The sequence below is a fragment of the Azospirillum endophyticum genome (assembly GCF_016595245.1).
Lineage (GTDB): Bacteria > Pseudomonadota > Alphaproteobacteria > Azospirillales > Azospirillaceae > Azospirillum > Azospirillum endophyticum.
The window spans coordinates 1-113,156 of sequence record NZ_JAENHM010000025.1; the positions used below are offsets into that span (position 1 = coordinate 1).

The window sequence follows — 113,156 nt, forward strand, 5'->3', positions numbered from 1 at the left end:
CTCATGCTCGGAAAAGCTGTCGCCATCCTACAAGTCCCTAACAGCCTCTAGCAGGAATTCGTCACCGGCGGTCAGACGCGCACGGTTCGGGCCGACACTGATCCGGCCGATGCGCACCTTGGGGCCCGCCAGATCGGCGAGAACGGTTGCCCGCTGTCCTGTGGCAGCTTCGGCGGCACGCAGGTTGCGGATCATCGCCGCCCAACTCTGCGGATCATCATGGGCGCAGTTGATCCGCACCGCATTCGCACCATTGCGCAACAGCGCGATCATGAAATCAGCCTTGGAGGCCGCCTCGGACGGCAAGGTCACCAGGATGGCCGGCCGGCTGAGACCGACGGCCGCCGGGCCGAAAAGCTCGTCGGTGTTGGCGCGCAACAGGCGCTCGCCACGGAAGAAGGCGCGGGGCCTTGGATGATGCACCGGCATCGTCCCGCATATCGCGGCCAACGCGCCGATCACCGCATCGAGATTGGCGAGAACACGCCCTTCCAGCCGTCCCAGCGACGACAGCCCATAGGTCATCAGCGCATCCTGGAGTCCTCGCAGATCGCGATGGCGCAGCGTGAGGTAATGGGCCAAGTTCAGGGCGCCAACACGGAACCGCCGCCGTCGACCTCGCACATTCCACTGCCGACAAAGCGTCCGGCCCTCGGCACTGACCTCGTTGCGAAGCTCGAGAAGTTCAGTCAGCAGATCGTTCGGAGAAGGAACGAACCTCGGACCCTGCATCGCATCGCTTGCCGGTTCACGCGGATTACGGCTTTCCCCTCTATGCGTCACAGGCTGTGGCGGCATGCCATCAACAGCCTCGCAGCCGACTGCCGGAGCCGCCTGATCCAGACCAGTGTCGATCGCCTGCATCTTTCTCGATCCTCTTGCGCTGCGACGCCATCGGCGAGGTTTGGAACGCCAGTTGTTGGAGGGTGTCGGAGGCGTTCTGCCGTGTTTACCCGGTCTTGCCCGGCGCAATAAGGCTCAGGCCCAGGCGTCCGCGGGCGAAATCCAGGTAGCCAACAGCGTTTCTCCAGTTGCCTTTGCTCCAGGCCCACTCCGCGGTGGACAGGGTGGTGTTGATGGTGCCGACCTCGGAGGTGGAGGGGACCTTCTTCCGAGCCTCCGCGAGCAGGTCGGGAAATTGCCGGGCGAGGTCCGGCGCGGGCGGGGTCTGGGCCGCGGCAGGGACGCTGAGGACGAGGCCGCCGATGATGGCTGCGGCATGGAGCATTTTCATGGGACAATCCTGGACAGAGGAGCTATTTTTCCGGTTATGGTGGCGAGCGGGACCTTCGTGATCCCGCCAGCCGCGAGGCCGTCAAGCGAGGGCCGGGCGCGGATCCAGGTCGGGGGCGGTGTCGCCAACCGGCATCTGCGACAGCACACCGCTGCGGTCGACCGACCGCCGCTCGCCGTCCAGCCGTTCGATCAGAAGGAAGGCGCGCTCGGCGCTGCCGAGCAGGCCGAGCAGCGTCCCACGCTCGCGCGGGCTCAGCCCCTCATGGGTCAGGCAGGTGCGGCGGAGCGTGGCAAGCGCCTCGACCCGGCGGTCCGCTTCGACAGGCTGGGAGGATCCCGGTTGCAACGCCCTCATCGCCTCGTCCAGCCGGCCGACCAGCCCGGACACCAGCTCCCGGCCCTGCGGGGAGAAATCTTCCTCCTTCACGCGCAGGGCTACTTGGTGAAGCGTTTCGCCGAGGCTCTCGGCGAAATCCGCCTCCTCGACCAGGCTGGCGACGAGGTCCGCCTGCGGGTAGGACTGGTTGGGCTTCAGCAGGGTGGCGGCGAAGGTGCCGATGTTCCGGCTGAGAATGCTGATCGCCATACGGTGCGCGCCGGGGTCCTTCGGTGCGTGGGGCGCGGCGCTCGCCATGGCGAGGAATAGCGTGCTCGCCTCCAGATGGCGGGCGATCTCCTTCTGCAGGGCGGGGACGCCGGCAGCGAGATCGCCACGCCGGTCGGCCGTCAGATACCGCGGCATCGAGTAATCCTCGATATCTTCCGAGGAGTCATGGCCGATGCGGCGCAGCACCCGTTCGAACACCCCGATGAAGGGGAACAGCAGCAGCACGTTGAAGATGTTGAACACGGTCGAATAGAGGCCGATGGCGACCGGCACCAGCGGGTAGGTCTCCTTCCCGTTCACCATCACCGGGACCGACGGGTCTCCGCCGAACCACTGCATGGCGAAGCGCAGCACCTCCATCGAGAGGAAGAACAGCGGGATCGTCACGCAGACGCCGATGATGTTGAAGCTGATGTGGGCATAGGCCGCGCGCTTGGCATTCTTCGACAGGTTCAGGGATGCGAGCCAGGAGGTGATCGTCGTTCCGAGATCGGCGCCGAGCGAAAAGGCGACCGCCGTCTGCCAGTCCAGGATGCCGGCGGAGCCCAGCCCCATGACGATGCCGATGGTGGCCGAAGAGGAGTGGATCATCGCCGTGACCAGCGCCGCGGTGGCGACGCAGACCAGCAGTCCGCCGAAATTCTCCGCCTGCAGGGACGAGATCGCCGACATCACCTCCGGCATCCCGCGCAGCGGACGCAGCCCCCCGGTCATCAGGTTGAGGCCGTAGAAGATCAGGGCGAAGCCCATGCAGGCGAGCGCGATGTTCTTCGTCTTCTCCGACTTCGCGAAGATATGGACGAGCGCGAAGACGCCGGCCAGCAGCAGGCCGAGCGGACCGAGCGGCAGCGCGATCAACCCGTTGCCGAGCGTCGTTCCGATGTTGGCGCCCATGATGACGCTGATCGCCGGGCGCAGCCCGACCACACCGGCGTTGACCAGCCCGACGGTCATCACCGTCATCGCGGTGGAGGACTGGATGATGCCGGTGATGAAGGTGCCGGCCAGCACGCCCTTCACCGGGGTTCCGGCGAAGGTGGCGAGCAGGGCACGCATCCTGTTGACGGCGACCGCCTGGATGCCGTTCGACATGAACTCCAGCCCCAGCATGAAAATGCCGAGCCCGCCGAGAACCGGCACGATGATCTGGGTGAAGACGTCAACCTGCATGATGGATTTCCTTGCCGTGCTCGGTTGTCGGGAGCGGACGGTCGCGGGTGGTTCTTCCGCGCGGCATTCGGGTTGGCCCTGGGGACGACGCCCCGTACTGGACGATCACCGGGCGGGAGGCGCCGAGTTCCAGGATGCCCGGACGAGGGCCACCAGCGGAGCCGGCAGCGGCACGTAGCCGAGGTCGGCGGCGTCCTGCTGCCACAGTGTCAGCGCCCCGTCGAAGAAGCGCAGGACACGCCGTCCCCGGCCGCTGTCGATCCGGTCCCGCGGCATCAGGGCGAAGACGGTGGCGGCGACCGGATAGGCGTCGGGATCGGCGGCCTCGGCCAGCAGCAGGGTGAAATGAGGGGACCGGCTCCAATCCGCGCTCGTCGCGGCCGTTTCGACCGTTCGGTGGGACGGTGCGACGAACCTGCCGGCCCTGTTGGCCATCTCCGCCATCGCCAATCCCGCCCGCGCCGCCTGCCCGGCCTCGACATAGCCGATCGCACCTGGCGTCGCCTTGACCGCCTCGACGATGCCCTGGCTGCCACGCACGCCGGTGCCGGTCGGCCAGCGGAGTTCGGTGTCGACCCCGACGCGCTTGCGCCAGGGGGTGCTCGCCCGCGCGAGGTAGGCGGCGAAATTGTAGGTGGTTCCGGACCCCTCACTGCGATGGACGACGGTGATCGGTCCATCGGGCAGGGAAAGGTCGGGATTGAGCGTCTTGAGGGCGGGATGCGACCAGGAGGTGATGGTTCCCAGATAGATGTCGGCCAGCACCGCGCCGGAGAGGCGCAGGGAATGGCCGCCGGATCCGGGAAGAGCGGCAGGGAGATTGGCGACGACCGCGATGCCGCCCATCGCGACGGGGAACTGCATCAGCCGGTGGCGGTCGAGGTCCCCGCCGTCGAGCGGCACATCGGAAGCGGCGAAATCCACCGCACCGGCGATCACCCGCATCGTGCCGGCGAGAGAGCCGACCGGCTCATAATCCAGCCCGCCGTCCGGGGACGGGAAATCGTCGCCGTCGGCCTCGGCCGTTCGGAAGTGTTCGGCCCACTGGCTCAGCAGGGGAAAGGCAAAGGTCGATCCGGCCCCCATGATGGGCTCGGCTTTTGCCAGTGCAACCGTCATCACGCTCAGGCACACGAGTACAGCCAGAAAAGACCGTGGCATGCCACCCCCATCGCTCAGTAAAGCCGGGTTGCTTTCATGCTTTTTTCTTGGAAGCGGATCGTATTTGCCGACGGTGACGAACAGATGACAGCTGGATGCAAGAGCGCCAAAGAGCGAAACACCTATCCGAATTCCCAAAGCGTGGCGGAACGATAGGCCGGTCTACGGCAAATCCCGCCGGAGCCACCAATCGCTGCAACCGCCCGCGCCCTCTCCTGTTGTCTCCGGGTGATGGAGAGGGAACGGCAAGACATTCCTCCCGCCGTCGGGCCAAAGGGACCTATTGCGAGGAAAGGACGAGCACCGGCATGGGTTATGAATTGGTTCAGCACGAGACCTCCGATGCAGCCGTGCGCCGGATCATCGGCGAACAGCTCGCTGCGGCCGCCGATGCACTGCAGGATGGCGGCTCTTCACGGCATAAGGCGGTGCATGAGGCTCGCAAGTCCTGCAAGAAGGCCCGCGCCGCGCTGCGGCTCGCCCGCGGAGCCGTGGGCGGCAAAGCCTTCCGGCGGCTGAACACGGCGATCCGGGATGCCCAGGGCGGGCTCGCCGGGGCTCGCGATAGCGCGGTCATAATCCAATCACTGGATAAACTGCGCTCGCACTCCCAGGATGAGCTGGAAACCGAGGGCGTCGCTGCGTTCCGCGAGCATCTGGTCGAGCGTTGCCGCAGGATCGAGGCCGAGCAGCTCAACAGCGCCGAGGGTTTCGAAGCGATCGTTGCCATGTTGCGCTCCGCTCAAGCGGAGGCGGGCGACCTACCGATCTCGGAGCGAGGGTTCGACGTCTTCCGCCCCGGCCTCCGCCGGATCTATCAGACCGGCCGGTCCATGCGGAACGGTGCGTTCCAGACCTTCGAGACCGCCCATGAATGGCGCAAGCAGGTCAAGAATCTCTGGTACACGGTCCGTCTGATGCAGCCGGTCTGGCCGGGTCCGCTCAGCTGTCTCGGCGAGGAGCTTGAGGACCTCAGCGAGCGACTGGGCGACCATCACGATCTCGCTGTCCTGCTGCAGGCGGCAATGGAGGCGGATCTCGGCGACGGCACGGTCCCGTCCCTGAAGGCGGCTGTCGAACGGCGTCAGGCTGGACTGGAACGGAAGAGCGTTCCACTGGGGGAAAAAGTCTTCGCCGAACGGACGGAGTGCTTCCTCGACCGCATCGAGACCTACTGGTCAATCTGGATGTGAAGCGGCGCGAGGATCCGATCCGATCGGCAGTCGACCCGCTGGTTTACGCGGGATCGGGACGTATCGGCCTGCAAAATGGATCAGCGATAGCTGTGCCATTCCTTGACCGTCCAGTCGGCCCCAGTCTGTGCCGCGCCGGCGAGCCAGCCTTCCGGCTGCCGACGGAGATGGCGGTGGATGGCGTGGACGTCGGCATCGGCGGCATGAACCGCCGCCAGCTCGGCCGCCATCGTGGCGACCAGCTTGTCGCGATGGGATTTCGCGAGCTCGTCGAAGTCGAGCTTGCGGTCGTTGGGTGACAGCCATCGGACGGCATGGCCGGTACCATAGACGAGCGTGGGGTCCGGCGAGCGGTGTTGCCCGGTCGCCATGCGCTGCGCCAGTCCCGCTTCCCGACCCGCAACCCAGCAGGATGGCATCACGCCCTTGATTTCGGCGGCGACCGGTCCGCCGCGGTGGATGCCGGAGGCTGCGAAGCGCGGCCGTCCCAGACTGCCGGCACCGGCCGCGCGGGGCGCGATCTTCCGGTCGGACAGTTCGTCCGGCAGGGCCGCGAGCAGCGGCGCCTCGAATTCGGGCGGTTCGACCGGGGCGGGCTGCGCGTCGCGGAGCTTGTTCCAGTACTTGATACGATCGTCGTTCGTGGCCTCGAACAGGTCGCGCAGCCAGAGCCGATCACCCTCCAGAACGATCGGCTGCGGGGCCGTCAGCGCCTCGGCGTAGGAGTCCAGGAGGGTGTCGGCCACCTGACCGGCGTCCAGCCCATCGTCCGCCACCAGTATGCTCGCGCACAGCCGGACCAGATCGAGCGCATAGGGCAGGCGGGCGGCCTCGTCATAGTCGTTGATCCCCCAGACCAGCCGGAACTGGGCGTCGCGCCACAAGCCGAAATTGCCGGCATGGGCATCGCCGACCGAGGCAACCGACGGTGCCCCCATCAGGTCGGGGCAGAGCACCGCCGCGCATTCGGCCCAGCGCCAGCAGGTCGCACGCAAGAAAAGAAAGGCGCTTCGGCGCATCTTGTCATGCTTGAGGTCGAGGTCCTCCGGGCGGAACGCCGTGCCGAAATGCGCCCGCAGACCGGCTTCGTAGCGGTCGATGGAGGTGGTCAGGTCAGGTGGGGACATCCATCCTTCTCCCGTTCCAACTGCTGCAAGAGAGCCAGACCGGCACTCCGGACCGGTCGGGCTGCGATGGCCAGCCCGGCCTGATCCCATGTGTTCGTTCCGATCCGGCAACGCCCGTCAGTTCTGGAACGGGATGGTCCGCCCGGGCTGGCTGGCCTCGGCCTTGGTGTAGGCGACACCATGGACCTTGATACCCTTGGCGTCGAGCAGGGTGATGATGCCGCCCCGATTGGACAAGGCGACGGGCTGCTCGACCGGCACGGTCATCGTCGCCCCCGGGGCGATCTCGCCGGCAAGCGTCATCGCATTCTTATGCTTGTCCTTGATCATCCACCCGTCGAGGGAAACGGTGACATCCGCGGTGTTCAGCAGCGTTACCGTCTCGTGCTCCGGAGTTCGTACGTCGTTGATCAGCGCCGCGACGATGCGCACGAGCCCGTCGGGAACATCGAGTGGCGGGATGCGGTCGCGGCGGATCGGCGCGTGCGGCTCGCCCCTGTGCTCCGGATCAGGCGGCACGGCCGGCGTCGCAAGCGCGTCGTCGGAATGCCAGGCCTGGCTCTGGAATTTCAGGAAAACCGCCACCCATTGCTCACCCTGCGCGTCGTCCGGAAACTGGAAGAACAGAGCGCCGTCCTGGAAAATGCCGTTGTCGTCGGCGAACCGGCCCGGCGGGTTCCCCTGGTTCATATGGATGTCGTGGATGCCGCGGCCCGGCTTGAAACCGAAATACCGGTCCGCCTTGTTCTCCTCGGGTCCCCAGGTCTCCCCGAGGGCATAGAGCCAGGCATTCTCGTCCGACATGGCGCGCTGGACATAGGCGTCGATCTTCTCGTTCAGGTCGTTGTCGGGGCCGGCGGCCGAAAGCGGCAGCGGCTTCAGTTCCCACGGCTGAATCAGGTTGCCGCGGATGAAGTCGACGGCGATGCCGTCCGGGCGGCTCGGCGCCGGATGCAGCCCCTCCCCCAGGGCGGCCAGTTTTTCCGTGATGGGATGCTCGAAGCGCGACCGGACCAGGAACTGGACCTCGCTGCCGTCCTGTGACCGGACATTGATGGCGATCCGGTGCAGTATGCCGTTCTCCGACACCAGCACCTGGTAATGGGGGCTGCTGCCGGTGGCCAGGCGGTTGTTGATCGGACGCCCCTTCAAAGCGGAATAATTCCTGAGCGGCATGCGGATCTCCTGCATTGTCGGTTGCGGGCCGACAGTCGGTGGAGGGACGGGCGGCGTTGTGATGCGCCCGACGGCGGTATGGCGGTCAGCGCGAGAAGAGCAGGCGGTCCCGCTGCGCCTGACTGCCGTCGACATAGTATCGCTCGAACCAGGCAGGCTCGCCGCTGAGGGCGCGCGGCTTGCGCAGCGTCAGCGGGTTCGGCTTGGCCGCGACCCCGGCGACCCTGCCTGCTTTCTCGGCCTCGTACATGCGATTGCGGAACTGCAGATGGTCGAACACGCAGATCGCCTCGATCGCGTAGGCCGTGGCGATCTTGCGGTCCTCGATCAGGATCAGGTGGTCGCCGTTCTGGTGCTCGCTGGTCGGCGCTGCGGCTTTCGCAACTGGCGGGCAGGTTGTGGCCGTTCGGATGGCCGTCGTCGTCTCTGGACGAGGAGTCATCGATGACCGCGCGCAATCGTCCGCCGAAACGCTCCAGCTTTTTGAGAAGATCGGGGAGATTGAGGTCATAGGCGAGGATGTCCAGCGTGACGGAGCGATCTGCCAGTGCCTCGTCGACGAACTCGTGGATCAACTGCCGGGCCTCGAAGCCGAGCCAGTCATAGACACTCTCGCCGCGCCCATTCCTGACGTCCGGCATCACGAAGTCGAGGCCGTCTTCAGACTTTTTCGGAATGATGTCCGGGTTGTTGCCGAACTGCTCCCGATAAGCCTGCGAAGATGCAAAATTCCGTGTGAAGCCGACATCGACGATGCCGTCGTAGGTGACCGCCGCCTGGGCGATGTCCAATGGTCCGGCTGTGGAAAGTGGAGTTGCAGAAGCTGGCCGACGAAACCGGCCTCACCATCAGCGTCTGCCGCTACCCGCCGGGCACCTCGAAATGGAACAAGATCGAGCATCGTCTCTTTTGCCACATCTCGCAGAACTGGCGCGCCCGACCACTGACCAGCCGCCTCGCCATCGTCGAGCTGATCGCCGCAACCACCACCAAGACCGGTCTCAAGGTCGCTTGTGAAATCGACACTGCCGACTACGCCAAGAGCATCAAGGTCTCCGACGCCCAAATCGACGCCCTCGCCATTACCCGCAACGACTTAAATCCAGAGTGGAACTATACCATCGCCCCACGGCCACAAAACAACGCACTTAATTTGGTATAATTCCTAACAGTTTGGTTGCCGCTCTGGGGCGAGGCTCACCCCTCCAAACGGTCGGGCGGCAAGCCGGCCCAGACCCGACCGACGAGCTTGCGGATCGCCTCTTCGTCGAAGGGGCGTGGGTTCCAATAGGACTCCTTCATGGAAAGGAGAGCCACCTCGTCGATGCCACTCTCCGGCATGCCCAGATCCTTCAGCGCGCAGGGCGCCCCCAGCCCAACCGCCAGGTCGTACAAGCCATGCGCGGCATCCGTCTTCCCGAGCGCCGCCGCGATGCGGGCTGCGGCATCGGGGGCCGCCGGCGCGTTGTAGGCGAGGACATGGGGCAGTATGGCCGAATGGGTTTCCGCATGGGGCAGACCGAAGCTGCCGCCGAGCACATGGCATAGCTTGTGGTGCAGGGCCATGCCGACCGCTCCGAGGCAGATGCCGCACAGCCAAGCACCGTAGAGCGCATCGGAGCGGGCACCGACATCGGCTGGGTCGGCGACGATGCGGGGCAATGCCCGGCCGAGTGCACGGATGCCCTCCTCGGCCATCAGGGAGGTCACCGGGTTGCGGGCCTGGGCATAGAGCGCCTCCACCGCATGGGCCATGGCGTTGATGCCGGAGGTGACGGACAGGGCCGGCGGCAGGGACAGCGTCAGGTCGACGTCGTAGATCACGGTTTCGGGAAGGATCTTGGCGCCGCGTTGCGTGGTCTTGCGTCCATTCTCCGTCTGGCCGAGGATCGGCGTCATTTCCGAACCGGCATAGGTGGTCGGGACGGCGATCTGCGGCAGGTCGGTGCGCAGCGCGATGGCCTTGCCCAAACCGACCGCGGAGCCACCGCCGACGGCGATGGTGCAGTCGGCCCCGATGGCCCGCAGCATCGACAGCGCGCGCTCCGTCACCTCCACCGGCGTGTGCATGGCTGCGTCTTCGAACACGCCACCGACCCGGCCGTCCGCCGCTGCCTCGGCGGCCGCGCGATGGCGGCGGCCGGCCAGCAGAAGTGCCCGGCGACAGCCGAGACGGTCCAGTTCGGCTCCCAGCTGCGCCATCGTGCCGCTGCCGAAAACAACCCGCGTCGGCAGGCCGGTGTATACGAACGGCGTCATCCCCTGGTCCCTTCCGCGGTGGCGTCCTCAAGCTTTCAACCGCAGGGCCAGCTTTTTCAAGCCCGACAGATGGCCGGCGACGAAGCTGCGCGTGGCGTCGTCGGTCAAGCGCCCCTGTGCGTCGAACTTGCCGGCGGCGCTACCGACCAGTACCTCCGGCCCGTTCAGCATCTGGGCATTGAGATAGACCAGAATCTGGCGCAGGTGATGGTTGGCGAAGGCGCTCCCGAGCATGCTCAGGCTGGCGCCCATGATGGCGACCGGCTTGCCGTCGAAGGGCTGGTCGGGCGCCCGCGACGCCCAGTCGATGGCGTTCTTCAGCACGCCTGGAACGGAGCGGTTGTATTCCGGCGTGACGAACAGCAGTGCGTCGGCCTGCCGGATCCTGGTGCGGAGACGCTCGACATCCGGCGGATAGCCCTGGAGCCGCACATCGTCGTTGTAGAGCGGGATCGGCGAGAGGTCGAAGGGCTCGATCGTCATGCCGTCGGGTGCCAGTTCCATCGCCGCGCGCAGCAATGCCGTGTTGTGGGAGCCCTGCCGCAGGCTTCCGGAGATTCCCAGGACTTTCATGGTGGTTCGCTGCTCCCGTCAGGTCTCGCTGCTTCATGCCGAAAAGGTGCCGCGGAGCCGGCTTGCGCAGTCCGGCTCCGCAGGACGAGTACGGACAGGTGGTCAGCGCAGGACGGTCGCCCCGGCCGCCGACGGTGCGCCGTCCTGCCGGACGAGCCAGCTCCGGCGCATCGGCTTGAGGACGCAGAGCGCCAGCCCGGCGGTGCAGAAGTCGAGAACGCTGACCAGGGTGAAGACCAGCGGCCAGGACTGGGTCTGCTCGTAGATCAGGGCGGCCAGCGGTCCGCCCAGGATCGAGCCCAGCGCCGTCGCGATCAGCAGGAAGCCGAAATTGTTCGCGGCGTGGCGCGGGCCGAACAGGTCGCCGAGCAGCGACGGGAACAGGGAATAGATTTCGCCCCAGCCGAAGAACACCACGCCGGTGAGCAGCACGAAGAGCAGCGGGTCGGTGCCGAACTTCAGCAGCAGCAGGATCGACAGGCCCTCGAGCGCGAAGGCGACGACCATGGTGTTCTCACGGCCGAGATGGTCGGACACCCAGCCGAAGAAGGGGCGGGTCAGCCCGTTGGCGACGCGGTCCACCGTCAGCGCCAGGGGCAGGGCCGCCATGCCGAACACCATGACGTCCTTGGTGATGCCGAAATCCTTGGCGAAGGCGCCGATCTGCGAGATGACCATCAGGCCGCCGGTCGCCACCATCGTCATCATCGCGAACAGCAGCCAGAAGATCGGCGTGCGCAGCATCTCCCGCGGGGTATGGCTGTGCAGGCCCGCCATCTTGGCCTCGGCCGCCGCCCGGAAGCCGGCCATGTAGCCCTTGGGCGGCCGGGCCATCCCCTGCGCGGCCAGCACGCAGATCACGCCCAGGATCGCGCCGAAGACCAGCAGCGTGCTCTGATACCCCATCGCCTTGATGGCGGTATCGATCGGAAAGGTGGTGACGATCGCACCGAAGCCGTAGCTGCCGGCGACCATGCCGATGGCGAAGCCCCTGCGGTCGGGGAACCACTGCGTCATCAGCTCGACGACGGCGACATAGATCATGCCGGTGCCGATGCCGCTGAAGACGCCGTAGGTGACGTAGAGGACCGGCAGGCTGGTCACATAGGCCGACGACATCCAGCTCGCCGCGACGAACAGGCCGCCGACGGTGGCGAACTGCCGCGGGGTGAACTTCTCGGCCAGATAGCCGTGCATCGGGCCGAAGCCGCACTGGAAGATGCTGAACAGGGCGATGGTCACCTGGAGCGCCGACAGCGACACGTCGAAGCTGCTCAGCATCGGCTGGACGAAAAGCGCCCAGACATATTGCGGGCTGGAGATCGCCATCATCGCGACGACGCCCAGGACAAGCTGGCGCCAGCGGACGCGCGTCTCCCATCCGCAAGCGCCCTGCGCCATGGCGGCCGGCCCGGTCCGGCCCATGCGGCCGGCGACGGACCCTGCCATCGGATCGGCCATCGGATCAGGATGCGTCTCTTGCGACATGGCGTTCCTCCTTGATGCTGTTTTGTTTTTTAAGTCTCTTGGCAGTGATGCGCGGGGGGCCTCCACTCCCGCAGGCGCGTCATTAGGCCGGTGCCGAGGCGTGCCGTTCGCGGTCGAAGGCCCGGGCGAGCAGGGACGGGTCCTGCTTGAGGCGGTATTTCTCCACCCGGTGGGAGGAGGTGTGCGGCAGCGCGTTCACGAAGACGAAGAAGCGGGGGATCTTCATCGCTGCCATCCGGCCGTTGCACCAGTCGATGATCGCTTCGGCGGGCGGCGGCTCGTCGCGGGGGACCAGCACCGCCATGATCTCCTCCTCGCCCAGCTCGGACGGCACGCCGATGGTGGCGGCCTCCAGGATGCCCGGATGTTCCGACAGGATGCGGTCGAGCTCGGCGCCCGAGATGTTCTCGCCCCGGCGGCGGATGATGTCCCGCTTGCGGGCGACGAAGTAATGGTAGCCGTCGCCGTCGCGCCAGACGTAGTCGCCGGTGCGGAACCAGCCGTCCTGCATCGCCGCCTGCGTCTGTTCGGGATCATCGAGATAGTGCAGCGCCATGATCGGCGTCTTGACCAGCAGCTCGCCCATTTCGCCGACCGGCACGTCGCACCCGTCCTCGTCGACGATGCGCAACTCGACGAAGGTGTCGTCGAAGCGCGGGTGGCGAGCAGGCTTGCCGATGCTGCCGACCTTGTGCGGCCCCTCGAACGGGTTGTTGCAGGCCCCGGGGATTTCCGACATCCCGTAGCCCTCGATCAGGGTGGGAACGTGGAAATCCTGCTGGAAGACCCGGATCATCTCCGCGCTGATCGGCCCGCCATAGATCCGGGTGATGCGGTGGCCGGGGTCGAATTCGCTGCGCGGCCGGTTGGCCAGGATGTTGCCGAGCGCGGCCAGGATGTTGAACACCGTCGCCCCGGTTTCCGTTGCCAGTCGCCACAGGCGTGAGGCGCTGAAGCGGGGAACCGTGATCATCGCCGCCCCGGCGGCCAGCGCGCCGCCCCAGGAGTAGAACAGGGCGTTGATGTGGAAGATCGGCAGCACCGTCAGCAGACGGTCGGTCGGTTGGAGATGCATGCGCTCGACGAAGGCCTCGGCCGCCCAGACATAGTTCTTCTGACTGTGGACGACTCCCTTGGGAAAGCCGGTGGTGCCGGAGGTGTAGATCACCACCGCCGGGTCGTCGGGCTGTGGTTCCGGCAATGCGATGGCGCGGTTCCGATCGGCATAGCGTTCGATGTCCGCCACGACCTCGGCGATATCGGTGGCGGCGGCCCCGATGTCGTCGAGCGGCAGAAGCCAGGGCACCTCGTTGAAGGTCCGGGTGACCCGCTCGACCCGCTCCAGCTCCGCCGTCCGGCACGCGACGACGGTCGGGCGGCAATGCTTGAGGATGTAGGTCAGCTCGGAATCGGTCAGGCCGGGGTTCATCGGCACGAAGACGGCACCGATCTTTGCTGCGGCGAGGAACATCAGCAGCGGCACGTCGCCGTTGGACGAGACGAGCCCGACGCGATCGCCCCTGCGGATGCCGCGGACCAGCAGGGCACGCGCCAGCACGCCGCTCGCATCGTCGATCTCGGCATAGCTCCAATTGCGGCCCTCGAACAGCAGGACCGGGCGGTCGGGTCCCGCGGCGCGGCGGGAGGCCAGCAGTGTCGGGATCGTATCCCGATGGGACGGATAAAGGGCCAGGACGTCGCGTGGCCTGAGGCCGGTCTGCATCTCTGTCGGCATGGGGAACCCCCCCCTGAAAAGCGGAAGTCGTGGATAGCTTGGGGTTTGGGAACCGGTCAGACGGGCTCCTGCGCCTCCTGCCCGGTGCGCAGCCGAAGGCCCCGGACCATTCCCCGGTCGAGGCCGAGTTGGCCGGCGATGGTGCCGGAGACGTTGTTGGGCAGACGCCCGAGCGACCGTTCGGCCTCGACCGTGGCGGGACAGGGCCGTGGCGGAAGCCGTTCTCCGCCGGACATGGCGAGCAGGCGGGCGGCGCGGCCCGCTTTTGGACCGGATGCCGGAAGGGCGTCGCCGGTGCCGACGCTCTCTCACGGCTCGACCCCGGGGAGTCAGTCCTGCAGGGCGGGTTCCATCACCGGGCAGAGCACGAAGTCATGCTCGACCGTGTGGAAGGGGACGGCCATGGCCTCTCCCGTCGGGGCAATGCCCGGCTCGTGCCGCTGGAAATCGATGATCAGCGACTCCTTGACGCCGAACACCGCGTCGGAATCGAGATAAGCGTCGCCCGACACGAACAGCTGGGTCGTGACCGTCTGGAAGCCGGGTGCCGAGACGATCATGTGGATGTGCCCGGGCCGGTAAGGGTGACGGCCCATCCGGTTCAGCATCATGCCGACCGGTCCGTCCGTCGGAACCGGATAGGAGGCCGGCCGGATCGAGCGGAACCGGTAGCGGCCCTCCGCGTCGGTGCGCAGCTTGCCGCGTGCCAGCATCTCGGTCTGGCCGGGCAGCTGCATGTCGTAGTTGCCCTCGCCGTCACCCGACCAGACGTCGAGCAGCGCATCGGCAACCGGGGCGCCGTCAAGCGTCAGGACGCGGCCTGAATAGAAGGCCGGCTCTCCTTTGACCCCTTCGGCCAGGTTGCTGCCGAGTGGCCGTTCCGGAGCGCCTTCCCAGTAATAGGGCCCCTGCACCGCCGACTCCAGCGCACCCGTCGGCTTGCGGTTGTTGATGGCATCCACCAGCATCGACACGCCCAGCGTGTCGGAGAGCAGAATGAATTCCTGCCGCTTGTCGGTGCAAGTCTGTCCGGTCGCCGTCAGGAACTGGATTCCGGCCATCCATTCCGCCTCCGTCAGCCCCACCTCGCGGACGAAGTCGTGCATGTGACGGACGAGTGCCGTCATGATGGTCTTGAACCGTGGATCGTCGCAGGCGGCGAAACGGTCCAGCACCGCGTCGGTGATGCTGGATTCGCTGAGCTGGCGCATCGTTTCCCCCTTGGGAGTGCCGCCGTCGGGCGGCGGCCGTCAGTGTGGTCCGGAGCGGTCCCGTACGGGCCGGAAACCATCCGTTTTACGGAATGCTTGGATATCTATCCTTTTCTGCATCAGCGGTGAAATGATAGATTTCCATCATAACGATCGATGGCGTCGATGATCCGAGGTGGGCCATCCGTTTCGGGCAGGCCCGCCGGGAGACTCTCCACATGGAACTGCGGCATCTCCGCTACTTCACGGCGCTGGCGGAGCGCTTGAACTTCACGCATGCGGCGGAGAAGGTGCATGTTACGCAATCGACCCTCTCACACCAGATCAAGCAGCTGGAGGAGGAGGTCGGCCACCGCCTGTTCGACCGGGTCGGCAAGCGCGTCGTCATGACCGAGGCCGGCGAGACGCTGCTTCCCGCCGTCACCAAGGCGCTGCACGAGATCGACGAAGGGATCCGCACCCTGAAGGGGTCGGCGCGGCAGCTCAGCGGCATGGTGCGCATCGGCGCCACCCACACCTTCAACATCAGCCTGATCCCGGCCTGCCTTGCCACCTTTCTCACCAACAATCCCTCGGTCCGCGTCACCGTGGAGGAGTTGTCGGCGGCGGAGATCGAGGAGCGGATCGAAGGCGACACGCTGGACATCGGTATCGCCTACCGGCCCTTGGATCTGCGCGACCTATGGTTCGAGCCGCTCTACAACGAGGAGATGGTCCTCGCCGTCGGACCGGAGCATCCCTTCGCCCACCGCAAGCGGATCCGGGTCGTCGAGCTGCATCGGCAAAGCCTGGTCCTGCTGCCCAGGGAATTCTCGACCCGGCAGATGCTCGACGGCTGCCTCCAGTCCGTCGGGGCCGAACCGGTCGTCGTGGCGGAGACGAACACCATCGCCGCCATGCTGAGCCTGGTCCGCCGCATGGAGATCGCCGCGATCGTCTCGGAGCAGGCGGTGTCGGAGATGCGGGATCTGTGCATCGTCGCGCTGGAAAGCCCGACGCCGATGCGCACGCCCGGGATCCTGTGGAAGCGGGAGGGTGAACGGGCGGCCGCGGTGCGCTCCTTCGCCGCCATCGTCCGCCGGGCGGTGTCGAACGCCAAACTGAAGCGCCCACGGGAATAGGCCCGTATGCCGGACCTTGTCGCGGATGGATGCCGCCATGCCGCGCTTGCCTGTCAGCGGCCGCGCGACGCCATGGGGCGGCGGCCGCGCTTAGCGGTGCCGCCTTGACCTGTTCGTATTCGTCCCGCTTCGCGCGGTCGGTCTCGAACGGAAGTCAGAACTTTCCGATGCCGGTGCCTCTTCGGCCTGCCGTCACTCCCTCACCACATAGGTAAAGTAGCGGATGACGCCGTTCGCATCGGTTTCACGGTACAAGCCCTGGATTTCGTTGTCGAAGCCGGGGAAGCGGTTGGCGCTTTCCTGGAAGACCTTCAGGTAATCGATCATCGGCTTGGCCCGTTCGTCCAGCCGTTCGCCCGGAACGATGGTGGCGATGCCCGGCGGATAGACGACCCACAGCGTGGTGGCGATGCGGCCGGCGATCTGGTCGATGGGCAGGTAATCGACGTCGTTGCGCACCAGATGGCGCGTCGCCTCACGCGGCGGCATCGCCATGGTCGGCAGATGCTCCGGCCGGAAGATGGCACGCTGCAGGGCGCTGGTGTTCTTCTCGCGATAGAAGGCATGCATTTCCGCGCAGAGGTCGCGCAGGCGGCGGCCAAGATAATGGGCGCGCCGCTTGGCGACGAATTCGGGGATGACATCCTCCAGCGGAGCATTGTCGTCGTGCAGCCGCTTGAAGGCGACCAGACCGCTCAGCAGCGTACCGGCCTTGCTCGATTCGACGCCGGGCGTCAGCAGGAACAGCAGCGAGTTGAGGTCGTTCTTTTCCGGCACGATGCGGTTCTCGCGCAGGAACTGCGCCACCACCGGGGCCGGGATGCCATGGCTGCCATAGGACCCGCTGTGGCGGTCGAAGCCGGGGGTCAGCAGGGTCAGCTTGTTGGGGTCGGTCATCGCATAGCCCGGCCCGACATGCTGGAAGCCGTGCCAGTCGGCGCCGGGGGCGAATTCCCAATGCCGCACGTCGGTCGCCAGCTCGTCGGTCGGCACCTCCTCCCACAGGACCTCGGCGCCGTCGCGGGTGACGCGGTCGGGAACGAAGGGGTCGAAGAACCAGCGCTTGGCCGGATCGCTCTCGCGCTCCTCGAACTCGCGACGGATGGCGCGGATCTTCTTGCGTAGTTCGATGCCCAACCGGATCGTGTCGTCCCAGAGAATCTCGCCCGATCGCCCCTTCATCATCTGCGCGCCGACGTCCAGGGAGGCGAACAGCGGATAGAAGGGCGAGGTCGAGGCGTGCAGCAGGAAGGTCTCGTTGAAGCGGCGATGCTCCACCCGCCGGCGCTGGCCCTTGATGTGGTTGTCCTTCACATGGATCTGCGACGCCTGGGAGAAGCTGGCCAGCTGCTTGTGGGTGGACTGGGTGGCGATGATGCCGGGATGGCCGTCATGCAGCCCTTCCAGCCCCATGGCGAAATGCCCCTTGAACAGCGGGTGGAACTTCAGGAAGCCGGCCCAGGCCTCGTCGAACAGGATGTAGTCGCAGAACTTGCCGATGCGCTCCAGCATCATCTGGGCATTGTAGATGGTGCCGTCATAGCTGCACTGCTGGATCACCGCGGCCCGGAAGGGACGTTCGCGCTTCCAGGCGTCGGGATCCTTGACCAGCGGGTTGCGGCGGATGCGCTCGCGGATCGTCTCCTCGTCCAGCGCCCGCGGATCGATCGGACCGATCAGGCCGTGGGCGTTGCGCTCGGTCTCCAGGAAGATCGGGATGCCGCCGCCCAGGAACAGGCCGCCATGATGGGCCGCCTTGTGGTTGTTGCGGTCGAACAGCACGAGGTCGTCTTCCGCCACCAGCGCCGACAGCACGATCTTGTTGGAGGCCGACGTCCCGTTGAGCACGAAATACGTGCGCTCGGCCCCGAAGATGCGGGCGGCCTCCTTCTGCGCCTGCAGGGCCGGCCCCTCATGGACCAGCAGGTCGCCCATCTCCAGCACCGAATTGTCGATGTCGTCGCGGAACACCGCTTCGCCCAGATGTTCGACGAAGATGCGGCCGATCGGACTGCGGCTGTAGAAGATGCCGCCATTGTGGCCCGGGCAGGTCCAGAGCTGGTTGCCCTCCTCCGCGTAATCGACCAGCGCGCCGAAGAAGGGGGTCTTCAGCGTGTCGGCATACTGCTTCAGCCGGCTGACCAGATTCTTGGCGATGAATTCCGGCGTTTCTTCCGCCAGGAAGATGTAGCCGTCGACCTGGTTCAGCACGTCGACCGGGATGTTCTCAAGGCGCTGGCGGCGGACCAGCAGGATGATCGGCATTTCCAGTCCGCGCTGCCGGGCGAAGGCGATCAGCGACGCCTGCTTGCCGTCGGCGCCGCGCTTGCCCCAATCGACGATCATGCAGCCGATGGCGGCATCGGTGCGGATCGCGAGTTCGGCGTCCTCCACCCGGCGGGCGCGCACCACCTCGAAGCCCATCCGCTCCACTTCCGACAGGATCTGCTGAAGCCGCATGCCCTCCAACTCGTCCACCTCGAAGGCGGGGGCGCAGATCAGGAAGTTGAAGCGGCGGAAGAAATCCATGCGATGGGTCTCCGGAAGGGCAGGGAGGAGGGGCGGCGGGGAAACGCCGGAAAAAGGAGCGGTGGGACCGGCCCGGTCGGCAAGGGCGATTATTGGGCCGCCGTCAATCGGCTATCAAAGTGCCGCGATGGTCGTGCGGCGGTTCGCCGTCGGCGACCCCAAGCGCACGCTGCAGGAAGACGCTGTCCGTCCAGCGCCCGAACTTGAAGCCGACATTGCGCAGGATGCCGGCCTGGACGAAGCCGCAGGACTCATGCAGCCGCAGCGACGGGGCATTGGCGCTGTCCACCACGGCGATCATCTGGCGGCAGCCGGCGGCGGTGCAGGCCTCGATCAGGGTCGGCAGCAGGAGCCGGCCGATGCCGCGGCCCTGATGGTCCTTGTGGATGTAGATCGAGTGTTCCACCGTATAGCGATAGGCCGGCCGTTTGCGGAAGGGGGCTGCATAGGCATAGCCGACGACCGAGCCGTCGAGGTCGGCGACCAGATGCGGCAGCCGGCGCTTCAGCATCGCCTTGCGGCGGCGCTTCAGCTCCTCCGGGTGCGGCGGTTCGACGTCGTAGGGCCCGAGCCCGCGCTGGATATGGTGGCTGTAGATGTCCAGCATGGCCGGCACATCCGCTTCCACCGAATTGCGGATGCGCACGGGCGATGTGCCCGAAGCCGCCGCGACGGGAAAGAAGCCGTCGAGATCGGCAACCGGGATAGCGTTGGGAGTGGACATGTCGTACACGGGAGCATCCCCTGGCAAGTAGCGTCGGCACGACCCCGCGCCCGCGCGCAACGCTACAGCAGCTCCATGACAAGCGTATGACGGCCGGTCGCCGGGGGCGCTTCTTCCCGAAGGCGTTGCGCCCCGTCCTCCGCTCTTGCCAACGCGCACGCTGCCCATCACGCGGGCGCTCCGCCGGACGGAGGGCGGAGGCCGGCGCGGGGTGGGACCGCTGCCAGCAGATCGCGGAACCACCGCTGCGCCGGATGGACGTCGTTGCGGCGATGCCAGGATAGAACGAAGGGGATCGAGGGCAGCTCGAGCGGAGCCGGCATGACGCAAAGCCGTTCCGAATGACCTGACGCGGCGACCACGCCTTCCATCAGCGTCGCGACCAGATTCGATTGGGCCACGAGAAGGGGGGCGGCATAGAGCTGCGGCAGCGTCAAGGCAAGGCGGCGCTTCAGCCCCTGCTTGGCCAGGGCGGCGTCGACCACCCCGTAGCCGTCGTTCTCCGGCGACACCAGAAGATGGGAGTGCTCCAGGAAGCTTTGGAGCCGAAGAGGCGGGCGCAAGGTCGGATGCCCCTTGCGGACGACGCAGACGAAACGCTCCTCGAACAGCGGCCGAATGAGAATCCTGGCGGCGGGTGTCGGCGGGACCCCCACGGATAGATCGACCTCGCCCGCGTCCAGCATGGCGATGGCATCGTCCCGCGCGGTGAAATTGCGGATGCGCAGGGTGATGCCGGGCGCCTGTTCGCGCAGCACCTCCAGCAGGGCCGGAAGCAGGGCGAAGGTCGGGTGGTCCGACAGGCCCAGGCTGAATTTGGCCGTCGAGGTCGACGGCTCGAAGGTCTGGGTGAATTCGAGCGCGCGTTGGATCCCGGTCAGGGCATGGGTGATCGGCCCGGCCAAATCGAGCGCCAGCGGCGTCGGCTGCAGACCGTTCGGTCCGCGGACGAACAATTCATCTTTCAGAAGCCCGCGCAAGCGTGCCAGGGCGGCGCTCATCGCCGGCTGGGTGCGGCCGATGCGTGTCCCCGCGCGAGTCACGCTGCGTTCGGCCATCAGGGCATCGAACGCGACGAGCAGATTGAGGTCGATCCCATGTAAATCCATGACATGGATGTTTCCACATATCCAAGATCGATTTCAAGCATGTGGAGGCTTCGGATAGCTTCCCCTCATCACGCTGCACACAGGAGAAGCGACATGGCACCGAAGGACGACACAGTGGCCGTGACCGGCCTTACGCATCAGGAACGGCAGGCTGTCGAGATGCTCTACCGCGCCTTCAGCGAGGGAAACCCGGACCTTCTCGACGAGGCCGTCACCGAGGATTGGCAGGACATCCCGCTCAATCCCGGCCAGCAGCCGGGGCGCGAGGGAATGAAGCCGCTGATCCGCGGGTTCCTCGCGGCTTTCCCCGATACGAAGATCGAGATTCTGGAGATCATCGGGACCCCCGGCCGGGCCGCCGTGCGCGCGGTGATGACCGGAACGCACAGTGGGGAATGGTTCGGGATCGCCCCCACCGGCCGCTCCTTCCGGGTGGCGATCCATGAGTTCCACCGCATTGCCGACGGCAAGCTGACCCACACCTGGCACCTGGAAGACTGGTTCGGCTGGATGAACCAGATCGGGGCGCGCCCGGTTCTGGTCGAGGAGAGCGCAGGATGAAGGTCTTCCACCTGTCCGCTTAGCGGCACAAGGCAGCGATCCTGCGGCACGGGAATGCCGGTGGACCGGCGTGTGCGAATGGACGGGGTTGGGAGAGGCGGGGTTGGGCTGACCTCACCCCAGCACTTCCTCCCCTTTCGGCCGGTGGGGGACGGCGGCGGAGTACCGCCCTTCATGGCGTGGTGGAAGCCGGAAGCTGCGGTCGCTTCCGACCAGCACAAGCAGGCCGAGCGACACCGCGATCATCCCGATGCAGAGCATGGCGACCTTTCCTCTATCGTGACAATATCCTTGCCTGATCCTCCGGACCGGGATGGCCGAGAACCCGAGTGGCCATCCCCGGCCCGGCGGCGTCAGGCGGCGAAATCCGTACTCTTCGAGCGGTCACGCCAAGCGGCGATCTCGGCGCCGCGGCGTTCGATCGCGCCGGTGGCCATCTCCACGGCATCGGAGCCGGCCAGGAAATGGCGGGGCGGTTCGGCGGTACCGGCAAGCTCGACCATGATGGCGGCCAGCTTGACCGGATCGCCCGGCTGCTTGCGGCTGTAGCCGTCGTAGGTCGACCGCAACTCGGCCGAGTGGGCGGCATAATCCTCGATCCGCCTGCCGCCGTAGCGCACCGAACTGCCGTCCAGGAAATCGGTGCGGAAGAAACCGGGCTCGACCACCGTCACATGGATGCCGAAGGGCGCCGCCTCGAGCGCCAGCGAATCCGAGAACCCCTCCACCGCGTACTTCGTCGAGCAATAGACCGAGGCGCCGGCGAAGCCCAGGACTCCGCCGATGGAGGACAGGTTGAGGATGCGTCCGGACCGCTGCCGCCGCATGACCGGCAACACGGCGCGGGTGACATGGAACAGCCCGAAGACATTGGTGGCGAATTGCCGTTCGATGTCCGCCGCCTCGATCTCCTCGAACCGGCCGAGCAGACCGAAGCCGGCATTGTTGACCAGAACGTCGATGCGCCCGAACCGGTCGACGGCCGCCTGCACCGCCGTCACGGCCTGCGCCTCGTCGGCGACGTCGAGGACGACCGGCAGGACGCTCTCGCCATGATCGGCGTAGATCTCGCGCAACCGGTCCAGATTGCGGCCGGTGGCGACCACCCGGTCGCCGGCGGCGAGTGCCGCCTTGGCGACCTCCGCCCCGATGCCGCGCGCACTGCCGGTGATGAACCAAACCTTGCTCATGTTCGTCTTCCTTCTTCGCCAAGGAAACCGCCTTGGGCTACGGTTCCAATGACGAGAAAATAGGTGCGGACGGCTTTCGCCCGGTAGACCAGAGGTCCGGCAGGATTGCACGATCCTCCGGAACCGCCGGGGATCGGGGCAGGTCAGGCCTGTGCCGCCTGCCGTGCGCCGGCATGGTCGGCGGTCATGGTGGATCGCAGACGGGCGGCGTCGCGGATGGGCGGCAGTCCGAACAGGCGGGCATATTCGCGGCTGAACTGCGACGGGCTGCCGTACCCCACGGCGAAGCCGGCGCTGGCGGCATCCGCCAGATTGGCCAGGATCAGGCGCCGCGCCTCCTGGAGGCGCAGCTGTTTCTGGTACTGAAGCGGGCTGAGCGCCGTGATGTCCTTGAAATGCTGGTGGAAAGCGGACGGACTCATGTTGGCCTTGGCGGCCACGGCTTCGATGCGCAGCGGTTCGCGGAAATTGTCCTTGATCCATTTCACCGCACGGCCGATTTGCGCGGTGTGGCTCTCCCCCGTCGCGATGCGGTGCAACAGGGCGCCGTGGTCGGCGGTCAGCAACCGGTAGAGGAGTTCGCGTTCCACCAGCGGCGCCAGCACCGGGATGGCGTCGGGCGTTTCCAGCAGCCGCGCCATGCGGGCCGCCGCATCGATCATGTCCGGCGTGGCAAGGCTGGTCGTCAGGCCGAGCCCCTGGTCGATGTGTGACGGTGGAGCCTTCAACCCCGCCTCCAGGATCAAGCCGCTCAGCAGCACCGGGTCCAGCGTCAGGCGGAAACAGAGATATGGGCTCTCCGCCGATGCCTCCGTCACCTGTCCGATGGCCGGCAGGTCCAGCGATACGGCGAGATATTGCCCGGCCCGGTATTCCAGGATCCGATCGCCGGCGATGCTGCGTTTGGCCCCCTGCGCGACGAAGCATACCGAAGGTTCGTAGACGGTGTGGAGCCGTTCGGTCGGGCTGCTCGCGCGGATCACCGCCAGCCGCGGGATCCGGGTTTCATGGACGCCATCGCCCAAGTTGGAGGTCACCCGGTCGAGGATCAGCGAAAACTCGGTCTCCTTGAACATGGCGGCTTTCCTTCGAGTCGATCCACAGCCCGTCATTGTAGCGCTCGGTCGCCTTCCCTCCCAGGCTCCGCGGAGGATCGTGCAATCATCGGCGAGGAACAGGCTGGAGCTGCCGCGAAGCCTTGGTTGGAGTGAGCGGTTCCGCTAGGATTTTCGGGCCAGACGGCGCGCTTCGTCCCGGCATGCCGTAAGGCGGAAAAACCCTGAGAACTGTCCTGAAAACAGCAACAAATTTCTTTCGTGTTGGTGGTTTATCGCTCTGTGGGGAACGACTAGTCTCCTGCCTTAGGCCGGCACGGCGGTTCGATCGTGTAAAGCCGAAGGTCGATCTCCTCCAAAGGCGCGGATCATGAGCCAGTCCACCACCCTCTGTGTCGTCACAAACGACGCCCTGTCGTCCTTGTCCTGCAAGCTGCACAGCGCCGGCTGTTCCGTGGTCCGCGGGGTGCTGGACCTGTTGATGATGCCGGCGGGCAATCAGCGCCTGCTCGGCTGGTCGGGCAATCACCTGCTGTCGATCGCCGGCCAACTCGGCAGCGGTGCGTCGGATCTGTTCCCCGTCCATTACGGCGTCCACCCTGCCGCCGTCGGATCGTTTTTGGCCGCAATCGGCTGTGCGGCGGTCATGGCGCTGCGTGCGTTCGGAACGGCGGCGGCACTGGCGATCCTCATGCTGATCGGCGCCTATGTCGTGACCATGCAACTGCCGCCCGATTTCGTCGCTTCGCCCAAGGGCATCGAATTCCTGCTGATCTCCGGCCTGGCCGCGATCGGTGCCGCCTTTCGCTACGCCCAGAACTGACATGACAGCACCAATCCGGTGCACGCCGCCTTCGGCCACCGAGTCCCTCTGTGCTTTATGGGTGGTTCCGTGACATCGAGACGCTGGGTCTCGACCCTCGCCGGTCAGGTGCAGAATTGCCGTGGTACCGGCAGCCGCAAGCGCGATTTCCGACGCAACCGGCGGCTGCCCCCTAACTCGCTCATTAACGCTCTGGCAACAGCATGAGCGCATCCTTGTCTCCAAGCTGGCTTCACAAGCCAGTGCGGAAGGGGAGGCGTCATGCCGACGGTGCTCGTGATCGATGACGAGGATATGGTCCGCCTGGTTCTGCGCCAGTTTCTGGAACGCCAATCGATGACTGTCGTCGAGGCGGAGGATGGTGAGGAGGGCTTGCGTCTGTTGCGAGCCAACGCCGTCGATCTGGTCATCTGCGATTTGATCATGCCGCGTGCGGATGGGATCGGCACCATCATGAACATCCGCCGGCTGATGCCGGCCATGAAGATCATCGCCATTTCCGGTGGCGGCCGGAGCCATGCGATGGAGTTGCTGAAGGTCGCCGAACAGATGGGGGCCGACCATGTGCTCGGCAAACCCTTCACCCGCGATCAACTTCTGGCCGTGGTCGCCCGCTGTCTGCCTGGCCACCCCATGACAGTCCGCTCCTCCGCCCGTTCCGGCTGACGGCAGCCCTTGATGAGGACTCGGTGATGCCTGTAGTGTCGTTGGGGGAAAAGCTCCGGAACTGGTTCGTCGAGGAGGAGCCCGCAGCTCCCTCCAATCCGGCGCGGAGGGAAACGGCGGTCGCTGCGGACATCGAGCGGATGCAGGCGTTCGAACGCCGGCTGAAAGTTCTGCTGACGCAACCGCAATTGCTCTCCGCCGGCCGTATCCATATGCTGAATTTCGATACGTTGCGTGAACGTCTCGGTCCGGCCTGGAGTGAACTGCGCGACCGAGTCCATAGCGCCGCCGACCGCATCATCAACCGCCACATTTCCGATCGGGACGTCCAGTTCCGCAGCGGCGACGGCGAGTACATCATCGTCTTCGCGGCGCTGAGCCGATCGGCGGCGTCCTTGGTCTGCGCCAAGATCGCTGAAGAGTTGTATCGGCTGTTCGTCGGCGATCCCAAACTGGCCGACATCACCGTCGCCACGGCCGTCGGTGCGGTAGATGGGAAACTGCTGTTCGAACATGCCTCCGTCGCGGAACTCCTCTCGGCTGTCGAACAGACGGCGGTGCCGGCCGGTCCAACGGCCCAAGCTGCCGATCCCCCGGCTGCATCAACGGCCTCCATCGGAACTTCCGCGGCCGGCGGTCCGGAGGAGCAGCGTAAGCTGAACCTGTCGGCGCTGGAGATGGCACAGATCGGCATCATGTATCGCCCGCTGTGGGATGTCGGCCGGCAGGTGATCTCCACATACATGTGCACGCCGGTTCGCCGTTTTCCCGATGGAACCTCGGTCGAAGGGATGTTGGCGCTGTCGGCGATCGCCGATCCGCAGCAGTTGGCGAAGATCGATATCGACACCCTGGCCGACACGGTGGAGATTCTCGACGAGCTGTTCCGGAACAAGTTCCGGCTGATGGTGTCGGTGCCCGTCTGCTTCGAGACGCTGGCGGCGCGCCGAAGCCGGCAGGACTTTCTTGCGATCTGCCAGTCGGTGCCGGATTATCTGCGTCCTTTCCTGATTTTCGAGTTCCTGCATTTTCCAACGGGTGTACCCAGCGGCCGGATGGGGGAGCTGGTCAACGAGGTGCGGCCTTTCTGCCGCTGGACGTTCCTGCGTGTGGAATGCCGGCAGCAGAGCTTCGCCAGCCTGTCGGGAACCGGGTTGACCGGCCTTACCACCATGATCACGTCCGACCGCAGCATGGAGGCCAGACTCATGGAGGATATGAACAGCTTCGTCGCGGCGGCCGAACGGGCCAATCTGAAGACCTGTATCGTCGGCATCACCTCGACCAGTCTCGCGGTCGCGGCACGGGCGGCTGGAACCACGTTGATCGCCGGCGACCGGATCGGTCGCGCCGAGGAAATTCCCCAGCATATGCTCCGTTTCGGCTGGCAGGATCTGTTCCTGCGGGAATCCGTGCGCTGACCGGCTGTCGGCTCCACGCGATCGCCAGCCGAAGCTCGTTCAATCCGTGGTGAGCACTCATAGCGGGAGATTCCGCCATGCCAAGCGCAATCGGGTGTTCGAACGCGTTCATCAGAACCCTTGCCGTCGATGCCGCTGACATCGAGGCTCTACCGGCGCTTCTTGCCTTCGAGGATGATCCGCCGGCTTTCGTTCTCGGCTTCGTGTCGCCGGAGCTTCCCTTCCCGGAGATCGCAGGCCGGCTGCGTTCGGTCCTCGATCCGGGCAGCAGGCTGGTGCTGGTTTCGACGGCGGGGGAGCTGTGTTCGGGAGTGCCCGGCGGACTCTACCATCCCGGAGAAAGGCAGGACGGCATCGTCCTCCAGGCCTTCAGCAGGGTCCTGTTCGGCGATGTGAGCATCCACAGCGTTCCCCTGCACAGCGAGGACATCCGGGCGGGGACCATCCGCCTCACCCATGAACAGCGCATCGATGCGCTCCGTCGGGAATTGGAGACCATCGATCCGGTATTTCCGCTCGATTGCCACGACACGGTGGCGCTGCTGTTCATCGACGGGCTGTCCGTCAGCGAGAGCTGGCTGATGGAGGCGGTCTATGCATCCGGCCGTTTCCCGGTGCTGTTCGTCGGCGGCTCCGCCGGCGGTGCCTTGGATTTCCAGGAAACCTGGCTTTATGACGGCGAGCGGGTGCTGGACAATCATGCGGTCGTCATCTTCGTGCGAATGGCGCCGGGCAAGCGCTATGGGGTCTTCAAGTCGCAGAACTTCCGCAAGGCGGGGCTGTCGTTTACGATCTTGGATTGTGATCCGATCCGGCGCACGGTGACGAGCGTCATCGATCCCGACAGCTTGGAGGTCACCGGTTTCATCGAGGCGCTATGCCGGAGCCTCCGGTGCGATGCCGGCGAGCTTGAACGCCTGTTGATCTCCCGCACCTTCGCGGTGGAATTGGACAGCGGGCTGTTCGTGCGTTCGGTCGCCGGGATCGACCGCGAGAATGGCAGGGTCTCCTTCTTCTGCGACGTGAACGCCGGGGACGAGCTGCTTCTGCTCGAGGCTACCGACTTCATCGAGCAGACGAGGAGCGATTTCGCCGCCTTCCTCCGCGACAAGCCGGAACCGGTCGGCGGCATTCTCAACGATTGCGTTCTGCGGCGGATCAACAACGGTCCGAGCCTGACGGGGATGACCGTCTTCGACGATATTCCCGTGGCCGGCTTCTCCACCTTCGGGGAAATCCTGGGCATCAACGTCAACCAGACGCTCTCGGCGATTTTCTTCTTCAGCGATGATCGCGAAGGTGAAATGAGCGGTCTTGGTGGATTCCGCGACGATTATGTCGCTCGTTTCCCGATTCATTATGGGCACTTCCAAAACTTCTTCCATCGTGCCCGCAACACCCGGCTGCGCATGTTGAACCGCATGCGGCAGTCGTTGATCCGCAATCTGGTCGGTCGCACCGATGCCGCCGTCACGCTCTATGGACGCTTCAAGCAGATCGGCGCCTATACCGAGGAGATCGGCACGCAGGTTTCGGATCCGCTCGGTTCAGCGGTCGAGGATCTGCTGGACGCCGTTCGGCAGGTGACGGAAGAGCGGGAGGCCGTAGCCGAGGTGCTGAGCCTGCGCGAGGCCGAACTGCTCCTTGCCGAGGAGCGTCGCAGCGCGGCCGTGGCACGGATGACGTTGGAAGCCCAACTGCAGGAGGCGCAAAAGCTCGAGGCGTTGGGCTGCATGGCGGGCGGCTTGGCGCATGAGATCAACAATATGCTGCAACCGATCATCGGCCTGACCGAGCTGGTGATGGAGGATCTGCCGCTCGACGGCCCGGCGCAGAGGAACCTCGGCAAAGTGATCGAAGCCGCGCAGCGCGCCAAGCGCATCACCCAGCAGGTGCTGACCTTCAGTCACTCCGATCGGTCGGGGGCCGGTCCGCTGCATCTGGGCTCGGCGCTGCGCAATGTGGCCGAGATGGTCGACGTGCTTGTCTCCCGGAATGTCGAACTCGTCTGGCGGATCGCAGTGAAGCCGATCCTGGTCCGGGCCGACGAAACGCAGATGGCGCAGATTCTGATAAACCTGATTCGGAATGCGGCCGATGCGATTGGTCCGGCGGAAGGAGCGATAGAGGTCACGCTGGACTCGGTGCAGCTCGATGAGGCGACGGAAGGGGCATGGCCTCACCCGGCCGGCCCTTATGCGGCGCTCACCGTCCGCGACAGCGGGTGCGGGATGGATGCGGCAACGCTGGCGCGCATCTTCGACCCCTTCTTCACCACCAAGCCGGTGGGACAGGGCACCGGGCTGGGTCTGCCGGTGGTGCACGGCATCGTCGCCGGCTGGAAAGGTCATATCCACGCCGACAGCAGCGTGGGGCAGGGCACCGCGATGCAGATCCTGCTACCGATCATCGCCGCCGAGGACGATCATACGGTCTTCCCGGTCCCTTGACCGGCTCCGTCCCGCACCTGACGTTGAGGAATGGGAGGCTGGGGCAGGTCGAGTAGGGAAGCCAGGCTGCGCCGGTGCCGCACGATGTCGGCGAGGGTGTAGTCGTCGAGCACCGCCAGGAACGCCTGTTTGGCTTCGAACAGGGCGGAGCGCAGCGTGCAGGCCGGGCTCAGCCGGCAGGCAGTCGTGTCATCCGGCAGCGCCCCCATGCATTCCACGATGGACATGTCCTGCTCGGTGAACCGGATGACGTCGCCGATCCGGATCTGCTCCGGCAGGCGGCCGAGACGCAAGCCGCCGTTCCGTCCTCGCACGGTCTCGATGAAGCCACCCGCACCCATATGTTGGGCCACCTTCATCAGGTGATTTTTTGAAATGCCATAGACCTGCGCGATCTCGCCGATGGTCGGCAGACCGTCCTGCCGCACCGCCAAATACATCAGCATCCGCAACGCATAGTCGGTATAGCTCGACAGACGCATACCAGCACCAAAAAGGCATTTCCAGCGCATGATTGTACAGGGCGGTGGCGGGCTCCTGCAACCGGCACTCCAGTGGCCGCCCCCGCCATCGCCATTGCCACTCCCCTTATTGCGTGAAAAGGCGGCATCGACCGTCCCTCGCTCCATAACGAAGACAAAAATAGTCCGTGTTTTTGCTTGTCTCCAAAAACACGGACTGATAATGTCTGCGTTATGGAGCGAGGGACGGAACCGGGTCATGTTGGTAAGGACGGTCCCGACACCCGCTGCCGCCTTCCGCAAATCCTTGCATTTCAAAACGGGCAGCGGATGCCCTTCGGACAGGAGACGGAGTCATGAAGATCGTCGTCATCGGCGGAACGGGACTGATCGGTTCCAAGCTTGTCGCCACCCTGGGCGCCAACGGCCATGAGGTCGTTGCCGCCTCGCCCAGCAGAGGGGTGAACACCATCTCCGGTGAAGGGCTGGCCGAGGTGCTGACCGGTGCCGGGGTGGTTGTGGACGTGTCCAACACCCCATCCTTCGAAGAAGCGGTCGTGACGGAGTTCTTCCGGACCTCCGGCAGCAATCTGGCCGCAGCCGAAGCGAAAGCCGGCGTCCGCCACCATGTCGCCCTGTCGATCGTCGGCACCGACCGGATCGCCGATCTCGGTTACTTCCGCGCCAAGGTGGAGCAGGAACGGCTGATCGCGCAGTCCGGCATTCCCTACACCATCGTTCGCGCAACCCAGTTCCTGGAATTCCTTGCCGGTATCGCCGACGGCCATGCCGACGGCGATACGGTGCGGCTGCCGCCGGTACAGTTCCAGCCGATCGCCGCCGATGATGTCGCGGCGATTCTGGTCGAAACCGCGCTGGCGCCACCGCTCGATGGGATTGTCGACATCGCGGGTCCCGAGCGCGACGGCTTCGCCGAAATCGTCGGCCGCTATCTGGAGGCGGTGGGCGATCGTCGCAAAACGGCCAGCGATCCGACGGCCCGATATTTCGGCGGCAGCGTCACCGACCGCTCGCTGGTCCCTACCGGTCCGGCTCGTCTCGGCCGTATCGGACTGAAGGACTGGCTCAACCTCTCCCGGGCCAATGCCTGATCCTCATCCAGCCATCAAACGCCCTCGGTCAAACCCCACGGACCAACCCCCATGGCCAAACCCCATGACCAAACAAGGAGCAGAACCATGAAGCGCCTTCTCGCCCCCCTGTTGTTCGCGACCCTGCCGTTCGCCACGGCGCTCGCCGATGCCCCGCAGTCGAAAAATGCCAAGGTGACGCAGGTCTACGAGCATGCGCTGCCCGACGTGCCCGGCAAGAGCATCAAGGGCGTACTGGTCGACTATGGCCCGGGGGGCTATTCGCCGGCCCATACCCATGCGAAGTCGGCGCTCATCTACGCCACCGTTCTGGAAGGGGCCATCCGCAGCCAGGTCAATGACGGGCCGATCAAGACCTATCATGCAGGCGAGAACTTCACCGAATTGCCGGGTGACCATCATGGGGTCAGTGCCAACGCCAGCGAAACCCAACCGGCGAAGCTGCTTGCGGTCTTCGTCGTGGACAGCGTGGATACGGAACTGACCACGCCGGATGCGAAGCGATAGGAAGACGCCGAGGACGGCGGGCGACCGGCAGAGCAGGGGCGGCTTGCGCGAAGAAACGCGGATGCCTAATGTCCCTGTTTCTCCGTATCCGATCGGAATCAGCCATGGCACATCTCACCGTCAGCGTCGAGTATGGCATCCATTGCCTTCTCTGGCTGGTTTCGTCCGGCGACAAGCCGCTGAGCAGCCGCGACCTCGCCGAATTGCAGGGGATATCGCCGTCCTTCCTTGCCAAGATCTTTCCGAAGCTTGAAAAGGCAGGGCTCGTGATGGCCAGCGAAGGCGTGCGTGGCGGCTATCGCCTCGCCAAGGCGCCGGAGGATATCACCTTCCTGGACATCGTCGACGCGATCGAGGGCGACAAGCCGCTGTTCGACTGCCAGGAGATCCGCGGACGCTGTGCGGTGTTCGGACAAAGGCCGCCTTCCTGGGCAACCTTCGGTGTCTGCGCCGTGCATGCGGTGATGTTGCGTGCGGAAAAAGCGATGCGGGCGGCATTGGCCCAGGAAACGCTTGCAGGCGTCGCCAACACGTTCGGTCGAAAGGCGCCGCCGGAATTCTCCGAGGATATCGCACGCTGGATGCAGGAACGCTTCAACGCACGCACCTCGACGCGCACTCCACGACCCGATTGAGGCGCCCGTCGCCCCGCAGGGGAGGCGTGGAGCGTCGGCATCGGGACAAAACATTCTTTTCAAATACTTGATTTTGCGGCAACCATTGGAACGATCTGCAGCGCAATCGGCATGAAGCCAGCTTCAAGGGCAGCAAACCGTACTATGGAACGTTTGATTTCGCGGCGCATCGCGGGAGGAATTCCGGAGCGGGTGCGACATTCTGTCCATTCATAAAGATGCTTTTTAAGAGCATATTAAGTCCACGGCAATCAAGCGGTTGGCGCCACCGGCGACACCCTCGATCTACCCGATACGCAATCCCGCCGGACGCCCCGTCGGCGACAGTCGACAGGGTGCTCCGACTCACCGACACGGAGGAGTTCACATCATGACGGCCTTCATCGTCACCACGCATCATGCGCCGCGCGACCTCAGTGACCGCGTCGCGCTGGGCTTCACCAAGGCGCTGCGCCTTCTGGCCGACACGTTTTTCGCCAAGCGCTACGGCCATCGGGCCATCGTGCTGGAAACCGTGGCGGCGGTTCCGGGCATGGTCGGTGCCACGCTGCAGCATCTGCGTTGCCTGCGCCGGATGCAGAATGACCGGGGCTGGATCCACACGCTGCTCGACGAGGCGGAGAACGAGCGCATGCACCTCATGACCTTCATCGAGGTGGCCAAGCCGAACTGGCTGGAGCGCGTCCTGATCCTGTTGACCCAAGGCGCCTTCTACAACGCCTTCTTCCTGCTCTACCTGATCTCTCCGAAGACCGCCCACCGGGTGGTCGGCTACTTCGAGGAGGAAGCGGTCGTCAGCTATACCGGCTATCTGGCGGAGATCGACGCCGGCCGCCATGCGAACCTGCCGGCACCACGTATCGCCATCGACTACTGGAAGCTGCCGGAAACCGCCACGCTGCGCGACGTCATTCTCGCCGTCCGCAACGACGAGGCCAACCACCGCGACGTGAATCACGGCTTTGCCGACACGCTGGCGGGCAAGCCGTCCGACGCCGCGGACCAATGCGACGAGCCGCGCAAGGCGGCCTGACCGGGAGGGAGGTGGCCGGTGGCGTCAAGGACGCCGGCCGGCAACCGGGCCGGCAGCTCAGGGACCGACCTTGGCGAGTTCCATATCCTGGAACAGGGCCAGATTATCCTCGATATGCCGGTTGTCGGTGATTTGGCCATTATCGAGCTTGAGCAGGTCTGTGGCGATGAGGCGGATCGGCTGTCCCTTGCCCGTCCTATTGCCGAAATCGCCGCTGAAATGGCCGGTGAAGGTCATGTGGACGGTGACGCAATCACCAGCCCCGATCATCTTTTCCACCACCACGCCCAGGTCGGGCACGGCGGTGCGGAAGTTGCGGGAGGCGAAGGCCGGCCTTCCCGGACCCTGCGGCCGGCCGGCGGGCAGGGTTCGGTCGGTGAAACGGAGAAACCGCCTGATTCAGATAGGCCGTGTCCCCGGTGTTCCAAAAATCGTAGAAGGCGCCGGCCGCCTCGATCGTCGCCGCCCGGGCGAAGGGCTGGAGGGCGAAGGACATCGTGATCTCCCGGTTTCGGTGAGCTATGGGGCAGGGGAGGCATCAGGCGATCGCGCCGCCGCCATCCACGCGCACGGTCGAGCCGGTGGCGAAGGGGGTGGTGGCGAGGAACAGCACCGCATTGGCGATGTCCTCGGGCTGCCCGATCCGGCGGACGGGCAGGCGCTGCGCCGCTCCGGCGAACATCGCGTCGCGCTTCTCCTCGGGCAGGCCGGACCACAGCGGCGTCGCGATCAGGCCGGGAGATACCGCGTTGACCCGGACGGGGGCGAGTTCCAGGGCCAGCCCGCGGACCAGCGCTTCCAGCGCCGCATTGATCGCGCCCTGCAGAACGGAGGTGGCGGAAGGCCGGACGCTGAGGAAACCCGACACGAGCGTCAGCGATCCCGTCTCGCGGATTTTGGCGGTGCGGGCGACGTGATAGGCGCCCCAGAATTTGCTGTCCATGGCGGCCCGGGCGTCGGCGATGGCAAGGCTCCGCACCGGCCCGCCGGGCGTCTGCGCCGCGGAGACGACGACATGGTCCCATGCCGGCTCTTCGGCGAAGAAGCGCTCGACCGCGCCGAGGTCGCGGGTGTCGAGCATGACGGCGCGCACCTCGCCGCCGATGGCGGCGACCGCCCCGTCGAGCTTGTCGCGTGACCGCGACGCGATGGTGACGGCAGCACCGGCCCGGGCCGCGGCGCTCGCGGTCGCCAGACCGATGCCGGAACTGCCGCCGATCACCAGCACGCGTACGCTCTTCAAGGCTTCGGACATGATGGAACTCCCTGGTGGATTGGCTTCGAACGGAGCCCCGCCGGCTCCCTCCGTCATCGGGAGAGAAGTCTATATCTTCGCCAAACTGCGCAGTATCCTCCACAGGATCGATATACTCTCCACCAGTTGGAAAGAATGCGGCGCGCATGTTGGATGACATCACCGAGCTTCGCACCTTCGTCCGCATCGTTGCCGCGGGTAGCCTGTCGGCGGCCGGGCGGGAGATGGGGCTCGCGCTCAGCGTCGTCAGCAAGCGGCTGGCATCGCTCGAGCGGCGGACCGATGCAAGGCTGATCGCCCGAAGCACCCGGCGCCTTGCCCTGACGGAGGAGGGGCAACGGCTCCATGGGCACGCCCAGAGGATCCTTGCGGAGATCGCCGACGCCGAGGAGGCGCTGAGCCATGGCCGCGTCGAGCCGCAGGGCGTGCTGCGGGTGGGAGCGCCGGCAGCGCTCGGACGGATGCATGTCGGCCCCGTCTGCCGCGATCTCGTCGAAGCCCATCCCCGGATTTCCGTCGAGCTGTGCCTGAGCGACCGCATGGTCGACCTGATCGACGAGGGCATGGACGTGGTCGTGCGGATCGGGGCGCCGAAGGAGTCGACGCTCGTCCTGCGCAGGCTGGCGGACAATCACCGCATCGTCGTCGGCGCGCCGGCCTATCTCGACCGCCGCGGACATCCGGCGTCACCGCGGGAGTTGGAGAGCCACGACTGCATCCAGTATCGCGGAGCCGGCGGTCGGTGGCGGCTGCTGGGACCCGGCGGTGCCGCGATCGAGGTCGACACCGCGTCGCGCCTGCGAAGCGACAACGGCGATGTCGCCCAGGATTGGGCGCTTGCCGGTTGCGGCCTGATCTTGAAGTCGCGGATCGACGTGCAGGAGGATCTCGCCGCCGGCCGGCTGCTTCGGGTGCTGCCGGACTGGCATGGGGATCCGGCGCCCGTCTGCGCGCTCTTTCCCTCCCAGCGGCAATTGCCGACGCGCGTGCGCCTGTTTCTCGACGCCATGGCGCGCCGGTTGAATCGGGGGGAGGAATCGACCGGCTTTGCCCAAGCCGTCCGGCCGACGATCGATACCTGAGTATGGGTTCCCGCCTGCACGGGGCTCCGGCACTGTCGTCTTCACGATGATTCAGAGCAGGAGATCGGTATGGATTCGGCCGCTTTCGAAACGCCGAGGCTCCGCCTGCCACCGGTTCCGCCCTCCATGGAACGGGCGGCACATGGCGGCGACAGGCTGACGGCTGCGGCCGACCGGCTGCTGCGGGTGGCGAGCGATATGCTGGCGCCGGATCGGCAGTCGGTGGTGGATTGCCTGTCACTGGCCCTTGCCCGCTTGCGGCGCGCCGATGGCGATCGGGAGAGTTTCGCCAACGAGGGGCCGGAGGAGGCCGGGCGGAAGGTCGGATCGGCGAAGACCAGGCTGGCTGCGTGGCAGGTGCGGCGGGTGACCGCCCATGTCGACGCCCATCTCGCCGGTTCCATCCGCAACCGCGATCTGGCGGCGGCGGCGAAACTCAGTTGCGGCTATTTCTGCCAAGCCTTCAAGGACAGCTTCGGCTGCCCGCCGCATGCCTACATCATGCGCCGGCGGGTGCAGCGGGCGAAGGAGTTGCTGGAAACCACCGACACGCCGCTGTCGGAGATCGCGCTCGACTGCGGCTTTTCCGACCAGTCGCACTTCTCGCGCATCTTCCGCCGAGTCACCGGCGAGGTGCTCCGGCTATGGCGGCACAGGCATCGAATCGACGAGGCCATGTCCCTCGTGGTCGCGGAGGAGCGGTAGCGAAAGCGACCGCCCCCACGGTGGGACGAGGGCGGCGGCGACCCGATGTCCGGTCTCCGCCGCCCTCGATTCAGCCATGCGCGGCGTAGGCGTCCATCACGCGGGTGGAATAGACCAGCGCCGCTCCGGCATTGAGCGCGACGGCGACGCCCAGCGCCTCGGCGATTTCCTCCTGGGTGGCGCCATGCTTGATCGCAGCCTCCGTATGGACGGCGATACAGCCGTCGCAGCGGATGCTGACGGCGACGGCCAGCGCGATCAGCTCGCGCGTCTTGGCGCCCAGCAGGTCCTTCTTCTGGCCGGCGGTGCTGAGACCGGCATAACCCCTGACCGTGTCGGGGCTGAGCTTCGCGATCTCGCCGACGCCGGTGAGGACCTGCTGACGGTATTCGTTCCAGTTGAGCATCATGGCCTTGTCTCCTCGTTCACCGTTCCCGCTCGCTGTCGCCGGCGCCGGTTCTGTGGGGCCACGCTACGGTCCGGCGTGTCGGCGATATAGAAGGATGCGCCCGTCCTTGGGACGCCGTTCCGGGAGCCTCAGCCGATCCTCTCGATCGCGATGGCCGTGGCCTCTCCACCGCCGATGCACAGCGAGGCCACGCCCCGTGTCAGCCCGCGTGCCGCCAGCGCGTGGAGCAGCGTCACGACCAGCCGCGCCCCGGTGGCGCCGATGGGATGGCCGAGCGCGCAGGCGCCGCCATTGACGTTCAGCCGGTCGGGCGCGATGCCGAGGTCGCGCTGTGCCGCCATGGCGACGACGGCGAAGGCCTCGTTGATCTCGAACAGGTCGACGTCGCCCACCGACCAGCCGACCTTGTCCAGCAGCTTGCGGATCGCCGGGATGGGGGCGGTGGTGAACCAGGCCGGATCCTGGCTGTGGGTGGCATGGCCGCGGATTTCCGCCAGGATCGGCAGGCCGGCGGCCTCGGCGACCGAACGACGGGTGAGCACCAGCGCCGCGGCGCCGTCGGCATTGGCCGAAGAACTGGCTGCGGTGATCGTGCCGTCGCGGCGGAAGGCCGGCTTCAACGCCGGGATCTTGTCGGGCGAAACCTTCAGTGGGTTCTCATCCTGCTCGACCATCCGCTCCCCACCCTTGGCGGGAACGGCGACCGGCACGATCTCCGCCGCGAAGGCGCCGCTCTCGATCGCCTCGCGGGCGCGGATCAGCGTTCCGGCCGCATAGGCGTCCTGTTCGGCACGGGTGAAGCCGTAGGCTTCCGCCGTCGCCTCGCCGAAATCGCCCATGGCGCGGCCGCCCTCATAGGCGTCCTCCAGCCCGTCCAGCATCATGTGGTCCAGCAGCCGATCATGACCGATGCGGTAGCCGCCGCGCGCCTTGGCCAGCAGGTAGGGGGCGTTGGTCATCGACTCCATGCCGCCGGCCACCACGATGTCGGCCGAACCGGCACGGATCAGGTCATGGGCCAGCATGGTCGCCTTCATGCCCGATCCGCAGACCTTGTTGATGGTCGTGGCTGCCGTCGCATCGGGCAGCCCGGCGCCGCGGGCCGCCTGCCGCGCCGGAGCCTGTCCCTGGCCGGCCGGGAGGACACAGCCCATCAGCACCTCGTCGACGCCGGCGGGCGGCAGGCCGGCGCGCTCCACCGCCGCGGCGATGGCGCGCGCACCGAGGGCCGGCGCCGGCAGCCCCGCCAATTCTCCCTGGAAACGCCCGAGCGGCGTGCGGACGGCGGACACGATGACGACTGGGTCGTGGATGGCAGCGGTCTGCATGGTGGTGATCTCCGGATCGGTTGCGCCCGCATGAGTGATGCCCACGGGGGCACTTTTAAATGGCGATCGTCATGTTTGCATAATTGATGATGATCGTCATATAATTTATCAACGGGTCTCCCGCGAGTTTTTGGGCGAGGGGGCTTTTCAGGGGCCACCGGTCAAGACCCGGTCACGGAAGGTGGATCATGCGGGTGAGCAAGGAACAGGCGGCGGAGAACCGGCGCAGGGTCGTCGAGGTAGCGAGCGCGCTGTTCCGCGAGCGCGGCTTCAACGGGATCGGCGTCGCCGACCTGATGAAGGAAGCCGGGTTGACCCATGGCGGCTTCTACGGCCAGTTCCAGTCCAAGGAGGATCTGGTGGCGGAGGCCTGCGCCCATGCCATGGAGGTGGCGTCGGAGCGCTGGGGCCGGTCGGCGGAGGCGACGGGCGAGGATGCGCTGCCGAAGCTGCTGGAAAGCTACCTGTCGCCGCGCCACTGCGACCACCGCGCCGCCGGCTGTCCCATCGCTGCGCTCGGCGTCGATGTGGCCCGGCAAGGTGGGGTGGCGCGCAGCGCCTTCACCCGGGGGCTGCGCCCCTTCATCGAGCAGCTGGGCCGGCTGGTGCCCGGCCGTTCGGCGGAGGCGAAGCGCAAGGCGGCGCTCGCCACCCTGTCGGGTATGGTCGGCGCCTTGGTCCTCGCGCGTGCCGTCGACGACCCCGCCCTGTCGGACGAAATCCTGGAGGCGGCACGCGTGAGCCTCGGCGGGCCGGAGACCGGCGGCGAGTGACCGTCTTGGCGCCGGCCCGTCCGATCAGGCGATCCGGCGCAGCAGGTCGATCCGCAGCGGTTCGCCCAGCAGCGTGTCGAATTGCGCGGCGAGGCCGGTGAAGGCGGCGCCCGCCGCATGGGTGTCGAGGGCGGCCTGATCCTGCCAAACCTCGTACATCACGATGGTGCCGGGCCGCTCGCGGCTGACATGGGCGGAGTAGGCGAGGCAGCCCGGTTCCTTCAGCACGACCGGAACGATGGCGGTGATCGCGTCGGCCAGCGCCTGCTCCTGACCAGGCTTGGCGACGAGATAGGCGACGAGTTGAATCTGGTCGCTCGGCGGAACGGTCATTGCGATGTCTCCCTCATGAATGGCCCGCTGAATGGGTAACGGAACCGGATTTGCGGCGATCCTGGTCTGAGGACGCGATGCCGGCAACCCGGCGTCTCGGTCCGTGACGAAGGAGTAGCTGCCGATCGTCAAGAACGGAAATGCATAGTCGCGATTTCGACGAGAAGAAAATCGGATCGCTTCTCCGCCCGCTCGATTTTGGGAAAACGCAAATCCCGCCAGTCACCCGGGCAAAAACGGGCATCCCGCACCGATCTCCCACACAGACGCGATGTCCGAAATCGTGGTGTCTTTGACATTCCAGACAAGCCCGCGACCTCATAATCTGGTCTCGGCCGCGGGGTCCGGGGGCGCAACGGCTTCGGGGACATCGCGGGGCTGGGAGGCGGAAAAAGACATGCTCACCATCGGTTTCGTGGTGTTCGACGATTTCCAGGTGATGGGAATGGCGGCGCTCTCGGCTTTCGAGATGGCGAACCTCGTGCTCGATCGGCAGGCTTATCACGTTCATGTCCTGTCGGAGCAGGGTGGCCCGGTCCGCAACTCACTGGGCTTCGCCGTCGACACGCAGCCGTTCGACGATGCCGTCTTCGACACGACGATGACCATTGGATCGTTGCGGGTCAAGCCGTCCAGCTCCGGCTTGCTGGCCTACCTGCGCGATGCCGCCGGTACCTCGCGCCGGATCGCCGGCATCTGCACGGGTGCCTATGTCCTGGCCGAAGCCGGCCTGCTCGACGGGCGCCGCGCCACCACCCACTGGAGCCATGCCCGTACCCTCCAGCGCCTCTACCCCAAGGTGAGGGTGGAGGAGGACCGCATTTTCAGCGTCGACGGCAATGTCTGGACCTCGGCCGGCATGACCGCCGGCCTCGACCTCGCCATGGCGCTGGTCGAGGATGATTTCGGGGTGGAGGTCGCCAAGGCGGTGGCACGCAAGCTGGTGGTCTATCTGCGCCGGCCCGGCGGCCAGTCGCAATTCTCCGCCCTGCTGGATCTGGAGCCGCGTTCCGACCGCGTACGGCGGGCGCTGGTCCATGCCAAGGAGAATCTGAGGAACGACCTGTCGGTGGAGGAACTGGCGGAAGCCGCCAACCTCAGCCCCCGCCAGTTCAGCCGCCTGTTCCGCCAGGAAACCGGCCAGACCCCGGCCAAGGCGGTCGAGCATCTGCGGCTGGAGGCGGCACGCGTGATGATGGAGGAGGGGCGCCATTCGATGGACGTCATCGCCCGCGAAACCGGTTTCGCCGATCGCGAGCGCATGCGCCGGGCCTTCCTGCGCGCCTACGGTCAGCCGCCCCAGGTGATCCGCCGTTCGGTGGAGAGCGACCGCATCACGTCCCCGGGATCGGCGGCCTTCCAGTCAGGCTCGGCCGAATCGAGCGTTAATACCTAGATATGGCTCCCGAAATACTTCGGGCACGGTAGCTTTTCACATCATCCGAGACGGCGCTTCCATGGGGAACACCAGTGTTCTCCCAACGCTCCTGCTCGCTTAATCTTCCCCTAAGAACGGACATCCAGCCATGCAGCTTACCGACAACACCATCTTCATCACCGGCGCCACCTCCGGCATCGGCCGTGGACTTGCCGAGGCTTTCCACAAGCTGGGCAATCGGGTCATCATCGCCGGCCGGCGCAAGGCCCTGCTGGAACAGGTGACCGCCGCCAATCCCGGCATGAAGGCCATCGAACTGGATATCGCCGACCCGATCAGCATCCAGGCGGCGGCCGAGCGTCTGGTGGCCGAGAACCCGACGCTGAACGTCCTGATCAACAATGCCGGCATCATGCCGTTCGACGATGCCTCCGGCCCGATGGACGACGCCCAGGCGCTGTCCATCGTCACGACCAATCTGCTCGGTCCCATCCGCATGACCTCGGCGCTGATCGAGCATCTGAAGGCGCAGCCGCGGGCGGCGATCGTCAACAACACCTCCGTGCTCGCCTACACGCCGCTGGCCAATACGGCGGTCTATTCCGCCAGCAAGGCGGCGCTGCACAGCTACACGCTGTCCCAGCGCTTCATGCTGCGCAACACCAGCGTCACCGTGCAGGAGATCGCTCCGCCCTGGGTCAACACCGACCTGATCAAGAAGGGCGACGATCCCCGCGCCATGCCGCTGGACGCCTTCATCGAGCAGACGATGGCGGCGCTGGCGACCGACGCGGAAGAGGCGATCGTCGAAAGCGCCCGTCCGATGCGCGACAACGCCGGCCCGCAGGAGCATGCCCTGGTCATGGGCTTCAACAGCTACATCGCCGAGAACCCGATCCCGGTCTGATCGCCCGGTCTGATCGCCCGGTCTGATCGAACGCAAGACGAAAAGGCCGCCGGGCGGAAACCCCGCGGCCTTTTCATCGTCCATCAATCCTGTGCGGGGGCATTCCGGGCAGCCGTCCTTCGATGGCGTGAATATCGTGGGAACCACTTTCCCAGACATTCACGCATTGCGGAGAGCGCGTAGCCTCAGACCCCGATCTTGTTCTTCGCCAGCGGAAGGCTGCGGATTCGCTGGCCGGTCAGCGCCGCCACGGCATTCACCACGGCGGGCGGCACGCCGGGCAGGCCCGGTTCGCCGACGCCCCCCATCGGGGCGCCGCTTTCCACGATCGCCACATGCACGGCGGGCATGGAGCGGCGGGACAGGATCGGGTAGTCGTCGAAATTGTGCGACTGCCGGACGCCGTCCTTATAGACGAGTTCCTCGAACAGCGTGGCCGACAGGCCGAGCGCCGCGGCGGCTTCCACCTGCGACGTCACGATGGCCGGGTTGACGATGCTGCCGGGATCGAAGGCGACCCAGACATTATGGACCTGCGTCTCCCCGCCCTGGACCGACACCTCGGCGATCGTCGCGGCTTCCGACCCGAAGGGGGAGGCCATGGAGACGCCGCGTGCGCGCCGTACTCCGTCCACCTCATAGGGGCCGCGCTTCCAGCCGCCGGACATCGTCGCAACCGTTTCCAGCAGCTTGGCATGGCGCGGCTTGTCCTTCAGCAATTCCAGCCGCAGGGCGAAGGGGCCCCGGCCGCCGGCATCGGCGATCTCGTCCAGGAAACCTTCATAGAAGAAATCGTTCATCGAATGGCCGACCGAGCGCCAGAAGGCGATCGTCACCGGATGCGGGAGCTTGACGTGGTCCACTCGGCGGTTGGGGATGGCGTAGGGCTTCTCCGTGATGCCCTCCACCGCCGAGCTGTCGACGGGATCCGTGAACACCGCGCCGAACCAGCGGCCGAGCGGCCCTTCGCCCACCGTGCGCACCTGGATCGCGTTTGGGCGCCCGTCGGCACCGAGGGCGGCGCGAAGCTGAGCGGACGCAGGGCGTCCATGCGGAACTCCTCCTCGCGCGACCACAGCACCTTCACCGGCCTGCCGGTGGCCTTGGCCAGCTGGATGGCCTGCAGGAACGGGTTGGCGGCGCCATAGAGAAAATGCCGGCCGAAGAAGCCGCCCAGGATCGGCGAATGCAGGATGACCTTCTCCGGCGGCAGCCCGGCGGTCTGGGCCGCCACCGACTGGAACAGCTCCGGCATCTGGTTGGGCGCCCACAGCTCCAGCGTGCCGTCGGAATTGAAGCGCGCCATGGAGGAGGTCGGCTCCAACTGGCCGTGGACCAGATAGGGGGCGTCATACTCCGCCTCGATCACCTTGGCGGCCTTGGCGAAGGCGGCGGCGGCATCCCCCTCGGACTCCGCCGCACGCGTCTTATTTCAACGACCGGAGCGGGATGCGTCATTCATACCTGCGTATAGGTTGACCCCCGCGGCACCGGTCGCGGCTCCGCGGGGGTGAACCGAGCGATGTCAGGCCTTGAAGAAGGCCAGCAGGTCGGCGTTGATGGTCTCCGCATGGGTGGTCGCCATGCCGTGCGGGAAGCCCTTGTAGACCTTCAGCGTCCCCTTCGGCAGCAGCTTGGACGACAGCAGCGCGGAGTCGGCGATCGGCACGATCTGGTCGTCGTCGCCATGCATCACCAGGGTCGGGATGTCGATCTTCTTCAGATCCTCGGTGAAATCGGTCTCCGAGAAGGCCTTGATGCAGTCGTAATGGGCCTTGGCGCCGCCCATCATGCCCTGGCGCCACCAATTGTCGATGACACCCTGCGAGACCTTGGCGCCGTCGCGGTTGAAGCCGTAGAAGGGGCCGGACGGGATGTCCCGGAAGAACTGGGCGCGGTTGGCGGCCAGCGCCGTGCGGAAGCCGTCGAACACCTCCAGCGGCAGGCCGCCGGGATTGGCTTCCGTCTTGACCATGATCGGCGGAACGGCGCCGAGCAGCGCCGCCTTGCCGGCCCGCGCGGTGCCGTGGCGACCGAGATAGCGCGCCACCTCGCCGCCGCCGGTCGAATGGCCGACATGGAAGACGGTCTTCAACCCCAGCCCGGCGACGACGGCCAGCACGTCGTCGGCGTAGGTGTTCATCTCGTTCCCGGTCGCCGTCTGGGTCGAACGGCCGTGCCCGCGCCGGTCATGGGCGACGACGCGGTAGCCGTGGTTCAGGAAGAACAGCATCTGGGCGTCCCAATCGTCGGCGCTCAGCGGCCAACCATGGTGGAACATGACGGTCTGGGCGTCGCGCGGTCCCCAATCCTTGTAGTAGATCGAGGCGCCATCCTTGGCGGTGACGAACCCGTCTTCGGTCTTGCCGTTGGTCATCGTCCGTCTCCCTTCGCTTTTGTGGGTGGCGGCGGCGCTGGCATCGGCAGCGCCCAGTATGGCGGCGGTGGCGCCGGCGGCGGCCGCGCCGACGATGAGGGTGCGGCGGGTGGCGTCCGGCGTGGAGGAATCGAATGGCATCGTGATGTCCCTGTCAATGCGTCGAAGGTCGTTCGATTGGCGCCGCGGAACGCCGATGTCTCCATGGCTACCGGATTTACTCACTATTCAAAGCTATCCCTAGGTATTAATAATCTCCATAAGGAAATAATCGGCATCTGCAAGAGGTTGTGGCGGATCATTCATGTCTTGATTTGCGGAATATCGGCGGAAAAGGACATGATCTTCTCCATTCGATAGCTCGGAAGCGTCGATCCCTTTCGTTCGGCAAGACTAATTGACTGAATTCTTATGAACGCCTTCGCGCACTCGGGTTGGTGGAAGGGGGAGGTTGATGGCATCGTCGAAGATCGTCGCAGGTGATCCGCCCCCGCTGTCGTACCCCGCCACCATCCTGGCGCTGACGATCGGCAAGCTGTTCTTCCCGGTCCAGTCGGCGTTCGGGCCGCTGCTGCTGGCGCTGCTGGCCTTCGGGACCGGCTTCGTCGTCCGGCCGCTGGGGGGGGCGCTCAGCGGCTAGCTGCTGTCGACCCATCTGCCGCCCGATGCGCTGGAGGCCTGGGGATGGCGCGTCCCGTTTCTGGCCGGGCTGTCGATCCTCCCGGTCGGCCTGTATCTGCGCCGTCTGCTGCCCGAGACCATGCGCCCTAATCCCGGCCGCACGGCAGTCCTGGCGGAACTGCTGTCCGGCCATCGGGCGAAGCTCGTGGTCGGGGTGCTGATGATCATGGGCGGCACCGCCTCCACCTACGTCAACATCGACTACATGCCGACCTATCTGATTTGGATGGCCGGCCTGCCGCCGCAGACGGCCTTCCTGACGGGCTGCGTCGCCGGGGCGACCATGCTGCTGGTGGCGCCCCTGGCCGGACTGCTGTCGGACCGGGTGGGCCGCCGCCGCCCCTTCGTCGTCTGGACCGCACTCGCCAACCTTCTCCTGACCTATCCCGCATTCCGGGTGCTGTCCGATCTCCCCGGCGTTCCGGCGGCACTGGCGACGGTCGGGCTGCTGATCGCCATCAACGCCGCCGGGGCAGGAGCCTGCCTGCTTCTGCTGATGGAGAGTTTCCCGTCGCGCGTCCGGGCATCCGGCCTGTCCATCATCTACAGCATCGGGGTATCGGTCTTCGGCGGCTTCGCCCAATTCATCGTCACCTGGCTCATCAGCGTCACCGGCGACCCCATGTCTCCCGCCTGGTACGTCTCGGCCTGCGCGTTCGTGATGCTCTGCGCCTCCTTCCGCATGCGCGAGATCCGGGTGCCGCGGAGCTTCGGCACGCCGGTCGAAACCTAACTGTCCGCCGGCTGACGCCCGTTCCGGCCGGCCCGTGCAGGGCGCTTGCCTATGGGCTATGCCATCGCAGACCGGCGGGCGGACGGCCCGGAGCGTGACGATGGCCTTTCCCATCCTGTTGTCGTCGGGTCGCCCATTGAACGCTTCAGGAGACCATGGTTTTTGCCGAATGCGGCGCGCGAGCGCCAGCGGATCGCTGCCGATGGACGCACTGCGGTTTCATTGGCCTGCTCTGTCTCGTCCTCATCGGGCTTTCCTCCATCGCGACGGCCGGACCCGCCTTCGCGCAGTCCCCGCTGTCGACGACGACACCTGTGTCCGGGCCGGCAGCGGAACCGAACCCGAAGGAGATCGGCCGCCTGATCGAGTCACTTGAGACCCCCGCCACGCGCGAGGCGTTGCTCAACCAACTCAGGGCCTTGCAGCAGGCCGAACAGGCGGCCGAGCCCGACCGGGAGGCGGAGGGGCTCGGCACCCGCCTACTGACCATTCTCTCGGCCCGGCTCGACAATCTGGGGGAGGAGGTGCGGACGACCGGCGAGGTGGTGCTGAACGCTCCGCAGGGGATGCGCTGGCTGCAGCGGCAGGCCTTGAACCCCGAACAGCGGGCGACCTGGGCTTGGCTGTTCGCCGAACTGGCTCTCGTCCTCCTTGCCGGACACAGCACCCGGCTGGTCACGACCCGCCTGCTGCGCCGGCCGCGGGCGATCCTGGCGGCACGACCCTTCCATTCGGCGATCGCCAAGCTGCCGTTGCTGCTGGTCCGCGCATTGATGGACCTGGCACCGATCGCCGCCTTTGCCGTGGCGGGGTTCGGCGTCCTGGTGCTGATCGATCCGCCGGTGACGGTCCGGCTGCTGGGGGTGGCCTTTCTGAACGCCAGCCTGTTCGTGCAGGTCGTGCTCCTGGTGATGCGCGGGCTTCTGTCCCCGCGCTCCACGAATCTGCGGCTGATCCCGATGAGCGACCCGGCGGCGCGGCGGCTGTTGCTGTGGGGCCGCGCCATCGCAGCCGCCACCGTCTACGGCTTGTTCGCGGCCGGGACCGTCCGCACGCTGGGATTGCCGGAGCAATCCTACGACACGCTGGTGAAGCTGGTCGGCCTCGCCGATGCGATCATGCTGACCACGCTGGTGCTGCAAAGCCGGGCCGCCGTGGCCTCCTGGCTGCGCGGGGAGATTTCGGCGGCTCATCAGGCTCCCGAACATGAGAAGGATGTGCCGGTGGCGGCGAGGACCACGCGTCCCGGCCGTCTTCTGCGCGCCGCCGGCCGGCGCCTGGCCAATGTCTGGCATGCCGTGGCCATCCTCTACATCATGGCGCTGTTCGGCATCTGGGCGCTGGAGGTCGAAGGGGGGCTGTGGTTCGTCCTGCGGGCCACCGCCGTCTCGCTGACGACGGTCGCGGTCGCCCGGATCCTCGCACGCGGGATCGCGCGGGGCTCGGCGGGGCTGCGCCACCGGCTGGACCGCCAGCGCTCGACCTGGGGCGAGCACCGCATCAAGCGCTACATCGGGCCGGCGACGCGGCTGCTGCATTGGTCCGTCGCGGTGGCAGCGGGACTTGTCGTGCTGAATGCCTGGGGGTTGGATGTCCGGGGCTCGCTCGAAATGGCCCTGGGCTGGCGGGTCCTGGCGTCCAGCTTCGCCATCCTGCTGGTCGGCGCCATCGCGCTCGCCGTCTGGGAGCTGACCAACGCCGTCATCGAACGGAACCTGTCCACCACCGACCGCAACGGCCATGCCATCCAGCGCAGCGCACGGATCCGCACCCTGCTGCCGTTGCTGCGCAATGCCCTGATGGTGGTGCTGATCACCTTCGTGACGTTGATCACCCTGTCGGAGCTGGGGCTGGACATCGGCCCGCTGCTGGCCGGCGCCGGCGTCGTCGGTCTGGCCGTCGGCTTCGGTGCCCAGACGCTGGTGAAGGATGTCATCACCGGCCTGTTCATCCTGTTCGAAGACACGATCTCGGTCGGCGACGTGGTGAATGTCGGCGGCAAGGGCGGGCTGGTGGAAGGCATCACCATCCGTACCATCCGGCTGCGGGATTTCGACGGCACGGTGCACACCGTGCCGTTCAGCGCAGTGACCAGCATCTCCAACATGACCAAGGACTTCAGCTATTACGTGTTCGACGTCACGGTGGCCTATCGGGAGGATGTCGACCGGGTCGTCTCCGTGCTGCACGAGATCGGGGCCGGCCTGCGCGCCGATCCGCGCTTCGCCCCCCTGATCCTGGAGCCGCTGGAGGTGCTGGGCATCGACGCCTTCCAGGACTCCGCCGTCCTGATCAAGGCGCGCATCAAGACCCTGCCGATCCAGCAATGGAACGTGGGGCGCGAGTTCAACGGGCGCATGAAGAAGCGCTTCCACGAATTGGGGATCGCCATCCCGTTCCCGCAGCGGATCCTGCACATTGCGTCGACCAAACTCGACAGGGCAGGCGTCTACGGCGAAGCGGCGGAATGAGCAGAGCGGTCACGCTTGGCCAAAGATTGCGAAGCCGCCGTGAACCGGAAGGAATTGGCATCCGGCGCGGCGGTTTCCGCATAGGCCCGCTGGAGTCGAAACCGCATTTCTGCCCGAAAGAACGATGCGCATACGCCCTTTCGGTTTCCGACTCTGCACGGAAGCCATGCTGCCTTTTTGTGCGATGACATTGCGATCAATTGAAATAAATTGATGGGAGCTGTTCAGCGTCCGAATTGTTTGGACGTTCTTCGGTGGAGAAGGCTTGCATGCTGCAGATCGTCTTCCGAAGCCATTTGACGAAATTGTTATCCTATACCGATATCCAGAGACTGTGTTTGGCTGCCGCCAGAAACAACAGAAAGGCTGGAGTTTCCGGATTCATGATCGAGTGCGGCGGAGTGTTCCTGGTCTCCATCGAGGGGGAGCATCGTGATGTCCACGGAGTGCTCGACCGGATTTTCCAATATCCCCATCACGACGGTATAGAGATCGTCTATTCCGAAGAGAATCTCGGCCGTAGGCGATTCGGGGCTTGGGCCATGAACGTCATGTTCATGGACGATGACGTGTTCTGGCAGACGGTGTTCGGGTCCGGTCTTTCCTGCGACGAGATTTTGCTCCACCGAACCATGGAACCGGTCTTTGCTCTTGGCTTGCTTGCTATGGCTTACCATTACGCTTGTTCACGGACAAAAATCCTTCCCTCTCCGGTGGGGGCCAGACCGGGGCGGATTCCGCGGATCAGCCACATGTTCCGACGCTGAACGGCGGAGTTTCTTCCGCGCGCCGATGAAAATGCGCGTCCTGTCTCAGAGTTCAGGCGCCCCCGCGGTCGGCGGCCCCAGCGAGGCGAGATGCTGCTCCTCCCACTGGCGGCAGGCGTCCAACTCGTCGAACAGCCAGTCGCGGAACAGCCGGATCTTCGGAAGGGCGGCCGTCGATTTCAGCGTGACGAAGCCATGCCCCTGCGCCCGCAGGCCGCGGGTGGGGAAGGGGACGACGAGCCGACCGGACTGAAGCTCCTGCCGGGCCAGCAGCAGGCTGTCCAGGCACACCCCCATCCCGTTCGCCGCGGCATTGATCGCCATGAAGGAGCGGTCGAAGCGCAGGCCGCGCTCCATGTCGAGATGGACGTTGCGGTGCCGGCGGGCCCAGTCGCGCCAGCCGACGATGTTGACCTCCGAATGGATCAGGACATGGTGGCCGAGATCCTTGGGGCCGCGGATCGGATTGAGGCCGTTTGCCAGGGCGGGAGAGCACATCGGGACGATGATGTCCTCCGGGAACTGGTCGAGGACGCAGCCGGCGGGCGGTGGTCCGGGATTGTAGCGGATGTCGACGTCCACCGCCCCCGCCGTCAGGTCGATGGGCGAGACCGAGGCCTGCAGCCGGATGTCGATGGCGGGATGCAGCGCCTTGACCCGGTTCAGCCGCGGCATCAGCCATTGCGTGGCGAAGCTCGGCATCGACCGGACGGTGAGGATGGTGGTGCCGCTGCCGGTCGTGGTGACGTTGCGGGTGGCGGCCTCCATCCGGGCGAAGGCGCCGATGATCTCGGCGGCATAGCTGCGGCCAGCGTCGGTCAGGGCGACGGACCGGTGAACACGATGGAACAGCGGCAGGCCCAGCTGTTCCTCCAGAATTTTCACCTGATGGCTGATCGCCGACGGCGTCAGTCCCAGATCCTCCGCCGCGGTCGCGAAGGAACCCAGCCGAGCCGCAGCTTCGAAGGCTTGCAAAGCCTTGATCGAGACCCGCTTTCGCATCGCACCCTTCAGATGAATTAGGTTCATGTATTTGCGATCTTATTCGTTTGTCGAATTCATCTCAAGATCATAGGATCAAATCAATCATCGGCTGGACGAATCGTCCGAAAGCCTGATCGAAATCTTGCAACCGAGCGAAATTGACGCTCCGCCGCGGCATCCCCAGGGCCGCCACGGCGGAGCCTGCTTCGAGAGGAGGGAGCGAACATGTTGCTGTCCAACAAGGTCTGCGTGATCACCGGCGCCGCGTCGCGCCGTGGTATCGGCCGGGCGACCGCGAGGCTTTTCGCCCTGCATGGCGGGCGGGCGATCATCCTGGACCTCGACCCCGCCCAGGCCGCCGAGGCTGCCGCCGAGCTGGGCGAGGCGCATCGCGGCCTTGCCTGCGACGTAACCGACCGCGATGCCTGTTTCGCCGCGGCCGGCCGCATCGTCGAGGAGTTCGGCCGCATCGACGTGCTGGTCAACAATGCCGGCATCACCCAGCCGCTGAAACTCATGGACATCGGCCCGAAGAACTACGAGGCGGTGACCGACGTCAGCCTGCGCGGCACGCTTTACATGAGCCAGGCGGTCGTCCCCCACATGCGGGAGCGCAAGTCCGGCTCCATCGTCTGCATCTCGTCGGTTTCGGCGCAGCGCGGCGGCGGCATCTTCGGCGGCCCCCATTACAGCGCGGCGAAGGCCGGCGTCCTGGGTCTGGCCAAGGCGATGGCGCGCGAACTCGGGCCGGACAACGTCCGCGTCAATTCGGTCACTCCCGGCCTGATCCAGACCGACATCACCGGCGACAAGCTGACCGCCGAGTTGCGGACGGAAATCCTGAAGGGAATCCCGCTGAACCGCCTGGGCGACGCCGACGATGTGGCCCGTTCCTGCCTGTTCCTGGCGTCCGAGCTGTCCTCCTACATCACCGGCGCCACGCTCGACGTCAATGGCGGCATGCTGATCCACTGATCCCGAACGGACGGAGACATTCCCCGTGGACACAAGACACGACGCCACCCCGCTGGGGCACAATGTGCCGATCGCCGAACGCGCCTACCGCATCCGCCGCAACGCCCTGCTGATGGGCGAAGTGCAGGGCCAGGGCTATATCGGGCAGGCGCTGGACATCGCCGACGTGCTGGCGGTCTCCTACTTCCATGCCATGCGCTACCGCCCCGAGGATCCGCATTGGGAGGAGCGCGACCGCTTCCTGCTGTCGAACGGCCATTACGCCATCGCGCTCTATGCCGCCCTGATCGAGGCCGGCATCGTCCCGGCCGAAGAGCTGGAGACCTACGGCAGCGACGACAGCCGCCTGCCGATGTCGGGCATGGCCGCCTATACGCCGGGCATGGAGATGTCGGGCGGCTCGCTCGGCCTCGGCCTCGGCATCGCGGTCGGCATCGGGCTGGGGCTGAAGCGCAAGAACTCCGCCAGCCGCGTCTACACCCTGTGCTCCGACGGCGAGCTGGACGAGGGCTCGGTGTGGGAGGCCATCATGTCGGCCGCCCATTACAAGCTCGACAACCTGATCGCCATCGTCGACGTCAACAACCAGCAGGCCGACGGTCCGTCGACCCAGGTGATGGCATTCGAGCCGCTGGTGGACAAGCTGGAGGCCTTCGGCTGGTTCGTCCAGCGGATCGACGGCAACGACATGGACGCGGTGGTCGCCGCCTTCGACGTCGCCCGGTCCCACCCCGAGCCCAAGCCGCGGATGATCGTCTGCGACACCAAGATGGGCAAGGGCGTGCCCTTCCTCGAAGCCCGCGAAAAGAACCACTTCATCCGCATCGACGCGCACGAATGGCAACAGGCGCTGGACGCGCTCGACGCCGGGAGGACCGCATGAGCACCGTCACCACGACTGGCGCCGCCCCCGCCGCCAAGCCGCGCCTGAAGACCTCCGCCATGATCGCCTCGATCGCGGCGGAAGGGCAGCGGACCAGGCCCGCCCCCTTCGGCCATGCGCTGGTCGAATTGGCGAAGCAGCGGCCGGAGATCGTCGGCATGACCGCCGACCTCGGCAAATACACCGACCTGCACATCTTCGCCCAGGCCCATCCCGACCGCTTCTATCAGATGGGCATGGCCGAACAGCTGCTGATGGGGGCGGCGTCGGGCATGGCGCATGAGGGGATGATGCCCTTCGTCACCACCTATGCCGTCTTCGCCTCGCGCCGCGCCTACGACTTCGTCCACCAGACGATCGCGGAGGAGAACCGCAACGTCAAGATCGCCTGCGCCCTGCCGGGCCTGACCTCCGGCTACGGCCCCAGCCATCAGGCGGCGGAGGATCTGGCGCTGATGCGCGCCATGCCGAACATGGTGGTGATCGACCCCTGCGACGCGCATGAGATCGAGCAGGTGGTGCCCGCCATGGCCGCCCACAATGGGCCGGTCTACATGCGGCTGCTGCGCGGCAACGTCCCGCTGGTTCTGGACGAGTACGACTACAAGTTCGAACTCGGCAAGGCCAAGCTGCTGCGCGACGGCGCGGAGGTTCTGGTGATCTCGTCCGGGATCATGACGATGCGGGCGCTGGAGGTGGCGCAGCGGCTGGAGGCCGACAAGATCGGCGTCGCCGTGCTGCACGTCCCGACCATCAAGCCGCTCGACACCGTGGCCATCCTGCGCGAAGCCGGGCGGACCGGCCGCATGGTCGTGGTGGCGGAGAACCACACCGTCATCGGCGGGCTGGGCGAGGCGGTGGCCGGCACCCTGCTGCGCGCCGGCGTCGCCCCGGTCTTCCGCCAGATCGGCCTGCCCGACGAGTTCCTCAAGGCCGGCGCCCTGCCGACCCTGCACGATCTCTACGGCATCTCCACCGATGCCATGACGGCCAGCATCAAGGGCTGGCTGTAACGGATCGGCCCGCGGCGGGCGCCCCTTCCCGAACCATGGGGTGCTCGCCACCGCCACCGTCGCGTCGTCGAGGATCCCAGAGAACCGGCACACCGGCATGGCAATCGGCATCCCGACGCCGCGTCACGCGTCGGAGCGGTCAGGGATGCCGGCAAGGGTCCTTTCGGCCGGCCATCCCCTTGAGGTCCGGCCATGCTCCGCGGCGACCGAAGCCACTGAACCACAATATATTCCGGAGAGGAAACCATGCTCAAAATGCCGACCTTCCGCCCGAGCCGCCGCGCCGTCCTGGCCGCCGCCACCGCCATGCCGCTGGTCACCATCCTGAAATACCCGGCGGATGCCGCCGAATTCCAGTTCAAGTACGCCACCGGGCAGGACCCGACCCATCCCGTCAATGTCCGGGCGCAGGAAGCGATCGACCGCATCCGCGAGGCGACCTCGGGCCGGCTGGACATCAGGCTGTTCCCCGCCAACCAGCTGGGCAGCGATACCGACCTGCTGGGACAGGTCCGCAACGGCGGCGTCGAGATCTTCAATCTCAGCTCGTTGATCCTCGCCACCTTCGTCCCGGTGTCCGGCATCACCAGCATGGGCTTCGCCTTCAACGACTACAACGCCGTCTGGCAAGCGATGGACGGCGACCTCGGCAAGCACATCCGCGCGGAGATCGCCAAGACCCCGATCATGACGCTCGGCAAGATCTGGGACAACGGCTTCCGCCACATCACCTCGTCCACCCGTGTCATCAAGACCGCCGACGACATCAAGGGCTTCAAGATGCGGGTGCCGCCGGCACCGGCGCTGACCTCGCTGTTCAAGGCCATCGGCGCCGCCCCCGCCCCGATCAATTTCAACGAGCTGTATTCGGCGCTTCAGACCGTGGTGGTCGAGGGGCAGGAAAACCCGCTGGCGATCATCGCCACCGCCCGCCTGTACGAGGTGCAGAAGACCTGCAGCCTGACCGGCCATGTTTGGGACGGCTATTGGGTGCTCGGCAACAAGCGCGCCTTCGCCAAGCTGCCGGCCGACGTCCAGGCGATCGTCGGCCGCGAGCTGGACCGGTCCGCCGATGACCAGCGTGCCGACATCGCCGCCCTGAACGACAGCCTTCAGAAGGATCTGGCCGGCAAGGGGCTGACCTTCCACACGGTCGACCGCGAGCCGTTCCGCAAGGCGCTGTCCTCGACCAGCTTCTACGCGGAGTGGAAGGACAAGTACGGCGCGACCGCCTGGGAACTGCTGGAGAAGGTATCCGGCAAGCTGGGCTGATACCGCCCGGGCCGAGACTGCCGTCGATTGAGACACGGCCGATCCGCATCCCCGCCCTGGACCCGGTTCCAGGGGCGCCGCGATTGCGGAACGGCCGTCCCGTCCACCGATCGTCCATCCGAAGGGTCGGCATTCATGAACACTCCCGTCAATGCGGCGACCGCGTCACTGCACTCCTCCGGCCAGCCGGCCCACGCCGCCGGCTGGCTTGACCGCCTCGACCGGGGCATCGGGTTCCTGGTGGAATTTCCCGCGGCCTTGCTCGTCCTTGCCGAAGTCGGCGTGCTGCTGGTCGGCGTCATCTGGCGCTACCTTCTCCACAGCCCGATCATCTGGTCGGACGAGCTGGCGTCCATCCTCTTCCTCTGGCTCGCCATGTTCGGCTCGGTCGTGGCGCTGCGCCGGGGCGAGCATATGCGGATGACGGCGCTGGTCGGCATGCTGGGGCCGCGCGCCCAGGCCTTCCTCGACGTTCTCGCCATGGCCGCGGCGCTGGCCTTCCTGCTGCTGCTGGCCGAACCCGCTTATGAATTCGCATCGGAGGAGGTGTGGGTCACCACTCCGGCGCTCGACATCGCCAATTCCTGGCGCGCGGCGGCGCTGCCGGTCGGCATCGCCCTGATGATCACGGTCGCCCTGCTGCGGCTGGCCCGCGTCGGCCGCGCCATGGACGTGTTGTGGGCGGCGCTGGCGGTGGCCGCGACCATCGGCGCCGCGGTGCTGGCCGGTCCGGTCTTCGCCGGGCTCGGCAACCTCAACCTGCTGCTCTTCTTCGTCGTCGGCGTCGGGGTGATGGTGTTCCTCGGCCTGCCGATCGCCTTTTCCTTCGGGCTCGCCACCTTCGGCTATCTGTCGCTCGCCACCTCGACCCCGGCCATCGTCATGGTCGGCCGCATGGACGAGGGGATGAGCCACCTGATCCTGCTGTCGGTGCCGCTGTTCGTCTTCCTCGGCCAGCTGATCGAGATGACCGGCATGGCCCGCGCCATGGTCGGCTTCCTCGCCAGCCTGCTCGGCCATGTGCGCGGCGGCCTGTCCTATGTGCTGATCGGCGCGATGTATCTCGTGTCGGGCATTTCCGGCTCCAAGGCGGCCGACATGGCGGCGGTGGCGCCGGTGCTGTTCCCCGAGATGAAGGCGCGCGGCGCCAAGCCCGGCGATCTCGTCGCCCTGCTGTCCGCCACCGGCGCCCAGACGGAAACCATCCCGCCGTCGCTGGTCCTGATCACCATCGGCTCGGTCACCGGCGTGTCCATCGCCGCCCTGTTCACCGGCGGACTGCTGCCCGGCCTCGTGCTGGGTGTGGCGCTGGCGGCGCTGGTCTGGTGGCGCTACCGGGACGAGGATCTGTCCCATGTCCGCCGCGCCCGCCGGGGCGAGATCGCCAAGGCGTTCCTGATCGCCCTGCCGGCCATCGCCCTGCCGTTCATCATCCGCGCTGCGGTGATCGAAGGCGTGGCGACGGCGACCGAGGTGTCGACCATCGGCATCGTCTATGCCGTGGTCGCCGGGCTGCTGGTCTACCGCCAATTCGACTGGCGTCGCATTTATCCGATGCTGGTCGATACTGCCGCCCTGTCCGGCGCCATCCTGCTGATCATCGGTGCCGCCACCGGCATGGCCTGGGCGCTGACCCAGTCCGGCTTCTCCAACACCCTGGCCACGGCAATGAGGGAGCTGCCCGGCGGCGTGCCGGTGTTCATCGCGGTGTCGATCGTCGCCTTCATCGTTCTGGGCAGCGTGCTGGAAGGCATTCCCGCCATCGTGCTGTTCGGCCCGCTGCTGTTCCCCATCGCCCGCCAGATCGGCGTGCATGAGGTGCATTATGCGATGATCGTCATCCTGGCGATGGGCATCGGCCTGTTCGCCCCGCCCTTCGGCGTCGGATATTACGCCGCCTGCGCCATCAGCCGGATCAGCCCGGACGAAGGCATGAAGCCGATCCTCGGCTATCTGGCGGCATTGGCCGTCGGGCTGGTCCTGGTCGCCGCCTTCCCCTGGATCTCGATCGGTTTCCTCGGTTGAACCGGTCGGTCAGCAAGGATCATCACATGACGACGACAGTCGGTTTCATCGGTCTCGGGTCCATGGGGATGCCCATGGCGAGCAACCTGCTGGCGAAAGGCTTCGCCGTTCAGGGGTTCGACGTGCGGGGCGAGAGTGTCAGGGTTCTGGAGGCCGCCGGCGGGAAGGGAGCGCCCGACGCGGCGGCGGCGGCGGACGGCGCGGATGCACTGGTGCTGATGGTGGTCAACGCCGCGCAGGCCGACGCCGTCCTCTTCACCGACGGTGCGCTGGAAGCCTTGCCGGCCGGTGCCGCGGTGATCCTGATGGCCACCTGCCCGCCTGCCGCCGTCGCCGATCTCGCCGGACGGGTGGAGGCGGCCGGGCGCCGCTTCGTCGATGCCCCCGTTTCCGGCGGCATGGTCGGGGCGGTGGCCGGAACCCTGTCGATCATGGCGGCGGCCGATGCCGGCACCGTCGAGCGGGTGCGCCCCATCCTGGCGGCCATGGGCGACAAGGTCTTCCATGTCGGCGAGACCCCTGGACAGGGCGCCATGGTGAAGACCGTCAACCAGCTGCTGTGCGGCGTCCACATCGCTGTGGTGGCGGAAGCCTTCGCGCTCGCCGCCAAGGCGGGCGTCGATCTCGACATCCTGCTGGAGATCATGAGCGGATCCTCCGCGTCGAGCTGGATGCTGAAGGACCGCGGCCCGCGCATGCTGGAGGCGGAGCCGGGGATCACCAGCGCGGTGGACATCTTCGTCAAGGATCTCGGCATCGTGCTGGAGGCCGGGCGCGACGCCAAGGCGGCGCTGCCGCTGGCCGCCGTCGCCCACCAGATGTTTCTCGCCACCTCCGGCCGGGGCGAGGGAGGGATGGACGACAGCCAGGTGATCCGCAGCTATCACGCCGTGAACGGCACGGCGGCGGGGCGGTGCTGACGGACCGCATCGTCTTCCTCGACTGCGACACCATGGGAGCGGACGTCGCGCTGCACCGTCCCGCACGAGTGGGTGCAGCATGGCCGCACCGCACCCGAGGAGATCTCCGAGCGGGCGCGCGGCGCCGGCATCCTGAACGTCAACAAGGTGCCGACCCGCACCGGGATGCTGGGCCAATTGCCCAACTTTCGGTTCGTCGCCGTCGCCGTCGCCGCGACCGGGACCGACGCTGTGGACGTCCCCGCCTGCCGCCCATGGGGCATCCCGGTGTCGAAATTCCGTGCCTATGCCGTCCATATGGCGCCGGACCTCTACCGTCAGTTCGGCATTACGCCGGAACGGGTGGCGGAGGAGGCCCGGGCGCAGCCGTGAGCTCTGAGCGCGGCTGTGACGGCCCTCTTCTTCAGATCTCGCGCTTGCCCATCTGGTCGGCGATGTAGTCGGCCTGCCGGATCGCCAGCGCGACGATGGTCAGGGTCGGATTCTCCGACGCCCCGCTGGTGAACTGGCTGCCGTCCGACACGAACAGGTTCTTCACGTCGTGCGCCTGCCCCCACTTGTTGACGACGCCGTCGCGGGCATTGGCGCTCATGCGGTTGGTGCCGAGATTGTGGGTGGACGGGTAGGGCGGGGTGTGGATGGTCCGTGTCGCGCCCACCGCGTCATAGACGGCCGACCCGCGGCCGTAGGCGTGGGTACGCATGGCAATGTCGTTGGGGTGGTCGTCGAAATTGACGTTCGGGATGGGCAGGCCGAACTTGTCCTTCTCCGTCGCGTGCAGGGTGACGCGGTTGGTCTCGCGCGGCATGTCCTCCCCCACCAGCCACATGCCGGCGATATGGTCGTAGGCGTCCAACGCCGAGCTGAAGTCGCGGCCCCAGGCGCCGGGATCGAGGAAGGCCGCCATGAAGGGCACGCCGAGTGACAGAGTCTCCATCTCATAGCCGCCGACGAAGCCGCGCCGCGGGTCGAAGCGGGATTCGTCGCGGATGATCCCGGCCATGGTGGTGCCGCGGTACATGTGAACCGGCCGGTCGAACGTAGCATAGACCGACCCGGTCATGTGCCGCATGTAGTTGCGCCCGACCTGACCGGACGAGTTCGCCAGCCCGTCCGGGAACATCGTCGAGGCCGAGTTCAGCAGCAGGCGCGGGCTTTCGATCGAGTTGCCGGCGACCGCGACGATGCGGGCCTTCTGCCGGTGCATGGCCCCGGTGTTGTCGGCATAGAGCACGGCGTTGACCTTGCCCTTCGCGTCATGCTCGATCTTCAGCACCTGGGCGTTCGGCCGGACCTCCAGATTGCCGGTGGCCTCGCCCTTGGGGATCTCGGTGTAGAGGGTCGACCATTTCGCTCCCGACTTGCAGCCCTGGAAACAGAAGCCGATCTGCTGGCAGGCGCCGCGGCCGTCGCGCGGTTTGCTGTTGATCGACATGTTGCCGGTGTGGAACTCGCTGTAGCCCAGCTTCTTGGCGCCGGCCGCCAGCACCTTGTAATTGTTGTTACCGGGCAGGCGCGGGATGCCGTTGGTGCCGGTCGTCCCCATCTTGAACTCGGCCTTGTCGTAATAGGGCTCCATCTCCGCCAGCGTCACCGGCCAGTCGAGCAGGTTGGCGCCCTCCACCGCGCCGTAGGTCGTGCGCGTCTTGAACTCATGTTCCTGGAAGCGGAGCGAGGCGCCGGCCCAATGGACGGTGGAGCCGCCGACCGCCTTGACGATCCAGGCCGGCAGGTTGGGAAAGTCCTTCGCCACCCGCCAGCCGCCCGAGGTGGTGCGCTTGTCGAGCCAGGAGATCTGCGAGAAGCTCTTCCATTCGTCGTTCACGAAATCCCGGATCTCGTGACGCCCGCCGGCCTCCAGGCAGACGACCTTGATCCCCTTCTGCGCCAGTTCGTTCGCCAGGGTGCCGCCGCCGGCCCCCGATCCGATCACCACCACGACGCCGTCGTCGTCCATCGCGAATTTCGCAACCATGTCTCGGTCCTCCCCATTTTTTTCGGGCATTCGGTGCGTGTTCAGTGCGGCAAGCATTGATGCGAGCCGGTGGGGCCGTCAGGCGTCCTTGATCCAGTCCAGATCGTCGAAGCCGCGGTGGATGTAGCCGCCATATTCGGCCGACGCCCCTTCGTAGCCGAGCTTCGCCCACACCTCCGGCTGGTTGTAGAGGGCGACCACCATGTCGCCGCGGACCTTGCGGAAGAAGGGCGTGGTCTCGATGGATTTCAGCACCGCGACGCGGTCCGCCTCGGCCTTGATGGCGGCGTAGGGCGCGTTGCCCAGCTTGCGCGCGGCGGTGTCGAGCGCCACCGCGCCTTCGTTGAGCTGGCCCGCCAGGGTGGCGTCCTTCGCCGCCTCCTGGTCCATCGAGGCCAGCGCCTTCTCGTAATAGGCGTCGCCCAGCCGGTCGTGCGGATAGAGGTCGCGCACCATCACCAGCAAAGTCTTGGCCGCGTCCGGCTTGATGGCGGTCAGGCCCTCGGCCCAGGCCGGGGTCGCTCCGATCGACACCATGCCGCCGGAAACCGCACCGGCCGCCGCCACCGACGCGGCGGAGGTCTTCAGGAAATTCCGCCTGTTGAGCCTTGTCCGTTTGTCGAGAACGCGCATGATCGACGTCTCCTTCCCATGAGTTGGTTGTTCTTGAAATCCGGACTTACCGGTAGCGGCCGTGGCGTTGCAGGACCTCGGTCTTGTAGCCGTCCGGATCGGTGACGAAGAAGAAGCGGGCCAGCAGGGTGCCGCCGGGGGCGAACTCCTTCACCGGTGTCACCGGGAGGTCCAGGGCCGACAGCCGGGCGTGTTCGCCGTCCAGATCGTCCACCGCCACCGCCATGTGGCCGTAGCCGTCGCCATGGGTGTAGGGCGTGATGCGGTCATGATTGACGGTCAGCTCCAGCTCCATGTCGTTTTCGGCGTTGCGCAGGTAGATCAGCGTGAAGCCGTCGAAGCCCAGCCGCTCGGCGGGTTCGAGCCCGAAGGCCTTGGCGTAGAAGTCCAGCGACCGCTGTTCGTCGAGGACGCGCACCATCATGTGGATGATCTTGGCCATGGTGCTTCCCATGAGGTCGTTGCCCACAATGTCGTTGAGGGAGGGCGTTACCGTTTGGCGTTGGCTTCCAGGAACTGGACGATGCTCTTGCGGACGCTGTCGTCGTCCTGGTGGTAGTTCATGTAGCTGCCGGGAATGAACTGGTTGGAGTTGGTCAGCCAGTGCTCCAGATGCCCGGCGTCCCAGGCGAAGCCGGCACCGCGCAGCGCATCGGAATAGTCGAAGCCGTCGACGCTGCCGGCCTTGCGGCCGATGACGCCGTAGAGCGGCGGCCCGGCGCGCGGTCCGTCGTCCTTCTTCACCGAATGGCAGGTCCCGCATTGCTGGCGGAACAGCGTCTCGCCATCCGCCGCCGCGGATGTCCGCGTGAAGGGCGAGAAGGGAATGGACAGAAGGAGCAGCAACATCACCCAGCGGTGCGGCGACATCCTCGCGTGCATCGCATGCCTCATCGTTTGAAAATCCTCCCGAAATCTCGGCTGAAGCCTTTGGGCGCCGGCACATCGGACCGGCCGGAGCGGCGCCGTCGATCGGATACAGCAAGGGGCATGCCACGCTTTGGGAAGGCGCACTGGATAAGGATTTGGGCAATCGTATTTAAGACCGGAGCGACAACGTTGCGCTTCGGATGTCCTTCTCCCCTTGTGGGAGAAGGGTTGGGATGAGGGGTGCAGAGGCCGCAGGCCTTTGGAAACATTGAATTTGCGACCCCTCACCCCAATCCCTCTCCCACAAGGGGAGAGGGGCTTTGTTCACGGATCATCCCATGTACGATTGCCTTAGGCCCAGGGCTCTGGCTGGTGTTGTCCGTACCAGCTGTCCCAACTGTTTCATTTTGGGACACCGCGGCGCGACAAATCGTCCCATAGTAAGACAATGCGTCATGCAAACTTTCTTTAAAATCGCCTCTCCGATGTGATCCGGCGTTTTGGCACGCCGGTTGCTTTATGGGGTGGGCGTTGCAGCCGCCCCGGTTCGGCGGTTGCAACCGGCCTGAAGCTGCGGACCTTCATCGCCGCGCCGCTGCGCGGTTCCGGTCCGGCCAATCCCGCCCTTGAACCTGCCGGTGTCCCGTCATCCGGCATGCGTGGCCGACGCGATCCTTCAGGCCCGGATCAACATCATCAAAATCATGGGGAGAGACGACATGCCGGATGGATTGACGCTGAACAAGATCACCAGCCAGAAAGGCATCGGCATCACCGAGGCGGCCCGCCGCGTCGCCGATCTCGGCTGGACGCCCTCCTACGTCAAGGAGGCGATGAGCTTCCCGACCGACTACAAGATCTCCAAGGCACCGCGCGACCCGATGAAGCAGGTCCTGCGCTCCTACTTCCCGATGCAGGAGGAGAAGGACAACCGCGTCTACGGCGCGCTGGACGCTGCCCTGCGCGGCGACATGTTCCGCAATGTCGAACCGCGCTGGATCGAATGGATGAAGCTGTTCCTGGCGATCATCCCCTTCCCGGAAATCTCGGCGGCGCGGTCGATGGCGACGCTGGGCCAGCTGGCGCCGGGCGATGATCTGCGCACCGGCTTCACCATGCAGATGATCGACGAGTTCCGGCACTCGACGATCCAGATGAACCTCAAGAAATGGTACATGGAGAACTACATCGATCCGGCCGGCTTCGACATCACCGAGAAGGCGTTCGGCAAATGTTACGCCACCACCATCGGCCGGCAGTTCGGTGAAGCCTTCCTGACCGGCGACGCCATCACCGCGTCCAACATCTATCTGCAGGTCGTGGCCGAGACCGCCTTCACCAACACGCTGTTCGTCGCCATGCCGTCGGAAGCGGCGCGCAACGGCGACTATGCCCTGCCCACTGTCTTCCTTTCGGTGCAGAGCGACGAATCCCGCCACATCGGCAATGGCCATTCCATGCTGATGTCGGTGCTGAAGGAGCCGGACAACCACCTGCTGCTGGAACGCGACATCCGCTATTCCTTCTGGCAGAACCACATGATCGTCGATGCCGCCATCGGCACGATCATCGAATACGGCACCAAGCACCGCGACAAGAACAAGGAATCCTACGCCGAGCTGTGGCACCGCTGGATCTTCGAGGATTACTACCGCACCTACCTGCTGCCGCTGGAGAAATACGGCATCAAGATCCACCATGACGACGTTCACGAAGCCTTCGACAGCATCGTCAAGAAGAACTACGTCCACAAGATCGCCCAGTTCTTCTCGGCCGGCTGGTGGGCCAATTTCTGGCGCATCGAGGCGATGACCGAACGCGATTTCGAGTGGTTCGAGAGCAAGTATCCGGGCTGGTACGACCAGTTCGGCATCTGGTGGGAGAATTACGCCAAGCTCAGCAAGCCGGGCAGCGTGCCGATCACTTTCGCCGACACCGGCTACGTCTATCCGCACCGCTGCTGGTCGAGCCTGGTGCCCTGCGTCATCCGCGAGGATTTCACGACCGACGAGGTCGACGGCGAACTCTTCACCTACGCCTCCGAGGTCGACCGCTGGACCCACAAGGAGGCCTTCGCCGCCGAATACCAGGGCCGCCCGACCCCGGCGATGGGCCGCTTCTCCGGCCGGCGCCAGTGGGAGGAGGTCTATGACGGCTGGGACCTCGCCGACGCCATCCAGGACATGGGCTTCGTCCGTCCCGACGGGAAGACGCTGGTCGCCCAGCCGCACTTGTCCTTCGAGGAGAAGGACATGTGGACGCTCGACCATGTGCGCGGCCACACCATCCGCAGCCCGTTGCTGGCCCTGCGTGAAATGACGCCGCAACAGCGTCAGGCGCATGTCGACGAGTACCGCAAGGGCTTCAAGATCCGCCGGGTCTGATTCCCCGCTCCTTTGTTTGAGCCCGCCCCCTTTCCGGATGGAAGGGGGGAACGGGGATCCCCTGCGGACAACACAGGCGGACAACACAGGCGGACAACACCGCGGAGATCGACAAACCATGACCGCACAAGCGCTGCACAACAGCCCGGCCGTCCACACCGTCCGGCTGGAGCCCGTCGGCATCGAAATGGAGGTCGCGGAAGGGGAAACCATTCTCGACGCGGCCTTCCGCCAGGGCGTCTCGCTGATGCATGGCTGCAAGGAGGGGCAATGCTCCGCCTGCAAATGCCTGCTGATCGACGGCGACGTGGAGATGCTGAAATACTCCACCTTCGCCCTCTCCGATCCGGAGCGCGACAGCAACCACATCCTGCTCTGCCGTTCGCTGGCCTACAGCGACGTGGCGGTGGAACTGCTGAACTACGACGAGGATCTGCTGTCCCGCTCCATTCCGGTGAAGGACTTCAATGCGCGACTGGCGGCGGTGGAGCCGCTGACCCACGACATCGTCGCCATCGCGCTGGATCTCGAGCAGCCGATGAAGTTCTGGGCCGGCCAGTATGTCGACATCACGCTGCCCGGCATCGGCCTCACCCGGTCCTTCTCGATGGGCAACCCGCCGGCGGACGGCAACCGGCTGGAGTTCATCATCAAGAAATACCCCGACGGCGCCTTCTCGCGCCAACTGGACGGCGGCCTGTCGGTCGGCGACCGGGTGACCGTCCGCGGTCCCTACGGCACCTGCTTCCGCCGCGAGGGGCGGGAGGGGCCGATGATCCTGGTCGGCGGTGGGTCGGGCATGGCGCCGCTGCTGTCGATCCTGCGTGATCAGGCGGCCAGCGGCGAGACGCGGCCGGTGCGGCTCTTCTACGGCGCCCGCAGCCGCAGGGACCTGTTCCACCTCGACCTGTTCGAGGAGTTCGCCCGCAGCTTGCCGGACTTCGCCTTCATCCCCGCCCTGTCGCATGCCGAGGAGGGCGACGCCTGGACCGGCGAGACCGGCTTCATCCACGAGGTGCTGCGCCGGCACCTGTCCGGCATGGCGGATGCGGAGGAGGCCGACGTCTTCTCCTGCGGGCCGCCGCCGATGATCGACGCGGTGCTGCCGGTCCTGCAAATGGCCGGTGTCGATTCCGCGCGCGTCTATTTCGACAAATTCACCCCCGCCACCCGCTGAGACGGGCCACTGAGGCGGGCTTTTGCAAACACGGGAGGAACGACGATGACCATGCAGGAAACCACAACCGCCTCTGCCGCCGCCGGGGCCAAGGTCTTTCCCGGCTCCGACAGCCGCCGTTACAATTACTTCGAACCGAAGGGCCGCAAGGCGACCCATTACGAGGACGTGACCGTCGACGTCCAGCCTGATCCGGAGCGCTATCTGCTCCAGAACTGGATCATCTCCTTCGGCGACGGTACCCCGACCTATTCCAAGGACTGGACCGCGCTGAAATGTGCGGACTGGCACGGCTACCGTGCGCCCGACCAGGAATGGGAACGCACCCATTATCAGCGCCAGTCCACCATCGTCGGCATGATCCAGAACGTCGTGGAGAACGCGCGGCGCGCCGGTGCGCCCCAGCGCTTCGACAAGGCCTGGGTCGCCGTGCTCCAGAACCATGTCGGCGCCTTCAAGCATGCCGAATACGGGCTGGGAACCGCGCTGATGCGGGCGCAACGCTACGGCTATACCCAGATGGTGAACAACGCCATCCTGACCAACGCCTCCTACAAGCTGCGCTTCGCCCAGGATCTGACGCTCTATCTGGCGGAGGTCGGCAGCGACATCGGAGGGTTCGACCTCGACGCCGGCAAGGCGCACTGGCTGGACGACCCGATCTGGCAGCCCTGCCGCGAGGCGGTCGAGCATATCCGTGCCGCCATCGATTTCCTGGAGCAGTATTTCGCCGTCAACCTCGTCTTCGAACCGCTGGTCGGCGAGCTGTTCCGCAGCGGCTTCGTCATGCAGGTGGCCGCGGCGCAGAACGACTTCTCCACCCCGTCGGTCATCTCGGCGGCCGAGGCCGACTATGAACGGAACCTCGCCAACGCGGTGGAGCTGTTCGCCCTGCTGCTGCGCGACCCGGCCCATGGCGAGGACAACCGGACTATGCTGCAGAGCTGGTTCACCCATCATGGCGGGCTGGCGGTGAAGGCGGCCTTGCAGCTTCAGCCGCTGTGGTCGCTGCCCAGGGTCAAGGCGGCGAGCTTCGCGGACGCCTTCGAGCGGGCGCGCGGCCGCGTCGCCGCCATCGGGCGCGAGATCGGCATCGACGCCGACCTGCCGGCCCTGCCGCCGGTCGAGGTCGGGCAGCCGGCCGCCGCAGTCACCGATGCTGCGGCAGAGTGATCCTTCCCGCTTTTTCGCCAAGAGGACGAGAACCATGAGCGTCACCACCGTGCAGCAGCTTTTCAAGCCGCTGAAGGACATCACCCAGGACGGCACCATTTCCCACCAGTGCGGCGTGACGATGAACGACAGCGTCGAGGCGCGCTGCATCGCCGAGGTGATGGAGAGCAAGCCCGGCATCACCGTTACCTACCTCCCGGCGATGATCCGCATCGACGGCGAAGGCAAGATCGAGTTCAAGATGAGCGAGATCGGGGAGGCGCTGGGCCGCGAGATGACCCCGCACATCTTCGAGATCTCCACCTCCACCCACTATGGCCGCATGGTCATGATCGACGAGGGCACGGTCGTCCTCTTCGGCAACATGGATGACGCGCTCGCCTACGAGTGAGGTCTCCCTCTCCCGTCCCGGGAGAGGGAAGGGGCCCGCCGCGAAGCGGTGGGAAGGGTGAGGGGTGAGGCACGGGGCCATGCGCTTCCGGTTCCTTGGATCACCCCTCACCCTCCCCACTTCGTGGGTCCCCTCCCTCTCCCGGGGCGGGAGAGGGCGCTTATCCTTCAGATTCATAAAATCAAGACTGGGAGGGAAAAACGCCATGCCGAAGATGATGCTGCACCGTGCCGAGGCGCGGGCCGCGCTTGCCCGTGGGGTGGGCAAGCTGGCGCTGGCGGTGCGCGGCACGCTGGGGCCGAAAGGGACCAACGCGATCATCGACCGCCCGATCGGCACGCCGATGATCTCGCGCGACGGTGTCAGCATCGCCGCCGAGATCGAGCTGCCCTGCCGCTTCGAGAACATGGGCGCCCAGGTGGTGCGCGAGGTGTCGAAGCAGACCAACGACGTGGCCGGCGACGGCACCACCACCGCCACCGTGCTGGCCGATGCGCTGATCCAGGAGGGTGTTGCCGTGCTCGCCGACGGCTATGGTTCAGTCGAACTGGTCGAGGGGATGGAGCGCGCCTGCGGCTTCGTCGTCGACCGGCTGCGCCAGATGGCCCGGCCATTGGAGAGCCATGCCCGGCTGGAGCAGGTGGCGACCGTCGCGGCGACCGATCCGGCGCTCGGCCACCTGGTTGCCGATGCCCTGCGCCGGGTCGGGGCCGAGGGGGTGATCGACATTGAATACGGCCAGCCGGGCGCGCCGACGGCGCTGCATGTGCTGGAGGGCATGGTGCTGGACCGCGGCTTCCTGTCCCACCACATGGCGACCGAGCCGACCGGCCAGACCGCGGTGCTGGAACGGCCCTACCTCCTGATGACCGACCACAAGATCGCCGATCCCGAACCGATCCTGCGTCTGGTCGACCGCATCGCCGCCGGGCACCGCCCGCTGCTGATCATGGCCGAGAGCGTGGCGCCGGAGGTGGTGGCGGCGCTGATGGCGCTGCGCCGCGACGGGCGCGCCACGGTGGTGGCGATCAACCCGCCGGAATTCGGCCACTGGCGCCAGGCGACGATGGAGGACATCGCGATCCTGACCGGCGGACGGGTGATCGCCCGCGACCTGGGCGGACGCCTCGACGGCGTGGCGGCCGAGGACCTGGGAGGCGCCGACCGCATCGAGGTTTCGGCCGGCCGCACCACGATCCTGCGCGGCCATGGCAATCCGGACGCATTGGCCGCCCGCCGCGCCCTGGTGCAGCGCCAGTGGGAGGAGGCGCCGCCCAACATCGAGCGGGACAAGCTGTCCCAGCGGCTGGCGAAGCTGACGCACGGCACCGCCCTGATCGAGGTCGGCGGCGCCACGCCGGTGGAGCAGAAGCGCACTGCCCAGCTTCTGGAGGATTCGCTCGCCGCCGCCCGCGCCGCGCTGGCGGAGGGTGTGGTGCCCGGCGGCGGCACCGCGCTGGCCCGCGTCGCTCCGCTGCTCGACCGGCTGGCCGGGGACGTCGGGGAGGGGGAGCGTGCAGGAGTGAAGCTGGTGCAGCGGGCGATGGTACAGCCCCTGGTCTGCATCGCGGAGAATGGCGGGCTGGACGGGGCCGGCATCGCCGCCCGCGTCGCCACGCTTCCCGACGGGTCCGGATTCGACGCCCGCATCGGCCGGTTCGGCGACCTGTTCGACGCCGGGATCATCGATCCGGTCAAGGTGACCACCCTGGCCCTGCTGAACGCGGTGTCGGTCGCCAAGCTGGTGCTGACCACCCACACCCTGATCGCCGACATTCCCGACGATGTCGACCCCACCGCCGGCCCGGCGCGTGGAGGGGGAATGGAGCGGTACGGACGGAGCTGAGCCCGCCCTGCCCTGACGCCTCACCTCCCCCTTCGGGGAAAACACAGGAAAAAGGCCATAGAGTATTCCGCTACTACCCCTCCCGCCCCGGTTCGGCTTATGATTTTCTATACAAACAATCCTTGATGCGGATGATGTCGGAGCGAACCTCCGCATCCCTGTCCAAGGACAATCGGCGCATCCTGAAAACTCTATGAAAGACGCCGGGCAAGCAGGGAGGGGACTATGTTGGCCAACGAACGGGTCGGCATCGGCCGTCCGGCCGGTGCTTCGTCCGGACCGGCGTTCCACGCGCTGGTGGATGGCGAAACGGCCACGATGAAGGCTTGGGAGGATTTCGTCTCCGGATCACGGCGGGAGAATCTGCCGGTCCGCGACGTGGTCATCCGATCCTGGGCGCGCTGCCAGAGCTTCCTGGTCGATGCGCGGGCGGATGCGGCGCCGGTGGTCGGCACCGACCATATCGAGGCGCTGCGCCGCGACAACCGCGACCTGCTCCAGGCTGCGGCCACGACTTTGGCGGAGGCGGCGAACCTGTTGGCCGGAACCCGGACGGTGATGCTGATCACCGATGCCAACGGCGTGGTGCTGGATGCCGCCGGTGACCGCGCAACGTTGACTTCGGCGCGCGACATCAGTCTGGCCTGCGGCGGGCAGTGGGGCGAGACCTGCGCCGGCACCAACGGCATCGGCACGGCACTGGCCTCCAAACAGCCGGTGCTGGTGCAGGCCGCGGAGCATTACTGCGCCGGCATCAAGGGGTGGAGTTGCGCCGGCGCCCCGATCCACGATCCCGTCGACGGGGCGGTCGTCGGCCTGCTCGACATCTCCGGCCTGAAGCAGAGCTTCAGCGGTCAGGCATTGGCATTGGCCGTGGTCGCCGCCCGCCAGGTGGAATGGAACCTCGCCCGCCAGACGGAGGCCGAGCATGTGCGGCTGCTGGAAGCCTGTCTGGAGGACAGCCAGAAATATGCCGGCGAGGGGTTGATCGCGCTGGATGCCCGCGGGCGCCTTCTCTATGCCAGCCGGAAGGCGGCGCATCTGTTGAAGGCCAACCTCGGATCGGAGGTGCCGCAGCTCAGCCGGGGGACCAGGCTGCCGATCATCGGGTTGGTTGGTGGACCGGGGGCCGGCGACCGGCTGCCGGTGCCGGCCGACTGGGTCCGTCCGCTGATGCTGGACGGGGAACGGCGGGGGACGCTGCTGGTGATTCCCGGCGCGGCATCCGCCCGCCCGTCGGGCGGGCGCCGTGCCGTGCCGGACGAGGCCGATCATAGCCGCTGCCGCTTCGCCGATATCGTCGGGTCGAGCGACAGCCTGCGCGCGGTGATCGGGCAGGGGGAGCGCTTGGCCCCTCTGCCGGTCCCCGTCCTGATCGAAGGGGAGACCGGCGTCGGCAAGGAACTGTTCGCGCGCGCCATCCATGGTCACGGCGCGGCGCCCGGCGGTCCCTTCGTGCCGTTCAATTGCGGCGCCGTGTCACGCGAAATGCTGGGCAGCGAGCTGTTCGGCTATGTGCGCGGCGCCTTCACCGGTGCGGCGGCGGAGGGACGGATCGGCCGCTTCGAACTGGCGGACGGCGGCACGCTGTGTCTCGACGAGGTCGGCGAGTTGCCGCTCGACCTCCAGCCCTATCTGCTGCGGGTGCTGGAGGAGGGGGTGCTGTACCGCATCGGCGACAACGTCCCGCGCCGGGTGTCGGTGCGGCTGCTTGCCATGACCAACCGCAACCTGCGCCACGAGGTCGCCGCCGGCCGGTTCCGCCGCGACCTCTACCATCGCCTCGCCGTCACCGCCCTGCGGGTGCCGCCCCTGCGGGAACGGCATGGCGACGTCCCGCGGCTGATCTCCCATTTCAACGGCCTGCTGGCGGAGCGACATGGCCGCTCGCCGGTCCGCTTCACCGTGGGGGCGCTGGATCTGCTGCAAGGCTACGACTGGCCGGGCAATGTCCGGGAACTGCGGAATGTCGTCGAACGCGCAATCCTCCTGTCCACCAGCGGAAACGTCGACGTCGGCGATCTTCCGGACGACCTGCGCGATGCGTGCCGCGGTTTGGAGGGCATCGTCCAGGGCGGCGTCGAGTCCTGCGGCTGGGGAGGTCCGTATCCGGCGATTTCCGGTCCGGCAATGCCGGTTTCGCCAGCGCCGGCGCCCATGTCCCTGACGGTGACCGAACAGCGGACGATCGAGGATGTGATCGCCGCCACCGGCGGAAACCTGTCGGACGCGGCGGCGGTGCTGGGGATTTCCCGCAGCACCTTGTATCGCAAGCTGAGCCAGCACGGCATCCGGAGAACCGCGGTCCGCAGGGCGCGATCCGGCCTGGACGGGATCGGTTGCGACCGGGACTGACTTTGCCGCATCAGATCGGATCGCGTAAAATCGGAATCGATTTGAAGCGTGAATCCGATCGCCAAACATAAGTCTACAGCATCGTGCGTTTCATATTAAACGCACGATGCTGTAATCGCGGTACGGGACCGGCGATGGGAGGAGGGACTGCATATGTGCCAGATCTTCGTCAACACCGACCCGATCCTGTACGAGGCCCGGTCCCGCTCGGTGCGCATCCACGGAATGGTGACCAGCATCCGGCTGGAGAACCTGTTCTGGAACGTCCTGGCCGGCATCGCGGCGGAGCAGGGGGTCACGACGAACCGCCTGATCGTCACCCTCCATGACGAGGTCGTGGAGGTCCACGGTGCCGTTCAGAACCTCGCCTCCTTCCTGCGCGTCAGCTGCGTGCGCTACCTGACCGCGGCCTCCGAAGCGGGGATGCCCGGGAATGCCGGACGGGTAGGGACGGCCGATCCGGTGCCGGGCGACGCGGGCGCGACGATCGTCGCCTTCCGTCCGGACAGGCCGTCGTCCGCCAAGTCGTGACGTCCGCCTTGTCCTTGATCGTCGCGGCGTCGCGCCGTAGGTTTTTTCCATCCGTTTGACCACCCGGTCCCGAAGAAGCACGACGGGTCCGGCATCCGATCGTCCGCACGCCCAACATCGCTGTTGACCAAAGCTGTATTATCCATCATACAGGTTCCTGTCTGATGAATGGACGGCCAACGGTTTCCGGTGGAAGGGGAGGCGGAGTGCTGTGAAGTCGGCGGTCGAACCCCTGAAGGCGCGCAGGATCTATCTGCTGCTGCGCGACCGCATCGTCGCCGGCGAATTGCCGCCGGGCGGCCGCCTGCCCGGCGAGCCGACTCTGGCGACCGAACATGCCGTGTCGCGGGTCACCGTGCGCCGCGCGCTCGACCTGCTGGAAAAGGAAGGGCTGGTGCAGCGCAAGCCCGGTTCCGGCACCTTCGTCCACGACACGCGCACCGTCCGCCCCATCGTCGCCGACCTCTCCAACGTGCTGTCGCACCTGATCGACATGGGCCGCAGCACCGACGTGAAGCTGCTGTCCTTCGGCTACGGCGTTCCGTCGGACTCCATTGCCGAAAGCCTGGGATTGAAGCCCGGCGAACGGGTGCAGCGGTCGGTGCGCGTGCGCCTGATCGATGGCGAGCCCTTTTCCTACCTGACCACCCATGTGCCGGAATGGATCGGCCTGACCTATTCGGAGGCCGAGCTGGCGGCGCGTCCGCTGCTGGAACTGATCGAACGGTCGGGCGTGACGACGGAACGCGCCACCCAGGCGATCAATGCGACGCTCGCCGGCCCGGATGCGGCGGCGGCGCTGGATCTCGAGATCGGGTCGCCGCTGCTGACCCTGACCCGCATCGTCTACGAGCCGTCGGGCCGCGGCGTGGAGCATCTGCACGCGCTGTACCGGCCCGACCGCTATAGCTTCCACATGGATCTGGTGCGCACCGGCGGCGACGGCGAGCGGCGCTGGAGCCCGGCGCTCGGCTGGCCGCGCACCGCCGAGAAGGCCGACCGCAAGGTGGCCGAGAAAAGCAAAGCCGACAAAAGCAAATCGGGCGAAAAGCCCACCCGCGTCGCGCGGGCCATCAAACAGAGGAGTTGAGCGTTATGGGACGTTCGGTTCAGGACACCGGCTTCTCCCGCCGCACGGTGCTGAAGGCCGGCGCCGCGGCTGCCGCCGTCACGGCGCTGCCGTTCGCGGCCCCGTCGGTGCTGCGCGCGCAGACGGCGGCGGTCAAGGTCGGCATCCTCCAGCCGGTGACCGGCGCGCTCGCCCATGACGGCGACCTCGGCCGGGCGGGCGCGGAGATGGCGATCAACGAGATCAACGCGGCCGGCGGCATCAAGTCGCTGGGCGGCGCCAAGTTGGAAATGGTGTTCGGCGACGCCCGCTCGACACCCGAAGCCGGCACGCAGGAGGTCGAGCGCATGCAGGCCGAAGGCGTCGCCGCCATCGTCGGCGGCTTCGCCAGCCCGATCTGCCTTGCCGCCTCCCAGGCGGCGGCCCGTTACGACCTGCCTTATCTGGTCGATGTCGGCGTGTCGGACCAGATCATGGCGCGCGGCCTGACCAACACCTTCCGCTTCAGCCCCGGCTTCGGCAAGGTCACGCAGGTGGCGCTCGACAATTTGACCGCCATCAACGACAAGGCGGGCAAGCCGGCCAAGACCGTCGTGCTGGTGCATGAGGACGGGCTGTTCGGCTCCGGCCTCGCCAAGCTGCTGCAGACCGAGCTGCCCAAGCGCGGCTTCGAGATCCTGGAGACCATCGCCCATCCGACCCCGGCGCGCGACATGTCCAACGTGGCGCTGCGCATCCGGTCGCTGAACCCCGATCTGGTGATCCCGTCCAATTACTACGGCGAGTTCGTGCTGCTCGCCCGCACCATGCAGCAGCAGCGCATCAAGCCGAAGGGCATCTACGCGATCCTCGGCGGGGCGGCGTCGAACGGCCGCTTCGTCAAGGAGTTTCCGCAGGCGGCGCAGAACGTCATCGACTGCAACCACTGGCACGACCCGAAGAACCCGAAGGCGCTGGCCCTGCGCAAGGCGGTGGAAGGGCAGGGCAAGTCCTTCGCCTACAATGTCTCGCTGAACTATTCGAACGTGCTGCTGCTGGCCGACGCCATCGAGCGGGCCGGCTCGACCGACCGCAAGAAGATCATCGAGGCGCTGAACGCCTCGACCTTCGCCGGCCACATCATGCCCTACGGCCCGACGAAGTTCGTCAACGGCCAGAACGAGGGCGCCACCCCGATCAACACCCAGATCCAGGGTGAGGACATCAAGGTGATCTTCCCCGACGCGTTCGCCGAGGCGAAGGCCAACTTCCCGGCGGTCTGATCGGTTTTTCGCCGCCGCACCTCCGCATTCCCCCATCCGTCCGGGACGCCGCGATCCGGCCTTCCGGGCGGGCGGGGGCCAATCCCCTCATGCGCGGGCTGCCATGTACTCCCCTCAGATCATCCTGGAAGCGGCGCTGAACGGTCTGATGACCGGCGCGGTCTATGCGCTGATCGCGCTCGGCCTGACGCTGATCTACGGCGTGCTCCACATCATCAACTTCGCCCATGGCGCGCTCCTGACCTGCGCGATGTTCGCGGTCTGGATCGCCTGGGCCTGGTTGGGGATGGACCCCTATCTGGCCATCCTGCCGCTGGTGCCGCTGATGTTCGTGCTCGGCTACGGCCTGCAGCGCTTCGTCATCGGACCGGCCAGCCATGGCGACGACGGCAACATCCTGCTGGTCACGCTCGGCCTGTCCATCGTGCTGGAGAATGTGCTGCTGGCCGTGTTCCAGTCGGATACCCGGACGCTCGACACCGATTACTCGTTCCAGGTGGTGGCGCTGGGGCCGCTGCTGCTGAGCTACCCGCGGCTGATCGGGCTGGGGGTCGCGGTGGTGGTGACCGGCTTGCTTTGGCTTGTGCTGAACCGCACCGACACCGGCAAGGCGATCCGTGCCGTCGCCAAGGAGAAGCTGGGCGCCAATCTGGTCGGCATCGACGTGCCGCATGTCTATGCCGTCACCTTCGGCCTGGGCTGCGCCTGCCTCGCCGTCGCGGCGGGGCTGCTGATGCCGACCTTCTACGTCAATCCACGCATCGGCGGCGCCTTTGTGCTGGTCGCCTTCACCGTGGTGGTGCTGGGCGGCATGGGCTCACTGCCCGGCGCGCTGCTGGGCGGCCTGTTCATCGGCGTGGTGGAGAGCCTGTGCGGCCTGTTCCTGGGCGACAGCCTGGGCCAGATCGGCATCTTCCTGATCTTCATCGCCGTGCTGCTGGTGCGGCCGACCGGACTGTTCGGAGCCAAGGCATGACCGTGCGCGACCTGATCCCGATCGCCGTCCTGATCCTCCTGGCAGCCCTGTTGCCGCTGGTGGTGACCTCCAGCCCGGTGCTGAATTTCCTGGTCTTCATGCTGATCGTGGCGCTGGGGGCGCAGGGCTGGAACATCCTGGGCGGCTTCGGCGGCCAGTTCAGCTTCGGCCATGCCGCCTTCTTCGGCACCGGCGCCTATGTGACCGCGATCCTGCAGACGCGCTACGGCATCAACGCCTGGGCCGGGCTGGTGCTGGCGACGGCGGCCGGCGCTGCGGTCGGCTGGGTCATCGGCTTCCTCAGCTTCCGATCGGGCCTGCGCGGCTCCTACTTCGCGCTGGTGACGCTGGCCTTCGCCGAGGTGTTCCGCATTCTTGCCAACGCCGCCTCCTTCACCGGCGGGGCCGCCGGGCTGCTGATCAAGCTGGACGTCCGTCCTGCCAACCTGCAATTCGACGACCGCGCCGTGTTCTATTGGCTGGTGCTGGCGCTGGTCGCCGCGGTGCTGCTGCTGACGCGCTGGATCCAGCGCTCCCGCTTCGGGGCGCAGCTGGTGGCGGTGCGCGAGAACGAGGATGCGGCCAAGGCACTGGGCGTCAACTCGCTGAAGGTGAAGCTGCGCGCCATCGCCCTGTCGGGCGGCGTGACCGCGCTGTCGGGCTGCCTCTACGCCCAGTATTTCCTCTATATCGACGCCAACATCGCCTATGGCAGCTGGATTTCGGTGGAGCTTCTGCTGGCCCCGATCATCGGCGGCGTCGGCACCGTCTTCGGCCCGGTGGTGGGGGCGCTGACCCTGCACGGGCTGGGCGAGCTCGCCAAGCAGTTCGCCGGCCGCATCCCCGGCATCGACCTGATCGTCTTCGGCGGCGTGCTGGTGCTGGCCGTCGCCTTTGCCCGCGGCGGCATCCTCGGCCTGCTGGAGCGCTTGCGCGACCGTGGCCGCGGGATGGTCACGCGCGGTCCCAAGGAGGTTTCCCATGCTGGCCGTTGAGGGCGTCTCCAAGCGTTTCGGCGGGCTGATGGCGGTGAACAATGCGTCGCTGTCGCTGCAACCGGGCGGCATCGTCGGGCTGATCGGGCCGAACGGCGCCGGCAAGACCACGCTGTTCTCAATGATCTCCGGCTTCGTCGCCCCCAGTGACGGGCGCATCCGCTTCGAGGGCACCGACATCACCGGCGAGGAACCGCACCGCCGGGCGGAGCTCGGCATCGGCCGCACCTTCCAGATCGTCCAGCCCTTCGCCGGGCTGACGGTGTGCGAGAACATCGCCGTCGGCGCCTATCTGCGCCATGCCAAGCGGGCGGACGCCACCGCCAAGGCGCGCGAGGTGGCACGCCGGGTCGGGCTGGGCACCGAACTGGACCGGCCGGCCGGCGGTCTGACGGTGGCCGGACGGAAACGGCTGGAACTGGCCCGCGCCCTTGCCACCGAACCGACGCTGCTGCTGCTGGACGAGGTGCTGGCCGGCCTGAACCCGTCGGAGATCCGCGACATCCTCCCGGTGATCCGCGGCATCCGCGACGAAGGGGTGACGATCCTGATGATCGAGCATGTCATGCAGGCGGTGATGAACCTGTGCGAGCGCGTCTATGTGCTGGCCCAGGGCCGCATGATCGCCGAGGGGCCGCCCGCCGTCGTCTGCGCCGACGCCCGCGTGATCGAGGCCTATCTCGGCCATGGCGCCGCCGCCCGCCTGAAGGCGGAGGGGGCGGCCCATGGCTGAGCAGCTTCTGGAAATCCGCGGCCTGACGACCGGCTACGGCGCCACCGAGGTGCTGCGCGGCATCGACATGGCGGTGCATGCCGGCGAGATCGTCACGGTGCTGGGGTCCAACGGCGTCGGCAAGACGACGCTGAACAAGGTGCTGTCGGGCGTGCTGCCGCCCTGGACCGGCGAAATTCATTTCGGCGGCACCCGCATCGACGGCAAATCCGCCGCGCGCATCGTCGAGGAGGGGCTGATCCAGGTGCCGGAAGGCCGCAAGATCTTCCCCAACCTGTCGATCCGCGAGAATCTGGAGCTGGGCAGCTACCGCCGCGGCAAGCCGAACCGGGCACGGAACCTGGAGCGCATCTTCGCCACCTTCCCGCGCCTGAAGGAGCGCGAGGGCCAGTTCGCCGGCACCCTGTCGGGCGGCGAGCAGCAGATGCTGGCGATCGGCCGCGGCATGATGGCCGAACCGCTGCTGCTGATCCTCGACGAGCCTTCGCTCGGCCTCTCGCCGCTGGTGGTGGAGGAGATGTTCACGCTGATCCGCAAGCTGAATGCCGACGGGCTGGCGATCCTGCTGGTCGAGCAGAACGTCGTCCAGTCGCTGGAGGTCGCCCGCCGGGCCTACATCCTCGAAAACGGCGTCTTCGCGCTGTCGGGACCGTCCGACGAGATCGCGCGCGACCCCGAACTGAAACGCACCTATCTCGGCCTCTAGGGGCCGTCCGCTCGGGAGCGGTGACATGACAAGCCTGTCCTTCGACGTGAAGCCGGCGAGCGAACTGCTCGCCGCCGCCCGGCCGTCCTGGCTCGACCGCTGGGGCGAGTTCGCCGCCGGCCTGACCTTCGCCGACCTGCCGGCCCCGGTGGTGGAACGGGCGAAGCTGGTGCTGCTCGACTGTATCGGCGTCATCGCCGCCGGCATGCAGGAACCGGAATGCCGCGCATTGGTGGGTCGGATGGCCGGAAGCGCCGGGTCCGGAGACTGCCCGGCGATCGGTTCGGGCCGCGGCTTCGCCGCCGGTTCGGCCGCCTTCCTGAACGGTGTCGCCGGGACCATGCTGGAACTGGACGAGGGCAACCAGTATGCCCGCGGTCATCCGGGAATCCATGTGCTGCCGGCGGCATTGGCCGCCGGTCCGCGGCTGAAGGCCACTGGGGCCGATCTGCTGACGGCACTGGTTCTGGGTTACGAGATCGGTTCGCGCATCGGCATCGCCGCCAAGCTGCTGGTCACCACCCACCCGCACGGCACCTGGGGAACGGCGGGCGCGGCTCTGGCCGTGGCCCATCTGAACCGGGCGGATGCGGCCGCGATGATCGAGACGATCAACATCGCCTCCACCCTCGGCCTCGCCACCAGCCGGCGGACGATGCTGGAGGGCGGCACCGTGCGCAACGCCTATGCCGGTGTCTCCAACCAGCTGGGACTGACCGCCTGGGATCTGGCCGCCAGCGGCTTCGTCGGCGAGACCGATGGCGTCGGCAGCGTGTTCGGCGGCGTCATCGCCCGCGATTTCCGGCCGGAGCTGATGGTGGACGAGCTGGGCGAGCGCTGGGAGATCGCCCGCAACTACTTCAAGCGCCATGCCGCCTGCCGCTACACCCACGGCGCGCTCGACGCGCTGGGCGACATCGTCGCGCAAGCCGGCGGCCGGATCGCTCCGGACGAGGTCGCGGCCATCGAGGTCGACACCTATGTCTGGGCCGCCCAGCTGGATGGGCCCGAGCCGAAGAACATGCTGGCGGCGAAGTTCTCGCTGCCCTTCGCGCTGGCGACTTTCCTCGCCAACGGCGCCGCGACCCCGGACGCCTTCCGTGACGAGGCCCGGCAGGCCGCGGCGACCCGCGATCTCGCCCGCCGTGTGACGGTGCGCGAGGACAAGGAGCTGACCGCGCGGCTTCCCGGCCTGCGTCCGGCCCGCGTCCGCCTGACCCTTGCCGACGGCCGCAGCCTCGCGGTGGAGGCGCTGACCAACAAGGGCGACACCGAGGATCCCTACGGCCCCGACGAGGTGCGGGCGAAGTTCGCCGAACTCGCCGGCCCGGTCTGGGGTGCCGGCCATGCCGCCGCCATTGCCGATTGCGTCGAGACCATCGACCGCGCGGCCGATCTTTCACCCCTGACCCGGCTTCTGTCGGCGCCTGCCGCCGCCGGGGGGAGCGCCTGAGATGACCATGCCCGACATCAGCTTCAAACAGCGGCTTTCGGAAAACCGCGTCGTGCTGGCTCCCGGCGTCTATGACGCCTTCACCGCCTCCTTGGCCGCCGGGGCGGGGTTCGAGGCGCTGTACCTGTCCGGTGCCGCCATCGCCTATACCCGGCTCGGCCGGCCCGACATCGGGCTGGTCTCGGTCAGCGAGGTGGCGGACACCATCGCCCTGGTGCGCGACCGGGTGCCGACACCGCTGGTCGTCGATGCCGACACCGGCTACGGCAACGCGCTGAACGTCCAGCGCACCGTGCGCATGTTCGAGCGCGCCGGCGCCACCGCGCTCCAGTTGGAGGACCAGAGCTTTCCCAAGCGCTGCGGCCACCTGACCGACAAGGCGGTGATTCCGGCCGGCGAGATGGCCGGCAAGATCAAGGCGGCGGTCGATGCCCGCGCCAGCGAGAATACGCTGATCATCGCCCGCACCGACGCGGTGGCGGTGGAAGGCGTGGCGGCGGCGCTGGACCGCGCCCGCCTTTATGTCGAGGCCGGCGCCGACGTGCTGTTCGTCGAGGCGCCGAAAAGCCGGGAGCAGCTGTCCGCCATCGCCGGCGACCTCGGGGGCATCCGGCCGCTGCTCGCCAACATGGTGGAGGGCGGGCAGACGCCGATCAGCTCCGCCGCCGAGTTGGGCGAGCTGGGCTACCGGCTGGTGATCTTTCCCGGCGGCATCGTCCGGGCGCTCGCCCGGCAGGCGCAGGACTATTACGGCTCGCTGGCGCAGCACGGCACCACCCAGCCTTTCCGCGACCGCATGTTCGACTTCAACGCGCTGAACGACCTGATCGGGACGCCGGAGATGCTGGAACTCGGCGAGGCTTATAAGGACTTTGGCAAGGACTCTGGCCCCGCCAAGCGGGAGGACGCAGCATGACCACCAGAACCACCGCAATCGACCCCGTCACGCTGGCCGTCCTGAAAGGCCGGCTGGAGCAGATCGCCGACGAGATGGACGCGACGCTCTACCGCTCCGCCTTCAATCCGATCATCGCCGAGGCGCGCGACGCCTGCCACGGCCTCTATCATGCCGAGACCGGCGCAACCCTGGTGCAGGGCACCAACGGCCTGCCGATCTTCGTCGGCGCCATGGCCTTCGCCGTCAAGGCGGTGATCGACAAGGTGGCGCTGGAGGGCGATCTCCATGCTGACGACATCTTCCTGTTCAACGACCCCTATGACGGCGGCACCCACCTGAACGACTTCCGTCTGGTGCGGCCGATCTTCCGCCAGGGCCGGCTGTTCTGCTGGATGGCGTCGGTCGGCCATTGGCTCGACATCGGCGGCAACGTGCCGGGCAACTTCAACGCCCGCGCCACCGACAGCTTCCAGGAGGGGGTGCGCATCCCGCCGGTGAAGCTGGTCAAGGCCGGCGTGATGAACCACGACCTGCTGGCGATCCTCGCCGCCAATTCCCGCGTGCCGGTGTCGAACTACGGCGACCTCAACGGGCAGCTGAACGCGCTGGATCTCGGTGTGCGCCGCCTGACCGAGCTGCTGGACGAGCATGGCGAAGAGACGGTCGACGCCGCCTTCGACGCCTTCACCGCGCGGGCCGAGGCGCTGATGCGCAGCGCCCTGGCCAAGCTGCCCGACGGCATCTACAGCTTCGAGGATTATCTCGACAACGACGGCATCACGGCGGACCGGCTGCTCATCGCGCTGGACCTGACCATCGCCGGCGACCGGATGACGCTCGACTTCTCGCGCTCGTCGGCGCCCTGCGCCGGGCCGCTGAACATCGCCTATTCCACCGCGGTCGCCTGCTGCTACGTCGCGCTGAAGCATGTCTTCACCGACGTGCCGGCCAATGCCGGCTGCCTGAACCCGATCACCTTCGTCATCCCGGAAAGCACGCTGCTGGCGGTGAAGCCGCCCAAGCCGGTGGGCGGCTATACCGAGACCATCCTGCGCGTCATCGGCGTGGTGTTCGGCGCGCTGGCGCTCGCCGATCCGGCCCGCGCCACCGCCGCCCCCTTCGGCACCATCAACGCGCTGTCGCTGGCCGGGCACCGCAAGGACGGCTCGCGTTGGGTGATGTTCTCCTTCTTCGGCGGCGGCCTGGGCGGCAATCCGGAGACGGACGGGCTGAACCATGCCAACAACCCGATCTCCACCGCCACCATCCCGCCGGTGGAAATCCTGGAGGCGGCCTATCCGGTGATGTTCACCCAATGGGCGCTGCGCCCGGACTCCGCCGGGGCCGGCCTGCATCGCGGCGGGCTCGGGGCCGTCTACGAGATCGAAGCGCTGACCGACGCCGACGTCTTCCTGCTGGGCGAGCGCGGCGTCTTCGCGCCCTTTGGTGTCGCCGGTGGCGCCCCGGCGGCGCTGAACCGCTTCACCTGGCAGAGCGACGCGGGCGAGACGTCGCCGCCGCTCGCCTCCAAGGTCACCGACGTGAAGATCCGCGACGGCCAGCGTGTGCGGCTGGAGACGCCGGGCGGCGGCGGCTGGGGCGATCCCAAGCGGCGCGATGCGGAGGCGGTCGCCCGCGACGTGCGGCTCGGCTATCTCGGCCGTGACGCGGCGCGCAGCACCTATGGCGTGGCGCTGACCGAGGACGGCGCGCTCGATATCGCCGCCACCGCCGCCTTGCGCGAACCCTCCGCCGCCTGACGATTCCGGGATCCAAGATCATGACCAACGGTATCTCCAAGGGTGCCCCCAAGGGCGCCATCGTCGGCGTCGATGTCGGCGGTACCTTCACCGACCTGTTCCATTACGACGAGGCGCGCGGCAGCTTCCGCACCGCCAAGGTCCCCTCCAACCGCGGCGACGAGGCGGTCGGCTTCCTCGCCGGACTGCAGAGCTTCGGTCCGGTCGCCGAACTGGGGTCCATCGTCCACGGCACCACCGTCGGCACCAACGCGCTGCTGGAGCGCAAGGGGGCGAAGGTCGGGCTGATCACCACCGCCGGCTTCCGCGACGTGCTGGAGATGCGCCGCCGCGACCGCCGCCACACCTGGGGCCTGTGGGGCGATTTCGTCCCCGTCGTCGACCGCGACATGCGACTGGAGGTGGCGGAGCGCACGCTGGCCGACGGCACGGTCCGCAGTGCAATCGACCCGGAGGAGGTGCGCGCCGCCGCCCGCAAGCTCGCCGATCAGGGTGCCGAGGCGCTCGCCATCGTCTTCATCAACGCCTATGCCAACCCGGCCAACGAGCTGGCGGCGCTGGAGGCGGCGCGCGCGGTGTGGCCCAACGCCAACCTCGAATGCTCGTCGCGCATCCTGCCGGAAATCCGCGAGTTCGAACGCACCTCCACCACGGCGCTGAACGCCTATCTCCAGCCGGTGGTCGGCAGCTATCTCGCCAAGCTCGACAACGCGCTGGCGGGGGAGGGGTTCGGCGGGCGCTTCCACATCGTGCAGTCGAATGGCGGCGTGATGTCCACCGACACCGCAAGGCGGCTGCCGGTGCGCACCGCCCTGTCGGGACCAGCGGCCGGCGTCATCGCCGCGGCGGCGATCTCCAAGGCGGCGGGCTTCCCCAACGTCATCACCGGCGACCTCGGCGGCACCAGCTTCGACGTGTCGCTGGTGGTGGAGGGGCAGACCATGCTGGCGGCCCAGACCACCATCGATTTCGGTCTGGTCGTCCGCACGCCGATGATCGAGATCACCACCATCGGCGCCGGCGGCGGCTCCATCGCCGGGGTCGATCCCGGCGGCATGCTGCAGGTCGGGCCGGAAAGCGCCGGCTCCAGGCCGGGGCCGGTCTGCTACGGCCAGGGCAACACGCGGCCGACGCTGACCGACGCCAACGTCCTGCTCGGCCGCATCAATGCCGAGCGCCCCATCGGCGGCAAGCTGGCGCGGCTGGACGTCGATGCCGCCCGAACCGCCATCGCCACCCATGTCGCCGAGCCGCTCGGCCTCGACGTCATGGCGGCGGCGGAAGCCGTGGTGCGCATCGCCAACAGCAAGATGGCTGGCGCCATCCGCCTCGTCTCCATCGAGCGCGGCCATGACCCAGCCAAATTCGCCGCGGTACCTTTCGGCGGCGGCGGGGCGCTGCATGTCGGCGCGCTGATCAAGGAGGTCGGGCTGAAGGCGGCGCTGGTGCCGCGTTTCCCCGGCGTGACCTCGGCGCTCGGCTGCGTCATCGCCGACATCCGCCACGATCAGGTGCAGACGGTCAATCTGCCGCTGGCCGGCATCGACGCGGGTGCGCTCGACCGCCGCATGGTGGAGGAAGCGGCGGCCGCCCGCGCCGTGGTGGAGTCCGCCGGCCTCAGCGTCGAGCGGATCGACCTCGTCTTCGAACTCGACATGCATTACATCGGCCAGACCCACACGGTCGCCGTGCCGCTGCCGGTGTCGGTCGAGAACGGCACGACAGGCATCGACGAGGCGACCATCCGCGCCGCCTTCGAGCGCGCCTATCAGGCGTCCTTCAGCCGGCTGCTGCCGGGGGTGGGTGCCAAGATCGTCAACCTGCGCACCGCCGCCATCGGCCGCCGTCCGCATTTCGACCTCTCCGCGCTCGCTCCGGCGGCGGGCACCACGGTCGAGGGCGCCTATGCCGGCTCGCGGCCGGTGTGGTTCGACGGGGCTTGGCACGAGGCGGCGGTCTACAACCGGCTGGAGCTGCCGGTCGGCGCCGTCATCCAGGGGCCGGCGATCCTGGAGCAGCCGGACGCCACCACCGTCATCGACCCCGACCTCTCCGCCCGCGTCGACGGCTTCGGCAACGTCATCGTCGAAAGGAGCGGCCGATGAGGGGCACCGACATTTCCATCGATCGGACCGCCTTGCTGGTCTGCGACCTGCAGAACGACTTCATTCACCCGGAAGGCGCCTACGGACGCGCCGGACAGACGGCGCCGGAGATCCTGGCGCTGCCGGAGCGGGTGAAACCGCTGGCCGACCTGCTGCGGTCGCGCGGCGGCTGGGTGATCTCCACCAACTTCACCCTGGTGCCGGGCCGCGGCGGTGAGCCGATGATCTCCCCCCATCTGAAATCGCTGCGGCCCTTCCTGGCCAAAGGCGATTTCCAGCCCGGCGGCTGGGGACACCGTACGGTCGATGCGCTCCAGCCCGTCGATGTCGAGGTGGAGAAGGTCGCCTATTCCGCCTTCTACATGTCGCGGCTGGAATGGGTGTTGCGGAAATGCGGGGTCGAGTGGCTGCTGGTCTGCGGCATCGTCACCAACGGCGGCGTCGCCTCGACCGTGCGCGATGCCCATGTCCGCGAGTTCGACACCATCCTGCTGGAGGATGGCTGCGCCGCCTTCAGCCGCGAGGTACATGAGGTCTCCGTCGCCGCCCTGCGCCCGGTCTGCCGGGTGGCGACCGTCGCGGCGGTGCTCGAGGAGGTGGCGAACCCATGAGCCGCATCCTGCCCGCCGACGGCGTGGCGTTCGAGTTCACCGCCCCGGTCGTCGTGATCGGCGGTGGGGCGGCCGGCATGGTCGCCGCGCTCGCCGCCCATGAACGGGGTGCCGGCGTCCTGGTGCTGGAGCGCGACGCGCTGCCCCAGGGGTCCACCGCCCTGTCGGCCGGGCTGATCCCGGCGCCGGGCACCCGCTGGCAGCGTGACGCCGGCATCGAGGACAGCCCGGATCGCTTCGCCGCCGACATCGTCGCCAAGGCGAAGGGTGAACCGGACCCGGCCGCGGTCGCCCGCGTGGCGCAGGCGGTCGGACCGGCGCTGGAATGGCTGGCCGACCGCTATGGGTTGCCGTTCTCGGTAGTGGACAACTTCAGCTATCCCGGCCACAGCGCCCGGCGCATGCACGGGTTGCCGAGCCGGTCGGGGGCGGCATTGATCGACCGGCTGCGCGGCGCGGTGGAAACTGCCGGCATCGACGTGCTGTGCGAGGCGCAGGTCACTGCACTCGTCGCCGATGGCGGTGACATCCGTGGTGTCGAGATCACCCGGCCCGACGGCAGCGTCGAGCGGGTCGGCTGCGGTGCGCTGGTCCTCGCCTGCAACGGCTATGGCGGCAACAAGGCGCTGGTGGAGCGGCATGTGCCGGAGCTGGCCGGCGCGCTCTATTTCGGCCATCCCGGCAACCAGGGCGACGCGCTGATTTGGGGCGAGGCGCTGGGTGCCGCCACCCGGCATCTGTCGGGGCATCAGGGCCACGGGTCCGTCGCGCATCCGGCCGGCATCCTCGTCACCTGGGCGACGATCACCGAGGGCGGCGTGCAGGTGAACGCGGAGGGCAGGCGCTTTTCCAACGAGGCACAGGGCTATTCGGAACAGGCCGCCGTGGTGCTGCGCCAGCCGGACGGCATCGCCTGGACGGTTTTCGACGACCGCATCGCCGGCATCGCCCGCCAGTTCGAGGATTTCCGGCAGGCCGAGGCAATGGGCGCGGTGCTGACCGCCGACGCTCCCGCCGAACTTGCCCGGCAGATGAAGATCGATGCGGACGCTTTCTCCGCCACGCTGGCGGAGGTCGACCGGCTGAAGGCGGCGGGCGGCACCGACGGGTTCGGTCGCGATTTCGCCGGCTCGGCGCCGCTGCTCCCGCCCTATCGGGCGGTCCGCGTCACCGGCGCCCTGTTCCACACCCAGGGCGGGCTGGTCGTCGATGACGATGCCCGTGTTCTCGATGCCCAGGGGACGCCGCTGCCCAACCTCTATGCCGCCGGCGGGGCCGCCTGCGGCGTGTCGGGATCCAAGGCGTCCGGCTACCTGTCCGGCAACGGCCTGCTGACCGCGGTGGCGCTGGGGCGCATCGCCGGCTCCGCCGCTGCAAGCGCCGTAAAGGAAGGAACCAACCGATGACCTCGCAGCCACGCAGCCTGTTCGAGAAGGTCTGGGATGCCCATGTCGTGGCGACCCGGCCGGACGGTCAGGCCCTGCTCGCCATCGACCGCCATTTCCTGCATGAGGGGTCCTTCCACGCCTTCGGCATGATCGACCATGCCGGCCGCAGGGTGCGCCGGCCGGAGCTGACCTTCGCCGTCGCCGACCATTACGTCCCCTCGCACAGCCGGTCCAAGCCGATCGCCGATCCCGAGATCGCCAACATGGTGACGATGCTGGAGGCGAATGCCGGCCGCCACGGTCTGCGCCATTTCGGCCTGCACGACCCGGCGCAGGGCATCGTCCATGTGCTGGCGCCGGAACAGGGGCTGACCTTGCCCGGCCTGACCATCGTCTGCGGCGACAGCCACACTTCGACCCACGGCGCTTTCGGCGCGCTGGCCTTCGGCATCGGTGCGACGGAGGTGTCGCATGTGCTGGCGACCCAGACCCTGTGGCAGCGCCGGCCCAGGACCATGCGCATCACGGTGCATGGAATGCTTGGACCGCATGTGACGGCCAAGGACCTGATCCTGGCGGTGATCGCCGCCATCGGCGCCGATGGAGCCGCCGGCCATGTCATCGAATATGCCGGCAGCGCCATCTCCGCATTGTCGATGGAAGGCCGGCTGACCGTCTGCAACATGTCGATCGAGGCGGGCGCGCGGGCTGGCATGATCGCCCCCGACGACACCACCTTTTCCTGGATCGAGGGGCGGCCTTTCGCTCCCAAGGGGGAATTGTTCGACCGCGCCGTCGGGCAGTGGCGGATCCTGCCCAGCGATCCGGATGCCGGCTTCGACCGCGAGGTGACGCTGGACGCCGCCGACATCGCCCCGGCCGTCACCTGGGGCACCAGCCCGGAAACCGCGGTTCCGGTCACGGCAGGGGTTCCCGACCCCGCCGCCGAGGGTGATCCGGTCCGCGCGCGCCAGATGCGCAAGATGCTGGACTACATGGGCCTAACCCCCGGCACGCCGCTGGAGGAGGTGCCGATCGACCGTGTCTTCATCGGCTCCTGCACCAATGCCCGGCTGGAGGATCTGCGGGCCGCCGCGGCGGTGCTGCGGGGCCGCCGCGCCGTGGTGCCCGGGCTGGTGGTGCCGGGCTCGGTCCCGGTCCGCCGGCAGGCGGAGGCGGAGGGGCTGGACCGGCTCTTCATCGACGCCGGTCTGGAATGGGGCGAGCCCGGCTGCTCGATGTGCGTCGGCATCAACGGCGACCTCGTTCCGGCGGGAGAGCGCTGCGCCTCCACCACCAACCGCAACTTTCCCGGCCGCCAAGGGCCGAACGCCCGCACCCATCTGATGAGCCCGGCGATGGCCGCCGCCGCCGCCGTCACCGGCCGGCTCACCGATGTCAGGAAACTGGATGTCCGCAAGCTGGGAGCTTCTTGAGGATGGATCCCTTCGTCACGCTGACCGCGCCGGCGGTGCCGCTCGACATCGCCAACATCGACACCGACCAGCTTCTGCCCGCCCGCTTCCTGAAAAAGCCGCGCAGCGCCGGCTATGGCAACTTCCTGTTCCATGACGAGCGCAAGCCCGGCTTCCCGCTGGACGATCCCGCCTATGCCGGCGCCGGCATTCTGGTGGCCGACCGCAATTTCGGTTGCGGATCGTCGCGGGAAGGGGCGGTCTATGCCCTGGTCGATGGCGGATTCCGCTGCGTCGTCGCCCCCAGCTTCGGCGACATCTTCGCTGCCAACGCCGCCAAGAACGGCCTGCTGACGGTGACCCTGCCGGAGGATGTGGTGGCGGGCCTGCGCCGGCAGTTGCAGGAGGCGCCGGGGGCCGTGGTGACGGTCGATCTGCCGGCCCAGACTCTGACCGGGCCGGACGGCCGGGCGCTGTCCTTTTCCATCGACCCCTTCAAGAAGGAGTGTCTGGTCGAAGGGTTGGATGACGTGGCGCTGACCCTGCGCTTTCAGGACGCCATCGACGCCTTCGACAGGACGGACGCGGAGCGGCGGCCCTGGGTGGTACCGAACGGGGAGTGAGGGGGACGGTCCCTCTCCCGCCTCGGGAGAGGGAAGGGGCCCGCCGCGAAGCGGTGGGAAGGGTGAGGGGCGATCCAAGCAGCCATGCGGTTTGGGAATCTTGCCTCACCCCTCACCCTCCCCACTTCGTGGGTCCCCTCCCTCTCCCGGGTCGGGAGAGGGCGCTGAACGCTACCCCTGACTTTGTCGTTCCTCGTCGGAGACGCCGGACGACGATTGTACGCCCAGCACTTCCGCGGCGATCCTGGCGACATTGCCGTCGATGGGCGGCGGGGCGATGTTCACGCCGTCCTTCAGGGTGGCGGTGACGATCTCCAGCACCTTGAGACGGGCATGCCATTTGGAGTTCGCCTCCACCGCATGCCAGGGCGCCTGCGGCGTGGAAGTGCGGTCGAACATCGCTTCCACGGCCTTGACGTAATCGTCCCATTTGGCGCGGTTGCGCAGATCCTCTTCCGTCAGCTTCCAGCGCTTGTAGGGGTTCTTCATCCGCTCGCGGAAGCGCTCCAGCTGCTCTTCCGGGGTGATGTGCAGGAACAGTTTGACGATGCGCACGCCGTCGTCGGTCAGCAGCCGCTCGAACTCGTTGATCTCGTCATAGGCCCGTTTCCACTGGTCCTTGGTGGCGAACTTCTCCACCCGCTCCACCATGACGCGGCCGTACCAGGAGCGGTCGAAGATGGCGAAGGTGCCGGCAGCCGGCAGCTTGGTCCAGAAGCGGTACAGGTAATGCTTTCCCTGTTCCTCCGCCGTGGGGGCGGAGATCGGCCAGACATGGAAGCCGCGGGGGTCGAGCGGTTCGGTCATGCGGCGGATGGCGCCACCCTTGCCGGCGGCGTCCCAGCCCTCGAACACGATGATCGCGCGGCGTTTCTCGTGCCAGTAGGTCTGCTGGATGTGCAGCAGCTCCTTCTGCAGCTTGCCCAATCGGCGATCATACTCCTCCGCCGTCTCGATCCGCAGCTTGTCCTGGTCCAGTTTGGCGAGGCGGATTTTCGAGACCTTGCCGGGCTTTTCGGCCATGCGCTGCATCCTGTGCTGGTGGTTGGGTTGCGGGTTGCCAACGAGGCGGGCGGAACCTTCACCGCTCCGGCGGGTTGACCGGCGGGGACATGGTGTCGGCCGTGACGCCGGCGTCGGCGTGCCCCGGAGGGGAACGGAGCCGATGCCGCCTCGTCGATCCCACAACGGGGAGCGGCAGGCTGTCAACGGAGAAGCAGGGCCAAGGAAGGGGGTTCCATGAGCATCGTCGGACCGCGCATCTACAACCTGTTTCCGACCCTGGCGGGTCCGGTCCGCGATTGGTCCGGGCATCTGCCGCGGATCCAGGGGATGGGATTCGACTGGATCTTCCTGAACCCGATCCACCAGCCCGGATTCTCCGGCAGCCTCTATGCGGTGAAGGATCCCTACCGGCTGCACGACGCGCTCCGCGGCGGGTCGCAGGAGAGCGACGACGAGCTTCTGCGCCGCTTCACGGCGGAGGCCGGAGCGCACGGCCAGTCGGTGATGATGGATTTCGTCATCAACCACACCTCGCGCGACGCCCTGCTGGTCGACCGCCACCCCGACTGGTACAAGCGCGGCGCGGATGGCGACCTGCACCGTCCGGGCGCCGTCGATCCCAACAACACCGCCCATGTCACGGTGTGGGGCGATCTGGCCTCGCTCGACTATGACCGGGCGGAGTCGCGCGCCGGGCTGGTCGGCTACTGGTCGGACTATCTGCGCCACTATATCGGGCTGGGCGTGAAGGGCTTCCGCTGCGACGCCGCCTATCAGGTGCCGGCCGAGGTATGGAAGAGCCTGATCGACGCCGCCCATGCGGTGAACCCGGAGGTGAAGTTCTTCGCCGAGACGCTGGGCTGCACGGTGGAGCAGGTGCGCGAACTGTGCGGCGCCGGCTTCGACTTCCTGTTCAACAGCGCCAAATGGTGGGACTTCAAGGCCGACTGGCTGCTCGACCAGTATGAGGAGTTCCGCTGGATCGCGCCGTCCATCGCCTTCCCCGAAAGCCACGACACCGACCGGCTGGCGGCGGAGGTCGGCAGCCAGGACGCGGTGCGGCTCGCCGCCCAGCTGAAGATGCACTATCTGTTCGCCGCCAGCTTCTCGACCGGCGTGATGATGCCGGTCGGCTTCGAATACGGCTTCACCCGCAAGCTGGACGTGGTGCGCACCAGCCCGGCCGACTGGGAGCAGCCCAAGCTGGACCTGACCGGCTTCATCGGCGCGGTTAACGCCATGAAGGCCGCCACCCCGGCGCTGAACGTCGAGGGGCCGCAGCGCCGCGTGACCTCGCCCCACAGCCCGGTGCTCGGGCTGATCCGGCAGGTGGACGGTGCGGCGCTCGACCAGCCCGACGGCTGCGCCATCCTGGTGCTGAACCCCGACGAGAACCGGCCCCACACGTTGGACGTCGGTCCGCTGCTGGCGGCCACCGGCGGCACCTACGAGGCATTCGAGGACGTGACGCCGGAGGCCGAGCCGCTGCCAATGGAGCCGGGCGCGCCGATGACGTTGCGCCCGATGGAACTGCGCGTCTTCCGCGCCCGCGCCGCCCGCAGCCACGCGGTCGAGCTGCACGACGTGGAGGAGCGGGAATGGATGGATTCCATCGCCGCCGGCCGCATGACCATCGAGAACGTCTATCCCGAGTTGGACGGCGGCCGCTTCGCCATCAAGCGGGCGGTCGGCGACGCGATGGAGGTGTGGGCCGACATCTACACCGACGGCACCTTCGTGCTCGCCGCCTCCGTCATGTACAGGGCGGACGGCGACGAGGCGTGGAGCGAGGCGCCGATGCGCCTCCACGAGAACGACCGCTGGGTCGGCCGCGTGCCGCTGACCCGCAACGCCCGCTACACCTACAGCATCGAGGCGTGGCGCGACGTCTGGGAAAGCTGGCGCGCCGACTTCAAGAAGAAGGTCGATGCCGGGATGGTCGTCGACCTGGAACTGGTGGAGGGCCGCCGCTTCGTCGAGCAGGCGCTCGACCTGAACCATGGTGACGGCCGTGCGGCGCTGACGGCGGTGATCGAGCGGATGCAGGCGCTCGCCGGCCGCGAGGCCATCGACTACGCTCTGTCGGACGAGCCGCGCCGCGTCATGAAGCAGTATGGCGAGCGGCAGTACAAATCCCGCTATGTCCGCGAGCTGGAGGTCTATGTCGACCGCACCGCCGGCGCCTATTCGGCGTGGTTCGAGATCTTCCCGCGCTCGGCCTCGCCAGACCCGTCGCGTCCGGGTAATTTCGACGACGTGGTGAACCTGCTGCCCATGGTCCGCGACATGGGCTTCGACGTGCTGTATTTCCCGCCGATCCACCCGATCGGCCGCGCCTTCCGCAAGGGCAAGAACAACACGCTGAACCCCGGTCCGGACGATCCCGGCGTGCCCTACGCCATCGGCGCGGAGGAGGGCGGGCACGACGCCATCGACCCGATGATCGGCGATTTCGACAGCTTCCGCCGGCTGGTGCGTGAGGCGAAGCGGCACGGCATCGAGATCGCGCTCGATTTCGCCGTGCAATGCTCCCCCGACCACCCTTGGGTGAAGGAGCATCCGCACTGGTTCTACTGGCGGCCCGACGGCACCATCCGCTACGCCGAGAATCCGCCGAAGAAGTACCAGGACATCGTCAATGTCAGCTTCTACCGCCAGTCCTACCCGGATCTGTGGTACGCGCTGCGCGACGTGGTGCTGATGTGGTGCAGGGAGGGCGTGCGCATCTTCCGCGTCGACAATCCGCACACCAAGCCCTTCCCCTTCTGGGAATGGATGATCCGCGAGGTGCAGGACCGCTACCCCGACGCGCTGTTCCTGGCCGAGGCCTTCACCCGTCCGAAGCTGATGAAGCGGCTGGCCAAGGTCGGCTTCACCCAGTCCTACAGCTACTTCACCTGGCGCACCACCAAGCCGGAGCTGACCGAGTATCTGACCGAGCTGACGCAGGGGGAATCGCGGGAGTACATGCGCCCCAACTTCTTCGCCAACACGCCCGACATCCTGCCGCCGATCCTGACCCAGGGCGGACGGCCGGCGCACATGATGCGGGCGGTGCTGGCGGCGACGCTGGCCGGCGTCTACGGCCTCTACGGCCCCTATCTGCTGTGCGAGGCGGAAGCCTATCCCGGCAAGGAGGAATACAACCACTCGGAGAAGTACGAGGTCCGGCACTGGGACTGGAACCAGCCCGGCAACATCCGCGACTACGTCACCGCCATCAACCGCATCCGCCGCGAGAACCCGGCGTTGCAGCAGTTCACCAACCTGCGTTTCTACAACGCCTTCGATGACAACATCCTGCTCTACGGCAAGATGACGGCGGCCAAGGACAACGTGATCCTGATCGCGGTGAACCTCGACCCCCACAACGGCCATGGCGGGACCATCGAGGTGCCGCTGTGGGAACTGGGCCTGCCCGACGGCGCCCATGTCCAGGTGGAGGATCTGTTCAGCGGCCACCGCTTCACCTGGATCGGCAAGTTCCAGCATGTCTGGCTGGATCCCCACCGCAATCCGGCCGCGATCTGGCGGATCGTGCCGCCGGGCGTGTGAGGAAAAATCTTCGGCGGCAGATGGCCTCTGCCGCCGAAGAAACTCTCCCAATGAAAAAAGCGGCCCTCAAGGGGCCGCTTTTTTCAATTCCTGCAGCGCACCGGTCAGCGCCGGCGGATCATCGTCACGCCGCCGACGGTCTTGTCGAGGAAGTCGATCATGGTGTCCGGCTTCGGTCCGACCGACGAGGCGGCGAACGCCATCCACCAGCGCGCCATCGGGGTGGTCCAGCCGTAACGGTCGGCGATGATCTGGACATCCATGGTAGAGGCCATTGTCGTACGGGCGGTCGTCTGGGCGGTCGCCGCGGCGCGGGCGGCGCCGGACGGGGTAACCTGGGATTCGACGCTGTGCATGGTTCCTCCCAACGGGGACATACGGTGTCCGCTTATGCGGTACCTTAGCCCTCAACCGCCGGAAGTGGCAGAGTTGCTTTGGTCCTAACGGGTACTATACCTTTGGCTGCAATCGTCCCAGGCCGCCGACTGCACCTTTCAGGTAGGCGGAAGCGGCAATCCGCTGGCCCATCCCAGCAGTGCCACCAGCGCCGCCCGGTTGGCCGGACGGAACAGCAAGGCCAGCCTCACCCATCGCGGCGAAACCTTGAATTCGGCGGCCATCGCCTCGACTTCCGCCGGGGAGAGCCGCAGGTCGGGAGCAGGTTCGACGGTCATGGACACCCTCCGCAAAAGCAGCAGATCGCGACGGATAAGGAACAATCCGTCTGGCGGTCAATTGCGTCGGGACGTGTGATAAATTTATGGCAGCCCGTTATTTGGCGGCCAACAGGGCCCGCGGAGCACGATCGGCGCCGCTGGCCAGCGGCACCTTGGGGTTCCCGATCCAGGCGACGATGTCGTTGACGACCAGCTTGCCCTTCAGGTCGCGCAGCAGCATGTGGTAGCCGTCGGGATAGACGGCGACGACATGGCGACCGCCGGCTTCGAAATCCTTCAGCGCCCGTTCCACCGGCCGCGGCGGCAGCACCTCCTCATGGGCGCCGTAGAGGACGAGCGAGGGTGTCTGCAGATGCTGGCAGGCGTCGAGTGCCGCCCCCATCAGGTCGGTCAGCCCTTCCAATGCATCGACGCGGGATCCCTTGATGACCAGCGGGTCCCGGCCCAGCGCCCGCAGCATCTCGATGTTGTCGGAGGGGTGGATACCGAGATCCGGCGGCGGATGCACCACCATGCCGGGCACGAGGTTGTAGGTGATCCACAAGGCGGCGCGTGGGAAGAAGCCCATGGCCTGCCGGCCCCAGACGGCGGGGGCGACCAGGATGGTGCCGTCGACCTTGGGCGGGTTGGGACCGGTCATCGCGGTCACCACCACGGCCCCGCCCATGCTTTCGCCCATCAGGTAGACCGGCACGCCGGGATGGCGCCTGCGCACCATTTCCACCGCGGTGCGGGCATCGTCGACCAGGGTGGGGGTTCCGGCCCAGACGCCGCGTTCGCGGGTGGCGCCGAAACCGCGCTGGTCATAGGCGTAGGTGGCGATGCCGGCCGTGGCGAAGTCGCGGCCGGCGCCGTCGAAGGCGTTGGAATAGTCGTTGTAGCCGTGGAGTGCGACCACGACGGCCCGAACCTTGCCGTCGGTCGGCTGCCAGGAGCGCATCGGCAGTTCGAAACCGTCGGCGGCGACCAGCACCCGGTCGTTCAGCTGCGGCTGGACGACGGCCGTTCCCATCGGTTGGAAATCCGCGGCACAGCCGCCAAGCAGAAGCCCCAACCCGAGAACAGCCGCCAATCCGCTACGCCGCATGGATTACCCCTGTGTCGCTGTGAGCACCACCCGTCAGTTGGAGGAATATATCTTCAAGATCGGACTCTTCGGTCGTGACATCGACGATCCCAATTCCCGAGGCGGCCAGGGCCGACAGGATGGCGCCGGCACGCTGGCGGCTGGGCTGGTAGCGGACGACCAGCCGCCGCGGCTCCGGCAACTCCACCGTATAGCCGTCCAGCGACGGCGGGGCGGCGGTCAGGTCGCGCTCCAGCGTCAGGCAAAGCGCCTTGTTGTCCACCCGGCGCAGCAGGGTCGTCTTCGGCTCGCACGCCACCACCTGGCCATGGTTGATGATGGCGATGGTGTCGCACAGCTCCTCGGCCTCCCGCAGGTAGTGGGTGGTCAGCAGCACGGTGGTGCCGGACTTGTTCAGCGTCCGCACATACTCCCAGAGCTGGCGGCGCAGCTCGACGTCGACGCCGGCGGTCGGCTCGTCCAGGATCAGCACCGGCGGGGTGTGGACCAACGCCTTCGCCACCATCAGCCGGCGCTTCATGCCGCCCGACAGCGAGCGGGCATGGGCATCGGCCTTGTCGGCGAGGCCGACGGCCTCCAGCAGCTCGTCGGTCCGCCTTTCCTTCTTCGGCACGCCGTAGAGGCCGGCCTGCAGCTCCAGCATCTCGCGCGGCGTGAAGAAGGGATCCATGTTCAGTTCCTGCGGCACCACGCCGATGGAAGCGCGGGCGCGGCGGGGATGCTCCGAAACCTCGTGGCCCCAGATGCTGGCGGTGCCGCCGGTCTTGTTCACCAGCCCGGCCAGGATGTTGATCATCGTCGACTTGCCGGCACCGTTGGGCCCGAGCAACCCGAACAGCGACCCGCGCGGAATGGCGAGGTCGATGCCCTTCAGCGCATGCTTGGGCCCGGCCTTGCCGGTCGGCTGATAGATCTTGGTCAGGCCGCGCAGCTCCACCGCGTTGGCCGGGAGCGAGACGGGCGTGGGGGTATCGGTGGGCGCGGCCATTGATCCAGAACCATGATGATTGCGGTTGACGAAAAAGCCCCGGCTTCCGGTGGTTTCCCCCGTTGATCCGCGGCGCGCGATGGGTATCATCCGGCCCGCGCGCACGGAACCCCCGAAGAGGGACCCGGACAGCGGGCATGTCCACGATGGCGTGAACCGGCGCGCCTGTCAAAACAGAGGATGACTGCCATGCAGCCGACCGAGACGATCCTTGTTGAAACCTCGACCGTCGGATGCGACGGCGGCGGCGGCGCGCTGGGCCATCCGCTGGTCTATCTGACCCTGGATCGCGAGGGGAAGGTCGAATGCCCCTACTGCTCGCGTCTCTACAAGCTGAAGGAAGGCGCCAAGGTCGCCCACGGGCACTGACGCGCCTCCTCCTGCCGGCCGGCCGGTTTCAGACCCGGGCGGCCAGCAGGACCAGCACGGCCAGCGCCAGCAGTGCCGACAGCCCCTGCCAGAAGGCCAGCGGATTGCGGTCGATCAGCGGCCGGGGCCGCGCTCCCGCCGCATGCTTGCGCGGATGGCGCAGGTCGTAGAGGAACTCCGACAATTCCTGGTAGCGCTTGGCCGGGTCCGGATGGACCGCCTTGCGCAGGACCCCGTCGATCCAGGCGGGAATGTCCCGCTGGTCGCTCAAGGCGGTGCGGTAGACCAGCTTGCGCTGGCGCGCGCGCGTGTTGGCTGTCGCGGCGTCGGCGCCATAGGGCAGGCGGCCGGTCAGCATCTGATAGGCGATGACCCCCAGCGCGAAGAGGTCGGAGGCCGGCGTCCCGCCTTCGCCCAGCAGATATTCCGGCGCGCTGTACTGCAGCGTGCCCAGCATCTCGCCGCGGTCGGCATCGGGCATGGTCTCCAGGATGCCGGGCACCAGGACCGATCCGAAATCGACGATCTTCACGGTCCCGGTGCGGTCGATCATCACATTGTCGGGCCGCAGATCCTGGTGCAGCATCTCCAGCCGGTGGAAGGCCTGCAGCCCCTTGCCGATCTGCTCCACGATGGCGCGCACCGTCGGCAGGTCCGGGGCGGGGTGGTCGCGCATCCATTGGGCCAGGGTCTGGCCCTCCAGATATTCGGTGACGACATAGAGGTGGCGGCGCGGCCGGCCCTGCGGCGGCGGCTTCAGCACATGGGGACTGTTGAGCCGCCGGGCGATCCACTCTTCCATCAGGAAACGGCGCAGATGAGCGCGGTCGTCGCGCCGGTCGATGGCCGGCACCTTCAGCGCCACCGCCGGCCCGCCCTCGCCGTCGCGGGCCAGATAGACATGGCTGCGGCTGCTGGCGTACAGCTCCCGGACGATGCGGTATCCTTCGAACTCGGCCCTCGCCTCCAGCAGAGGGGGCAGGGGCAGATCGGACAGCCGGTGGAACAGGTCGCCGGCATCCGCATCGGGAACCGCATCGATCCGGACGATCTGGAGGGTCAGGTTGTCGGCGCTGCCGCGCCGCAGCGCCTCCTCCACCGCCAAGCGGGCGGCGCGATCGAGGTCGTCGGGATGGCTGCCGATGGCGCTGATCAGAAATTCGGCATCCACATGCTCATAGACGCCGTCGGTCGCCAGCAGGAAGACGTCGCCGGGCTCCACCGGCAGTTCCCGGCAGTCGATCTCCACATGGGGGGTGACGCCCATCGCCCGGCCGAGATAGCTGACGTCCGACGACACCGTTACCCGATGGTCGATGGTCAGCTGCTCCAGCGCCCGGCCGGCGAGGCGGTAGATGCGGGAATCGCCGACATGGAACAGGTGTGCCGTGGCCGATTTCAGCACCAGCGCGCTCAGCGTGCAGGCGTAGCCGCGGTCCTGCTCGTAGCGGTACTCGCTGCGCCGGTTCTGGGCATGCAGCCAGGAATTGGCAGCGGCCAGAACCCGTTGCGCCGCCGTCTTCACCGACCAGCTTTCCGGCGTGCAGTAATAGTCGGTCAGGAAGCTCTTCACCACGGATTCGCTGGCGATGTGGCTGACCCGGCTGCTGCTGATGCCGTCGGCCAGCGCCACCGCGACGCCCTTCATCCCCAGCAGCGGCGCCGTCGGGATCAGCGCCCCGTGGAAATCCTGGTTGGAGTCCTTCCGCCCTTTGTCGGAGCATTGGCCGAGCGAGATCCGCAACTCTTTCACGATACCGGCCTCGTCGTGGAAAACCCCGGCCCGAGGTGGGCCGGGGTGGTGACGGACGAAGGGGAAGAGGCCTTATTCGGCGGGCTGGAGGCCGGTCTGCGGCAGGCGGCGCTTCGGCGCGGTGCGGACATGGGTGGCGTAGAGCGTCAGCCCGGTGAAGGCCAGGCCGCCGACCAGATTGCCCAGCACCGTCGGCAGCTCGTTCCAGATCATGTAGTCCATGATCGAGAAGTTGCCGCCCATCAGCATCGCCGACGGGAACAGGAACATGTTCACCACCGAATGCTCGAAGGTCATGCCGAAGAACAGCATGATCGGCATCCACATGGCGATCACCTTGCCGCTGACCGACGTGGAGATCATCGCGCCGACGACCCCGGTGGAGACCATCCAGTTGCACAGCATGCCGCGCAGGAAGATGGTCAGCATGCCGGCCGCGCCATACTGCGCATAGCCCAGCGTCCGGTTCTCGCCGATATGGGAGATGACGGCGCCGACCTTGTCCGGCGGGGTGGAGAAGCCATAGGTGAAGACCACGGCCATCATCACCGCGACGGTCAGCGCGCCGAGGAAGTTGCCGAGGAACACCAGGCCCCAGTTGCGCAGGACGCCGCCGATGGTGACGCCCGGCCGCTTGTCGATCAGCGCCAGCGGGGTGAGGACGAAGACGCCGGTCAGCAGGTCGAAGCCCAGCAGATACAGCATGCAGAAGCCGACCGGGAACAGGATGGCGCCGATGATCGGGAACCCCGTCTGGACCGTGACCGTGACGGCGAAGACCGCCGCCAGCGCCAGGATCGCGCCTGCCATGTAGGCGCGGATGACGGTGTCGCGGGTGGACATGAAAATCTTGGATTCGCCGGCATCCACCATCTTGGTGACGAATTCGGAGGGCACCAGGTACGACATGACAAGTCCCCTTGGAACAAGCGCTGAAGGAACGGCAAGCAGCGTCCGGTGAAGTCCGCGCGGCACCGGTCCGGTGCGGGGCGGGAGCTGGAGGACGCGTTGCATGTGATTTGGGTGCGGGCCGCAGTCTTTGGGCCCGCGCTCGTCAAACCGCCGTTGGCTTGAACAGGAAGTCACTTTGCACAGGATGTGCCAATTGAACGGAGTTTGGAAATCGCCCGAATTCCGCCCGGGGCCATGCTTGCACACGGCCAAGTTACGGAGCAGTTGCTCAAATATCGGGCTGCACTGAATAAAAAACAGCCATTTTCGCGGGAATGATTGTTTGATCAGGTGGGCGGGCCTGGGCATTCCGCAAAGCCCGATCGAAGTCTTTCAGGATTTTCATAGTGACGCGGGCAACCAACCGTTTCAAATCAACATCTTGCCTCAAGGTCTGGATTGGGATGGGGATCATGGGTCAGGGACGGTTACCTTTTTGTTATATTTTCCTTTCGTACTATGAGACAGTAGCGGTGATGGCGCTTGACGGGCTTCATCGAACCGGCTTCTACTTTCCCGCGATGCGGAAGGGTGGAAAGTTCACAATCGTTGTTCGAGTTGTACGCTTATGTTGTTTCCGGGCGGTTCAGGATTGGCGTCGGATGAGGCGCGTACGATGAGTCACGAGACTGAAGAACAGTACCGCAGCATCTTCGAGAATGCTGTCGAAGGCATTTATCAGACCACCATCGACGGTCGTTATCTTCGGGTCAATCCGGCCCTTGCCGACATCTACGGCTATGCTTCGCCCGAAGATCTGATCGCCAATCTCACCGACATCGCCTGTCAGCTCTATGTCGATCCCGGCAAGCGCGAGGCCTTCGCCGACCTGATGGCCCGCCAGGACCGCGTCCTCTGCTTCGAGGCGCGGGTCTTCCGCCGCGATGGCTCGATCATCTGGATCTCGGAAAGCGCGCGCTGCGTGCGCGATGCCGCCGGGCGCATCCGGTATTACGAAGGCACCGTCCAGGACATCACCGAGCGCAAGCAGCATGAGGAGAAGATCCGGCTGCTCGCCACCGTGTTCGACAGCGTCGCCGACGGCATCCTGATCGTCGATCCCGAATTGACTGTCCAGGCGATCAACCCGGCCTATGAGATCATGACCGGTTTCCAGCGGGAGGAATTGCTGGTTCGGCCGCTGGTCCTGTTCGCTCCCGGCTCGCACGAACGCGAGTTCGTCGACGCCGTCTGGACCACGGCGCGGCAGGCCGGGCGCTGGCAGGGGGAGGTCACCAGCTTCCGCCATTCCGGCGAAGCCTTCGCCGCCGCCCTGTCGGTGACGTCGGTCCGTGCGCCGAACGGCGTGCTGGAGCATTACGTCCTGACCATCGCCGACATCAGCCAGCGCAAGTCGCAGGAACACCAGATCCGCTATCAGGCCAGTTTCGACCGGCTGACCGACCTGCCCAACCGCTGGCTGGTCTGCGAGCGGCTGGAGGAGGCGATCGTCCGCGCCCAGCGCGGCAAGAGCAAGGTCGCCGTCGCCTTCCTCGACCTCAACCGCTTCAAGCAGGTCAACGACACGCTGGGCCACCATGCCGGCGACGAGTTGCTCAAGCTGGTGGCGCGACGCCTGCGCAATTGCACCCGCATGACCGACACCGTCGGCCGGCTGGGCGGCGACGAGTTCCTGATCGTGGCCCCCGATGCCGCCGACCGCTCGGCCGGCGCCAAGCTGGTCGAAAAGGTGCTCTATTCGATGGCTGAGCCGTTCAGCGTCCACAATCAGGAGCTTTTCTGCGGCGCCTCCATCGGCATCGCCTTCTATCCCGACGACGGCGAGACGGCGGACCAGCTTCTGCGCAACGCCGATCTGGCGATGTACCATGCCAAGCGCAACCCGGAGAACAAGTACGTCTTCTACGACGGCGAGATGCGGGAACGGTCGGGTTTCACCCTGGGGCTGGAAAGCGACCTGCGCCGCGCCAGCGGCGGCAACGAGTTCGAGCTGCATTTCCAGCCGAAGATCGACCTTGCCGCCAACCGGACCATCGGGGCGGAGGCGCTGATCCGCTGGCGCCACCCGGTCCGCGGCATGGTCAGCCCGGCGGAGTTCATCCCGCTGGCGGAGGAAACCGGCCTGATCTGGGAAATCGGCGCCTGGACGCTGATCGAATCCTGCCGCCGGTTGGCCGACTGGATCCGGCGCGACCTGCCGATCCCGTCGGTGTCGGTCAACCTGTCGCCGCGCCAGTTCCAGGACGCCCGCCTCGTCGGCTTCGTGCGGAGCGTGGTGGAATCCGCCGGCATTCCGGCCGACCGGCTGGAGCTGGAGCTGACCGAAGGCGCCATGATCGGCGACATCGAAAAGGCGGTGACGATCCTCAACGGGCTGAAGGACATCGGCGTCCGCCTGTCCATCGACGATTTCGGCACCGGCTATTCCTCGCTGGCCTATCTGAAGCGCTTCCCCATCGACACGCTGAAGATCGACCGCAGCTTCGTCCGCGACATCGTCAAGTCGACGACCGACCCGGCCATCGTCGGCACCATCGTGAACCTTGCCGAAAGCCTGGGCTTCGACACCATCGCCGAGGGGGTGGAGACGCAGGAACAGGCCGACATGCTGCGCCAGCAGCGCTGCACCCGGATCCAGGGCTATCTGATCAGTCGGCCCCTGCCGATCGACCAGTTCGAAACCTTCCTCGGCAACAGCGTGGTGCCGGCCTGACGCCATGGCGGCATCGACGTTTTCAGGCCGCGGGCTGCGGGAACCGAAGGGCGCCGCCGGCGCCAAGCCGGTGAACGCGCTGGTGCGCGGCCTGCGGGTGCTGGCGGTGGCCAACGAAATCCAGCGCCCGACGGTGGCGGAACTGGTGCGCCGGTCCCGCCTGCCCAAGGCGACGGTGATCCGGCTGGTCCAGACCTTGGTCCATGAAGGATATCTGGAGGATTTGGGAGAAGCGGAGGGCTATCAGGTCACCGCCAAGGTCCGCAACCTGTCCCGCGCGCTGGTGGAGCGCACCCCCATCGCCCAGTTGGTGCAGCCGCTGCTCGACGAACTGGGCGCCCGGGTGAAGTGGCCGTCGGAGTTCTTCCTGGCCGAAGGACGGTCCGTCGTCATCGAGGTGTCCAACCGCTCCGCCGCGCCGATCAAGCTGAACCTGTTCGAAACCCGCCGCTTTCCGATGGTCGCCTCAGCCACCGGGCTGGCCTATCTGTCGGCTCTCCCGCCAGATGAGGCTGCGAGCATCGTCCATGACTCCGTCGCCGACGGGTCGGTCAGCGGTTCGGTGGAGGCGACGCTCGACCTTGTCGCCGCAGCGCGGGATCGCGGCCACGCCAGCTGGGAATACCCCGCCCTGGCTCCCGGGCTGCGCATGGTGTCGATCCCGGTCCTGGTCGGCGGAGGAGCGGTGGGCGGCCTGTCGCTGGTCCATTTTCGCGATCTGGTCCCGGCCGAATTGCTGGACGGTTTCCTGCTGCCGGAAATGCGCGCGGTGGCGGCGCGGATCGGCGTCGTGCTGGATGACGGCTGGTTCTGAGGACGCCCTTTCGTTTCCGCGCGCAGGCGCCGCAAGCGACGACGGCTGCGCCTGCGCGCAGGGAGGCGGCCTACGGTGCCGTGCGCTCCAGGAAATACTCCATCTCCTGGATGATGCCGCTCTGGGCCGCCCACAGGGCCGCCTGCGTGCGGTTGCGGACGTTGATGGTCTGCATGATGTGGCGGACATGGAGCTTGACCAGATCCTCCGTCATCGCCATCTCGCGCGCGATCTCCTTGTTGCTGCATCCGTCCATGATGAGCTTGAGGATGCGGGCATGGCGCGGGTAGAGGCCGGGATAGCCCAGCAGTTCGGTCTCATGCTGGGTCACCGCCCCGTCCTCGCCGCCCCGGCGCAAGGCGGTGGGGGAGAAATAGTCGAAGCATTCCTCCGGCACCACCGGTTCTCCGGCATGGATCAGGCGAAGGGACAGGACGAAGGCGGACGGCGCCATCCGGTTCAGAAGATAGCCGCGGACGCCGAACCGCAGGGCCATCCGCATGTGGTGGGCGGAAAATTCGTCGGCGATCATCGCCAGCTTGGCCTGTTCACCGTACCAGCTCCGGAAGTTCCAGGCATCGGTCTTCAGGGAGGCGAGGTCGAACAGCACGATGTCGGCCGGCCGCTCGGCATTGACGGTGACGGCCGGCGGTTCCAGCGTGACCACCGCGCCGCCGGCCGAGATCCCGGCGGAATAGCGGTCGCTCGCACCGTTGGCCCGGCCGTTCCACATCGCCTTTGCTGAAAGCCCGGAGGCGAGCCGGCTTTGCGGATCGATGACTTCGAAGCAGTCGTCCAGGATGTTCAGGATGGATTCGCGCAGCAATCGGCTTTGATTGTGAACAATTACACGAATGCGATCGGACATGTCCGTCTCCCCCAATATAGACGAAATGGCGGACGGTATCGCGCGGCCGAAAGAAGGATTTCCCCCCTGGACGCTCTGCTTTGACGTCGGTGGCACGGATGCATGGCAATGCAGGTCCGCCGGATTTCCGCCCGGCGCATGACCTTCGGCCCCCCGTTCGAGCCGTTGCCTCCGCAATCTCCGATGCCGCCGCGCTGACCGTGCGATGCCGCAGTTTCGACGGACGATGCACGTTGTATCGATCGCTTCGTGCTCGCCCAATCGAATTTAGATCAAACTATGATCCGGCACTCACGGCGTTGTCTGCTGCACTTTTGGAATTGTTCCAGGCTCAGTGGGAGGTAGAGCCACGCTGTCCGGGCAGAGTCCTTCGTCAGAAGGCCAGCAGTAATACATCATTCTTGCGGAGGAAAATGGAAATGATTACCCAATAAAGATAAGGATATCTCTAGGGTATGCGCTCGATCGAGAAGATTCGGAAGGGAAAGAGTTAAAATTATATCGTCAGAGTAAGAAGAAAAACTTCTTCGTAAGACAACCAATGCTAGACGGCATGATTTAAGCTCTGTCTGAGCCGCGTCCGTTCATCGAGGATAATATAGACACTTAAATAGCAGATGCCAGATGAATTTTCACTGAACATGGAAACGAACATCGAGCCCTGCCGGAACAGCGCTCCATGTTCGTTCCGGCGACCCGCCACCAAGGCCCCCGATCCTGATCTGTCGGGATCGGGGGCCGCTGGCATCACGCCACGACGTCGTGGGTGATGGCATAGACTCCCGTGTCCCAGCGGGCGATGGTGGTGTCGAAACCGCCGACCCCGTTCACCACGTCGAAGCCTTGCGTGGTGTTGTGCATCAGGTCCTGGACCGTGTAGTGGCCGTTGGCGAGCTGAAGCTCGACATGGGTGGCCACCGCCTTGCGCGCCGCGGTGTCGTTGAAATCGACGCGGTCGGAGGCGACGACGATCAGCCGGTCCTTCTGGTCGTAGAAACCGTAGCCGGTGATCTGGGCGTCCGGGTCCTTGTCGGTGAAGCTCAGCGGATAGTGATAGTTCAGCGCCTCGTCGCCGATCAGCACCGGTGCCTTGGCCTTCAGCGCGGCGATCTCGGCGTCGCTGAACAGGTTGTGCCCTTCGTAGGTCGCCTGGGGAATGATCCAGGCGCTGGGGGCGCTGGCCTTGGTCATCGACGGCAGGGCCGCATCGCTGACGTAATAGCCGAACGTCACGCCGGCATCATGCAGCTTGGTGATCGGCTCCAGCAATTCGCCCAGATAGGCGTTGCCGATGGCGTTGCCGTCCGGCTCCAGCGCGTTCATCGCCTTCTCGGCATTGGCGCTGTAATAGAGCGCCGGGCCGAAGGGACGGGTGGGCACGATGTCGCGCAGCATGTCCAGCCAGGGCTGCTTCACCTCGCCCCAGTCGTGATAGCTGCGCGACCACTGCTCCGCCGCGCGGCGGACCCCGCCCTGATCGTCGGCGATCATGGTCCAGCCGCTCTGCAGCCAGGTCTGTTCCAGGCGGCCCCAGCCAAGCTCCTCACGCACCGTTCCGCTGACGCCGGTATAGAGGCTGTTCACGGCACCCCAGTAGTCATCCTCCGACGAGGACATCATATGGCCGAAATGGGCGTCCGGCGCGCGGGCGGCATGGATGCCCAGCATCGCCTGTTCGTAGGAGGCCGGCGCCTGCTTGTGCTGCATCTCGAAGCGTTCGAGGGTCTGCACGTTGAACAGGATGTCCTTCTCGTTCATCGTGTCGGCGATCACGCGGGCGTCGACGCCGGCGAATTCGCGCATCGCTGCCGGGGTGAAGGACACCTGGGTGGTCAGCCAGGCGGCCTTGCCGGTGTTCTTGACGATGGCGTCGTCCAGCGCCTTCCAGCTGTTGGCCCAGCCGTCGACGAAATAGTCCAGCCATTGGGTCGGATGGTTGTCGACGATGTCGGCCGCCTGCTGCGCCAGCGTCGATCCCGCCACCTTGATGCCGGTCTTGGAGCTGAACTCCGCGATCATGCGCGCATTGAAGAAGTCCATCACGCCGGAATGCGGGCTGCCGTCGAAGAAATCGGACAGTTCATAACCGCGGGTGCCGGTCAGCGCGGACAGGCGGCCCAGCTTGTCGGCCATCCAGTCGGCGTAATGGGCGGTGCCGCCGGTCCAGCCGGCCGGCGCGTCCTTGGCATCCAGCGGCATCAGCGGGCTGACATAACCCCAGCCGGAGGGGTTGCTGCTGTCGGCGTCCAGGACATAGCCGTCGGCGTCACGGCCCAGATACTGCTGATGCGCCTTGACCCAGGACACCCAGGCCTTGTGACCGCCCAGGCTGGCGAACTCGCCGCCGTTCTGCGACTCCGCGAAGGTGTCTTCCCACAGCTGCAGGCCGATCAGCGGCATGACCCCGTCGGCCAGATGGCCGGCGGCGACGTCGCGGGTTTCCTTCAGGTGGGCGGCATTGGAATAGTCGGGCACCGACTCCCAGAACAGGTGCTGCGGCGCCAGCCCGCGGTCGGCGCCCCAGGAGATGGTCGACACGTCGGACATCAGCGGCGGACGGTCGCTGCTGACCCCGGCGCTGGCGCTGTGGTCGTTCTTCGGCAGGGTGGCCGCCGGGGCCGACGGAGCCGGTGCGGTGGGGGTGGTGGGTGTCGACGGAGCGGTCGACGTGGCGCCGGCCAGCATGTCCTTGCTGACCGGAACGCTCAGCGTGCCGTTCCACCACAGTCCCTGCTGGCCGGCGATGACATCCTTGCCGTCCAGTGTGCCGCGGTCATAGGTGACGCCTGCGGCGGTCGAAGCGACGCTGTGCCCGTTCACCACGACCGAACCGACATAGAGGCTGCGGTCCTGGCCGTTGACCACGGCGTCGTTGTCGTACTGGACCTGAACCTTGTGCGCCACGGCCGGGTCGAGGTCGACCGTGAATTTGTAGGCGGTCTGGCTGGTGGCGGCTACCTTGGCATCGCCCACCGCCTTGCCGTCGACCAGCAGCTTGAAGTGCGGCGGGACGCCGCCGGCGCCGGTGCCCCAGGCATTCACGACGACGCTGAAGGGCTTGGTCGCTACCGGGGCCGGGGCCGTGGCCGCGGCATCCGCCGCCGGGAACAGCGATGCCGGCAGCGGCACGTTCAGCGCGCCGCCCCAGTAAAGGCCTTCCTGCCCCTTCACCACGTCCTTTCCGTCGACCGCACCCTTGTCGTAGGTGACCGACGGGTCGGTGGCGACGATCAACGTGCCGTTCACCGAAACGGCGCGGACGAACAGGTTGCGGTCGGCGCCGCCGGCTGCCCCGTCATTGTCGTAGACGACCTGAAGCTTATGCGCGCTGTCGGCGGCGACCTTGGCGGAGATGGTGTAGCGCCCGACGGTGCTGCTGTTCACCGTCGCCTGACCGATCGTCGTGCCGTCGAGCTTGAGGGCCAGATGCGGCCAGATGCCGCCGGCTGCCTGTCCCCATGCGTCGATCGCGAAGGTGACATCGATGAGATTGGACCCGGTGAGCGCCATCGGCACGACTCCTATTAATCTGATATTAAGAAACTGCAAGACCGGATTAATCCGTATCGGTTGGATTACCCTGCCCGTTGGGAGTAGTTGCACAGAATTCGCTATAATTTGGAGAGTCAATCTTGGGACATGACTCTGACTCATCTTTGACTCTTCCAAAAAAATCGATATTGAGTCCGCGAATGCTTTAGACACTGAAAGACTGGGTCCGAAAACGGCAGTCTTAATCCCGTTGTGAGCGGTTCTTATCTTTCGTTTGTTTGTCGTGGGCTCCGGCTCCATGGTCCACTCCGGCACGAACCGTCACCGATACCGCCGATCATGCCGGGCAGGAGATCTTCCCATGCGCCCCCCGTCCCTGCGTATTGCCGTCGTCACGCAGAAGATCGTCCGCCATGACGGGCAAGGGCGCGTGAACGCGGTCGTGGTCGATGAACTGCTGCACCGCGGACACGAGGTCGTCGCCATCGCGTCGGACCTGGCGGAGGACCTGGCGCGTCATCCCCGCCTGCGCTGGGTGCAGGTGGATGGCGGCGGCATGCCGACGCAATTGGCGAAGGACCAGCTGTTCGCTTGGCGGGCGAGCCGGGCCTTGGCGCTGGAGAGGCAAGCCGGGATCGACCGGGTGGTGGTGAACGGCTTCGTCAGCTGGGCGCGGTCGGACGTGAATGCCGTGCATTTCGTCCATTCGGCCTGGATGCGATCGCCTACCCATCCGATCCGCAAGGGAGTTTCGCCGCTGTCGATCTACCGCGCGCTCTACACGCTGCTGAATGTCGGCTTCGAGCGCTGGAGCTTCCGTCGTGCCGGCCGGCTGGTGGCGGTGTCCCGCACGGTGGCGGAAGAGCTGCGCCGGGACGGCATCGAGCCCCACCGGCTGCGGGTGATCGACAACGGCGTCGACATCGGCGAGTTCCGCCCCGGCACGCCCGATCCGGCGCTGTTCGGCCTGCCGCCGGATCGCCCGGTGGCATTGTTCGTCGGCGATGCCCGCAGCGACCGCAAGAATCTGGACGGCGTGCTGCGTGCGTTGGCCGAGGTGCCGGATCTGAGGCTGGCCGTGGCCGGCGACGAGCGGGGAGGTCCGTTTCCGGCGATGGCGCAGTCGCTGGGGGTGGAGGAGCGGGTCCGTTTCCTCGGTCATCGGCGCGACGTGGCGGCGCTGATGCGGGCGGCCGACCTGTTCGTCTTTCCGACCCGCTACGAACCCTTCGGCCTCGTCCTGCTGGAGGCGGCGGCCAGCGGCCTGCCGGTCATCACCACGCGGCTGGCCGGGGCCGGCCGGCTGCTGGAGGACGGAGCCGCCATCCTGCTGGACGACCCAGACGCGCATGAGGAGATCGTGCAGGCGATGCGCCGTCTTGCCGCCGACCCGTCGCTCCGCCGCCGCATGGGCGACGCCGGCCGCCGCATCGCCGAGCGCCGGGACTGGTCGGTGACGGCCGGGCGCTATGCCGATCTGCTGGAGGAGCCGGGACCCTCAGGTCAGTCGGTCGCAGGGCGGCGGCTGTTGGCTGGATCGGCGCCCTGACCGGCCATCGTCGCAGCGGCCGCCGTCACCGCAGTTCCAGCCGCAAGTCCATCAACACGCTGTCGCTTCCCGCCGGTGCGTCCGTGACGGCGACGCCGACCGGCGCGCCCGGCCCTGCGGAAGGATCGACCCGCTGGGAGGTTCCGCTGCCGGGGCGCAGGACGGTTCCCATGCGGATGGCGGGCCGCGTCTTGCCGACCGGCACCGTGCCGGCGGTGGCGACGGGGACGATGCCGCCGGCCGGCGCGGAGGTCAGGGCGACGCCGTCGGCCGGACGGTCGGGCTCCAGCCGGCGCACGCGGTCGTAATCGCGCTGCACCAGATTGCCGGCATCGACGCCGCCGGCACCGGCCTTGCGAAATTCGCCGGAGCAGTCCAGCGCCTCGAACCGGTTGGCACGGCAGGTGCCGGAAATGGCGAGCGCCGGGGCGAGGCCGTCGCGGCCGAGGCGGATCAGCCGCTCCGCGTCGTCGAACCGGTTGCCGACAGCGGATCCGGCGACGATCGCGGCGGTCTCGAGGTCGGCGGCGCGGTCGTTGGTGCCGTCGCCGAAGCTGGCGCTGCCGCCGGTGAACTGGTTGCGCTCCAGCGACCGCACCACGAGCAGTCCGGTGACCGGCCGTTTCGGCAGGCGGTAATCGGGAAGCAACGACCCGCTGCAGCCGATCAGCACATTGCCGTACATCTCCGCCATCGGCCCCTGGATCCAGCCGTTGCCGCAGGCTTCGAAGGCGCAGTCCAGGAACTTGTTGTTGGACAGGAAGGTCCGCTTCTGCGGTCCGTCCTCCGCCAGGATGGCGTAGGGCGAGAAGCCGAAATGGCAGGAGATGAAGCTGGAATGGTCGATGCCGTTCTCCGGCGCCACGGCGATGGAGGCCAGCGTGTTGCCGGCAAGGTCGGTGTCGAGGAACAGATGGTCGCCGAAGCTGTCGGTCCCTGCCGACCAGTAGGCGCCGATGTGGTTCTTGGTGAGCTGGCAGGAGATCAGCGAGGAATGGTCGCGCCACACGTCCACCCCGGTCCGGAAGCCATACACCCCGACCCGCTCCAGCAGGAAGCGGGAGGTCAGGGCGATCCCGCCCATGCCCGGCGGCGGTTCGCCCGGCCGGTTGCCGGGCTTCGGGCCGCGCAGGCTGAGATGGGCGATGCGGCTGCGCTGATAGCCGTCATTGTCGTCGCGCCCGGCCTGCCGGCTGCCGGCCCGGATGGCGAAGCGGCCGGGCCCCGGATCCTCCGGCCAGGACAGCAGCGAGGCGCGCATGCCGGCGCCGACGATCTCGACCTCGTTGAAGGCATCGTCGTAGCGGTCGAGGTTGGGCAGGACGATCTCGCCGTCCAGGCGGTAATGGCCGGGCGGCACCAGCACCGTCCCGCCCTGGCCGGTGCGCGACAGCTCCAGGACGGCCCCCTGCAGCGCCGCCCAATCGCATTCCTGGTCCAGGGAGCGGACATGCGGATGGACACGCCGCGCCGACTCCAGATTTTTGTACCGCTCCGACAGCGGATGGCTGCGCCCGTCGCCGACGGCGCCGCGGTCCCGGATCGACAGGGCCGGGCCGGGCCGCGCCGGCGGGTCGGGACTTGGACGCAAGGCCTTGTCCTGAGCAGCTCCTGCGGCCGCGGCCCTTGCGGTTGCCGCCAGGGCGAAGCCCGCCACCAGCAGCGCACGCCTGCCGATGCGGCATCCGGGCCCGCCGCTCACGGTGCGCAAGCCGGCATCGGATGGTCCAGCCCGGCCAGGGCGCCGATCCCGCCGCCGAGTGCCGTGCGATAGACCTTCTCCACCCGGTCGAGGTGGCGGTCCAGCGTGAAGGGCGCGCGCCAGTATCGCTCATAGGCCCGGCGGCCCATCCGCTCCACCTCGGCATCGTGGGACATCAGCCCGAGGCAGCGGGCGAGATCGGTGACGTCGCCACTGCGGAACAGGAGGCCGGTCTCGCCCGGCAGCACCGCCTCCGCCGCCGCACAATTGTCGCTGACGATCACCGGGACACCGTTCGCCAGCGCTTCATAGGCAGCGAGGCCGAAGGTCTCGTACCAGAGCGATGGAACCACCAGCGCCCGCGCCCGCCGCACCTCCGTCAGCACGGCTTCCGGCGGCAACCAGCCGGCAAGTTCGGCATCCGGGTTCGATCTGCGGACCGCCGCCATCTCGTCGCCGTCGCCGACGAAACGCACCGGCCAGCCGGCCAGGGCCGCCGCCTCGGCCAGCAGGGCGGCTCCCTTTTCTCGCGACAGGCGGCCGACGAACAGCATATGGCGGTTGCCGGCAACCGGGGCAGGGCCATGATCCTCGACCTCCACCGGGTTGGGGATGGGCAGGGTGACGGTGCCGGATGCCAGATGGGGGGCGATCACCGCGCGCTGGCGATCGCTGAGCGTTGCCAGCGCCATGCCTCCGGTGAAGCCGCCGGCCAGCGCCCCCGCCGCATGCCGGGCCGCCCGCCACCATTTGTGGTGCCGGGCGCGGGCATCGCAGTCGGTGGCGAGGCAGCCGGCGGACAGCGCCTTGTGCGGACAGTTGACTCCTTCGGGAAAGACGAAGAAGGCGCCGTTGGGGCAGAGCGGGAAATAGTCGTGCAGGGTCAGCAGCACCGGCAGGCCGGACTTCCGGCAGACCGCGAAGATGCTGGGCGACAGCGCCTTGGCCCAGCCATGGATATGGACCACCGTATCGTTGGCCGGGCAGTTCCCGAGCAGGCGTTCCAGCGCGCGCGCCGCCTCGCGGTTCCAGATGCCGCGCAGCGCCGCCTGCATGCGGTCGGCGTTGCCCTTCAGGTCGCTCTGCTCCAGGCAGTGGACGGTGATTCCCGCCGCCGACAGGCTGGGGTCGATGGGCGGCACGGCGGCGAAGAACTGGACCCGGTGGCCGCGCCGGGCCAGGCCGACCGCGCTGGCGATGGCGACCTTCGCCAGACCGCCGCTGGGATGGGCATGGTCGCAGAGGATGACGACGGTGCTCATGGAAGGGGGCTCATTGCAGGGCGCCGCGATAGACGGTGGCGGTGCGGGCGGCGATGACCGGCCAGTCGAAGCGGTCGCGAACCAGAGCCCGGCAGGCATCGGCGCTCGGCATCCGGCGAGCGCCGGTCAGCGCCTCCGCGAGGCCGATGCCGAGGGATTGCGCGTCGGTCCCGGCCAGCACGAGATCACCGTCCAGCCCCTCCACCACCTCCGGCAGGCCGCCGACGGGGGTGACCATCACCGGCGTGCCGGCCGCCAGCGCTTCCAGCGCGGTCAGGCCGAAGCCCTCCAATGCCTGGGACGGCATCACGCAGAGGTCGGCGGCCCGGTAGGCGAGCGGCAGATGTGCGTCGGGAACGAAGCCCAGCAGGCGCACATGATCCTCGAGCCCCAGGGCGCCGATGCGGTTTTGAAGCGCCTCGGCCTCCGGTCCGCGTCCGGCGACCATCAGCAGGACGTCCGGCACCTGGCGGCACAGCTCCACCATGGAATCCACCAGTGCGGTCAGCCCCATGCGTTTCACCAGCCGGCGCACCGTCAGCACGACGGGACGGCCTTGCGGCCAGCCGAGGCGGGCGCGCGCCTGATGCCGGCTGTCCGCAAGGTCGTAGCGGTCGGCATCGACCCCGCCCGGCACCCGATGGATGCGCTCCGGCGGGACGCCGTAGCGCTCGGCCAGGATGGTGGCGAAAGATTGCGACAGCACGACGAAGCGGGTGGCCCGGTGATAGACCAGCCGTTCCACCATGAATTTCAGCCGCACCGCCAGCGGACCCGCTCCCTCCGCCGCACTTTCCAACGCCCAGGGGCCGTGGAAATGGACGACCATCGGACGGTTGCGCAGGGTGGGAAGGGCGCCCACGATGGTCAGCGCGAAATGCGCGGCGACCAGGTCGGGCGCCTGCCGGCGCAATGCCTCGGCGATGGCGCTGCGGGCCGCCGTCAGCCGGCGCGGCAGCGAGGCGGTCGGCGGCGCGAAGCTGGCGATGCGCGCCCCGTTGTCCAGCGTCTCCGAAACGGTGCCCAGCACCAGCCCGGAAAACGCGATGCCCTGTTGCGGCAGATAACGCGCGAGATGGTAGAACATGTTCTCCGCCCCGCCATGGGTTTCCGGGAACCAGCCGAGCCCGAGCTGAAGCGCGCTGGCTTCCCGCATCTCCCCAGGCAGTGCGGCGGGCGGGATCAGGCCTCCGTCCATCGCTTGTCCTCCTGGAATTGGCCGGGGCTCGCGGGTGGCGGGCTGTAGCGCCGGCTTGCAAGTCCGTGGTTCTTGGCGGCGATGGCCATGCCCAGGAAGAACCAGAAGCCGACGCCGGTGACCTTCACCAGCGTGTGTTCGAACACCATGCAGCCGAGCATCGTCAGGGCCGCCGTCTCGGCGCAGCTGGCGAAGGGGTCGGGCGGTGCGCCGCCGCGGCGCAGCATGCCGGCCGTCAGCGCGATCAGGCCCGCGACATAGCCGAACGCACCGGGCCAGCCCAGCTCATAGGGCACGCGCAGGATGCCGCTGTCGAAATAGGCCATGAGGCCCAGCTGTCCGTCCTCGTTGGTCAGCTTGGTCGCGGTGTCGATGGTGCCGAGCCCGGCGCCGCGCACCTCGGTCAGCGCGTAGAACAGGAAGGTGACGTAGAACTCCTGCCGGTCCTGATAGCTGCGGTCGCTCTCCATCGAATTCAGCGTGTCGAAGCGCGAGGTGATGGCCTCGTTGACCCTCGGCACGCTCAGCAGCGGCAGGGAGCACAGGACGAGGGCGATGCCGACGGCGATCAGCCGCATCCGGTTGCGACCGGGCATGGTCAGCATCAGCCATGCGAAGGTGAACAACCCGGCCAGCCAGGCGGCACGGACCAGGCTGAGCAGCAGCGACCCCAGCGCCAGCGCCCCGGCGACCGGGACCAGGACACCGCGCGCCGCGGGCAGCAGGGCCAGCCCCGTGACCAGCAGGAAGGCCAGCGGGCCGGACGAGTTCAACGTGCTGAACACCCGCACCTGCATCGGCAGCGGCAGGCCCTGGTTGGTCATGCCGACATTGATCAGCCAGCGCGCGTCCCAGGCCGGCATGATGAAATACTGGATCAGGCCATAGCCGCCGACCAGCGCCAGCCCCGGGACGAAGGCGCGCAGCACGGCGTCGCGCATCTGCGGGTAGAGCGGCCAGTGCAGGGCGACGTAGAGCCCCAGCGTCACCGGCACCAGCCAGTTCAGCAGCGCGAAGGTCGCCGCCGCCATGCCGGCCTGGGTGATGCCGTTGACATAGGCGTAGGAGATTCCCAGCATCACGGGCACGAAGCCGAAATAGGCACGGTAGCGCAGCATCGGCAGGTATTGCGCGATCACCAGCCAGCTCATGGCGCCGACGATGTAGGGCGTCACCATGATCGGGCTGATGACGCTCCAGCCGGACTGGTAATCGACCAGCCGCCGCACCTCCGGCGTCAGGAACCACAGCCACCATGTGAAGGCGGCGAAGCGGGCCGGGTCGCGCGTCACCAGCAGCGCGCCGACGGTCAGGGCGCCGATCGGGAAGATGATCTCCAGCAGGCCTGCCTTGCCCATCAGCACCGGCATCGCCACCAGGAACCAGAAGACCGGCGCCGCCAGCCTGTCCAAGGACGGCAGGCCGCTCGCGCCCTGGCCCCCGCTCTGACCTGCGCCCTGGCCCGCGCCGTGATGACTCCGCTCGATGTCGGCGGTGGCGGCGGTCATGCCGGTGTCTCCCGCCAGTCGCGCAGTCCCGCCAGCCGGCCGCGCAGCGTCGCCCGCAGTTTCGCTCCGGCATGCCGGTCGCCGCGCAGTCTCAGCCGCCCCCATTGCGCCAGTCCGGGAAACTCGCAGGTTCCCACCAGCGCGGCCCAGGCGGCGAAAACGGCACGATTGGCCGGACCGAAATGAGCCATCAGGGCCAGCGTGTCGTTGAAGGCGGCGTTCTCCTGCGCCAGCGGGTGGAAATGGCCGGCGCCGCGCTGGTCGATGTCGAAGCGGACGGCCGGGAAGTGATCGACCGCGACCAGCGGGTCATAAACCAGCCGCCAGCCCTTGCGGGACAGGCGCAGGCAGAAATCCACCTCGTTGCGGACCTGGGCGCCGCTGCCGCGCAGCCGCGTGTTCAATCGGTCTCCGGCGATCGCGGCGCGGCGGAAGCTCCAGTTGGCGCCTTTCAGCACGTCCACGTCCTGTGCCGGGCCGACCCCCAGATGGTGGTTGCCGATGACCCGGCCGAACCATTGCAGCCGGCCGACGATCGGCGCCGCTCCGGTTTCCGGCACGCCGTCGTGATAGACATGGTCGCGGCCGCCGACGCCGCCGATCCGGGGATCGGTGCGATACCAAGCCTCGATCCGCTCGACCCAGTCGGGATGGGGAACGGCATCGTCGTCGGTGATGGCGACGACATCGCCGCGGGCATGGTCCAGGCCGCGGTTGATGGCCGCGACCTGACCCGGCGCATCGATGCCGACGACCTGGATCGGCAGGGCCGGATCGTAACGGCGGGCGACCTCGGCGGAGTCCGGATCGGTGTCGCGCACGGTGACGATCACCTGGACCGGTGCCAGGGTCTGCCGGACCAGCCCGTCCAGACAGCCGGCGAGCTGGTCCGGCCGGCGGTAGGTCGGCACGACCACGGTGACGCCGAGCCGCTCGTCCGTGCTCGGATCGACCGGCACCAGGGAGGATGGCCGGGCCATGGGCGGACGAATCATGGGGGACGGGCTCTCGTTGTGGCTCATGCCGGGGCCAGCTCCCGTCCGCGGCTGCCGATCGCAGCGGACCTCTCCGGAAGCAGGGAGGCTTCCTCGCCGTTCATCCAGCTGTCGATGGTCTCGCGCAGGCGCAGCTTGAACACGTCGCGGTCGAAGCGGGCGGCGTGGGTCCTGATGGCGGCGGGGTTGAAGCGCTGTTCCTGCGCCTCGAAGCGTTCGACCGCGTCGATCAGCGCTTCCGGCGTCTGATGGTCGAAGAACAGGCCGGACAGGCCGTCCCGCACCGTTTCGGTCGCGCCGCCGCGGTTCAGCGCGATCACCGGCCGCCCGGCGGCCATCGCTTCCACCGGGACGATGCCGAAATCCTCGTTGGCGGTGAAGACCAGCGCCCGGCAGGCGGCATAATGGCGGTCCAGTTCGGCCGGGGAACAATGGCCGACCAGTTCCACCGTCGGCCCGGCCATCTGCTTCAGCCGCCGGAACTCCTCCCCCTCGCCGACGACGACCAGCTTGCGGCCCATGCGGTTGAAGGCCTCGATCGCGATGTCGGCGCGCTTGTAGGCGACCAGTTGGCTGACGAACAGGTAATGGCCGCTTCCGCCCCCATCATCCGGAGCTTCGACGGTGGCGAAGCGCTTCGTTTCGACAGGCGGGTGGATGACGGTCGCGTCACGGCGATAGACCCGCCAGATGCGCTGGGCCACCGTGTGGGAATTGGCGATGAAGCGGTCGACCCGTGCCGCCGTCGCCAGATCCCATTGCCGCAGCCGGTGGATCGCATAGGGCATCAGCGGCCGTATCATCGGCCCGGCCGAGGACAGGTAATCGTGATAGCCGCTCCAGACATAGCGCATCGGCGTGTGGCAGTAGCAGACATGCAGCGCGTCGGGCCGCGTCAGCACGCCCTTGGCCGGTCCGGATTCGCTGCTGATGACGAGGTCGTAGGCGCTGAGGTCGAGCTGCTCCAGCGCCAGCGGCATCAGCGGCAGGTATTTCTGGTACATCCGGTGGGCCATCGGCAACCTGTCGATGAAGGTGGTGGTGACCCGATGGCTGCGGATGACGGGGGAGATGCGTTCCGGCCGATAGACATGGGTGAAGATGTCGGCTTCCGGATACAGCTCGCACAGGGCTTCGATGACCTTCTCTCCCCCGCGCATCCCGACGAGCCAGTAATGGACGATCGCGACTTTCATGGTGGGTCCTCCCGGAAGGGACAGGCTTTCGTCATCACCGACCGCCCGCATCGCCGCGGCATCTCTCAGCCGATGCGGCGCAGGCGGTAGGAGCGGCCGCTGGGTGGGCGGGTGCCGTATTCGAGGTTCGCGTGTTCGCGGGCATTGACCATCGACAGCACGGCGCCGCCGATCCGTCCGCCCACCTGGCGCACCTGCTTGATCCCGGCGCTGGCGAGGCTGGAGGCGGTGCGCGCCCAGCGCACGACGTAGAGGACACGGTCGGCCAAGGGCGCCAGGATCAGCGCGTCCGACACCGACAGCACCGGCGGCGTGTCGAGGACGATGACGTCGTAGCGTTCGGCGAGCTCCACCAGCAGCGACAGCATGGCCTTCGAGCCGAGCAGGATCTGCGGACGGTCGACCGTCCGGCCGGCGGCGATCACCGCCACGCGGCGCCGGTCGTCGACCTGCACCACCTGATCCAGGGTCGCGTCGCCTTCCAGCAGGTCGGTCAATCCCTTGGGCGGACGATTGCCGCCCAGAAGCCGGTGCACGGTGGGGCGCCGGGTGTCGCAGTCGACGATCACGACCCGGCGGC

At 67.0% G+C, this 113,156-nt stretch carries 102 protein-coding genes and 1 pseudogene (1 of these 103 running past the window's edge); 54 read left to right on the forward strand and 49 right to left on the reverse strand.

Going from position 1 to position 113,156, the window contains the following annotated elements:
• Nucleotides 1–27: 27 nt before the first annotated feature.
• The 4 genes from JHL17_RS07140 to pstS all read right to left on the reverse strand — a co-directional run bounded on the left by JHL17_RS07140 (nt 28) and on the right by pstS (nt 4,132).
• Nucleotides 28–864, reverse strand: a complete 837-nt coding sequence (locus tag JHL17_RS07140) for a pyruvate kinase (protein WP_247893374.1) — start codon at nt 862–864, stop codon at nt 28–30.
• Nucleotides 865–949: 85 nt separating this feature from the next.
• The gene (locus tag JHL17_RS07145; RefSeq protein ID WP_200191511.1) at nt 950–1,234 is read right to left on the reverse strand and encodes a hypothetical protein; all 285 of its coding nucleotides are present in this window, start codon (nt 1,232–1,234) and stop codon (nt 950–952) included.
• 81 nt (nt 1,235–1,315) lie between these two features.
• A complete protein-coding gene (locus tag JHL17_RS07150) occupies nt 1,316–3,013 on the reverse strand; it encodes a Na/Pi cotransporter family protein (protein WP_200191513.1) in 1,698 nt (565 codons plus the stop codon).
• A gap of 105 nt (nt 3,014–3,118) precedes the next feature.
• On the reverse strand, nt 3,119–4,132 hold the full coding sequence (gene pstS, locus JHL17_RS07155) for a phosphate ABC transporter substrate-binding protein PstS (protein ID WP_200191515.1): 1,014 nt from the start codon (nt 4,130–4,132) through the stop codon (nt 3,119–3,121).
• A 350-nt stretch (nt 4,133–4,482) separates the two neighbouring features.
• Between pstS and JHL17_RS07160 the strand changes: the two genes are divergently transcribed.
• Nucleotides 4,483–5,367, forward strand: coding sequence for a CHAD domain-containing protein (locus tag JHL17_RS07160; protein ID WP_200191517.1), 885 nt, complete (start codon nt 4,483–4,485; stop codon nt 5,365–5,367).
• Nucleotides 5,368–5,447: 80 nt separating this feature from the next.
• Here the strand turns inward: JHL17_RS07160 and JHL17_RS07165 are convergent, their stop codons facing one another.
• The 3 genes from JHL17_RS07165 to JHL17_RS07175 all read right to left on the reverse strand — a co-directional run bounded on the left by JHL17_RS07165 (nt 5,448) and on the right by JHL17_RS07175 (nt 8,181).
• A complete protein-coding gene (locus JHL17_RS07165) occupies nt 5,448–6,494 on the reverse strand; it encodes a DUF2252 family protein (protein WP_200191519.1) in 1,047 nt (348 codons plus the stop codon).
• Between the two features lie 117 nt (nt 6,495–6,611).
• Nucleotides 6,612–7,670, reverse strand: coding sequence for a DUF2278 family protein (locus JHL17_RS07170; protein ID WP_200191521.1), 1,059 nt, complete (start codon nt 7,668–7,670; stop codon nt 6,612–6,614).
• Between the two features lie 85 nt (nt 7,671–7,755).
• Nucleotides 7,756–8,181, reverse strand: a complete 426-nt coding sequence (locus JHL17_RS07175) for a phospholipase D-like domain-containing protein (RefSeq protein ID WP_200191523.1) — start codon at nt 8,179–8,181, stop codon at nt 7,756–7,758.
• A gap of 282 nt (nt 8,182–8,463) precedes the next feature.
• Between JHL17_RS07175 and JHL17_RS07180 the strand changes: the two are divergent.
• Nucleotides 8,464–8,832 (forward strand): annotated as a pseudogene (locus JHL17_RS07180) (ISAzo13-like element transposase-related protein); the annotation flags it as partial.
• A 35-nt stretch (nt 8,833–8,867) separates the two neighbouring features.
• Here JHL17_RS07180 and JHL17_RS07185 read toward each other — a convergent pair.
• The 6 genes from JHL17_RS07185 to JHL17_RS07210 form a co-directional block, all read right to left on the reverse strand.
• The gene (locus JHL17_RS07185; protein ID WP_200191527.1) at nt 8,868–9,929 is read right to left on the reverse strand and encodes a maleylacetate reductase; all 1,062 of its coding nucleotides are present in this window, start codon (nt 9,927–9,929) and stop codon (nt 8,868–8,870) included.
• A 27-nt stretch (nt 9,930–9,956) separates the two neighbouring features.
• Nucleotides 9,957–10,502 carry an NADPH-dependent FMN reductase gene (locus JHL17_RS07190; RefSeq protein WP_200191529.1) on the reverse strand — a complete coding sequence of 182 codons (546 nt, stop codon included), beginning with the start codon at nt 10,500–10,502 and terminating at the stop codon, nt 9,957–9,959.
• 102 nt (nt 10,503–10,604) lie between these two features.
• Complete coding sequence (oxlT, locus tag JHL17_RS07195) at nt 10,605–11,990, reverse strand: oxalate/formate MFS antiporter (protein WP_200191531.1); 1,386 nt, start codon at nt 11,988–11,990, stop codon at nt 10,605–10,607.
• Nucleotides 11,991–12,072: 82 nt separating this feature from the next.
• On the reverse strand, nt 12,073–13,725 hold the full coding sequence (locus JHL17_RS07200; RefSeq protein WP_200191533.1) for a class I adenylate-forming enzyme family protein: 1,653 nt from the start codon (nt 13,723–13,725) through the stop codon (nt 12,073–12,075).
• A gap of 56 nt (nt 13,726–13,781) precedes the next feature.
• Nucleotides 13,782–13,961 (reverse strand): hypothetical protein, encoded by a 180-nt coding sequence (locus JHL17_RS07205; RefSeq protein ID WP_200191535.1) that lies wholly within the window; start codon nt 13,959–13,961, stop codon nt 13,782–13,784.
• Between the two features lie 93 nt (nt 13,962–14,054).
• Nucleotides 14,055–14,936 (reverse strand): intradiol ring-cleavage dioxygenase, encoded by an 882-nt coding sequence (locus JHL17_RS07210; RefSeq protein ID WP_200191537.1) that lies wholly within the window; start codon nt 14,934–14,936, stop codon nt 14,055–14,057.
• A 218-nt stretch (nt 14,937–15,154) separates the two neighbouring features.
• Between JHL17_RS07210 and JHL17_RS07215 the strand changes: the two genes are divergently transcribed.
• Entirely contained in the window at nt 15,155–16,057 is a 903-nt protein-coding gene (locus tag JHL17_RS07215; protein WP_200191539.1) for a LysR substrate-binding domain-containing protein, read from the forward strand.
• Between the two features lie 192 nt (nt 16,058–16,249).
• Here JHL17_RS07215 and JHL17_RS07220 read toward each other — a convergent pair whose 3' ends face one another.
• The 3 genes from JHL17_RS07220 to JHL17_RS07230 form a co-directional block, all read right to left on the reverse strand.
• A complete protein-coding gene (locus JHL17_RS07220; protein WP_200191542.1) occupies nt 16,250–18,586 on the reverse strand; it encodes an Orn/Lys/Arg family decarboxylase in 2,337 nt (778 codons plus the stop codon).
• A gap of 103 nt (nt 18,587–18,689) precedes the next feature.
• The gene (locus JHL17_RS07225) at nt 18,690–19,310 is read right to left on the reverse strand and encodes a GNAT family N-acetyltransferase (protein ID WP_200191987.1); all 621 of its coding nucleotides are present in this window, start codon (nt 19,308–19,310) and stop codon (nt 18,690–18,692) included.
• A 167-nt stretch (nt 19,311–19,477) separates the two neighbouring features.
• Nucleotides 19,478–20,419, reverse strand: a complete 942-nt coding sequence (locus tag JHL17_RS07230) for a LysR family transcriptional regulator (protein ID WP_200191544.1) — start codon at nt 20,417–20,419, stop codon at nt 19,478–19,480.
• Nucleotides 20,420–20,512: 93 nt separating this feature from the next.
• Here JHL17_RS07230 and JHL17_RS07235 point away from each other — a divergent pair, with 93 nt between their 5' ends.
• Nucleotides 20,513–20,980, forward strand: coding sequence for an ester cyclase (locus JHL17_RS07235; protein WP_200191546.1), 468 nt, complete (start codon nt 20,513–20,515; stop codon nt 20,978–20,980).
• Between the two features lie 114 nt (nt 20,981–21,094).
• Here the strand turns inward: JHL17_RS07235 and JHL17_RS07240 are convergent, their stop codons facing one another.
• The 3 genes from JHL17_RS07240 to JHL17_RS07250 form a co-directional block, all read right to left on the reverse strand.
• Nucleotides 21,095–21,241: a hypothetical protein gene (locus JHL17_RS07240; RefSeq protein ID WP_200191548.1), complete on the reverse strand. Its 147-nt coding sequence runs from the start codon at nt 21,239–21,241 to the stop codon at nt 21,095–21,097.
• 92 nt (nt 21,242–21,333) lie between these two features.
• Nucleotides 21,334–22,170: an oxidoreductase gene (locus JHL17_RS07245; protein WP_200191550.1), complete on the reverse strand. Its 837-nt coding sequence runs from the start codon at nt 22,168–22,170 to the stop codon at nt 21,334–21,336.
• A 143-nt stretch (nt 22,171–22,313) separates the two neighbouring features.
• On the reverse strand, nt 22,314–23,246 hold the full coding sequence (locus tag JHL17_RS07250; RefSeq protein WP_200191552.1) for an AraC family transcriptional regulator: 933 nt from the start codon (nt 23,244–23,246) through the stop codon (nt 22,314–22,316).
• Nucleotides 23,247–23,595: 349 nt separating this feature from the next.
• On the opposite strand from JHL17_RS07250, the gene JHL17_RS07255 reads away from it, so the two are divergent.
• The 4 genes from JHL17_RS07255 to JHL17_RS07270 all read left to right on the forward strand — a co-directional run bounded on the left by JHL17_RS07255 (nt 23,596) and on the right by JHL17_RS07270 (nt 28,585).
• Nucleotides 23,596–24,048 carry a hypothetical protein gene (locus JHL17_RS07255; protein ID WP_200191554.1) on the forward strand — a complete coding sequence of 151 codons (453 nt, stop codon included), beginning with the start codon at nt 23,596–23,598 and terminating at the stop codon, nt 24,046–24,048.
• Between the two features lie 261 nt (nt 24,049–24,309).
• The gene (locus JHL17_RS07260; RefSeq protein WP_200191556.1) at nt 24,310–24,714 is read left to right on the forward strand and encodes a response regulator; all 405 of its coding nucleotides are present in this window, start codon (nt 24,310–24,312) and stop codon (nt 24,712–24,714) included.
• A 26-nt stretch (nt 24,715–24,740) separates the two neighbouring features.
• Nucleotides 24,741–26,135, forward strand: a complete 1,395-nt coding sequence (locus JHL17_RS07265; RefSeq protein WP_200191557.1) for a hypothetical protein — start codon at nt 24,741–24,743, stop codon at nt 26,133–26,135.
• A gap of 77 nt (nt 26,136–26,212) precedes the next feature.
• Complete coding sequence (locus JHL17_RS07270) at nt 26,213–28,585, forward strand: FIST N-terminal domain-containing protein (protein WP_200191559.1); 2,373 nt, start codon at nt 26,213–26,215, stop codon at nt 28,583–28,585.
• Here JHL17_RS07270 and JHL17_RS07275 read toward each other — a convergent pair.
• Nucleotides 28,561–29,067 carry an Rrf2 family transcriptional regulator gene (locus JHL17_RS07275; RefSeq protein WP_200191561.1) on the reverse strand — a complete coding sequence of 169 codons (507 nt, stop codon included), beginning with the start codon at nt 29,065–29,067 and terminating at the stop codon, nt 28,561–28,563. The genes JHL17_RS07270 and JHL17_RS07275 overlap by 25 nt on opposite strands.
• A 335-nt stretch (nt 29,068–29,402) precedes the next feature.
• Between JHL17_RS07275 and JHL17_RS07280 the strand changes: the two genes are divergently transcribed.
• The 4 genes from JHL17_RS07280 to JHL17_RS07295 all read left to right on the forward strand — a co-directional run bounded on the left by JHL17_RS07280 (nt 29,403) and on the right by JHL17_RS07295 (nt 32,333).
• Complete coding sequence (locus tag JHL17_RS07280) at nt 29,403–30,158, forward strand: SDR family oxidoreductase (protein ID WP_200191563.1); 756 nt, start codon at nt 29,403–29,405, stop codon at nt 30,156–30,158.
• 87 nt (nt 30,159–30,245) lie between these two features.
• The gene (locus JHL17_RS07285) at nt 30,246–30,665 is read left to right on the forward strand and encodes a cupin domain-containing protein (RefSeq protein ID WP_200191565.1); all 420 of its coding nucleotides are present in this window, start codon (nt 30,246–30,248) and stop codon (nt 30,663–30,665) included.
• 104 nt (nt 30,666–30,769) lie between these two features.
• Complete coding sequence (locus JHL17_RS07290) at nt 30,770–31,300, forward strand: RrF2 family transcriptional regulator (RefSeq protein ID WP_200191567.1); 531 nt, start codon at nt 30,770–30,772, stop codon at nt 31,298–31,300.
• A gap of 370 nt (nt 31,301–31,670) precedes the next feature.
• Nucleotides 31,671–32,333, forward strand: coding sequence for an alternative oxidase (locus JHL17_RS07295; RefSeq protein ID WP_200191569.1), 663 nt, complete (start codon nt 31,671–31,673; stop codon nt 32,331–32,333).
• 57 nt (nt 32,334–32,390) lie between these two features.
• On the opposite strand, the gene JHL17_RS07300 is transcribed toward JHL17_RS07295, so the two are convergent.
• Both JHL17_RS07300 and JHL17_RS07305 read right to left on the reverse strand, forming a co-directional pair.
• On the reverse strand, nt 32,391–32,732 hold the full coding sequence (locus tag JHL17_RS07300) for an ester cyclase (protein WP_200191989.1): 342 nt from the start codon (nt 32,730–32,732) through the stop codon (nt 32,391–32,393).
• Between the two features lie 139 nt (nt 32,733–32,871).
• Nucleotides 32,872–33,588 (reverse strand): SDR family oxidoreductase, encoded by a 717-nt coding sequence (locus JHL17_RS07305; protein ID WP_200191571.1) that lies wholly within the window; start codon nt 33,586–33,588, stop codon nt 32,872–32,874.
• Between the two features lie 146 nt (nt 33,589–33,734).
• Here JHL17_RS07305 and JHL17_RS07310 point away from each other — a divergent pair, with 146 nt between their 5' ends.
• Both JHL17_RS07310 and JHL17_RS07315 read left to right on the forward strand, forming a co-directional pair.
• Nucleotides 33,735–34,670, forward strand: coding sequence for a LysR family transcriptional regulator (locus JHL17_RS07310; RefSeq protein ID WP_200191573.1), 936 nt, complete (start codon nt 33,735–33,737; stop codon nt 34,668–34,670).
• 69 nt (nt 34,671–34,739) lie between these two features.
• A complete protein-coding gene (locus tag JHL17_RS07315) occupies nt 34,740–35,375 on the forward strand; it encodes a helix-turn-helix transcriptional regulator (protein WP_200191575.1) in 636 nt (211 codons plus the stop codon).
• Between the two features lie 70 nt (nt 35,376–35,445).
• On the opposite strand, the gene JHL17_RS07320 is transcribed toward JHL17_RS07315, so the two are convergent.
• On the reverse strand, nt 35,446–35,784 hold the full coding sequence (locus JHL17_RS07320) for a carboxymuconolactone decarboxylase family protein (RefSeq protein ID WP_425599591.1): 339 nt from the start codon (nt 35,782–35,784) through the stop codon (nt 35,446–35,448).
• A gap of 128 nt (nt 35,785–35,912) precedes the next feature.
• Nucleotides 35,913–37,112: an acetyl-CoA C-acyltransferase gene (locus JHL17_RS07325; RefSeq protein WP_200191577.1), complete on the reverse strand. Its 1,200-nt coding sequence runs from the start codon at nt 37,110–37,112 to the stop codon at nt 35,913–35,915.
• A 188-nt stretch (nt 37,113–37,300) separates the two neighbouring features.
• On the opposite strand from JHL17_RS07325, the gene JHL17_RS07330 reads away from it, so the two are divergent.
• Nucleotides 37,301–37,885 (forward strand): TetR/AcrR family transcriptional regulator, encoded by a 585-nt coding sequence (locus JHL17_RS07330; RefSeq protein WP_200191579.1) that lies wholly within the window; start codon nt 37,301–37,303, stop codon nt 37,883–37,885.
• 24 nt (nt 37,886–37,909) lie between these two features.
• Here the strand turns inward: JHL17_RS07330 and JHL17_RS07335 are convergent, their stop codons facing one another.
• Entirely contained in the window at nt 37,910–38,218 is a 309-nt protein-coding gene (locus tag JHL17_RS07335; RefSeq protein ID WP_200191581.1) for a putative quinol monooxygenase, read from the reverse strand.
• Between the two features lie 397 nt (nt 38,219–38,615).
• Between JHL17_RS07335 and JHL17_RS07340 the strand changes: the two genes are divergently transcribed.
• Both JHL17_RS07340 and JHL17_RS07345 read left to right on the forward strand, forming a co-directional pair.
• A complete protein-coding gene (locus JHL17_RS07340) occupies nt 38,616–39,614 on the forward strand; it encodes a GlxA family transcriptional regulator (RefSeq protein ID WP_200191583.1) in 999 nt (332 codons plus the stop codon).
• A 130-nt stretch (nt 39,615–39,744) separates the two neighbouring features.
• On the forward strand, nt 39,745–40,503 hold the full coding sequence (locus tag JHL17_RS07345) for an SDR family oxidoreductase (protein WP_200191585.1): 759 nt from the start codon (nt 39,745–39,747) through the stop codon (nt 40,501–40,503).
• A gap of 185 nt (nt 40,504–40,688) precedes the next feature.
• Here JHL17_RS07345 and JHL17_RS37850 read toward each other — a convergent pair whose 3' ends face one another.
• From JHL17_RS37850 to JHL17_RS07360, 3 genes are all read right to left on the reverse strand, one after another.
• Nucleotides 40,689–41,441, reverse strand: a complete 753-nt coding sequence (locus JHL17_RS37850; RefSeq protein WP_200191587.1) for a molybdopterin cofactor-binding domain-containing protein — start codon at nt 41,439–41,441, stop codon at nt 40,689–40,691.
• Nucleotides 41,336–41,872 (reverse strand): molybdopterin cofactor-binding domain-containing protein, encoded by a 537-nt coding sequence (locus JHL17_RS07355; protein WP_200191993.1) that lies wholly within the window; start codon nt 41,870–41,872, stop codon nt 41,336–41,338. The genes JHL17_RS37850 and JHL17_RS07355 overlap by 106 nt, the downstream gene beginning before the upstream one ends.
• Before the next feature lie 156 nt (nt 41,873–42,028).
• Complete coding sequence (locus JHL17_RS07360; RefSeq protein WP_425599592.1) at nt 42,029–43,021, reverse strand: alpha/beta fold hydrolase; 993 nt, start codon at nt 43,019–43,021, stop codon at nt 42,029–42,031.
• Between the two features lie 313 nt (nt 43,022–43,334).
• On the opposite strand from JHL17_RS07360, the gene JHL17_RS07365 reads away from it, so the two are divergent.
• The 4 genes from JHL17_RS07365 to JHL17_RS07380 all read left to right on the forward strand — a co-directional run bounded on the left by JHL17_RS07365 (nt 43,335) and on the right by JHL17_RS07380 (nt 47,532).
• Nucleotides 43,335–43,520: a hypothetical protein gene (locus tag JHL17_RS07365; RefSeq protein WP_200191589.1), complete on the forward strand. Its 186-nt coding sequence runs from the start codon at nt 43,335–43,337 to the stop codon at nt 43,518–43,520.
• Between the two features lie 120 nt (nt 43,521–43,640).
• Complete coding sequence (locus JHL17_RS07370) at nt 43,641–44,294, forward strand: MFS transporter (protein WP_200191591.1); 654 nt, start codon at nt 43,641–43,643, stop codon at nt 44,292–44,294.
• A gap of 314 nt (nt 44,295–44,608) precedes the next feature.
• Nucleotides 44,609–46,765, forward strand: a complete 2,157-nt coding sequence (locus JHL17_RS37855; protein ID WP_200191593.1) for a mechanosensitive ion channel domain-containing protein — start codon at nt 44,609–44,611, stop codon at nt 46,763–46,765.
• 269 nt (nt 46,766–47,034) lie between these two features.
• Entirely contained in the window at nt 47,035–47,532 is a 498-nt protein-coding gene (locus tag JHL17_RS07380; RefSeq protein WP_200191595.1) for a BLUF domain-containing protein, read from the forward strand.
• A gap of 45 nt (nt 47,533–47,577) precedes the next feature.
• Here the strand turns inward: JHL17_RS07380 and JHL17_RS07385 are convergent, their stop codons facing one another.
• On the reverse strand, nt 47,578–48,561 hold the full coding sequence (locus JHL17_RS07385) for a LysR substrate-binding domain-containing protein (RefSeq protein ID WP_247893375.1): 984 nt from the start codon (nt 48,559–48,561) through the stop codon (nt 47,578–47,580).
• Between the two features lie 180 nt (nt 48,562–48,741).
• Between JHL17_RS07385 and JHL17_RS07390 the strand changes: the two genes are divergently transcribed.
• The 7 genes from JHL17_RS07390 (at nt 48,742) to JHL17_RS07420 (ending at nt 55,976) form a co-directional block, all read left to right on the forward strand.
• Nucleotides 48,742–49,491, forward strand: a complete 750-nt coding sequence (locus JHL17_RS07390) for an SDR family NAD(P)-dependent oxidoreductase (RefSeq protein ID WP_200191597.1) — start codon at nt 48,742–48,744, stop codon at nt 49,489–49,491.
• Nucleotides 49,492–49,516: 25 nt separating this feature from the next.
• Nucleotides 49,517–50,374 carry a thiamine pyrophosphate-dependent enzyme gene (locus JHL17_RS07395; protein WP_200191600.1) on the forward strand — a complete coding sequence of 286 codons (858 nt, stop codon included), beginning with the start codon at nt 49,517–49,519 and terminating at the stop codon, nt 50,372–50,374.
• Nucleotides 50,371–51,387 carry a transketolase family protein gene (locus tag JHL17_RS07400; protein ID WP_200191602.1) on the forward strand — a complete coding sequence of 339 codons (1,017 nt, stop codon included), beginning with the start codon at nt 50,371–50,373 and terminating at the stop codon, nt 51,385–51,387. The genes JHL17_RS07395 and JHL17_RS07400 overlap by 4 nt, the downstream gene beginning before the upstream one ends.
• A gap of 246 nt (nt 51,388–51,633) precedes the next feature.
• Nucleotides 51,634–52,659, forward strand: a complete 1,026-nt coding sequence (locus JHL17_RS07405) for a TRAP transporter substrate-binding protein (protein ID WP_200191604.1) — start codon at nt 51,634–51,636, stop codon at nt 52,657–52,659.
• Nucleotides 52,660–52,794: 135 nt separating this feature from the next.
• On the forward strand, nt 52,795–54,684 hold the full coding sequence (locus JHL17_RS07410) for a TRAP transporter large permease (protein WP_200191606.1): 1,890 nt from the start codon (nt 52,795–52,797) through the stop codon (nt 54,682–54,684).
• A 26-nt stretch (nt 54,685–54,710) separates the two neighbouring features.
• Entirely contained in the window at nt 54,711–55,604 is an 894-nt protein-coding gene (locus tag JHL17_RS07415; protein ID WP_200191608.1) for an NAD(P)-dependent oxidoreductase, read from the forward strand.
• A gap of 72 nt (nt 55,605–55,676) precedes the next feature.
• Nucleotides 55,677–55,976, forward strand: coding sequence for a Rossmann-fold NAD(P)-binding domain-containing protein (locus JHL17_RS07420; protein ID WP_200191610.1), 300 nt, complete (start codon nt 55,677–55,679; stop codon nt 55,974–55,976).
• 31 nt (nt 55,977–56,007) lie between these two features.
• Here JHL17_RS07420 and JHL17_RS07425 read toward each other — a convergent pair whose 3' ends face one another.
• The 4 genes from JHL17_RS07425 to JHL17_RS07440 all read right to left on the reverse strand — a co-directional run bounded on the left by JHL17_RS07425 (nt 56,008) and on the right by JHL17_RS07440 (nt 59,094).
• Complete coding sequence (locus tag JHL17_RS07425; RefSeq protein WP_200191612.1) at nt 56,008–57,579, reverse strand: GMC family oxidoreductase; 1,572 nt, start codon at nt 57,577–57,579, stop codon at nt 56,008–56,010.
• A gap of 78 nt (nt 57,580–57,657) precedes the next feature.
• Nucleotides 57,658–58,212 (reverse strand): twin-arginine translocation signal domain-containing protein, encoded by a 555-nt coding sequence (locus JHL17_RS07430; protein WP_200191614.1) that lies wholly within the window; start codon nt 58,210–58,212, stop codon nt 57,658–57,660.
• 46 nt (nt 58,213–58,258) lie between these two features.
• A complete protein-coding gene (locus JHL17_RS07435; protein WP_200191617.1) occupies nt 58,259–58,654 on the reverse strand; it encodes a VOC family protein in 396 nt (131 codons plus the stop codon).
• Nucleotides 58,655–58,701: 47 nt separating this feature from the next.
• A complete protein-coding gene (locus JHL17_RS07440) occupies nt 58,702–59,094 on the reverse strand; it encodes a c-type cytochrome (protein WP_200191619.1) in 393 nt (130 codons plus the stop codon).
• Nucleotides 59,095–59,801: 707 nt separating this feature from the next.
• On the opposite strand from JHL17_RS07440, the gene JHL17_RS07445 reads away from it, so the two are divergent.
• The 21 genes from JHL17_RS07445 (at nt 59,802) to leuD (ending at nt 84,933) form a co-directional block, all read left to right on the forward strand.
• Entirely contained in the window at nt 59,802–61,466 is a 1,665-nt protein-coding gene (locus JHL17_RS07445) for an aromatic/alkene/methane monooxygenase hydroxylase/oxygenase subunit alpha (protein ID WP_200191621.1), read from the forward strand.
• Between the two features lie 118 nt (nt 61,467–61,584).
• Nucleotides 61,585–62,643: an NADH:ubiquinone reductase (Na(+)-transporting) subunit F gene (locus tag JHL17_RS07450; protein WP_200191623.1), complete on the forward strand. Its 1,059-nt coding sequence runs from the start codon at nt 61,585–61,587 to the stop codon at nt 62,641–62,643.
• A gap of 45 nt (nt 62,644–62,688) precedes the next feature.
• Entirely contained in the window at nt 62,689–63,816 is a 1,128-nt protein-coding gene (locus tag JHL17_RS07455; RefSeq protein WP_200191625.1) for an aromatic/alkene monooxygenase hydroxylase subunit beta, read from the forward strand.
• Nucleotides 63,817–63,850: 34 nt separating this feature from the next.
• Complete coding sequence (locus tag JHL17_RS07460) at nt 63,851–64,207, forward strand: MmoB/DmpM family protein (RefSeq protein ID WP_200191627.1); 357 nt, start codon at nt 63,851–63,853, stop codon at nt 64,205–64,207.
• Nucleotides 64,208–64,412: 205 nt separating this feature from the next.
• Nucleotides 64,413–66,053 (forward strand): molecular chaperone GroEL, encoded by a 1,641-nt coding sequence (gene groEL, locus JHL17_RS07465; protein WP_200191629.1) that lies wholly within the window; start codon nt 64,413–64,415, stop codon nt 66,051–66,053.
• Nucleotides 66,054–66,278: 225 nt separating this feature from the next.
• Nucleotides 66,279–68,408, forward strand: a complete 2,130-nt coding sequence (locus JHL17_RS07470) for a sigma-54-dependent Fis family transcriptional regulator (RefSeq protein WP_200191631.1) — start codon at nt 66,279–66,281, stop codon at nt 68,406–68,408.
• Nucleotides 68,409–68,561: 153 nt separating this feature from the next.
• Nucleotides 68,562–68,939 carry a ribbon-helix-helix domain-containing protein gene (locus JHL17_RS07475; RefSeq protein WP_200191633.1) on the forward strand — a complete coding sequence of 126 codons (378 nt, stop codon included), beginning with the start codon at nt 68,562–68,564 and terminating at the stop codon, nt 68,937–68,939.
• A 211-nt stretch (nt 68,940–69,150) separates the two neighbouring features.
• Nucleotides 69,151–70,029, forward strand: coding sequence for a UTRA domain-containing protein (locus JHL17_RS07480; protein ID WP_200191635.1), 879 nt, complete (start codon nt 69,151–69,153; stop codon nt 70,027–70,029).
• Between the two features lie 5 nt (nt 70,030–70,034).
• Nucleotides 70,035–71,270, forward strand: a complete 1,236-nt coding sequence (locus JHL17_RS07485; protein ID WP_200191637.1) for an ABC transporter substrate-binding protein — start codon at nt 70,035–70,037, stop codon at nt 71,268–71,270.
• Nucleotides 71,271–71,373: 103 nt separating this feature from the next.
• Nucleotides 71,374–72,246 carry a branched-chain amino acid ABC transporter permease gene (locus tag JHL17_RS07490; protein WP_098738525.1) on the forward strand — a complete coding sequence of 291 codons (873 nt, stop codon included), beginning with the start codon at nt 71,374–71,376 and terminating at the stop codon, nt 72,244–72,246.
• Nucleotides 72,243–73,241, forward strand: a complete 999-nt coding sequence (locus JHL17_RS07495) for a branched-chain amino acid ABC transporter permease (protein ID WP_200191639.1) — start codon at nt 72,243–72,245, stop codon at nt 73,239–73,241. Before JHL17_RS07490 ends, JHL17_RS07495 begins: the two co-directional genes overlap by 4 nt.
• Complete coding sequence (locus JHL17_RS07500) at nt 73,228–73,974, forward strand: ABC transporter ATP-binding protein (RefSeq protein ID WP_200191641.1); 747 nt, start codon at nt 73,228–73,230, stop codon at nt 73,972–73,974. The genes JHL17_RS07495 and JHL17_RS07500 overlap by 14 nt, the downstream gene beginning before the upstream one ends.
• Nucleotides 73,967–74,680, forward strand: coding sequence for an ABC transporter ATP-binding protein (locus JHL17_RS07505; protein ID WP_200191643.1), 714 nt, complete (start codon nt 73,967–73,969; stop codon nt 74,678–74,680). The genes JHL17_RS07500 and JHL17_RS07505 overlap by 8 nt, the downstream gene beginning before the upstream one ends.
• A gap of 25 nt (nt 74,681–74,705) precedes the next feature.
• Nucleotides 74,706–76,133 (forward strand): MmgE/PrpD family protein, encoded by a 1,428-nt coding sequence (locus JHL17_RS07510; protein ID WP_200191645.1) that lies wholly within the window; start codon nt 74,706–74,708, stop codon nt 76,131–76,133.
• 1 nt (nt 76,134) lies between these two features.
• Nucleotides 76,135–77,049 (forward strand): isocitrate lyase/PEP mutase family protein, encoded by a 915-nt coding sequence (locus JHL17_RS07515; RefSeq protein WP_200191647.1) that lies wholly within the window; start codon nt 76,135–76,137, stop codon nt 77,047–77,049.
• Entirely contained in the window at nt 77,046–78,791 is a 1,746-nt protein-coding gene (locus JHL17_RS07520; protein ID WP_200191649.1) for a hydantoinase B/oxoprolinase family protein, read from the forward strand. The genes JHL17_RS07515 and JHL17_RS07520 overlap by 4 nt, the downstream gene beginning before the upstream one ends.
• A gap of 20 nt (nt 78,792–78,811) precedes the next feature.
• Nucleotides 78,812–80,896, forward strand: a complete 2,085-nt coding sequence (locus tag JHL17_RS07525; RefSeq protein WP_200191651.1) for a hydantoinase/oxoprolinase family protein — start codon at nt 78,812–78,814, stop codon at nt 80,894–80,896.
• Nucleotides 80,893–81,507: a cysteine hydrolase family protein gene (locus JHL17_RS07530; protein WP_200191653.1), complete on the forward strand. Its 615-nt coding sequence runs from the start codon at nt 80,893–80,895 to the stop codon at nt 81,505–81,507. The genes JHL17_RS07525 and JHL17_RS07530 overlap by 4 nt, the downstream gene beginning before the upstream one ends.
• Entirely contained in the window at nt 81,504–82,913 is a 1,410-nt protein-coding gene (locus tag JHL17_RS07535) for an FAD-dependent oxidoreductase (RefSeq protein ID WP_200191655.1), read from the forward strand. The genes JHL17_RS07530 and JHL17_RS07535 overlap by 4 nt, the downstream gene beginning before the upstream one ends.
• Nucleotides 82,910–84,331 (forward strand): 3-isopropylmalate dehydratase large subunit, encoded by a 1,422-nt coding sequence (gene leuC, locus JHL17_RS07540; RefSeq protein WP_200191657.1) that lies wholly within the window; start codon nt 82,910–82,912, stop codon nt 84,329–84,331. The genes JHL17_RS07535 and leuC overlap by 4 nt, the downstream gene beginning before the upstream one ends.
• A 2-nt stretch (nt 84,332–84,333) precedes the next feature.
• Entirely contained in the window at nt 84,334–84,933 is a 600-nt protein-coding gene (gene leuD, locus JHL17_RS07545; protein ID WP_200191659.1) for a 3-isopropylmalate dehydratase small subunit, read from the forward strand.
• A 171-nt stretch (nt 84,934–85,104) separates the two neighbouring features.
• Here the strand turns inward: leuD and JHL17_RS07550 are convergent, their stop codons facing one another.
• Nucleotides 85,105–85,956, reverse strand: coding sequence for a polyphosphate kinase 2 family protein (locus JHL17_RS07550; protein ID WP_247893376.1), 852 nt, complete (start codon nt 85,954–85,956; stop codon nt 85,105–85,107).
• Nucleotides 85,957–86,172: 216 nt separating this feature from the next.
• On the opposite strand from JHL17_RS07550, the gene JHL17_RS07555 reads away from it, so the two are divergent.
• Nucleotides 86,173–89,493 (forward strand): maltotransferase domain-containing protein, encoded by a 3,321-nt coding sequence (locus tag JHL17_RS07555; protein WP_200191663.1) that lies wholly within the window; start codon nt 86,173–86,175, stop codon nt 89,491–89,493.
• Nucleotides 89,494–89,597: 104 nt separating this feature from the next.
• On the opposite strand, the gene JHL17_RS07560 is transcribed toward JHL17_RS07555, so the two are convergent.
• The 4 genes from JHL17_RS07560 to JHL17_RS07575 form a co-directional block, all read right to left on the reverse strand.
• Nucleotides 89,598–89,849 (reverse strand): hypothetical protein, encoded by a 252-nt coding sequence (locus tag JHL17_RS07560; protein WP_247893377.1) that lies wholly within the window; start codon nt 89,847–89,849, stop codon nt 89,598–89,600.
• Between the two features lie 138 nt (nt 89,850–89,987).
• Nucleotides 89,988–90,167: a hypothetical protein gene (locus tag JHL17_RS07565; protein ID WP_200191667.1), complete on the reverse strand. Its 180-nt coding sequence runs from the start codon at nt 90,165–90,167 to the stop codon at nt 89,988–89,990.
• Between the two features lie 97 nt (nt 90,168–90,264).
• Nucleotides 90,265–91,182, reverse strand: a complete 918-nt coding sequence (locus JHL17_RS07570; RefSeq protein ID WP_247893378.1) for an alpha/beta hydrolase — start codon at nt 91,180–91,182, stop codon at nt 90,265–90,267.
• 64 nt (nt 91,183–91,246) lie between these two features.
• Entirely contained in the window at nt 91,247–92,245 is a 999-nt protein-coding gene (locus tag JHL17_RS07575; RefSeq protein WP_200191671.1) for an ABC transporter ATP-binding protein, read from the reverse strand.
• A gap of 180 nt (nt 92,246–92,425) precedes the next feature.
• Here JHL17_RS07575 and JHL17_RS07580 point away from each other — a divergent pair, with 180 nt between their 5' ends.
• On the forward strand, nt 92,426–92,614 hold the full coding sequence (locus tag JHL17_RS07580; protein ID WP_200191673.1) for a zinc-finger domain-containing protein: 189 nt from the start codon (nt 92,426–92,428) through the stop codon (nt 92,612–92,614).
• 28 nt (nt 92,615–92,642) lie between these two features.
• Here the strand turns inward: JHL17_RS07580 and JHL17_RS07585 are convergent, their stop codons facing one another.
• The gene (locus JHL17_RS07585; RefSeq protein ID WP_345773767.1) at nt 92,643–94,367 is read right to left on the reverse strand and encodes a bifunctional protein-serine/threonine kinase/phosphatase; all 1,725 of its coding nucleotides are present in this window, start codon (nt 94,365–94,367) and stop codon (nt 92,643–92,645) included.
• A gap of 72 nt (nt 94,368–94,439) precedes the next feature.
• A complete protein-coding gene (locus JHL17_RS07590; RefSeq protein ID WP_200191675.1) occupies nt 94,440–95,276 on the reverse strand; it encodes a formate/nitrite transporter family protein in 837 nt (278 codons plus the stop codon).
• 658 nt (nt 95,277–95,934) lie between these two features.
• On the opposite strand from JHL17_RS07590, the gene JHL17_RS07595 reads away from it, so the two are divergent.
• Together JHL17_RS07595 and JHL17_RS07600 are read left to right on the forward strand one after the other, a co-directional pair.
• Nucleotides 95,935–97,992 (forward strand): sensor domain-containing protein, encoded by a 2,058-nt coding sequence (locus JHL17_RS07595; protein ID WP_200191677.1) that lies wholly within the window; start codon nt 95,935–95,937, stop codon nt 97,990–97,992.
• 4 nt (nt 97,993–97,996) lie between these two features.
• Nucleotides 97,997–98,806: an IclR family transcriptional regulator gene (locus JHL17_RS07600; RefSeq protein WP_200191679.1), complete on the forward strand. Its 810-nt coding sequence runs from the start codon at nt 97,997–97,999 to the stop codon at nt 98,804–98,806.
• Between the two features lie 70 nt (nt 98,807–98,876).
• Here the strand turns inward: JHL17_RS07600 and JHL17_RS07605 are convergent, their stop codons facing one another.
• Together JHL17_RS07605 and JHL17_RS07610 are read right to left on the reverse strand one after the other, a co-directional pair.
• Complete coding sequence (locus JHL17_RS07605; RefSeq protein ID WP_200191681.1) at nt 98,877–99,674, reverse strand: LuxR C-terminal-related transcriptional regulator; 798 nt, start codon at nt 99,672–99,674, stop codon at nt 98,877–98,879.
• 747 nt (nt 99,675–100,421) lie between these two features.
• Nucleotides 100,422–103,184 carry a carbohydrate-binding domain-containing protein gene (locus tag JHL17_RS07610; protein ID WP_247893379.1) on the reverse strand — a complete coding sequence of 921 codons (2,763 nt, stop codon included), beginning with the start codon at nt 103,182–103,184 and terminating at the stop codon, nt 100,422–100,424.
• A gap of 343 nt (nt 103,185–103,527) precedes the next feature.
• On the opposite strand from JHL17_RS07610, the gene JHL17_RS07615 reads away from it, so the two are divergent.
• Entirely contained in the window at nt 103,528–104,715 is a 1,188-nt protein-coding gene (locus JHL17_RS07615) for a glycosyltransferase family 4 protein (protein ID WP_200191685.1), read from the forward strand.
• A 25-nt stretch (nt 104,716–104,740) separates the two neighbouring features.
• Here the strand turns inward: JHL17_RS07615 and JHL17_RS07620 are convergent, their stop codons facing one another.
• The 7 genes from JHL17_RS07620 to JHL17_RS07650 all read right to left on the reverse strand — a co-directional run.
• The gene (locus tag JHL17_RS07620; protein WP_200191687.1) at nt 104,741–106,417 is read right to left on the reverse strand and encodes a capsid cement protein; all 1,677 of its coding nucleotides are present in this window, start codon (nt 106,415–106,417) and stop codon (nt 104,741–104,743) included.
• Nucleotides 106,414–107,679: a glycosyltransferase family 4 protein gene (locus JHL17_RS07625; protein WP_200191689.1), complete on the reverse strand. Its 1,266-nt coding sequence runs from the start codon at nt 107,677–107,679 to the stop codon at nt 106,414–106,416. The genes JHL17_RS07620 and JHL17_RS07625 overlap by 4 nt, the downstream gene beginning before the upstream one ends.
• 10 nt (nt 107,680–107,689) lie before the next feature.
• Nucleotides 107,690–108,877: a glycosyltransferase family 4 protein gene (locus tag JHL17_RS07630; RefSeq protein WP_247893380.1), complete on the reverse strand. Its 1,188-nt coding sequence runs from the start codon at nt 108,875–108,877 to the stop codon at nt 107,690–107,692.
• A complete protein-coding gene (locus JHL17_RS07635) occupies nt 108,862–110,385 on the reverse strand; it encodes an O-antigen ligase family protein (protein WP_247893381.1) in 1,524 nt (507 codons plus the stop codon). The genes JHL17_RS07630 and JHL17_RS07635 overlap by 16 nt, the downstream gene beginning before the upstream one ends.
• Nucleotides 110,382–111,380, reverse strand: a complete 999-nt coding sequence (locus tag JHL17_RS07640; protein ID WP_200191692.1) for a glycosyltransferase family 2 protein — start codon at nt 111,378–111,380, stop codon at nt 110,382–110,384. The genes JHL17_RS07635 and JHL17_RS07640 overlap by 4 nt, the downstream gene beginning before the upstream one ends.
• Before the next feature lie 23 nt (nt 111,381–111,403).
• On the reverse strand, nt 111,404–112,576 hold the full coding sequence (locus JHL17_RS07645; protein ID WP_200191693.1) for a glycosyltransferase: 1,173 nt from the start codon (nt 112,574–112,576) through the stop codon (nt 111,404–111,406).
• 65 nt (nt 112,577–112,641) lie between these two features.
• Nucleotides 112,642–113,156: the 3' end of a GumC family protein gene (locus JHL17_RS07650; RefSeq protein WP_200191695.1), read on the reverse strand. It continues 1,804 nt past the right edge of the window; 515 of the gene's 2,319 nt are visible here — the last part of the coding sequence; the start codon falls outside the window, past its right edge; it ends in the stop codon at nt 112,642–112,644.

What these genes read in the sequence shown, in the direction of transcription:
- JHL17_RS07310 (WP_200191573.1), top strand. Translation starts at nt 33,735, where the DNA reads ATGTTGGATGACATCACCGAGCTTCGCACCTTCGTCCGCATCGTTGCC.
- JHL17_RS07140 (WP_247893374.1), bottom strand. Translation starts at nt 864, where the DNA reads ATGCAGGCGATCGACACTGGTCTGGATCAGGCGGCTCCGGCAGTCGGC.
- JHL17_RS07485 (WP_200191637.1), top strand. Translation starts at nt 70,035, where the DNA reads ATGGGACGTTCGGTTCAGGACACCGGCTTCTCCCGCCGCACGGTGCTG.
- JHL17_RS07290 (WP_200191567.1), top strand. Translation starts at nt 30,770, where the DNA reads ATGGCACATCTCACCGTCAGCGTCGAGTATGGCATCCATTGCCTTCTC.
- JHL17_RS07505 (WP_200191643.1), top strand. Translation starts at nt 73,967, where the DNA reads ATGGCTGAGCAGCTTCTGGAAATCCGCGGCCTGACGACCGGCTACGGC.
- JHL17_RS07510 (WP_200191645.1), top strand. Translation starts at nt 74,706, where the DNA reads ATGACAAGCCTGTCCTTCGACGTGAAGCCGGCGAGCGAACTGCTCGCC.
- JHL17_RS07500 (WP_200191641.1), top strand. Translation starts at nt 73,228, where the DNA reads ATGCTGGCCGTTGAGGGCGTCTCCAAGCGTTTCGGCGGGCTGATGGCG.
- groEL (WP_200191629.1), top strand. Translation starts at nt 64,413, where the DNA reads ATGCCGAAGATGATGCTGCACCGTGCCGAGGCGCGGGCCGCGCTTGCC.
- JHL17_RS07240 (WP_200191548.1), bottom strand. Translation starts at nt 21,241, where the DNA reads ATGCTCTGCATCGGGATGATCGCGGTGTCGCTCGGCCTGCTTGTGCTG.
- JHL17_RS07380 (WP_200191595.1), top strand. Translation starts at nt 47,035, where the DNA reads ATGCTGCAGATCGTCTTCCGAAGCCATTTGACGAAATTGTTATCCTAT.
- JHL17_RS07530 (WP_200191653.1), top strand. Translation starts at nt 80,893, where the DNA reads ATGAGGGGCACCGACATTTCCATCGATCGGACCGCCTTGCTGGTCTGC.
- JHL17_RS07250 (WP_200191552.1), bottom strand. Translation starts at nt 23,246, where the DNA reads ATGTTCAAGGAGACCGAGTTTTCGCTGATCCTCGACCGGGTGACCTCC.
- JHL17_RS07400 (WP_200191602.1), top strand. Translation starts at nt 50,371, where the DNA reads ATGAGCACCGTCACCACGACTGGCGCCGCCCCCGCCGCCAAGCCGCGC.
- JHL17_RS07495 (WP_200191639.1), top strand. Translation starts at nt 72,243, where the DNA reads ATGACCGTGCGCGACCTGATCCCGATCGCCGTCCTGATCCTCCTGGCA.
- JHL17_RS07580 (WP_200191673.1), top strand. Translation starts at nt 92,426, where the DNA reads ATGACTGCCATGCAGCCGACCGAGACGATCCTTGTTGAAACCTCGACC.
- JHL17_RS07590 (WP_200191675.1), bottom strand. Translation starts at nt 95,276, where the DNA reads ATGTCGTACCTGGTGCCCTCCGAATTCGTCACCAAGATGGTGGATGCC.
- JHL17_RS07520 (WP_200191649.1), top strand. Translation starts at nt 77,046, where the DNA reads ATGACCACCAGAACCACCGCAATCGACCCCGTCACGCTGGCCGTCCTG.
- JHL17_RS07450 (WP_200191623.1), top strand. Translation starts at nt 61,585, where the DNA reads ATGACCGCACAAGCGCTGCACAACAGCCCGGCCGTCCACACCGTCCGG.
- JHL17_RS07470 (WP_200191631.1), top strand. Translation starts at nt 66,279, where the DNA reads ATGTTGGCCAACGAACGGGTCGGCATCGGCCGTCCGGCCGGTGCTTCG.
- JHL17_RS07215 (WP_200191539.1), top strand. Translation starts at nt 15,155, where the DNA reads ATGGAACTGCGGCATCTCCGCTACTTCACGGCGCTGGCGGAGCGCTTG.
- JHL17_RS07365 (WP_200191589.1), top strand. Translation starts at nt 43,335, where the DNA reads ATGGCATCGTCGAAGATCGTCGCAGGTGATCCGCCCCCGCTGTCGTAC.
- JHL17_RS07550 (WP_247893376.1), bottom strand. Translation starts at nt 85,956, where the DNA reads ATGGCCGAAAAGCCCGGCAAGGTCTCGAAAATCCGCCTCGCCAAACTG.
- JHL17_RS07325 (WP_200191577.1), bottom strand. Translation starts at nt 37,112, where the DNA reads ATGCAGACCGCTGCCATCCACGACCCAGTCGTCATCGTGTCCGCCGTC.
- JHL17_RS07220 (WP_200191542.1), bottom strand. Translation starts at nt 18,586, where the DNA reads ATGGATTTCTTCCGCCGCTTCAACTTCCTGATCTGCGCCCCCGCCTTC.
- JHL17_RS07335 (WP_200191581.1), bottom strand. Translation starts at nt 38,218, where the DNA reads ATGACCGTTCCGCCGAGCGACCAGATTCAACTCGTCGCCTATCTCGTC.
- JHL17_RS07595 (WP_200191677.1), top strand. Translation starts at nt 95,935, where the DNA reads ATGAGTCACGAGACTGAAGAACAGTACCGCAGCATCTTCGAGAATGCT.
- JHL17_RS07320 (WP_425599591.1), bottom strand. Translation starts at nt 35,784, where the DNA reads ATGATGCTCAACTGGAACGAATACCGTCAGCAGGTCCTCACCGGCGTC.
- JHL17_RS07275 (WP_200191561.1), bottom strand. Translation starts at nt 29,067, where the DNA reads ATGCGTCTGTCGAGCTATACCGACTATGCGTTGCGGATGCTGATGTAT.
- JHL17_RS07570 (WP_247893378.1), bottom strand. Translation starts at nt 91,182, where the DNA reads ATGGGAACGGCCGTCGTCCAGCCGCAGCTGAACGACCGGGTGCTGGTC.
- JHL17_RS07455 (WP_200191625.1), top strand. Translation starts at nt 62,689, where the DNA reads ATGACCATGCAGGAAACCACAACCGCCTCTGCCGCCGCCGGGGCCAAG.
- JHL17_RS07410 (WP_200191606.1), top strand. Translation starts at nt 52,795, where the DNA reads ATGAACACTCCCGTCAATGCGGCGACCGCGTCACTGCACTCCTCCGGC.
- JHL17_RS07575 (WP_200191671.1), bottom strand. Translation starts at nt 92,245, where the DNA reads ATGGCCGCGCCCACCGATACCCCCACGCCCGTCTCGCTCCCGGCCAAC.
- JHL17_RS07610 (WP_247893379.1), bottom strand. Translation starts at nt 103,184, where the DNA reads ATGGCGCTCACCGGGTCCAATCTCATCGATGTCACCTTCGCGATCGAC.
- pstS (WP_200191515.1), bottom strand. Translation starts at nt 4,132, where the DNA reads ATGACGGTTGCACTGGCAAAAGCCGAGCCCATCATGGGGGCCGGATCG.
- JHL17_RS07535 (WP_200191655.1), top strand. Translation starts at nt 81,504, where the DNA reads ATGAGCCGCATCCTGCCCGCCGACGGCGTGGCGTTCGAGTTCACCGCC.
- JHL17_RS07210 (WP_200191537.1), bottom strand. Translation starts at nt 14,936, where the DNA reads ATGCGCCAGCTCAGCGAATCCAGCATCACCGACGCGGTGCTGGACCGT.
- JHL17_RS07645 (WP_200191693.1), bottom strand. Translation starts at nt 112,576, where the DNA reads ATGAAAGTCGCGATCGTCCATTACTGGCTCGTCGGGATGCGCGGGGGA.
- leuD (WP_200191659.1), top strand. Translation starts at nt 84,334, where the DNA reads ATGGATCCCTTCGTCACGCTGACCGCGCCGGCGGTGCCGCTCGACATC.
- JHL17_RS07330 (WP_200191579.1), top strand. Translation starts at nt 37,301, where the DNA reads ATGCGGGTGAGCAAGGAACAGGCGGCGGAGAACCGGCGCAGGGTCGTC.
- JHL17_RS07340 (WP_200191583.1), top strand. Translation starts at nt 38,616, where the DNA reads ATGCTCACCATCGGTTTCGTGGTGTTCGACGATTTCCAGGTGATGGGA.
- JHL17_RS07525 (WP_200191651.1), top strand. Translation starts at nt 78,812, where the DNA reads ATGACCAACGGTATCTCCAAGGGTGCCCCCAAGGGCGCCATCGTCGGC.
- JHL17_RS07515 (WP_200191647.1), top strand. Translation starts at nt 76,135, where the DNA reads ATGACCATGCCCGACATCAGCTTCAAACAGCGGCTTTCGGAAAACCGC.
- JHL17_RS07205 (WP_200191535.1), bottom strand. Translation starts at nt 13,961, where the DNA reads ATGTCCGGCGGAGAACGGCTTCCGCCACGGCCCTGTCCCGCCACGGTC.
- JHL17_RS07150 (WP_200191513.1), bottom strand. Translation starts at nt 3,013, where the DNA reads ATGCAGGTTGACGTCTTCACCCAGATCATCGTGCCGGTTCTCGGCGGG.
- JHL17_RS07415 (WP_200191608.1), top strand. Translation starts at nt 54,711, where the DNA reads ATGACGACGACAGTCGGTTTCATCGGTCTCGGGTCCATGGGGATGCCC.
- JHL17_RS07370 (WP_200191591.1), top strand. Translation starts at nt 43,641, where the DNA reads ATGCGCCCTAATCCCGGCCGCACGGCAGTCCTGGCGGAACTGCTGTCC.
- JHL17_RS07565 (WP_200191667.1), bottom strand. Translation starts at nt 90,167, where the DNA reads ATGACCGTCGAACCTGCTCCCGACCTGCGGCTCTCCCCGGCGGAAGTC.
- JHL17_RS07265 (WP_200191557.1), top strand. Translation starts at nt 24,741, where the DNA reads ATGCCTGTAGTGTCGTTGGGGGAAAAGCTCCGGAACTGGTTCGTCGAG.
- JHL17_RS07225 (WP_200191987.1), bottom strand. Translation starts at nt 19,310, where the DNA reads ATGTCCACTCCCAACGCTATCCCGGTTGCCGATCTCGACGGCTTCTTT.
- JHL17_RS07440 (WP_200191619.1), bottom strand. Translation starts at nt 59,094, where the DNA reads ATGCACGCGAGGATGTCGCCGCACCGCTGGGTGATGTTGCTGCTCCTT.
- JHL17_RS07390 (WP_200191597.1), top strand. Translation starts at nt 48,742, where the DNA reads ATGTTGCTGTCCAACAAGGTCTGCGTGATCACCGGCGCCGCGTCGCGC.
- JHL17_RS07170 (WP_200191521.1), bottom strand. Translation starts at nt 7,670, where the DNA reads ATGCCGCTCAGGAATTATTCCGCTTTGAAGGGGCGTCCGATCAACAAC.
- JHL17_RS07280 (WP_200191563.1), top strand. Translation starts at nt 29,403, where the DNA reads ATGAAGATCGTCGTCATCGGCGGAACGGGACTGATCGGTTCCAAGCTT.
- JHL17_RS07235 (WP_200191546.1), top strand. Translation starts at nt 20,513, where the DNA reads ATGGCACCGAAGGACGACACAGTGGCCGTGACCGGCCTTACGCATCAG.
- JHL17_RS07385 (WP_247893375.1), bottom strand. Translation starts at nt 48,561, where the DNA reads ATGAACCTAATTCATCTGAAGGGTGCGATGCGAAAGCGGGTCTCGATC.
- JHL17_RS07305 (WP_200191571.1), bottom strand. Translation starts at nt 33,588, where the DNA reads ATGTCCGAAGCCTTGAAGAGCGTACGCGTGCTGGTGATCGGCGGCAGT.
- JHL17_RS07245 (WP_200191550.1), bottom strand. Translation starts at nt 22,170, where the DNA reads ATGAGCAAGGTTTGGTTCATCACCGGCAGTGCGCGCGGCATCGGGGCG.
- JHL17_RS07160 (WP_200191517.1), top strand. Translation starts at nt 4,483, where the DNA reads ATGGGTTATGAATTGGTTCAGCACGAGACCTCCGATGCAGCCGTGCGC.
- JHL17_RS07625 (WP_200191689.1), bottom strand. Translation starts at nt 107,679, where the DNA reads ATGAGCACCGTCGTCATCCTCTGCGACCATGCCCATCCCAGCGGCGGT.
- JHL17_RS07430 (WP_200191614.1), bottom strand. Translation starts at nt 58,212, where the DNA reads ATGCGCGTTCTCGACAAACGGACAAGGCTCAACAGGCGGAATTTCCTG.
- JHL17_RS07315 (WP_200191575.1), top strand. Translation starts at nt 34,740, where the DNA reads ATGGATTCGGCCGCTTTCGAAACGCCGAGGCTCCGCCTGCCACCGGTT.
- JHL17_RS07630 (WP_247893380.1), bottom strand. Translation starts at nt 108,877, where the DNA reads ATGGACGGAGGCCTGATCCCGCCCGCCGCACTGCCTGGGGAGATGCGG.
- JHL17_RS07295 (WP_200191569.1), top strand. Translation starts at nt 31,671, where the DNA reads ATGACGGCCTTCATCGTCACCACGCATCATGCGCCGCGCGACCTCAGT.
- JHL17_RS07445 (WP_200191621.1), top strand. Translation starts at nt 59,802, where the DNA reads ATGCCGGATGGATTGACGCTGAACAAGATCACCAGCCAGAAAGGCATC.
- JHL17_RS07635 (WP_247893381.1), bottom strand. Translation starts at nt 110,385, where the DNA reads ATGACCGCCGCCACCGCCGACATCGAGCGGAGTCATCACGGCGCGGGC.
- JHL17_RS07230 (WP_200191544.1), bottom strand. Translation starts at nt 20,419, where the DNA reads ATGGATTTACATGGGATCGACCTCAATCTGCTCGTCGCGTTCGATGCC.
- JHL17_RS07555 (WP_200191663.1), top strand. Translation starts at nt 86,173, where the DNA reads ATGAGCATCGTCGGACCGCGCATCTACAACCTGTTTCCGACCCTGGCG.
- JHL17_RS07605 (WP_200191681.1), bottom strand. Translation starts at nt 99,674, where the DNA reads ATGTCCGATCGCATTCGTGTAATTGTTCACAATCAAAGCCGATTGCTG.
- oxlT (WP_200191531.1), bottom strand. Translation starts at nt 11,990, where the DNA reads ATGTCGCAAGAGACGCATCCTGATCCGATGGCCGATCCGATGGCAGGG.
- JHL17_RS07360 (WP_425599592.1), bottom strand. Translation starts at nt 43,021, where the DNA reads ATGCCATTCGATTCCTCCACGCCGGACGCCACCCGCCGCACCCTCATC.
- JHL17_RS07615 (WP_200191685.1), top strand. Translation starts at nt 103,528, where the DNA reads ATGCGCCCCCCGTCCCTGCGTATTGCCGTCGTCACGCAGAAGATCGTC.
- JHL17_RS07600 (WP_200191679.1), top strand. Translation starts at nt 97,997, where the DNA reads ATGGCGGCATCGACGTTTTCAGGCCGCGGGCTGCGGGAACCGAAGGGC.
- JHL17_RS07190 (WP_200191529.1), bottom strand. Translation starts at nt 10,502, where the DNA reads ATGAAAGTCCTGGGAATCTCCGGAAGCCTGCGGCAGGGCTCCCACAAC.
- JHL17_RS07345 (WP_200191585.1), top strand. Translation starts at nt 39,745, where the DNA reads ATGCAGCTTACCGACAACACCATCTTCATCACCGGCGCCACCTCCGGC.
- JHL17_RS07165 (WP_200191519.1), bottom strand. Translation starts at nt 6,494, where the DNA reads ATGTCCCCACCTGACCTGACCACCTCCATCGACCGCTACGAAGCCGGT.
- JHL17_RS07460 (WP_200191627.1), top strand. Translation starts at nt 63,851, where the DNA reads ATGAGCGTCACCACCGTGCAGCAGCTTTTCAAGCCGCTGAAGGACATC.
- JHL17_RS07405 (WP_200191604.1), top strand. Translation starts at nt 51,634, where the DNA reads ATGCTCAAAATGCCGACCTTCCGCCCGAGCCGCCGCGCCGTCCTGGCC.
- JHL17_RS07200 (WP_200191533.1), bottom strand. Translation starts at nt 13,725, where the DNA reads ATGCCGACAGAGATGCAGACCGGCCTCAGGCCACGCGACGTCCTGGCC.
- JHL17_RS07175 (WP_200191523.1), bottom strand. Translation starts at nt 8,181, where the DNA reads ATGACCTCAATCTCCCCGATCTTCTCAAAAAGCTGGAGCGTTTCGGCG.
- JHL17_RS07285 (WP_200191565.1), top strand. Translation starts at nt 30,246, where the DNA reads ATGAAGCGCCTTCTCGCCCCCCTGTTGTTCGCGACCCTGCCGTTCGCC.
- JHL17_RS07260 (WP_200191556.1), top strand. Translation starts at nt 24,310, where the DNA reads ATGCCGACGGTGCTCGTGATCGATGACGAGGATATGGTCCGCCTGGTT.
- JHL17_RS07490 (WP_098738525.1), top strand. Translation starts at nt 71,374, where the DNA reads ATGTACTCCCCTCAGATCATCCTGGAAGCGGCGCTGAACGGTCTGATG.
- JHL17_RS07185 (WP_200191527.1), bottom strand. Translation starts at nt 9,929, where the DNA reads ATGACGCCGTTCGTATACACCGGCCTGCCGACGCGGGTTGTTTTCGGC.
- JHL17_RS07255 (WP_200191554.1), top strand. Translation starts at nt 23,596, where the DNA reads ATGAGCCAGTCCACCACCCTCTGTGTCGTCACAAACGACGCCCTGTCG.
- JHL17_RS07425 (WP_200191612.1), bottom strand. Translation starts at nt 57,579, where the DNA reads ATGGTTGCGAAATTCGCGATGGACGACGACGGCGTCGTGGTGGTGATC.
- JHL17_RS07560 (WP_247893377.1), bottom strand. Translation starts at nt 89,849, where the DNA reads ATGCACAGCGTCGAATCCCAGGTTACCCCGTCCGGCGCCGCCCGCGCC.
- JHL17_RS07475 (WP_200191633.1), top strand. Translation starts at nt 68,562, where the DNA reads ATGTGCCAGATCTTCGTCAACACCGACCCGATCCTGTACGAGGCCCGG.
- JHL17_RS07640 (WP_200191692.1), bottom strand. Translation starts at nt 111,380, where the DNA reads ATGATTCGTCCGCCCATGGCCCGGCCATCCTCCCTGGTGCCGGTCGAT.
- JHL17_RS07435 (WP_200191617.1), bottom strand. Translation starts at nt 58,654, where the DNA reads ATGGCCAAGATCATCCACATGATGGTGCGCGTCCTCGACGAACAGCGG.
- JHL17_RS07145 (WP_200191511.1), bottom strand. Translation starts at nt 1,234, where the DNA reads ATGAAAATGCTCCATGCCGCAGCCATCATCGGCGGCCTCGTCCTCAGC.
- JHL17_RS07270 (WP_200191559.1), top strand. Translation starts at nt 26,213, where the DNA reads ATGCCAAGCGCAATCGGGTGTTCGAACGCGTTCATCAGAACCCTTGCC.
- leuC (WP_200191657.1), top strand. Translation starts at nt 82,910, where the DNA reads ATGACCTCGCAGCCACGCAGCCTGTTCGAGAAGGTCTGGGATGCCCAT.